Source organism: Cellulosimicrobium sp. 72-3 (genome assembly GCF_013127315.1).
In the GTDB taxonomy this organism is placed as follows: domain Bacteria; phylum Actinomycetota; class Actinomycetes; order Actinomycetales; family Cellulomonadaceae; genus Cellulosimicrobium; species Cellulosimicrobium funkei.
This window is the reverse complement of the sequence record NZ_CP053419.1, coordinates 2,580,483-2,695,348: the sequence shown is the minus strand read 5'-3', so window position 1 is coordinate 2,695,348 and position 114,866 is coordinate 2,580,483. Positions and strand designations below refer to the sequence as shown.

Annotated in this window: 102 protein-coding genes and 3 tRNA genes; 64 read left to right on the top strand and 41 right to left on the bottom strand. The window is 74.5% G+C overall.

What is annotated here, in order from left to right; genetic code table 11:
- Window positions 1–134 precede the first annotated feature (134 nt).
- Entirely contained in the window at window positions 135–962 is an 828-nt protein-coding gene (locus HKK73_RS12210) for a siderophore-interacting protein (RefSeq protein ID WP_253705631.1), read from the top strand.
- 70 nt (window positions 963–1,032) lie between these two features.
- Here HKK73_RS12210 and HKK73_RS12205 read toward each other — a convergent pair whose 3' ends face one another.
- Together HKK73_RS12205 and HKK73_RS12200 are read right to left on the bottom strand one after the other, a co-directional pair.
- Window positions 1,033–2,142, bottom strand: coding sequence for an acyl-CoA desaturase (locus tag HKK73_RS12205; protein ID WP_034651111.1), 1,110 nt, complete (start codon window positions 2,140–2,142; stop codon window positions 1,033–1,035).
- Between the two features lie 153 nt (window positions 2,143–2,295).
- Window positions 2,296–3,249, bottom strand: a complete 954-nt coding sequence (locus HKK73_RS12200; protein WP_021482731.1) for a helix-turn-helix domain-containing protein — start codon at window positions 3,247–3,249, stop codon at window positions 2,296–2,298.
- Between the two features lie 90 nt (window positions 3,250–3,339).
- On the opposite strand from HKK73_RS12200, the gene HKK73_RS12195 reads away from it, so the two are divergent.
- A complete protein-coding gene (locus tag HKK73_RS12195) occupies window positions 3,340–3,762 on the top strand; it encodes a hypothetical protein (RefSeq protein WP_171468104.1) in 423 nt (140 codons plus the stop codon).
- A gap of 158 nt (window positions 3,763–3,920) precedes the next feature.
- Here HKK73_RS12195 and mqo read toward each other — a convergent pair whose 3' ends face one another.
- The 4 genes from mqo to HKK73_RS12175 all read right to left on the bottom strand — a co-directional run bounded on the left by mqo (window position 3,921) and on the right by HKK73_RS12175 (window position 7,938).
- Window positions 3,921–5,441, bottom strand: a complete 1,521-nt coding sequence (gene mqo / locus HKK73_RS12190; RefSeq protein WP_171468103.1) for a malate dehydrogenase (quinone) — start codon at window positions 5,439–5,441, stop codon at window positions 3,921–3,923.
- Window positions 5,442–5,735: 294 nt separating this feature from the next.
- A complete protein-coding gene (locus tag HKK73_RS12185) occupies window positions 5,736–6,671 on the bottom strand; it encodes a maleylpyruvate isomerase family mycothiol-dependent enzyme (protein ID WP_171468102.1) in 936 nt (311 codons plus the stop codon).
- Window positions 6,662–7,336, bottom strand: a complete 675-nt coding sequence (locus tag HKK73_RS12180; protein ID WP_085387679.1) for a pyridoxal 5'-phosphate synthase — start codon at window positions 7,334–7,336, stop codon at window positions 6,662–6,664. Before HKK73_RS12180 ends, HKK73_RS12185 begins: the two co-directional genes overlap by 10 nt.
- Window positions 7,333–7,938: a TetR/AcrR family transcriptional regulator gene (locus HKK73_RS12175; RefSeq protein WP_076405601.1), complete on the bottom strand. Its 606-nt coding sequence runs from the start codon at window positions 7,936–7,938 to the stop codon at window positions 7,333–7,335. Before HKK73_RS12175 ends, HKK73_RS12180 begins: the two co-directional genes overlap by 4 nt.
- A gap of 219 nt (window positions 7,939–8,157) precedes the next feature.
- Here HKK73_RS12175 and bioB point away from each other — a divergent pair, with 219 nt between their 5' ends.
- Together bioB and HKK73_RS12165 are read left to right on the top strand one after the other, a co-directional pair.
- Complete coding sequence (gene bioB / locus HKK73_RS12170) at window positions 8,158–9,231, top strand: biotin synthase BioB (RefSeq protein ID WP_171468101.1); 1,074 nt, start codon at window positions 8,158–8,160, stop codon at window positions 9,229–9,231.
- 27 nt (window positions 9,232–9,258) lie between these two features.
- Complete coding sequence (locus HKK73_RS12165; RefSeq protein WP_171468100.1) at window positions 9,259–10,671, top strand: MFS transporter; 1,413 nt, start codon at window positions 9,259–9,261, stop codon at window positions 10,669–10,671.
- A gap of 35 nt (window positions 10,672–10,706) precedes the next feature.
- Here HKK73_RS12165 and HKK73_RS12160 read toward each other — a convergent pair whose 3' ends face one another.
- Complete coding sequence (locus HKK73_RS12160) at window positions 10,707–11,885, bottom strand: aminopeptidase P family protein (RefSeq protein ID WP_171468099.1); 1,179 nt, start codon at window positions 11,883–11,885, stop codon at window positions 10,707–10,709.
- A gap of 112 nt (window positions 11,886–11,997) precedes the next feature.
- Here HKK73_RS12160 and HKK73_RS12155 point away from each other — a divergent pair, with 112 nt between their 5' ends.
- Window positions 11,998–12,390, top strand: a complete 393-nt coding sequence (locus tag HKK73_RS12155; RefSeq protein WP_171468098.1) for a cupin domain-containing protein — start codon at window positions 11,998–12,000, stop codon at window positions 12,388–12,390.
- An 82-nt stretch (window positions 12,391–12,472) separates the two neighbouring features.
- Here the strand turns inward: HKK73_RS12155 and HKK73_RS12150 are convergent, their stop codons facing one another.
- From HKK73_RS12150 to HKK73_RS12130, 5 genes are all read right to left on the bottom strand, one after another.
- Window positions 12,473–13,408: an NADP-dependent oxidoreductase gene (locus HKK73_RS12150; RefSeq protein WP_171468097.1), complete on the bottom strand. Its 936-nt coding sequence runs from the start codon at window positions 13,406–13,408 to the stop codon at window positions 12,473–12,475.
- Window positions 13,409–13,453: 45 nt separating this feature from the next.
- Window positions 13,454–13,861, bottom strand: coding sequence for a VOC family protein (locus tag HKK73_RS12145; protein ID WP_021482782.1), 408 nt, complete (start codon window positions 13,859–13,861; stop codon window positions 13,454–13,456).
- A gap of 128 nt (window positions 13,862–13,989) precedes the next feature.
- Entirely contained in the window at window positions 13,990–15,207 is a 1,218-nt protein-coding gene (locus HKK73_RS12140; protein ID WP_171468096.1) for an amidohydrolase, read from the bottom strand.
- Window positions 15,204–16,454, bottom strand: a complete 1,251-nt coding sequence (locus HKK73_RS12135; protein WP_171468095.1) for a YncE family protein — start codon at window positions 16,452–16,454, stop codon at window positions 15,204–15,206. The genes HKK73_RS12140 and HKK73_RS12135 overlap by 4 nt, the downstream gene beginning before the upstream one ends.
- A 73-nt stretch (window positions 16,455–16,527) precedes the next feature.
- Entirely contained in the window at window positions 16,528–19,212 is a 2,685-nt protein-coding gene (locus HKK73_RS12130) for an ATP-dependent DNA ligase (protein WP_171468094.1), read from the bottom strand.
- Between the two features lie 215 nt (window positions 19,213–19,427).
- On the opposite strand from HKK73_RS12130, the gene HKK73_RS12125 reads away from it, so the two are divergent.
- The gene (locus HKK73_RS12125; protein ID WP_085388716.1) at window positions 19,428–20,126 is read left to right on the top strand and encodes a GTP pyrophosphokinase family protein; all 699 of its coding nucleotides are present in this window, start codon (window positions 19,428–19,430) and stop codon (window positions 20,124–20,126) included.
- A 41-nt stretch (window positions 20,127–20,167) separates the two neighbouring features.
- On the opposite strand, the gene HKK73_RS12120 is transcribed toward HKK73_RS12125, so the two are convergent.
- The gene (locus tag HKK73_RS12120) at window positions 20,168–20,470 is read right to left on the bottom strand and encodes a DUF1905 domain-containing protein (RefSeq protein WP_031315545.1); all 303 of its coding nucleotides are present in this window, start codon (window positions 20,468–20,470) and stop codon (window positions 20,168–20,170) included.
- Between the two features lie 91 nt (window positions 20,471–20,561).
- Here HKK73_RS12120 and HKK73_RS12115 point away from each other — a divergent pair, with 91 nt between their 5' ends.
- The 3 genes from HKK73_RS12115 to HKK73_RS12105 all read left to right on the top strand — a co-directional run bounded on the left by HKK73_RS12115 (window position 20,562) and on the right by HKK73_RS12105 (window position 24,070).
- Window positions 20,562–21,620: a Ku protein gene (locus HKK73_RS12115; protein WP_171468093.1), complete on the top strand. Its 1,059-nt coding sequence runs from the start codon at window positions 20,562–20,564 to the stop codon at window positions 21,618–21,620.
- A gap of 126 nt (window positions 21,621–21,746) precedes the next feature.
- The gene (locus HKK73_RS12110) at window positions 21,747–22,199 is read left to right on the top strand and encodes a VOC family protein (protein WP_043654330.1); all 453 of its coding nucleotides are present in this window, start codon (window positions 21,747–21,749) and stop codon (window positions 22,197–22,199) included.
- Window positions 22,200–22,333: 134 nt separating this feature from the next.
- Entirely contained in the window at window positions 22,334–24,070 is a 1,737-nt protein-coding gene (locus tag HKK73_RS12105; protein ID WP_171468092.1) for a hypothetical protein, read from the top strand.
- 91 nt (window positions 24,071–24,161) lie between these two features.
- On the opposite strand, the gene HKK73_RS12100 is transcribed toward HKK73_RS12105, so the two are convergent.
- Window positions 24,162–24,788 (bottom strand): TetR/AcrR family transcriptional regulator, encoded by a 627-nt coding sequence (locus HKK73_RS12100; protein WP_253705630.1) that lies wholly within the window; start codon window positions 24,786–24,788, stop codon window positions 24,162–24,164.
- A gap of 225 nt (window positions 24,789–25,013) precedes the next feature.
- Here HKK73_RS12100 and HKK73_RS12095 point away from each other — a divergent pair, with 225 nt between their 5' ends.
- The 6 genes from HKK73_RS12095 to HKK73_RS12070 all read left to right on the top strand — a co-directional run bounded on the left by HKK73_RS12095 (window position 25,014) and on the right by HKK73_RS12070 (window position 32,289).
- Window positions 25,014–26,573 (top strand): MFS transporter, encoded by a 1,560-nt coding sequence (locus HKK73_RS12095; RefSeq protein ID WP_232322540.1) that lies wholly within the window; start codon window positions 25,014–25,016, stop codon window positions 26,571–26,573.
- Between the two features lie 97 nt (window positions 26,574–26,670).
- Window positions 26,671–28,569, top strand: a complete 1,899-nt coding sequence (locus tag HKK73_RS12090) for a metallophosphoesterase (RefSeq protein WP_171468090.1) — start codon at window positions 26,671–26,673, stop codon at window positions 28,567–28,569.
- 54 nt (window positions 28,570–28,623) lie between these two features.
- Window positions 28,624–29,328, top strand: a complete 705-nt coding sequence (locus HKK73_RS12085; protein ID WP_144722574.1) for a YceI family protein — start codon at window positions 28,624–28,626, stop codon at window positions 29,326–29,328.
- A 34-nt stretch (window positions 29,329–29,362) separates the two neighbouring features.
- Window positions 29,363–30,091: a metal-dependent transcriptional regulator gene (locus HKK73_RS12080; RefSeq protein ID WP_305792567.1), complete on the top strand. Its 729-nt coding sequence runs from the start codon at window positions 29,363–29,365 to the stop codon at window positions 30,089–30,091.
- Window positions 30,092–30,207: 116 nt separating this feature from the next.
- Window positions 30,208–31,485: an MFS transporter gene (locus HKK73_RS12075; protein WP_171468089.1), complete on the top strand. Its 1,278-nt coding sequence runs from the start codon at window positions 30,208–30,210 to the stop codon at window positions 31,483–31,485.
- A 147-nt stretch (window positions 31,486–31,632) separates the two neighbouring features.
- Window positions 31,633–32,289 carry a vitamin K epoxide reductase family protein gene (locus HKK73_RS12070; protein WP_232322541.1) on the top strand — a complete coding sequence of 219 codons (657 nt, stop codon included), beginning with the start codon at window positions 31,633–31,635 and terminating at the stop codon, window positions 32,287–32,289.
- A 28-nt stretch (window positions 32,290–32,317) separates the two neighbouring features.
- Here HKK73_RS12070 and HKK73_RS12065 read toward each other — a convergent pair whose 3' ends face one another.
- Window positions 32,318–32,764 (bottom strand): YbjQ family protein, encoded by a 447-nt coding sequence (locus tag HKK73_RS12065; RefSeq protein ID WP_051028118.1) that lies wholly within the window; start codon window positions 32,762–32,764, stop codon window positions 32,318–32,320.
- Window positions 32,765–32,831: 67 nt separating this feature from the next.
- On the opposite strand from HKK73_RS12065, the gene leuS reads away from it, so the two are divergent.
- Entirely contained in the window at window positions 32,832–35,831 is a 3,000-nt protein-coding gene (gene leuS, locus HKK73_RS12060; protein ID WP_371810550.1) for a leucine--tRNA ligase, read from the top strand.
- A 132-nt stretch (window positions 35,832–35,963) separates the two neighbouring features.
- On the opposite strand, the gene HKK73_RS12055 is transcribed toward leuS, so the two are convergent.
- Window positions 35,964–37,916: a helicase HerA-like domain-containing protein gene (locus tag HKK73_RS12055; protein WP_171468087.1), complete on the bottom strand. Its 1,953-nt coding sequence runs from the start codon at window positions 37,914–37,916 to the stop codon at window positions 35,964–35,966.
- Between the two features lie 157 nt (window positions 37,917–38,073).
- Between HKK73_RS12055 and HKK73_RS12050 the strand changes: the two genes are divergently transcribed.
- From HKK73_RS12050 to holA, 6 genes are all read left to right on the top strand, one after another.
- A complete protein-coding gene (locus tag HKK73_RS12050; RefSeq protein ID WP_074809756.1) occupies window positions 38,074–38,685 on the top strand; it encodes a TetR/AcrR family transcriptional regulator in 612 nt (203 codons plus the stop codon).
- A 99-nt stretch (window positions 38,686–38,784) separates the two neighbouring features.
- Complete coding sequence (locus HKK73_RS12045; RefSeq protein ID WP_171468086.1) at window positions 38,785–39,756, top strand: DUF5692 family protein; 972 nt, start codon at window positions 38,785–38,787, stop codon at window positions 39,754–39,756.
- 106 nt (window positions 39,757–39,862) lie between these two features.
- Window positions 39,863–40,744, top strand: a complete 882-nt coding sequence (locus tag HKK73_RS12040; protein ID WP_171468085.1) for a DegV family protein — start codon at window positions 39,863–39,865, stop codon at window positions 40,742–40,744.
- A 120-nt stretch (window positions 40,745–40,864) separates the two neighbouring features.
- Window positions 40,865–42,175, top strand: a complete 1,311-nt coding sequence (locus HKK73_RS19130; RefSeq protein ID WP_253705629.1) for a helix-hairpin-helix domain-containing protein — start codon at window positions 40,865–40,867, stop codon at window positions 42,173–42,175.
- Window positions 42,172–44,871 (top strand): ComEC/Rec2 family competence protein, encoded by a 2,700-nt coding sequence (locus tag HKK73_RS12030; protein ID WP_171468084.1) that lies wholly within the window; start codon window positions 42,172–42,174, stop codon window positions 44,869–44,871. Before HKK73_RS19130 ends, HKK73_RS12030 begins: the two co-directional genes overlap by 4 nt.
- A gap of 204 nt (window positions 44,872–45,075) precedes the next feature.
- Complete coding sequence (gene holA, locus HKK73_RS12025) at window positions 45,076–46,086, top strand: DNA polymerase III subunit delta (RefSeq protein WP_171468083.1); 1,011 nt, start codon at window positions 45,076–45,078, stop codon at window positions 46,084–46,086.
- A gap of 231 nt (window positions 46,087–46,317) precedes the next feature.
- Here the strand turns inward: holA and rpsT are convergent, their stop codons facing one another.
- The 3 genes from rpsT to HKK73_RS12010 form a co-directional block, all read right to left on the bottom strand.
- The gene (gene rpsT / locus HKK73_RS12020) at window positions 46,318–46,578 is read right to left on the bottom strand and encodes a 30S ribosomal protein S20 (protein ID WP_043659362.1); all 261 of its coding nucleotides are present in this window, start codon (window positions 46,576–46,578) and stop codon (window positions 46,318–46,320) included.
- Window positions 46,579–46,816: 238 nt separating this feature from the next.
- Entirely contained in the window at window positions 46,817–47,503 is a 687-nt protein-coding gene (locus HKK73_RS12015) for a type II toxin-antitoxin system PemK/MazF family toxin (RefSeq protein WP_085387697.1), read from the bottom strand.
- A gap of 46 nt (window positions 47,504–47,549) precedes the next feature.
- Window positions 47,550–48,128: a DJ-1/PfpI/YhbO family deglycase/protease gene (locus HKK73_RS12010; protein WP_051028617.1), complete on the bottom strand. Its 579-nt coding sequence runs from the start codon at window positions 48,126–48,128 to the stop codon at window positions 47,550–47,552.
- A gap of 205 nt (window positions 48,129–48,333) precedes the next feature.
- Here HKK73_RS12010 and lepA point away from each other — a divergent pair, with 205 nt between their 5' ends.
- The 3 genes from lepA (at window position 48,334) to HKK73_RS11995 (ending at window position 52,814) form a co-directional block, all read left to right on the top strand.
- The gene (lepA, locus tag HKK73_RS12005; RefSeq protein WP_021479819.1) at window positions 48,334–50,226 is read left to right on the top strand and encodes a translation elongation factor 4; all 1,893 of its coding nucleotides are present in this window, start codon (window positions 48,334–48,336) and stop codon (window positions 50,224–50,226) included.
- Entirely contained in the window at window positions 50,223–51,515 is a 1,293-nt protein-coding gene (gene hemW / locus HKK73_RS12000) for a radical SAM family heme chaperone HemW (protein ID WP_171468082.1), read from the top strand. The genes lepA and hemW overlap by 4 nt, the downstream gene beginning before the upstream one ends.
- A 192-nt stretch (window positions 51,516–51,707) precedes the next feature.
- Window positions 51,708–52,814 (top strand): hypothetical protein, encoded by a 1,107-nt coding sequence (locus tag HKK73_RS11995; protein WP_171468081.1) that lies wholly within the window; start codon window positions 51,708–51,710, stop codon window positions 52,812–52,814.
- A gap of 112 nt (window positions 52,815–52,926) precedes the next feature.
- Here HKK73_RS11995 and HKK73_RS11990 read toward each other — a convergent pair whose 3' ends face one another.
- A complete protein-coding gene (locus HKK73_RS11990; protein ID WP_076405563.1) occupies window positions 52,927–53,790 on the bottom strand; it encodes a DUF3097 domain-containing protein in 864 nt (287 codons plus the stop codon).
- Window positions 53,791–53,945: 155 nt separating this feature from the next.
- Between HKK73_RS11990 and HKK73_RS11985 the strand changes: the two genes are divergently transcribed.
- The 19 genes from HKK73_RS11985 (at window position 53,946) to HKK73_RS11895 (ending at window position 75,434) form a co-directional block, all read left to right on the top strand.
- Complete coding sequence (locus tag HKK73_RS11985; RefSeq protein ID WP_085387702.1) at window positions 53,946–55,409, top strand: MFS transporter; 1,464 nt, start codon at window positions 53,946–53,948, stop codon at window positions 55,407–55,409.
- Between the two features lie 79 nt (window positions 55,410–55,488).
- Window positions 55,489–56,505 carry a heat-inducible transcriptional repressor HrcA gene (hrcA, locus tag HKK73_RS11980; protein ID WP_021482687.1) on the top strand — a complete coding sequence of 339 codons (1,017 nt, stop codon included), beginning with the start codon at window positions 55,489–55,491 and terminating at the stop codon, window positions 56,503–56,505.
- Between the two features lie 106 nt (window positions 56,506–56,611).
- A complete protein-coding gene (dnaJ, locus tag HKK73_RS11975; RefSeq protein WP_171468080.1) occupies window positions 56,612–57,736 on the top strand; it encodes a molecular chaperone DnaJ in 1,125 nt (374 codons plus the stop codon).
- Window positions 57,737–57,749: 13 nt separating this feature from the next.
- Window positions 57,750–58,562, top strand: coding sequence for a 16S rRNA (uracil(1498)-N(3))-methyltransferase (locus HKK73_RS11970; protein ID WP_171468079.1), 813 nt, complete (start codon window positions 57,750–57,752; stop codon window positions 58,560–58,562).
- On the top strand, window positions 58,559–58,921 hold the full coding sequence (locus HKK73_RS11965) for an HIT domain-containing protein (RefSeq protein WP_021482946.1): 363 nt from the start codon (window positions 58,559–58,561) through the stop codon (window positions 58,919–58,921). Before HKK73_RS11970 ends, HKK73_RS11965 begins: the two co-directional genes overlap by 4 nt.
- 121 nt (window positions 58,922–59,042) lie before the next feature.
- Window positions 59,043–60,131 carry a PhoH family protein gene (locus HKK73_RS11960; protein WP_021482947.1) on the top strand — a complete coding sequence of 363 codons (1,089 nt, stop codon included), beginning with the start codon at window positions 59,043–59,045 and terminating at the stop codon, window positions 60,129–60,131.
- Entirely contained in the window at window positions 60,128–60,580 is a 453-nt protein-coding gene (ybeY, locus tag HKK73_RS11955) for an rRNA maturation RNase YbeY (RefSeq protein ID WP_021482948.1), read from the top strand. Before HKK73_RS11960 ends, ybeY begins: the two co-directional genes overlap by 4 nt.
- Entirely contained in the window at window positions 60,577–61,911 is a 1,335-nt protein-coding gene (locus tag HKK73_RS11950; RefSeq protein WP_043651770.1) for a hemolysin family protein, read from the top strand. Before ybeY ends, HKK73_RS11950 begins: the two co-directional genes overlap by 4 nt.
- Window positions 61,908–62,858: a GTPase Era gene (gene era / locus HKK73_RS11945; RefSeq protein WP_043651768.1), complete on the top strand. Its 951-nt coding sequence runs from the start codon at window positions 61,908–61,910 to the stop codon at window positions 62,856–62,858. Before HKK73_RS11950 ends, era begins: the two co-directional genes overlap by 4 nt.
- Before the next feature lie 77 nt (window positions 62,859–62,935).
- Window positions 62,936–64,534: a prolyl oligopeptidase family serine peptidase gene (locus HKK73_RS11940; RefSeq protein WP_171468078.1), complete on the top strand. Its 1,599-nt coding sequence runs from the start codon at window positions 62,936–62,938 to the stop codon at window positions 64,532–64,534.
- Window positions 64,535–64,616: 82 nt separating this feature from the next.
- Window positions 64,617–66,269, top strand: a complete 1,653-nt coding sequence (locus HKK73_RS11935; RefSeq protein ID WP_171468077.1) for a PQQ-binding-like beta-propeller repeat protein — start codon at window positions 64,617–64,619, stop codon at window positions 66,267–66,269.
- 170 nt (window positions 66,270–66,439) lie between these two features.
- Window positions 66,440–68,659, top strand: coding sequence for a hypothetical protein (locus HKK73_RS18935; protein WP_216607984.1), 2,220 nt, complete (start codon window positions 66,440–66,442; stop codon window positions 68,657–68,659).
- A 231-nt stretch (window positions 68,660–68,890) separates the two neighbouring features.
- Window positions 68,891–70,672 (top strand): 2-isopropylmalate synthase, encoded by a 1,782-nt coding sequence (gene leuA, locus HKK73_RS11925; protein ID WP_043651760.1) that lies wholly within the window; start codon window positions 68,891–68,893, stop codon window positions 70,670–70,672.
- Window positions 70,673–70,792: 120 nt separating this feature from the next.
- Window positions 70,793–71,914 carry an ABC transporter permease gene (locus HKK73_RS11920; protein ID WP_171468076.1) on the top strand — a complete coding sequence of 374 codons (1,122 nt, stop codon included), beginning with the start codon at window positions 70,793–70,795 and terminating at the stop codon, window positions 71,912–71,914.
- Entirely contained in the window at window positions 71,911–72,621 is a 711-nt protein-coding gene (locus HKK73_RS11915; RefSeq protein ID WP_043651754.1) for an ABC transporter ATP-binding protein, read from the top strand. Before HKK73_RS11920 ends, HKK73_RS11915 begins: the two co-directional genes overlap by 4 nt.
- 120 nt (window positions 72,622–72,741) lie before the next feature.
- Window positions 72,742–73,314, top strand: coding sequence for a TetR/AcrR family transcriptional regulator (locus HKK73_RS11910; protein ID WP_043651752.1), 573 nt, complete (start codon window positions 72,742–72,744; stop codon window positions 73,312–73,314).
- Between the two features lie 54 nt (window positions 73,315–73,368).
- Entirely contained in the window at window positions 73,369–74,187 is an 819-nt protein-coding gene (gene recO / locus HKK73_RS11905) for a DNA repair protein RecO (RefSeq protein ID WP_144722558.1), read from the top strand.
- Window positions 74,187–74,990, top strand: coding sequence for an isoprenyl transferase (locus tag HKK73_RS11900; RefSeq protein ID WP_114554428.1), 804 nt, complete (start codon window positions 74,187–74,189; stop codon window positions 74,988–74,990). The genes recO and HKK73_RS11900 overlap by 1 nt, the downstream gene beginning before the upstream one ends.
- Before the next feature lie 69 nt (window positions 74,991–75,059).
- Complete coding sequence (locus HKK73_RS11895; RefSeq protein ID WP_171468075.1) at window positions 75,060–75,434, top strand: VOC family protein; 375 nt, start codon at window positions 75,060–75,062, stop codon at window positions 75,432–75,434.
- 28 nt (window positions 75,435–75,462) lie between these two features.
- Here the strand turns inward: HKK73_RS11895 and HKK73_RS11890 are convergent, their stop codons facing one another.
- From HKK73_RS11890 to HKK73_RS11865, 6 genes are read right to left on the bottom strand one after another with little or no spacing between them, the layout of a single operon-like run.
- Window positions 75,463–76,140, bottom strand: a complete 678-nt coding sequence (locus HKK73_RS11890) for an alpha/beta fold hydrolase (protein WP_043651739.1) — start codon at window positions 76,138–76,140, stop codon at window positions 75,463–75,465.
- A 30-nt stretch (window positions 76,141–76,170) separates the two neighbouring features.
- On the bottom strand, window positions 76,171–76,779 hold the full coding sequence (locus tag HKK73_RS11885) for a DedA family protein (RefSeq protein ID WP_081599787.1): 609 nt from the start codon (window positions 76,777–76,779) through the stop codon (window positions 76,171–76,173).
- Window positions 76,780–76,782: 3 nt separating this feature from the next.
- Window positions 76,783–77,175, bottom strand: coding sequence for a Fur family transcriptional regulator (locus HKK73_RS11880; protein WP_009864106.1), 393 nt, complete (start codon window positions 77,173–77,175; stop codon window positions 76,783–76,785).
- Window positions 77,172–78,140: a metal ABC transporter permease gene (locus tag HKK73_RS11875; protein WP_171468074.1), complete on the bottom strand. Its 969-nt coding sequence runs from the start codon at window positions 78,138–78,140 to the stop codon at window positions 77,172–77,174. The genes HKK73_RS11880 and HKK73_RS11875 overlap by 4 nt, the downstream gene beginning before the upstream one ends.
- The gene (locus HKK73_RS11870; RefSeq protein ID WP_082774215.1) at window positions 78,137–78,967 is read right to left on the bottom strand and encodes a metal ABC transporter ATP-binding protein; all 831 of its coding nucleotides are present in this window, start codon (window positions 78,965–78,967) and stop codon (window positions 78,137–78,139) included. Before HKK73_RS11870 ends, HKK73_RS11875 begins: the two co-directional genes overlap by 4 nt.
- Window positions 78,964–79,968 carry a metal ABC transporter substrate-binding protein gene (locus HKK73_RS11865; RefSeq protein ID WP_171468073.1) on the bottom strand — a complete coding sequence of 335 codons (1,005 nt, stop codon included), beginning with the start codon at window positions 79,966–79,968 and terminating at the stop codon, window positions 78,964–78,966. The genes HKK73_RS11870 and HKK73_RS11865 overlap by 4 nt, the downstream gene beginning before the upstream one ends.
- A 161-nt stretch (window positions 79,969–80,129) precedes the next feature.
- Between HKK73_RS11865 and HKK73_RS11860 the strand changes: the two genes are divergently transcribed.
- Window positions 80,130–81,527: a glycine--tRNA ligase gene (locus HKK73_RS11860; RefSeq protein WP_232422896.1), complete on the top strand. Its 1,398-nt coding sequence runs from the start codon at window positions 80,130–80,132 to the stop codon at window positions 81,525–81,527.
- Window positions 81,528–81,639: 112 nt separating this feature from the next.
- Here HKK73_RS11860 and HKK73_RS11855 read toward each other — a convergent pair whose 3' ends face one another.
- A complete protein-coding gene (locus tag HKK73_RS11855) occupies window positions 81,640–81,798 on the bottom strand; it encodes a hypothetical protein (RefSeq protein ID WP_021483859.1) in 159 nt (52 codons plus the stop codon).
- 249 nt (window positions 81,799–82,047) lie between these two features.
- Between HKK73_RS11855 and dusB the strand changes: the two genes are divergently transcribed.
- Entirely contained in the window at window positions 82,048–83,151 is a 1,104-nt protein-coding gene (dusB, locus tag HKK73_RS11850) for a tRNA dihydrouridine synthase DusB (protein ID WP_240949101.1), read from the top strand.
- 113 nt (window positions 83,152–83,264) lie between these two features.
- Here dusB and HKK73_RS11845 read toward each other — a convergent pair whose 3' ends face one another.
- Together HKK73_RS11845 and HKK73_RS11840 are read right to left on the bottom strand one after the other, a co-directional pair.
- Window positions 83,265–85,118, bottom strand: coding sequence for a glycoside hydrolase family 13 protein (locus tag HKK73_RS11845; RefSeq protein WP_171468072.1), 1,854 nt, complete (start codon window positions 85,116–85,118; stop codon window positions 83,265–83,267).
- Window positions 85,119–85,299: 181 nt separating this feature from the next.
- Window positions 85,300–86,331: a LacI family DNA-binding transcriptional regulator gene (locus HKK73_RS11840; RefSeq protein ID WP_253705628.1), complete on the bottom strand. Its 1,032-nt coding sequence runs from the start codon at window positions 86,329–86,331 to the stop codon at window positions 85,300–85,302.
- A gap of 264 nt (window positions 86,332–86,595) precedes the next feature.
- Here HKK73_RS11840 and HKK73_RS11835 point away from each other — a divergent pair, with 264 nt between their 5' ends.
- The 4 genes from HKK73_RS11835 to HKK73_RS11820 all read left to right on the top strand — a co-directional run bounded on the left by HKK73_RS11835 (window position 86,596) and on the right by HKK73_RS11820 (window position 92,385).
- A complete protein-coding gene (locus HKK73_RS11835) occupies window positions 86,596–87,828 on the top strand; it encodes an extracellular solute-binding protein (protein WP_021482604.1) in 1,233 nt (410 codons plus the stop codon).
- A 151-nt stretch (window positions 87,829–87,979) separates the two neighbouring features.
- Window positions 87,980–89,626, top strand: a complete 1,647-nt coding sequence (locus tag HKK73_RS11830) for an ABC transporter permease subunit (RefSeq protein ID WP_171468070.1) — start codon at window positions 87,980–87,982, stop codon at window positions 89,624–89,626.
- 1 nt (window position 89,627) lies between these two features.
- Window positions 89,628–90,539: a sugar ABC transporter permease gene (locus tag HKK73_RS11825; protein WP_043651727.1), complete on the top strand. Its 912-nt coding sequence runs from the start codon at window positions 89,628–89,630 to the stop codon at window positions 90,537–90,539.
- A 4-nt stretch (window positions 90,540–90,543) separates the two neighbouring features.
- Window positions 90,544–92,385: a glycoside hydrolase family 13 protein gene (locus HKK73_RS11820; protein WP_171468069.1), complete on the top strand. Its 1,842-nt coding sequence runs from the start codon at window positions 90,544–90,546 to the stop codon at window positions 92,383–92,385.
- Here the strand turns inward: HKK73_RS11820 and HKK73_RS11815 are convergent.
- Window positions 92,382–92,813 (bottom strand): hypothetical protein, encoded by a 432-nt coding sequence (locus HKK73_RS11815; protein WP_051027564.1) that lies wholly within the window; start codon window positions 92,811–92,813, stop codon window positions 92,382–92,384. The two genes, HKK73_RS11820 and HKK73_RS11815, sit on opposite strands and share 4 nt — an antisense overlap.
- A gap of 113 nt (window positions 92,814–92,926) precedes the next feature.
- Here HKK73_RS11815 and HKK73_RS11810 point away from each other — a divergent pair, with 113 nt between their 5' ends.
- Window positions 92,927–94,216, top strand: a complete 1,290-nt coding sequence (locus HKK73_RS11810; RefSeq protein WP_051027575.1) for a deoxyguanosinetriphosphate triphosphohydrolase — start codon at window positions 92,927–92,929, stop codon at window positions 94,214–94,216.
- A gap of 21 nt (window positions 94,217–94,237) precedes the next feature.
- Here the strand turns inward: HKK73_RS11810 and HKK73_RS11805 are convergent, their stop codons facing one another.
- Window positions 94,238–94,690 carry a VOC family protein gene (locus HKK73_RS11805; protein WP_171468068.1) on the bottom strand — a complete coding sequence of 151 codons (453 nt, stop codon included), beginning with the start codon at window positions 94,688–94,690 and terminating at the stop codon, window positions 94,238–94,240.
- Window positions 94,691–94,786: 96 nt separating this feature from the next.
- Between HKK73_RS11805 and HKK73_RS11800 the strand changes: the two genes are divergently transcribed.
- Window positions 94,787–95,749 (top strand): helix-turn-helix domain-containing protein, encoded by a 963-nt coding sequence (locus tag HKK73_RS11800; protein WP_171468067.1) that lies wholly within the window; start codon window positions 94,787–94,789, stop codon window positions 95,747–95,749.
- Window positions 95,750–95,758: 9 nt separating this feature from the next.
- Window positions 95,759–97,705, top strand: a complete 1,947-nt coding sequence (gene dnaG / locus HKK73_RS11795) for a DNA primase (protein ID WP_086151085.1) — start codon at window positions 95,759–95,761, stop codon at window positions 97,703–97,705.
- Window positions 97,706–97,757: 52 nt separating this feature from the next.
- Here dnaG and HKK73_RS11790 read toward each other — a convergent pair whose 3' ends face one another.
- From HKK73_RS11790 to HKK73_RS11780, 3 genes are all read right to left on the bottom strand, one after another.
- Window positions 97,758–98,462, bottom strand: a complete 705-nt coding sequence (locus HKK73_RS11790) for a hypothetical protein (RefSeq protein WP_144722549.1) — start codon at window positions 98,460–98,462, stop codon at window positions 97,758–97,760.
- A 182-nt stretch (window positions 98,463–98,644) separates the two neighbouring features.
- Window positions 98,645–98,720: transfer RNA gene (locus HKK73_RS11785), tRNA-Asn, on the bottom strand.
- Between the two features lie 55 nt (window positions 98,721–98,775).
- On the bottom strand, window positions 98,776–99,291 hold the full coding sequence (locus HKK73_RS11780; RefSeq protein WP_043654924.1) for a hypothetical protein: 516 nt from the start codon (window positions 99,289–99,291) through the stop codon (window positions 98,776–98,778).
- Between the two features lie 58 nt (window positions 99,292–99,349).
- Between HKK73_RS11780 and HKK73_RS11775 the strand changes: the two genes are divergently transcribed.
- Both HKK73_RS11775 and HKK73_RS11770 read left to right on the top strand, forming a co-directional pair.
- Window positions 99,350–99,423: transfer RNA gene (locus tag HKK73_RS11775), tRNA-Ile, on the top strand.
- A 51-nt stretch (window positions 99,424–99,474) separates the two neighbouring features.
- Window positions 99,475–99,834, top strand: a complete 360-nt coding sequence (locus HKK73_RS11770; protein ID WP_216607983.1) for a DUF488 domain-containing protein — start codon at window positions 99,475–99,477, stop codon at window positions 99,832–99,834.
- Here HKK73_RS11770 and HKK73_RS11765 read toward each other — a convergent pair.
- Complete coding sequence (locus HKK73_RS11765; RefSeq protein WP_171468066.1) at window positions 99,807–100,925, bottom strand: acyltransferase; 1,119 nt, start codon at window positions 100,923–100,925, stop codon at window positions 99,807–99,809. The genes HKK73_RS11770 and HKK73_RS11765 overlap by 28 nt on opposite strands.
- A 142-nt stretch (window positions 100,926–101,067) precedes the next feature.
- On the opposite strand from HKK73_RS11765, the gene HKK73_RS11760 reads away from it, so the two are divergent.
- The 3 genes from HKK73_RS11760 to HKK73_RS11750 all read left to right on the top strand — a co-directional run bounded on the left by HKK73_RS11760 (window position 101,068) and on the right by HKK73_RS11750 (window position 103,096).
- Window positions 101,068–101,874 carry a DUF1206 domain-containing protein gene (locus tag HKK73_RS11760; RefSeq protein WP_249355963.1) on the top strand — a complete coding sequence of 269 codons (807 nt, stop codon included), beginning with the start codon at window positions 101,068–101,070 and terminating at the stop codon, window positions 101,872–101,874.
- A gap of 67 nt (window positions 101,875–101,941) precedes the next feature.
- Window positions 101,942–102,427, top strand: a complete 486-nt coding sequence (gene def / locus HKK73_RS11755; protein ID WP_021481144.1) for a peptide deformylase — start codon at window positions 101,942–101,944, stop codon at window positions 102,425–102,427.
- Between the two features lie 168 nt (window positions 102,428–102,595).
- Window positions 102,596–103,096, top strand: a complete 501-nt coding sequence (locus HKK73_RS11750; protein ID WP_021481145.1) for a DUF3145 domain-containing protein — start codon at window positions 102,596–102,598, stop codon at window positions 103,094–103,096.
- Between the two features lie 113 nt (window positions 103,097–103,209).
- Here the strand turns inward: HKK73_RS11750 and HKK73_RS11745 are convergent, their stop codons facing one another.
- The 5 genes from HKK73_RS11745 to HKK73_RS11725 form a co-directional block, all read right to left on the bottom strand.
- Window positions 103,210–104,454 carry a beta-ketoacyl synthase gene (locus tag HKK73_RS11745; protein WP_034651767.1) on the bottom strand — a complete coding sequence of 415 codons (1,245 nt, stop codon included), beginning with the start codon at window positions 104,452–104,454 and terminating at the stop codon, window positions 103,210–103,212.
- Between the two features lie 97 nt (window positions 104,455–104,551).
- Window positions 104,552–104,800 carry an acyl carrier protein gene (locus tag HKK73_RS11740; RefSeq protein ID WP_021482065.1) on the bottom strand — a complete coding sequence of 83 codons (249 nt, stop codon included), beginning with the start codon at window positions 104,798–104,800 and terminating at the stop codon, window positions 104,552–104,554.
- 163 nt (window positions 104,801–104,963) lie between these two features.
- A complete protein-coding gene (locus HKK73_RS11735) occupies window positions 104,964–105,971 on the bottom strand; it encodes a beta-ketoacyl-ACP synthase III (protein ID WP_034651764.1) in 1,008 nt (335 codons plus the stop codon).
- The gene (locus tag HKK73_RS11730) at window positions 105,968–106,954 is read right to left on the bottom strand and encodes an ACP S-malonyltransferase (RefSeq protein ID WP_114553198.1); all 987 of its coding nucleotides are present in this window, start codon (window positions 106,952–106,954) and stop codon (window positions 105,968–105,970) included. The genes HKK73_RS11735 and HKK73_RS11730 overlap by 4 nt, the downstream gene beginning before the upstream one ends.
- A gap of 131 nt (window positions 106,955–107,085) precedes the next feature.
- On the bottom strand, window positions 107,086–108,285 hold the full coding sequence (locus HKK73_RS11725; protein ID WP_370670920.1) for a PucR family transcriptional regulator: 1,200 nt from the start codon (window positions 108,283–108,285) through the stop codon (window positions 107,086–107,088).
- Window positions 108,286–108,404: 119 nt separating this feature from the next.
- Between HKK73_RS11725 and HKK73_RS11720 the strand changes: the two genes are divergently transcribed.
- On the top strand, window positions 108,405–109,091 hold the full coding sequence (locus tag HKK73_RS11720) for a hypothetical protein (protein ID WP_034651756.1): 687 nt from the start codon (window positions 108,405–108,407) through the stop codon (window positions 109,089–109,091).
- An 85-nt stretch (window positions 109,092–109,176) separates the two neighbouring features.
- Here the strand turns inward: HKK73_RS11720 and aceE are convergent, their stop codons facing one another.
- The gene (gene aceE / locus HKK73_RS11715; RefSeq protein WP_171468065.1) at window positions 109,177–111,939 is read right to left on the bottom strand and encodes a pyruvate dehydrogenase (acetyl-transferring), homodimeric type; all 2,763 of its coding nucleotides are present in this window, start codon (window positions 111,937–111,939) and stop codon (window positions 109,177–109,179) included.
- A 431-nt stretch (window positions 111,940–112,370) separates the two neighbouring features.
- On the opposite strand from aceE, the gene HKK73_RS11710 reads away from it, so the two are divergent.
- From HKK73_RS11710 to HKK73_RS11690, 5 genes are all read left to right on the top strand, one after another.
- Window positions 112,371–112,784: a DUF3052 domain-containing protein gene (locus HKK73_RS11710; protein WP_031316633.1), complete on the top strand. Its 414-nt coding sequence runs from the start codon at window positions 112,371–112,373 to the stop codon at window positions 112,782–112,784.
- Window positions 112,768–113,265 carry a peroxiredoxin gene (locus HKK73_RS11705; protein ID WP_171468064.1) on the top strand — a complete coding sequence of 166 codons (498 nt, stop codon included), beginning with the start codon at window positions 112,768–112,770 and terminating at the stop codon, window positions 113,263–113,265. Before HKK73_RS11710 ends, HKK73_RS11705 begins: the two co-directional genes overlap by 17 nt.
- Window positions 113,266–113,334: 69 nt before the next feature.
- Window positions 113,335–113,411 (top strand) — tRNA-Val (locus HKK73_RS11700).
- A gap of 309 nt (window positions 113,412–113,720) precedes the next feature.
- Entirely contained in the window at window positions 113,721–114,092 is a 372-nt protein-coding gene (locus tag HKK73_RS11695) for an AAA family ATPase (RefSeq protein ID WP_171468063.1), read from the top strand.
- 200 nt (window positions 114,093–114,292) lie between these two features.
- On the top strand, window positions 114,293–114,841 hold the full coding sequence (locus tag HKK73_RS11690; RefSeq protein WP_171468062.1) for a helicase C-terminal domain-containing protein: 549 nt from the start codon (window positions 114,293–114,295) through the stop codon (window positions 114,839–114,841).
- Window positions 114,842–114,866: the final 25 nt, after the last annotated feature.

Here is a 114,866-nt window from a genome sequence, read left to right as displayed (position 1 = left end):
GGGCGGCCGCGGGCAGGGTGTGGGATCCAGCACATCGACGCGGGCGTGAGGTGAGGCTAACCTCTCTCGTGGTCGACGCGCTCGCGGGGCCGCCGTTCCGCCCGGGGAGCCGGGCGTCGCACGAGGAGCAGCCGGTGTCCGTCAAGACCGTCAAGCCCCAGGACGCGCACGTCGTCACGCTGAGCGTCGTCGGGCGCGAGCGGGTCAGTCCGAACGTCGTGCGGGTCACGCTCGGGGGAGACGAGCTGGACCTCTTCACCCCGCTGGGGTTCGACCAGTGGTTCCGGCTCTTCCTCCCGCGGGAGGACCAGGACGCGCTGCGGCTGCCGACCCGCGCGTCGGGCCTCTGGTACGTCCAGTACCTCGCCACGCCCAAGGCGCGCCGGCCGTGGGTGCGGAACTACACCGTGCGGGCCGTGCGCCCGGACCTGCGCGAGCTGGACGTGGACTTCGTCGTGCACGGCGACGCGGGGCCCGCGTCCTCGTTCGCGCTGTCCGCCGAGCCGGGGGACCGCGTGGGCCTGCTCGACCAGGGGATCGGCTACCACCCGCGCGTCCCGCACGACTGGACGCTCCTCGTCGCCGACGAGACCGGGCTGCCCGCGGTCGCGGGGATCTGCGAGTCCCTGCCCGACGACGCGCGCGGCCTCGCGGTGGTCGAGGTCCCCGAGGCGGCGGACGCCCAGGAGTTCCGCGTGCCCGCGGGCGTCGAGCTGCGCTGGCTGGCGCGCGACGGCGCACGGCCCGCGGGCGGCGGCGACCACGACCTGCTGCCGGGTCGTCTCGCGCTCGACGCCGTACGGTCGGCCGACCTGCCTGCCGGCCCCGGCTACGCGTACGCGGTCGGGGAGTCGGCGCTCGCCACGGGCGTGCGTCGCCACCTGGTCAACGACCGGGGCGTGCCGAAGGCGCACGTCGACTTCGTCGGGTACTGGCGCCACGGGCACGCGGCGTCCGCCTGACGCGCCCCGCGCGCGTCGTCGGGCGCGGGGCGTCGTGCGGCGGGTCGTCGTGCAGCAGGGGGAGGGTCGGTCAGACCCGGCGGAGCTGGCGGAACATCGGGCAGTCGAACGGGTCGCGCGCCGAGAGCCCGACGCGGTTGAGGTACCGGACGACGATCGCGTAGGACTGCACGAGGCTCGTCTCCGTGTACGGCAGGCCGAGGTGCGCGCAGTGCTCGCGCACGATCTCGCGGGCCCGCGCGAGGTGCGGCCGCGGCATGCTCGGGAACAGGTGGTGCTCGATCTGGAAGTTGAGCCCGCCCATGAGGATGTTCATCCACCAGCCGCCGCGGATGTTCCGCGAGGTGAGGACCTGCTTGGACAGGAAGTCGATCTTGCTGTCGGCGGGGATGATCGCCATGCCCTTGTGGTTGGGGGCGAACGACGCCCCCATGTAGACGCCGAAGACGGCGAGCTGGACGCCCAGGAAGGCGGCCGCGAGGCCGAGCGGCAGGAACCAGACGACCGCCCCGACGTAGAGCGACAGGCGCAGCGTGATGGTGACGATCTCGATGACGCGCGTGCGGACGTCGCCGCGCGCGCGGCCGCCGGCGAGGAGCGAGCGGAACGCCTGCACGTGCAGGTTCACGCCCTCGAGCGTGAGGAGCGGGAAGAACAGCCAGCCCTGGTAGCGGTTGATGACCGCCCGGAAGCCCTTCGCGACCTCCGCGTCCTCCTCGAGGAACACGACGACGTCGGGCGCGATGTCCGGGTCCTTGCCGCGGCGGTTCGGGTTCGCGTGGTGGCGCGTGTGCTTGTTCATCCACCACGAGTGGCTGATGCCGACGACGCCGTTGGCCAGCACCTTCCCGAGGCGGTCGTTCGCCGGGCCGGACGCGAAGACCTGCCGGTGCGACGCCTCGTGCGCGACGAACGCGAACTGGGTGAGGATCAGGCCGAGCGCCCCGGCGACGAGGAGCTGGAACCACGAGTCGCCCAGGAGGACGAACCCGGCGACAGCGCCGCCGAGCGCGAGCGTGAGGACCCCGAGGGTCCACAGGTAGTAGGCGTGCGTGCGGTGGAGCAGGCCCGCGTCGCGCACCGTGCGCGACAGCGCGCTGTAGGTGCTGGTGACGGCACCGGGCTCGTCGGTCCGAGGGCGGGTGGCCCGGAAGCCCGGGCGCACTGCGGCAGAGGTCATGTGTCCTCGCAGGGGTGTCGGTGTCGACTTCCCAGCCGCGGAGGTGAGCAGGTGCTCGTCGTGCAGATGACCCCACCCTACGGGACCGTAGGTTGCGCGCGCGAGGGGGCCGGGTGAAGGAGTCGCGAAGGAGCGACACCTCCTCCGGAGGGGTCAGGCGGCGAACCGGAAGGTCTGGCGGTACTCCGTCGGCGTGATCCCGACCGCCCGCCGGAAGTGGTGGCGCAGGAGCGCGGCCGACCCGAAACCGCTGCGGCGCGCGACCTCCTCCAGGTCCAGCGAGGACTCCTCGAGCAGCGACTGCGCGTGCGCGACGCGTTGCGACGTCAGCCACGCGAGCGGGGTCGTGCCGGTCTGCGCGACGAACGCGCGCGCGAAGGTGCGCTCGGAGGTGTGGGCCCGGCGGGCGAGGTCGCGCACGGTGAGCGGCTCGTCGAGGTGGTCGGTCATCCACTCCAGCAGCTCCCCGAACGAGTCCTCCTCGCACTCGGGCACCGGGCGCTCGATGAACTGGCGCTGCCCGCCGTCGCGCTGGGGCGGCACGACCATGCGCCGGGCGATCGTGTTCGCCACCCGCGCCCCGAGCTCGCGGCGCACGAGGTGCAGGCACGCGTCGATCCCCGCCGCCGTGCCGGCGCTCGTGATGAGGTTGCCGTCGTCGACGAAGAGCACGTCGGGGTCGATGTCGAGGCTCGGGTAACGACGGCGCAGCTCGTCGGCGTGCATCCAGTGCGTCGTCACCCGCCGTCCCTCGATGACGCCCGCGGCCGCGAGCACGAACACGCCCGAGCACACGCTGAGCAGCAGGGCGCCGCGGTCGGACGCGCGGCGGACGGCGTCGAGCACCTCGGGCGGGTAGTCGGTCCCGATGCGGATCGCCGGCACGACGACCAGGTCCGCGTCGTCCGTCGCGGAGAGGTCGTGGTCGGGCACGACGTGCGCGCCCACCGACGTGCGGACAGGACGGCCCGCGACCGGGCCGCACACGCGGAAGTCGAACGACGGGACGCCGTCGTCGCTGCGGTCGAGGCCGAAGACCTCGCACACGACGCCGAACTCGAACGGGGCCAGGCCGTCGCACACGACGGCCGCGACGGATCGCACCATGCTCGGCACGCTACGCCGCTGGCAGGATCTTGTCGAGAGGTGTCAGTGCTGCCACTCGTGGCGCGGCTCGTGCGCCGCGAGGGTGGAGCCATGGACATCTTCTGGGGTGTGGTGGCTCTTCTCCTCGTCGTCGGCCCGACGGTCGCGGCCCTCGCGGTCCGCCGCGAGGACCCGGCCCGTCCGTGGTTCCCCGCCGGGTCCGACGGCGCGTGGCCCGACGGCGCCGCGTGGGACGCGCGCGGGGACCGGTCGGTGCACGGCGAGCGCTGGGACCGCGACGCGCAGCGGCTGGACGCCGACCTGCGCGCCGCGGCGTCGCGCCCGGCCGAGCCGGCCGCCGTCGTCGACCCGCACGAGGTCGCGGCCGAGCTCGTGCTGCGGCGCGTCGTGCCGAACCCGGCCGTGCGCGACGGCGTGCGCGCCGCTCCTGCCGTGCCGGGCGGGCGCCCCGGGGCGAACGTGCCCGTCGCGCCGCGGCGGCCGGGGACCCGGGGCACGCCGCTCGCGCGCTGAGCCCCCGCACGCTGAGCCCCCGCACGCTGAGCTGCCGCGTCCTGAGCCTCGTGCCGAGCCGTCGCGTGCTGCTCGACGCGCGCGGCGTCCTCGGACGCACGAACGGCCCGGACCTCGTGGAGGTCCGGGCCGTTCGCGGGGGAGCGGTGTCGCTCGCGTCAGGCGCGCGAGCCGACCGCGTCGACGTCCGCGTCGCCCGTGAGCTGGTCGAGGCCCTCGAGCTCGTGCGCCTCCCACGGGGCGTGGCCGAGGCTCGGGATCATCGTCGCGAGCTCCGGGCGCCACTTGGTGAAGCGGGCGGGGAAGCAGCGCTCGAGCAGGTCGATCATCGCCGGGACGGCCGTCGAGGCGCCCGGCGAGGCGCCGAGCAGGCCGGCGATCGAGCCGTCGGCCGCCGCGATGACCTCGGTGCCGAACTCGAGGACGCCCTTGCCGTCCTTGTCCTTCTTGATCACCTGGACGCGCTGGCCCGCCGTGATCGTCTCCCAGTGCTTGGGGTGCGCCGTCGGCATGAAGCCCTGGAGCGCGGTGAACTTGGTCTCCGGGCTCGCGAGGAGCTGGCCGACCAGGTACTGGGTGAGGTCGAGGTTCTTCAGGCCCGCGCCGACCATCGAGCCGAGGTTGTGCAGGCGCAGCGACGTGAACAGCCCGAGGTACTTGCCCTTCTTGAGGTACTTGGGGCTGAACCCGGCGTAGGGGCCGAACATCAGGTACGTCTTGCCGTCGACGACGCGCGTGTCCAGGTGCGGGACCGACATGGGCGGCGAACCGACGTCGGCCTTGCCGTAGACCTTCGCCTGGTGCTGGGCCACGAGCGCCGGGTCGTCCGTGCGGAGGAACTCGCCGCTGATCGGGAAGCCGCCGTAGCCCTTCGCCTCCGGGACGCCGGCCGCCTGGAGGAGCGGCAGCGCGCCGCCGCCGGCGCCGACGAACACGAACCGGGCCTCGACCGTCGAGCGGCGCTTCGGGGCGTTCCACGAGCGGTCCTTGACCGTCAGGCGCCAGCGGCCGTCCTTCGTCTTCTTGAGGTTCTTCACCTCGTGCTCGAGGTAGAGCTGCGTGCCCTCCGAGACGAGGTAGTCGACGAGCTGCTCGGTGAGGGCGCCGAAGTCGACGTCCGTCCCGCTCGTCGCGCGCGTCGCCGCGACCGGCTCGTCACCGTCGCGCTCGGCGACCAGGAGCGGGGCCCACTCGGCGATGACCGCCGGGTCGTCCGTGAACTCGAGCTCGCTGAACAGCGGGTGGCGGCGCAGCGTCTCGAAGCGGCGACGCAGGTAGTCGACGTTCTCCGCGCCGCGCACGAAGGTCATGTGGGGGGTGCGGGAGATGAAGCTCGCGGGCTGCGGCAGCGCGCCCGTCGTGAGCAGGTGGTGCCAGAACTCGCGCGACACCTCGAACTGCTCGTTGATCTTCACCGCCTTGGTGATGTCGATCGAGCCGTCCGGCTTCTCCGGCGTGTAGTTCAGCTCGCACAGGGCGGCATGACCCGTCCCGGCGTTGTTCCACGGGTTCGACGACTCCTGCGCCACGGCGTCCAGGCGCTCGTAGATGCGCACCGTCCAGGTGGGCTCCAAGACCTTCAGGAGTGCCCCGAGCGTGGCGCTCATGATGCCACCGCCGATGAGGGCTACGTCGATCTGGTCTGCGCTGCTTGCGGGGTTGCTCGCTCGACTCGACACATGTCGATCCTACGCTTGTGAAAGAGTGCACTAACTGTGCGGTGCGTCACGGGCGTGCGTCACACTTTCGCGGGACCTCGGTCCCGAGCCGGGCAGGTCGGACGTCGCGTACCGCGCGATCCGGCCGCGTTCGCCCGGGTCGCACCACGATCTCGCGAGGGAGAGCACGGGTCCCGAGCCGTCCTCCTGCGAGGTAGAGCCGTGGTCTCGCGAGGTAGAGCCGTGGTCTCGCGAGGTAGAGCCGTGGTCTGCGTGCACGAGCCGACCATGCCTCTACCTGGGCCGACCGGGGCTCTACCTCGCGGGGGTGGAGTTCTCCCGCGGCGGGGAGTACGGGGACGGCCACGGGCCGATCTCGGGAAGGCTCACGGGCTCACCCGCGAGGCGGGCGGTGGGCTCGGCGCCGGGGGTGCGGCCCGCGAGCCAGGCGGCGACGTCGGTGAGGCGGCCGTGGACGACGACGGCACCCCGGCCGGGCGTGGCTGCGGCCCCGGGCGTGGGTTCGGCTTCGGCCGCGGGCTCAGGTCCGGCAGCCACGCGGAGGCCGCCCGGTCCGACGCGGAGGCCGCCCGGTCCGACGCGAAGGGCGCCCGGTCCGACGCGGAGAACGCCCCGCCCGACGTGGACGCCGCCGGCGCCCACGACGAGGTCTCCTGGTTCCCCGTCGAGCTCGACCACGACGTCGTCCGCGAGCCGGACCCCGAGGAAGTCGAGGAGGTGCAGCCCGAGCGCGGGAGGCCAGGAGTCGAGGCCGACGCCCGCGTCGAGGTCGACCGCGTGGATCCGCACCTCGCGCCACCAGGCCACGAGCGCGTCCGCGACCGTGCCGTCGCGGTACGTCACCGGCGCGGACCACCCGGCGGACCCGGCGGCGGGCCACGCGGCGTCGAGGCGGTCGGCCAGCGCGTGGAGCGCCGCGACGTGCTGCGCGACCGAGCGCAGCGCGCCCGTCCGGATGCCGTCCTCGCGCCCGGCCGCGCCGCCGTCGTACACCTCGACGAGCTCGCCGCGCGCGGCGAACTCGGCCTGGCGCGCCATGGCCTCGCCGATGGCGGTGACGTGCGCGAGCACGTGGCTGCGCGACCACCCGGGCAGTGCCGACGGCGCGTCGAGCCTGGCGGCGTCGAGCCCGCGCGCCGCGTCGGTCACCGCGTCGAGGGCGGCGCGCGCGTCGCGCCGGACCTCCTCGACGTCGGGCGGGGTGAGGGCGGGGGCGTCGGTCAGGGCCACAGCAGCTCCTTCGTCCAGGTGGTCGGCGCGCCGGACGCCGCGGTGTAGCGCAGGCGGGTCTGGCCCGCGCCCGACGACGCCCAGAACTCCACGCTCGTCGGCTCGAGCGCGTACGCGGTCCAGGCGTCGAGGACGAGCCCGGGCTCCGCCCGTACGCGGTCGAGGGCGGCGTCCCACGCCTCGCGGTAGGCGGCGCGGGACGCGAGCGGGGCGCTCTGCGACCCGGCGAGGGCGGTCGCGCGGGAGAAGTCGGACCGGTCCAGGAAGTCGGCGGCGGACGTCTCGGCGTCCAGCGGCACGACGGGCCCCCGCACGCGGACCTGCCGACCGTGCTCGCGCCAGAAGAACGTCAGGGCGGCGTTCGGGTTCTGCGCGAGCGCGACGCCCTTGGGGGAGTCGGCGCGCGTCGCGAAGACCCACCCGTCGCCGTCGACGTCCTTGAGGATGAGCGTCCGCGCGTCCACGCGGCCGCTCGCGTCGGCGGTCGAGAGGGTGGCGGCGTGCGGTGCGGGCAGCCCGGCGTCGATCGCGTCGTCGAGCCAGCGGACGAAGAGCGTGCCCGGGTCGTCGGGTGCGGCGTCGACGTCGAGACCGGGGAGGTCGGGGCCGAAGACGGGCAGGGCGCGCAGGCGCTCGCGCAGGGACGGGCGGTCGGCGTCGGTCATGCGTCCTCCGAGGTGGTCGGGAGCGGGTCGAGCAGGGCGACGAAGCCGCGCGCGGCGGCAGACATCGCGTCCGGGTCGTCGAGGGCGCGCGCGAGGACGTACCCGCCCTGCACGACGGCGACGGCGGCGTGCGCGCGGTCGCGCGCCGCGTCGTCGGGCAGCCCGCCCTCGACGAGGACGGCGGCGGCCAGGTCGACGAGCCCGCGGAAGTAGGCGCGCACCTCCGCGGCGAGCGCGGCGTCGTCCATGACGGCCTGGTCGCTCACGAGGCGCCCGACCTTGCAGCCGGCGAGCGCGGGCCGCGGGCGTTCGAGATAGCGGACGAGGCGCTCGACGGCGGAGCCCTGCGCGCCGAGGTCGCGGCGTGCGGCGTCGAGGCCCGCGGTCGTCGTGGCGTGCACGGCCGCGGCGGCGAGGTCGTGCTTGGTGGGGAAGTGGTGGTAGAGGCTGCCCTGCCCGACGCCGCTCGCGGCGAGGACCTGGCGTGGGCTCGTCGCGCCGACGCCCTGGGCCCAGAACAGTTCCTGCGCGGCGGCGACGAGGCGGTCCCGGTTCGAGCCGGGCGCCTCCGCGCGTGGCTCGGGTCGCGTGTCGGACGGCATGGTCCGAGCCTAGCGGGCGATCATACCTACCGCTAGGTATGGTCTGTCGTCCGCCCCACGGTCCGGGCGGCACGTCCCGCGCCTGCAGGATCGCGACGGTCGGGCCGCACCCGCCTTGTGGACCGTCACCAACGCGTCGTCGGGCTCTCCCGTCCGTGCGGCCGGACGCTGGAGAGATCGTGCACGGGCCTGTGCGGCGCGCGTCGCCACGATCGACCCATGGACCAGGACCTCGCCGCGCTGCTCGACGACCTCGTCACCGCCACGACGCGCGAGGAGGTGCCCTCTGCGGACAGCCTCCTCGCCGTCCTCGCGACCGACGACGACGACCTCCTGGACGTCGTCGCGGCCGCCGCCCGGGTCCGACGCCGGTGGTTCGGCCGGCGCGTGAAGCTCGCCTACCTCGTCAACCTCAAGTCCGGGCTGTGCCCCGAGGACTGCACGTACTGCTCCCAACGCCTCGGGTCCGCGGCGGAGATCCTGCGGTACACGTGGCTCCGGGCGCCCGAGGCGCTCGGTGCGGCGCGCGCGGGCATCGACGCCGGGGCGTCGCGCGTGTGCCTCGTGGCGAGCGGGCGCGGCCCCACGGAGCGCGACGTGACCCGCGTCTGCGGGGTCGTCTCCCGGATCGTCGAGGAGCACCCCGGCGTCGAGGTCTGCGCGTGCCTCGGGCTGCTGTCCGACGGCCAGGCCGAGCGCCTGCGCGACGCGGGCGCCTCCGCCTACAACCACAACCTCAACGCGTCGGAGGACGCCTACCCCGAGATCTGCACGACCCACGAGCACGCGGACCGCGTCGCGACCGTCCGGCGCGTCCAGGGCGCCGGGCTGTCGGCCTGCTCGGGGCTCATCGCGGGGGCGGGGGAGACCCCCGAGCAGCTGGTCGACGTGCTCCTGGAGCTGCGGGCGCTCGACCCGGACTCCGTCCCGATCAGCTTCCTCGTGCCCTTCGAGGGGACGCCGCTCGCCGGCCGGCACGAGCTCACGCCGCAACGGTGCCTGCGGATCCTCGCCGCCGCGCGGTTCGCGCTGCCCCGGGCCGAGCTGCGCCTGGGCGCCGGGCGGGAGCTCCACCTGCGAGCCCTCCAGCCGCTCGCCCTGCACCTCGCCAGCTCGCTGTTCCTTGGCGACTACCTCACGGCGGAGGGGCAGGACGCCGCCGCGGACCTCGCGATGATCGCGGACGCCGGCCTCGAGGTCGAGGAGGTGCCCGGACCCGCCGGGCGGACGGCGCCGTCGCGCGTCGTGCCGCGCCGCCGCGGGGCGGGGACGGACGTCGCTCCCAACGCCTGATCGCCGCGACCGTCGTAGCGTGAGGGCGTGACGGTGCAGCAGCGGGTGCTGGTGGTCGCGGTCCTCGCGTCGTTCGTGTCGTTCCTGGACGGCTCGGTGGTCAACGTCGCGCTGCCCGCGATCTCCGCCGAGCTCACCACCGGGCCGGTCACCGGTCTCGCGCTGCAGCAGTGGGTCGTCGACGCGTACATGATCACGCTCGGCGCGCTCATCCTCCTGGCCGGGTCGCTGTCGGACGTCCACGGGCGCCGCCGCATCATGGCGATCGGGCTCGTCGGGTTCGCCGTGACGTCGGTCGCGTGCGCGCTCGCGCCCGACGGCCTCGTCCTCGTCGTCGCGCGCGGCCTCCAGGGCGTCGCGGGCGCCCTGCTCGTGCCCAGCTCGCTCGCCATGATCATCTCCACGTTCGACGGCGAGCGGCAGGCCCGCGCGATCGGCTCCTGGACCGCGTGGACCAGCACCGCGTCGCTCGTCGGGCCGCTGCTCGGCGGCATCCTCATCGACGCGATCTCGTGGCGCTGGGTCTTCTGGATCAACGTGCTCCCCGTCGCCGTCACGCTGTGGCTGCTGCGCGGCGTGCCCCGGTCCGCGGCGGAGGAGCCGGGCGCCGCGGCGGGCCCGGGTGGGCGACGGCGCATCGACACGCTCGGGGCGACGCTCGCCGCCGTCGGGCTCGCGGGCACGGTGTTCGCGCTCATCGAGCAGGGCCGCTTCGGGTGGGCGAGCCCCGTGGTGTGGGGGCCGTTCGCCGTGGGGGTCGTGTGCCTCGCCGCGTTCGTGGGGTGGGAGCGCCGCGCCCCGGACCCGATGCTGCCGCCGCGCCTGTTCCGGGTGCGCAACTTCGCGTGGGGCAACCTCGCGACCGCGGCGATCTACGGCGCGCTGTACTTCGGCGGGTTCGTCGTCACGCTCTTCCTCCAGCAGGTCGGCGGGTACAGCGCGACCGCCGCCGGGCTCGCCCAGCTCCCCGTCACGCTCGTGCTCCTCGCCCTGTCGACGCGGTTCGGGGCGCTCGCGGGCCGCTACGGCCCGCGCCTGTTCATGACGCTCGGCCCGATCGTCGGCGGGGCCGGCTACCTGCTCCTGCTCACCACGACCGACGACGCCGTCTACGTCACCCAGGTCCTGCCGGGTCTCGTGCTCTTCGGCCTGGGCCTCGCGATGACGGTCGCGCCGCTGACGTCGGCGATCCTCGGCTCGATCCCCGCGGCCGACGCCGGCATCGGCTCCGCGGTGAACAACGCGGTGTCGCGCGTCGCGGGGCTGGTCGTCATCGCGTTCGCGGGGGTGATCGTCGGCGGCGTGCTCGACCTCGACGGCTTCCACCGCTCGCTCCTCGTCACGGCGGGTCTGCTCGTCCTCGGCGGCGTGCTCAGCTGGGTCGGCATCCGCAACGACCGTGTGCGCGCCGCCGTCGCCGGACAGGCCGAGAGCGGCTGAGTCGGGGGCCGGTCCGAGCCCGTCGTGCCGCGCAGCTAGCGCACCGTCTGCAGGTCGTGGGTCGAGGAGTTGAGGCGGCGTGCGCCGTCGGGCACGTCCGGCGGGAACGCGACGACGATGTCCTCGATCCGGACGCCGAAGCGGCCGGGCAGGTACACGCCCGGCTCGACGGAGAAGCACATGCCGGGCTCGATCGGGCGGTCCTCGCCCTCCACCATGTACGGCGGCTCGTGCGTCGTCGTGCCGATGCCGTGGCCGGTGCGGTGCACGAACTGCTCGCCGTAGCCCGCGTCGACGATGACGGCGCGCGCGGCGCGGTCGACGTCCTGGCACGTCGCGCCCGGGCGCACCGCGTCGACCCCGGCCTGCTGCGCGCGCCGGACGACGTCGTAGACCTCGCGCTGCTGGTCCGCGAGGGCGTCGTCCGTGCCGCCCGCGACGAGCACCGTCCGTGAGGTGTCCGACCCGTACCCGTCGCGCAGCCCGCCGAAGTCGAGCACGACGAGGTCGCCGGGCTCGATGACGCGGTCGCTCGCGTCGTGGTGGGGGTCGGCGCCGTTCGGGCCGGAGCACACGAGCGTGAAGTCGACCTGCTCGTGCCCGTGCTCGCGCAGGAACCGGTCGAGGTCGGCCGCGACGTCCCGCTCGCGCCGGCCCGCGAACGCGACGCCCAGGACGTCCGCGAACGCGGCGTCGGCGGCCGCGCCCGCCGCGGCGAGGCGCTCCACCTCCGCGGCGTCCTTGACGGCCCGCAGCGTCGGGACGGCGTCGGAGAACGCGGTGAGGCGGGCGCCGGGCAGCGCGCGCTGGAGCCCGAGCACGTGCAGCGCCCACGTGGCGTCCGAGACGGCGTAGTTGCCGTCCGCGGCGAGGAGTCGCGCCGCGGCGTCGTGCTCGTCGTCGCCGTCGCGCCACGTCACGACGTCGAGGCCCTCCGCGCCCGGGGCGGAGGCCAGGTCGCCCCGCTCCAGCAGCGGCACGACGACGGACGCCCCGCCGGTCGTCCCGGTCCCCTCGGCGGGGATCGCGAGCAGCGTCAGCCGCTCCGTCTCCGGCGGCGTGTACCCGGTGAAGTACGCGAGGTCGGGGCCGGGCGAGACGAGCAGCCCCGTGAGGCCGGCCTCGCGCGCGTGCGCGGCGGCGCGCTCGCGACGCGCGGCGTAGACCTCGGGACCGAACGCGGCCCCCGGACGTGCGGCATCGGTGCTCGACATGAGCCCAGCGTGGCACCGCTCGCCGCGGAGATCGACCCGAGCGGCCCGACGTCGGTCCTCCGCGGGTCCGCTCGGGCGGCCGGGCCGGGTCCGGGAGTGGCAGGCTGCTCGCATGACCGACGTGCGCAACCTCCTCGCCGCCCTCGACACGTTCGACGGGCACTGGCAGCCGCACCGCGTGGCGAGCCTCAACGACGCCGACGTCAAGGTGGTGAAGGTGCTGGGCGAGTTCGTCTGGCACACCCACCCCGAGACCGACGAGCTGTTCCTCGTGCTCGACGGCGAGCTGACGATCGACCTGCGCGACGGCGGCGCCGAGCGGGCGATCGTGCTGGGCCCGCACGACCTGTTCGTGGTGCCGCGGGGCGTCGAGCACCGGCCGCGTGCCGCCGTCGAGACCTCCGCGGTGCTCGTCGAGCGGCAGGGGACGGTCAACACGGGCGACGCGGGCGGCGACCTGACGTCGCCGCTGCGGGAGCTGCCGGGCGAACCGCCGACCGCCTGACGGTCGGAGCCCGACCGGCCCGGACGTGCCGGACCGGCCCGCCGCGGGTCGATCGGGCGCCGCCCGGGCCGGTCTCGGAGGGTCAGACCCGCACGACGACCTTGCCGCGCACGTGCCCGGACTGGCTCGCGCGGTGCGCGTCGGCGGCGTCGGCGAGGTCGAAGACCTCGGCGACCTCCGGGCGCAGCAGGCCCTCGTCGCCGAGCCGCGCGAGCTCGGTGAGGTCGGCTGCGTCGGGGCGCACCCACACGTAGTGCCCGCCCAGCTCGTCGCGGGCCCGTGCGTCCGTGATCGAGGCGACCGTACCGCCGTCGCGCAGCACCTGCGGGACCGAGTCGAGCGCGTCGCCGCCCACGTAGTCGAGGACCACGTCCACGCCCTCGGGCGCGAGCGCCCGGACCCGCTCCGCGAGCCCGTCGCCGTACGTCACCGGCTCCGCGCCGAGCGACCGCAGGAAGTCGTGGTTGCGCTCCGACGCCGTCCCGAGGACGCGCGCCCCGAGCGCCTTCGCGATCTGGACGGCGAACGACCCGACGCCGCCGGCGGCGGCGTGCACGAGCACCGTCTGGCCCGCGGCGAGGCCGGTGCGCCGGATGGTCTGGTACGCCGTCAGCCCGGCGAGGGGCACGGCCGCCGCCTCCTCGAACGACCACGCCGCCGGCTTGCGCGCGAGCGTCCGGACGGGCGCCGCGACGAGCTCGGCGAACGTGCCGCCCGAGACCTCGCCGCCCACGACGTCCTTGCGCACGTACCCGTACACCTCGTCGCCGACCTGGAGCTCGGGGGTGTCCAGGCCCACGCGCTCGACGACGCCCGCCACGTCCCAGCCGGGCACGACGGGGAAGACGGCGTCCATGACCTGGTCGAGGTACCCCTCCCGGACCTTCCAGTCCACCGGGTTCACGCTCGCGGCGCGCACGCGCACGAGGACGGAGTCGGGGCCGACCTTGGGGGTCGGGAGGTCGGTCGTCTCGAGGACGTCGGGGCCGCCGTAGCGGGAGTAGGTGATGGCTCGCATACGGGCGGCAACCCCGCGGACGCCCGACGGATTCCCGCGGCGCGGTCAGCCCTCGAACGCGGTGGGGTCCATGTGGAGGACCTCCCACTGGTGCCCGTCGAGGTCGGCGAAGCTCCGCGAGTACATGAAACCGCCCTCCTCCTGGGGGTCCTTGACCGCCGTCGCGCCGGCGGCGAACGCGGCGTCGACGAGCCGGTCGACCTCGGCGCGGGAGCCGACGCTCAGGGCGTTGATCACCTCGGTCGTGGCGGTCGCGTCGGCGATCGCCTTGTTCGTGAACCGCTGCGCGAACTCCGCGGTGAGGAGCATCACGTAGATCGTGTCGCTGAGGACGATCGAGGACGCGTTCTCGTCCGTGAACTGCTCGTTCACGGTGTACCCCAGCGCGGTGTAGAACGCCTTGGCGGCGTCGAGGTCCTGGACGGGCAGGTTGACGAAGATCTGGGTGCTCATGCGGTCCTCCGGTGTGGCGGGCGGGTCGCCCGGTGCGGGTGTCGTCGGGGTAGACGACGGCCCGCCCGGGAACTCATCGCCCGGCCGCGCGGTGGCGCGACCGGGCGCCGCCCTGCCTCGGCGCGACGTCAGACGAGCACGTCGCCGTCGCGGGCCACGACCCGGCCGCCGGCGACGACGAGCGCGCGGCGCGGGGCGCGCACGACGGCGTCGGGCACGTTCTCCGCGTCGACGAGCACCACGTCCGCGGGTGCGCCGACGACGAGGTCGTGGACGTCGCGGCCGACGAAGCGCGCGGCGTCGGACGTCGCGACGCGCGCGGCGGTGACGAGCTCCTCGTCGTACCGGAAGCGCGAGAGGCGGGCGAGCTGGGTCGTCAGCGCGAGGAGGTCGCCGGTCCCGTAGGGGGACCACAGGTCGCGGATGCCGTCCGTGCCGAGCCCGACGGCGACGCCCGCCGCGCGCAGCGCGTGCACGGGCAGGGGAGCGGCACCGATCGGCGCGACCGTGGTCATGGTGATGCCGGCCTCGCCCATCGCGGCGACGAGGTCCGCCTGGCGCGACGCCGGGACGTCGCCCACCGCGAAGCCGTGCGCCACGTTGACCTTCCCCTGGAGGCCGGCGCGCAGGGTGCGGTCGATCATGAGCTCGACCTGGAACGCGCCGAGGTCCCCGCCGTCGTGGAGGTGGACGTCGATCCCGACGCCACGCCGCTCGGCGATCGCGAACAGCCCGTCGAGCTGGCCGACGGGGTCGCGGTCGATCGACGCCGGGTCGAGGCCGCCGACGTGCTTCGCGCCCGCGGCGGCGGCCGCGTCGAGCAGGTCGAGCACCCCGGGCCGGCGCAGCACGCCGTCCTGCGGGAACGCGACGATCTCGGCGTGCACGGCGCCGTCCAGCGCGGCGAGCGCCTCGCGCACGACCTCGATGCCGCGCAGCCCCAGGCCGAGGTCGACGTCGACGTGGGTGCGGATCGCCGTCGTGCCGTGCCGCACGAACTCGCGCAGCACCGTGAGCGTCACGTCGACGCCCGGGATGCCGAGCTCGTCGCGGTGCGCGCGCTCGTGCGCGATGCGGCCCTGCGTCGTCGCCTCGCCGCCGTAGCTCACCCAGGGCCGGCCCCACCAGCTCTTGTCGACGTGCGCGTGGGCGTTGACGAGGCCCGGGAGCGCGAGCAGGCCGCGGCCGTCGACAACGCCGGCCTCCGGCGCCATGCCCGCCGCCGGGTCGTGCGGCGTCACCGCGGCGATGCGGCCGTCCGCGACGTGCAGGTCGACCGGCTCGCCGCCCCAGGGGCGGACGTCGCGCAGGACGGTGACGGTCTCGGGGGTGCGGGCGGTGGTCATGCGGCGGGTCCTTCCGGCAGCGGGACGACGACCTGGGGCCGTCCGGGGATCTGGATCTCGTACGTGTCGAGCGTGCCGAGGTCGACGACGGTCGCGCCGTCCCACGCCTCGGCCTGCGTGTACCCGCCGGCGAGCACGGCGCTCGGGCGGCCCGTCGCGGGGTCGGTCCACGTCGTCACGGTCTCGTGGCGGCGCGTGAGCGGAGCGACCTGCTCCGCGCCGGTCGCCGGTTCGAGCACCGTCACGTTCGGCCCGCCCGTGGCGTTGCCGAACGGGCCGTTGCCCACGACGACGACGCGGCCGTCGGGCGCGCGGGCGACGCCGTGCTGGTGGCTGTCGGCCGCCGAGGCGACGGTCGTCGTCGTGCCGGTGGCCGGGTCGAGGCGGACCAGCACGCGGCCCTGGTAGGGCAGCAGGAGCGAGCCGTCGTCGTCGAGCACCGCGTAGTGCGGCTTCTCGAACGACGCGAGCCCGCCGTCCGTGCCGAACGGCGCGACCTCGATCCGCCGGGCCTCGAACGTCGTGGTGTCGACGACGTGCACGGAGAACGCGTCGTGGTCGACGGTGTAGACCTCTCTGCCGTCGGCGGCGACGAGCACGTCGAACGGTCGCAGCCCCACGGGCGTGCTCGCGACGACCTCGCGCGACGCGACGTCGATCGTCTCGAGCGTCGACGAGTCGCCGCGGTGGACGGCGACGTGGACGCGGGCGCCGTCGGGCGAGACGGCGATGCCCATGCCGCCGCGGCGGTACTCGCCGAACGCGACGCGCGCGGGCGCGTCCCGGTAGGGGAGGAGGTCGACCCGCTCGCGCGTCGCGAGGTCCACGACGGCGACGCCCTGGGCGGTCGACACGTAGGCGCGCATCGTCGGGGCGTGCACGGCGACGCCCCACGGCGCGGCCCCCACCTCGATGCGGTCGACGACGGCGCTGCCCTCCCGGATCGTCGGGTCGACGACCGCGAGCCCGTCGGACTCCGCCTCGGTCGCGAGCAGGAACCGCGGGGTCTCGACGGCGGGGACGGCGTCGGGCGCGGGGGTCGTCGGCCCGTCCGCGGGCGTCGTCGCCGGAGCCTGCGGGGTGGCGGCCGGGCTCGGCGGTGCGTCGGGCGTGGCGTCGTCGCCCGCCCCGCCGGGCGTGCACGCGGCGAGGACGGCGACGCCGAGCGCCGCGGCCCACACCGCCGCGCGGCGCGGCCGACGGTCCCCGGACCGGTCGGTGCGGCACGGGAGGGGAGGGGCAGCCATGGCCAAATAGTATACCAATCGCGCGAGCGCTCCGCGGGCGTGATGCGGCGACCGACCGAGGACCGCGGCCGGGTCAGCCCTCGAGCGTCGCGGGCGCCTCCAGCACGACGTCTTCCGGCGACTTGTCCCGGCGCCACCCCTTCCACACGGGATGGCGCAGCTTGCCGAACGGGACGTCGTCGCCGTCGCCCTCCCCGGCGCCCGTCCACTCCGCGTAGACGACCTCCGCGACCCGCCGCGGCGACACCCAGTGCGCGTCACGCGCGTCCTCGCGCGGCACGCCCACCGCGGGCGGCGTCGTGCGCCCGATCCGGTCGAGCTCGGCGACCAGGTCGCGTCGCTCGGCGTCCGTGAAGCCCGACCCGACCCGGCCCACGTAGACGAGGCGGCCGTCGTCGGGCACGGCGAGCAGCAGGGACCCGACGAGGTGCGTCCGCTCGCCGTGGCCCGGCCGCCACCCGACCACGACGACCTCCTGCGACTGCGCGTGCTTGAGCTTCAGCCACAGCGCCGAGCGGCGGCCCGACGAGTACGTCCCGTCGCGCCGCTTCGCGACCACGCCCTCGAGCCCCAGCCGCCTCGACGTCTCCATCGCGGCCTCCAGGTCCCCGTCGAAGACCGGCGGCACGTGCACCGGGGCGACGGCGTCGCGCAGCACGTCCTCCAGCACCTCGCGCCGCTCGTCGTACGGGCGCTTCGCGAGCGACCGCCCGCCGGTCTCCAGGACGTCGAACACCATGAGGTCGACCGTGACCCGCCGTCGCGCCGCGGCGACGTCCCCCGGCTTGGCGATGTTCGCGCGCTGCTGGAGGCGCCGGAAGCTCGGCCGCCCCCGCGCGTCGAGCGCGACGATCTCCCCGTCCAGCACCACCGGCAGCGCCTCGGCCGGGACCTGCTCCGCGAGCGCCTGCAGCTCCGGGTACGTCACCGACATGTCCTTGCCCGAGCGGCTCACGAGCCGCACGCGCCCCTCGGACACGTGCGCGAGCGTCCGGAACCCGTCCCACTTCATCTCGAACGCCCACGCGTCGCCGTCGTGCAGGTCGCCCGCCGACGCGGGCGACGCGAGCATCGGTCGCCAGTCCGTCCGCGCGGGCCGTGGCTCTGGAGCGGCGTGGTCGTCGGGCGAGGGCGCGCCGCGAGCCGACCGCGAAGCCGGGGGTGGGGAGGAGGTGCCGGGTCGTGGCGGGTCTGGCGGGAGCGGCGAGGGACGAGCCGCGGATGGTAGACCCGGCGCCTCCTCCCCACCCCCGGCGCCCCGACCCCGCGCGCTCTCGCCCGAACGGCTCGGCCTCGGCGCCATGAGGTGGATCAGCCAGTTGTCCTCGTCGCGGCCGTCGCGGCCGCCCGTGTGGATGAGCGCGAGGCGGCGGGTGCCGTGCTGCTCGCCGTGGAGCGTGACGATGACCTCCTCGCCGTCGCGCCACTTCTCGAGCTCGTACGTGCCGGCGTCCCAGATGGTCACCTCGCCGGCGCCGTACTCGCCCTTCGGGATCGTGCCCTCGAACGAGCCGTACGCGAGCGGGTGGTCCTCGGTCTGGACGGCGAGGTGGTTCTTCTTCGGGTCGGTCGGCTCGCCGCGCGGGAGCGCCCAGCTCACGAGCACGCCGTCGTGCTCCAGCCGGAAGTCCCAGTGCAGGCGGCGGGCGTGGTGCTCCTGGATGACGAAGCTGTTGCCCGCGCTCGGCGGCGGCGCCTCGTCCGGGACGGGCTCGGGCGTGCGCCCGGCGTCGCGCATGGAGCGGTACCGGTGCAGGCGGTCGGGCCGCTCGTCGTCCGTCCCGCCGTCCGCGGCGTCGCCGCCCGACGCCGCACCCCCCTTGCGCTCGAACGTCGCCATGCGCGCGGGCGTGGGCTCGAGCGCGGAGAGGTGCCCCTGCGTGAGCGCGGCGAGCGGGTCGCCCAGGGTGCGCACGCGCTCGACGACCTCGTCGAGGTCGAGGTGGCGCAGGTCCGGGTCGTCGAGCTCCTCCCAGGTGCGGGGCGCGGCGACGGTGGGGTGCTCGCGCCCGCGCAGCGAGTAGGGGGCGATCGTCGTCTTGTTGCCGTTGTTCTGGCTCCAGTCCACGAGCACCTTGCCGCCGCGCAGCGACTTCTTCATGTCGCTCACGACGAGGTCGGGGTGCTCGGCCTCGAGGTAGCGGGCGAGCTCGTGCGCGACGGCGGAGACGGCCGCCGCGTCCTGCTTGCCGTCGAGCGCGGCGTACAGGTGGATGCCCTTCGACCCGCTCGTCACGGGCAGGGGCTCGAGGCCCATGCCCTGGAGGATCTGCCGCGCCTGGCGCGCGACCTCCGCGCACTCGGCCAGCCCGGCCCCCGGGCCCGGGTCGAGGTCGAGGACGAGTCGGTCGGGGTCGAGGTGCGCCCCGGTGCGACCGAACTGCCACTGCGGCACGTGGAGCTCGAGCGACGCCGTCTGGCCGAGCCACGTGAGGGTCGCGAGGTCGTTGACCAGCACGTAGTCGTTGGCGCTGCTCTTGTGCTGGATGCGTCGCGTGCGCACCCAGGACGGGACGCCCTGGCCCGCGTTCTTCTGGAAGAACACCTGGCCGTCGACGCCGTCGGGCCACCGCTTGCGCGTCGCGGGCCGGTTGGCGCAGTGGGGGAGCATGACGTCGGCGACGGCCGCGAGGTACGCGAGGACGTCGGCCTTCGTCGTGCCGGTGGCGGGGTAGAGGACCTTGTCCAGGTTGGTGAGGCGCAGGCGGTGACCACCGACGTTCACCGTCTCGCCCGCCCGGCTGGATGTGGTGGCCATGGGCCCATCGTGGCGCGGGCCCGACGGCGTCGCCCGCCGTGGCGGGAACTTCTCGGCGTCCTCGACCGTGGACACTGGGTGGGGCTGTCCGACCGGCCGGGGAGCCCGCCCGGGGTCGATGCCGGACCGAGAGGATCACCGTGACGCACCTGACGACCGACGACGTACCGCTCCCCGCGGAGATCGGTCCCCGCGTCCGCGAGTTCCGTCGCCTGATGATGAACTACAAGTTCGGCATCGACGAGGTGATGACGAAGATCACCGTGCTCCGCGACGAGTTCCGGCACATGCACGACGACAACCCGATCGAGCACCTGGGCTCGCGCCTGAAGTCGCTCGAGTCGATCGTCGCGAAGGCGCGGCGCAAGGGGATCCCGCTCACGCCGGAGGGCGTGCGGGAGAACATGTTCGACGTCGCGGGCGTCCGCGTCACGTGCGCGTTCGTCTCCGACATCTACCGCGTGCGCGACCTGCTCGTGGGCCAGCGCGACCTCACGGTCCTGGAGGAGCGCGACTACATCGCGCACCCGAAGGGCAACGGCTACAAGAGCCTGCACCTCATCGTGAAGGTGCCGGTGTTCCTCTCCGACCGCGTCGAGGACGTCGTCGTCGAGATCCAGCTCCGCACGATCGCCATGGACTTCTGGGCGAGCCTGGAGCACAAGATCTACTACAAGTACCAGCGGGACGTCCCTCAGCACCTGACGGACGCGCTCAAGCTCGCGGCGGACGTCGCCGCGACCCTCGACACGACGATGGAGCGCATCCACGACGAGGTGCGCAGCCTCGACGGCGTACCGGAGCCGGTCGAGAACACCGACGAGCTCGCCACGCCGCGCGAGGTGATGGAGAGCTTCATGCGGACGGCGCAGGTGGCCGACGAGGCGTTCCACGAACGCCGCCACGACGGCTGAGGCGACGCGCCCGCACGGGCCGCGCGACGACGTCGGGCCGCTCAGACCAGCGTCTCGACGCCGATCCGCACCCGGTCGCCGACGTCGACGCCCTCGGCGCGGCGGACCGCGGCCTTGATCGGCACGACGAACGTCTTGCGCTGCGCGTCGGGGAACACCGACGTGGACCAGCGCTGCGCCCCGAGCGTCACCTCGACCTTGACCGAGCCGAACCCCGCGGGCGGCAGCGGCAGCTCCGCGATCTCGTCGCTCACGTCCTCCGGGAGCGCGGCGAACACCCAGCTGTCGGTGCGCGCCTCCCACCGCCACAGCTCAGCCTCGAACTCGAACCTCGTCCCCGCCACCCGTCCATGGTGCCGCGGACCACCCACACGCGGGTGCCGACGTCGCGCCGTATCCCTCGCGGGCGGGCGCCGGTGACGCCACCATGGACGGATGAGGGCCATCTGGAAGGGCGCCATCACGTTCGGCCTCGTCAACGTGCCGGTCAAGGTGTACTCCGCGACGGAGGACCACGACGTGCCGCTGCACCAGGTCCACGACAAGGACGGCGGCCGCATCCGCTACCGGCGCGTGTGCGAGATCGACGGCGAGGTCGTGCCGTACGAGCACATCGACAAGGCGTACGACGACGGCGAGCGCACCGTCGTGCTGACGAGCGAGGACTTCGCCGCGCTCCCCGCCGAGCGCAGCCGTGAGATCGAGGTCGTGGAGTTCGTGCCGAGCGAGCAGATCGACCCGCTCCTGCTCGACCGCAGCTACTACCTGGAGCCCGACTCGAAGTCCAACAAGGCGTACGTGCTCATGCGGCGCACGCTCGAGGAGACCGACCGGACGGCGATCGTGAAGTTCGCGCTCCGGCAGCGCACGCGGCTCGCGGCGCTGCGCGTGCGGGACGACGTGCTCGTCCTCCAGACGCTGCTGTGGGCCGACGAGGTGCGCGAGGCCGCGTTCCCCTCGCTCGACGACGAGGCGAAGGTGACCGACAAGGAGCTCGCCATGTCGGCGCAGCTCGTCGCGAGCTTCGAGGCGGACTTCACGCCGGAGGAGTACGAGGACGACTACCAGGCGCAGCTCCGCCAGCTCATCGAGGCCAAGCTCGAGCAGGGCGACGCGCTGGACACCGCCGAGACCTTCGGCGAGCAGCCGGAGGAGGGCGAGGGCGCGGAGGTCATCGACCTCATGGAGGCGCTGCGCAAGTCGGTCGCGTCGTCGAAGAGCTCGCGCGCGAGCGGGGGGAAGGCCTCAGGTTCAGGCTCAGGTTCAAAGTCCGGGTCGGGCTCCGGGTCGACCGCGAAGTCGGGCTCCGGCCGCGCGGGCTCGTCGTCGGGCAAGGGGTCGAGCGGTTCCCGGTCGACGAGCGCGAGCAAGAGCTCGGGCACGAAGGAGAAGGCGGCGTCGAAGCCGGCCGCGAAGAAGAGCACGAGCCGCGCCGCCTCCACGAAGGAGAAGTCGACCACCTCGAAGACGACCCGGAAGAAGGCGTCCGCCTAGCACCGGGCGGCGGGCGGGCGCGCACCGCGCGATCCCGGGCGGGTGCGATGAGTTCCGCGCCCGGCACCCGTCGGAACGGGTGGGCGGTCGACCGGCCGCCCGCGAGGCCCTGCGAAGGAGACGACGATGCGCGCGATCGTGCCGAGCCTGTGGTTCGACGGCAACCTCGAGGAGGCCATCACGTTCTACTCGAGCGTCTTCCCCGACGCGAAGGTGGGCGACGTGTTCCGCCAGCCCGACGGCACCGCCGTGTCGGCGGACTTCGAGCTCGCCGGCCAGCGGTTCGACGCCATCAACGGCGGGCCGCAGTTCCCCTTCACCGAGGCGGTGTCGTTCGTCGTCGAGTGCGAGTCCCAGGACGAGGTCGACGAGTACTGGGCGGCGCTCACCGACGGTGGCCAGGAGTCGCAGTGCGGCTGGCTCAAGGACCGGTTCGGGCTGTCGTGGCAGGTCGTGCCGCTTGAGTTCCTCGCGATGCTGCAGGATCCCGACCCGGCGCGCGTGCAGCGCGTCGTGGACGTGATGATGACGCAGTCCAAGCTCGACCTGGTGCCGTTGCGCGCCGCCTACGAGGGCTGAGCCGGGCGCCGCCGAGCGTGATCCCGGAGGACGGGCGGCTCCTCGGGGATGCCCAGGCAGCCCCCAGGTCTGGTTGAATGCGCTCGACATCCGCGACGGCGCGCGCCGTCCTCTCGTGAAGGATCACGAACCGAGTGAAGAAGCTCCTTGCCGGCACCGTGGGGACGGTGCTGGCCCTCGGCGGGCTGGGCGTCGCCACCGCGACCCCCGCAGCCGCCGCCACCCCTTCCGTCCAGCCCTCCTGCAACTCCCTCTACGTCAGCCTCGACGACTACCCGCAGGGCACGTCCGTCGTCGTGACCCTCGACGGCGAGACCGTCGAGAGCACGACGTTCGACACGTCCTACTCCTTCTGGCGCGATCTCGACTTCTCCGTCCCGCACGACTGGAGCGTCGTCGTGGACGCACCGGACGGAGCGGACGGGGACTTCTCCGACAGCGGCAGCACCGTCCCGTGCGACACCGACCCGAACGTCTGGGCCGACGCCTGGGCCTCGTGCGGTGAGCTGTCGACCAACGTGGGCGGTTACCCGGAGCGCTCGCGCGTCGTCGTGAGCGTCGACGGTGCCGTGGTCGGCGACGAGACCTTCACCGGTTCCTTCTGGACCGGCTGGCCGCTGGACTGGCGGACCCCGCACGACTGGTCGGTCACGCTCGACGCGCCCGGGGACGCGCTCGATCGGAGCTGGTCCGGGACGACGGAGCCGTGCCGCTTCGACCCGAGCCTGCGCGTCGACGTCAGCGCCTACTGCGAGGTGCTGTGGGTGGACGTCGCGGGATACCCGGCGGGCACGGCCGTCGCCGTCCGGCTCGACGGGGAGGCCCTCGGCGACGGGGTCGTCGACGAGAGCGGGTTCTTCTCGGGCGAGTGGACCATCGACGGCTCGCGCACCCAGGAGTGGGAGGTCGCCCTCGACGCCGCGGACGACGCGCTGGACCGGACCGAGACCGGGAGCACCGAGCCCTGCTGGGTCGAGCCGACGGTCGTCGAACCGGTCATGCCCGTGGTGCCGACGGACTGCGACGCGACGCCGGACGACGTCGTCCTGCCGGACGACACGGCCGAGATCACGTACGAGCGGACCGCGGAGGGGATCGTCGCGACGGCGGCGCCCGGCTACCGGTTCGACAGCCTGGCCAGCGACCAGTGGAGCTTCTACGGCGAGAGCCAGGTCATCCTGCACTGGGGATCGGCCGTCCGACCGCGCTGCGAGCTCGAGGTCCTGTCGGTCGTGCCGACGTGCGACGCCGGCGTGCCTCTCGTCGACATCTCCGTGACCCCGCCGGCCGGTGCGACCGACGACAACTCGACCTTCTTCATCGAGTGGGAGGGCCCGGGAGGGCCGTACGAGGTCGTCTACGGCGACGCCGGGTTCGGGCACCCGTGGACGACGCGCCAGCCGTGGCCGGGGTTCGTCACCCACGACGACGGGACCGTGTCGCCGACGTACGACCCCACGTGGCGGCTGGACGACGTCGACCTCCGGCTCTCCGCGACCGTCGCGGCGGACGGCGGCGCGTACACCGTGTTCCACAGCGCCACGGTGGAGGACGCGCCGACGGCCGATCCGTGCGCCGACGACCCCGGGCCGCACTTCTCGGTCGACGTGACCCCGCGCTGGCTCGCCGGCAAGCTCTACCTCGGCGTGCGCGTCCTGAACGAGGGCGACGGTGCCGCGGACGTGAGCGTCGTGACGCCGTTCGGACGCAAGCACTTCCCGCGCGTCGCGGCCGGGGCGAGCGCGTACCAGGCGTTCGCGGTGCGGACGTCGGAACCGGTCGACGGTCAGGTGGACGTCTCGTTCACGGCCGACGTCGACGGCGGGCCGGTGACGCGCGAGCGGTCCGTGCCGTTCTCGTTCGGGGGCTAGCAGTCCCGACTCGCGACGGTCTACGAGGAGAGGCCCGGCGGGGCGCCCTGCGGCGCCCCGCCGGGCCTCTCTCGTGCCTCCGGGCGGCGCCTCAGGCGGTGGCCGTCCGGCGGAGCGCGACGAGCTCGCCGATGAGGCCGAGGAGGTCGTCCACGTCGTCGCCGGGGCGGGGGCCGCGGAAGGCGAGGTCCTCGCCGGGGGTGCCGTCGCCGTCGCCCCCCTCGTCGCCGCCCGTGACGCGGCCGAGCACGTCGCTGCTCAGCGCCGCGTGCGCGTAGAGGCCGTCGCTGAGCAGGACGATCGCGTGCGCGACGACGGGGTCGCCGACCTCGTCGAGCACGGCGCGGGTCCACGCGTCGTGCGCGCCGTCGAGCGCGGCACGGGCGCGCGGGTACGACCCCTGCGCGAGCCGGGACACGGCGAGGTAGACGAGCTCGAACTCCGTGTCGACGAGCGTCGAGGTGCGGATGAGGTAGTCGACGGCCCCCGCGGGGGCGGCGCGCATGGCCTCCACGTCGGCGGCGGTGAGCTCCCGGAGGTGCTCGGTGAGGCCGTCGGCGAGCGCGTCCTTGGAGCCGAAGTGGTAGAGCAGCCCGCCCTTGGACACCCCGGCGCGCTCGGCGACCGCCTCGAGCGTGGCGGCGCGCTCGCCCTGCTCGACGAGCAGGGACGCGAACGCCCGCAGGACCTTGGCGCGAGCAGCGGGGGGCGGCGGCATGGCACCGAGGGTAGTCGGCCCGTGCGGACCCGCAGGCCGGTGAGTCGCGAGCCCGCGGCCGGTACGGGGGCGCCGGTCGGGGGAGACGGCGCGGTGCGGAGCGTCACAGTCGCGGGCGGGATGACGGTGGCCTGTCTCATCGTTACTATACCGTCTGGACGGTCTGGAAGTTCGACGCTACCGCGTCGCCCCGGCCGCCCGGAAGACGTGGAAGGACCCCTCGCCGTGACGACCCCCGTGACGACGACCCCGACCGGGACCGCCGCCCAGCACGAGCCCGCGACGCGCGGACCCGCGCGCGGCGCCGCCGGCCGCTGGTTCGCGCTCGCCGTGCTCATGCTCCCGGTGCTGCTCGTGTCGGTCGACAACACCGTGCTCAGCTTCGCGCTGCCCCAGATCTCCGAGTCGCTGCGCCCCACCGGGACGCAGCTGCTGTGGATCATCGACATCTACCCCCTCGTGCTCGCCGGCCTGCTCGTGCCGATGGGCTCGTTCGCCGACCGTGTCGGCCGCCGTCGGCTGCTCCTCACCGGCGCGGTGGGCTTCGCCGCCGTCTCCGTGGTCGCGGCCTACGCGCCCAGCGCCGGCGCGCTCGTCGCGTCGCGCGCCGCGCTCGGCTTCTTCGGCGCCATGCTCATGCCGTCGACGCTCTCGATCCTGCGCAACGTCTTCACCGACCGCGAGGAGCGCCGGCTCGCCATCGCCGTCTGGGCCGCCGGGTTCGCGGCCGGGTCCGCGCTCGGGCCGATCGTCGGCGGCTTCCTCCTCGAGCACTTCTGGTGGGGCTCGGTCTTCCTCCTCGCCGTCCCGGTGCTCGTGCTGCTGCTCGCGCTCGCGCCGTTCTTCGTGCCCGAGTCGCGCGACCCCGCGCCGGGCCGGATCGACGTCCTGTCGATCGTGCTCGTCATGGCGACCATGACGCCGGTCGTCTACGGCATCAAGACCTTCGCGAAGTCCGGCCCGAGCGTGGTCGCGCTCGTGAGCGTCGCCGTCGGGCTCGCCGCGGGCGTGCTGTTCGTGCGCCGTCAGCTCCACCGGTCCGACCCCATGATCGACGTGCGCCTCTTCACGCGCGGTGCCTTCAGCGGCGCGGTGCTCGTCAACCTGCTGTCCGTGTTCTCGCTCGTCGGCTTCCTGTTCTTCGTGTCGCAGGACGTCCAGCTCGTGCTCGGGCTCGGCCCGATGCAGGCGGGCGTCGCGCTCCTGCCGGGGCTGGTCGTCATGATCGTCGCCGGGCTCGGCGTCGTCCGGGTGGTGCGGCGCGTGCGCCCGGCGCACGTCGTCGCCGTCGCGCTGCTGTTCTCCGCGACGGGCTACGCGATCGTCGCCGCGGGCGCCGGGCAGAGCACGCTCGCGCTGCTCATGGTGGCGTTCGTCGTGCTCTCGCTCGGCGTGGGCGCGGCCGAGACCGTGTCGAACGACCTCATCGTGTCGTCCGTCCCCGCCGCGAAGGCGGGTGCCGCGTCCGCGATCTCCGAGACCGCGTACGAGGTGGGCGCCGTGCTCGGCACGGCGGTCCTGGGGAGCATCCTCACGGCGTCGTACCACGCGAACGTCGTCGTCCCGCAGGGCGTCCCCGCGGCCGACGCCGTCGCCGCGGCCGAGACGCTCGGCGGCGCGACCCAGGTCGCCTCGACCCTGCCCGCCGGGCAGGCGCAGGCGCTGCTCGACTCCGCGCACGCCGCGTTCGGCAGCGGCGTCGGCACGACGTCGCTCATCGGCGTGGTGCTCATGCTCGTCGCCGCGGGCGTGGCGCTCGTCACGCTGCGGGGCGCGAAGTCCTGACGGCGCGCCGCCTCGCGCGCCCCGCCGCACCCTCGCGGCGGGGCGCGCGGCGCTCGCGGTTGGCGACGAGAGCCGCGATCCGGGAGGCTGGGCGGTGATGAGCCGTCCGCACCGCACCCCGCCCCGCTGGGTCCGCTGGACCCTCGGCATCCTGCTCGCCCTCGTGCCGTGCGTCGTGTGGGGGGTCACGACGGCGACGGCCGAGCGCAGCCTCGGCCCGCACGAGGCGCTGTACGAGGTCACGACGAACGGCCTCGTCACCGTCGACCTCGGCCCGCTCGGGACGATCCAGATCGACTCGCCGCTGCCGCTCGGCCTGGGCGCCGACGTCACGGTCGAGGAGATCCCTGCCGACCTCACGGCCGTCGGGCAGGCGGACACGCTGGAGGGCCTGTCCCAGGACCTCGAGGACTACCTCCGCTTCTTCGGCGGCCCGCAGGAGACGATCGGCTCCGTCGCGCGCGCCCTCGTCGTCGACGCGCTGCGCCGCACGGGGTTCGCGGTCCTCGTCGTCGCGGCCGTCGGTGCCGGTGTCTCCCTCCTGCTCGGCCCGCCGCGCCGACGCGAGCTCAGCGAGCGGGTCGCGCCGCGGACGTACGAGATCACCGCGGGCGTCGTGCTCGTCTCGCTCGTCGGTGCGTCGCTCGTCGCGAGCGACCCGGGGACGACGTCCGGGCCGTCCCAGCGCGCGTCCGCGGTGTTCGACGGGACCCCGCTCGAGGGCGCGCGCATCACCGGACGGCTCGCGGGCGTCGTCGACACCTACGGCGCGATGCTCATCGACCTCTACCGCGAGAACGAGGACTTCTACGCGCGCGCGGACGCCAACCTCGTCGCGGCCTGGGACCGGCGCGACCGGATCCAGCGCCTCACCGCGCCGCGACCCGCCGCGGCGGGCCCGTCCGACGACCGGGCCTCCGACGAGCCGTCCGACGACGCGTCCTCCGACGCCTCCGACGCGACGGGCGACGCCCCGGAGGCGACGGAGGGGACGACGTCGGGCACGGGCGACGGGACCGACGCGGGAGCCGACGAGCCCGGCGCGCCCGACGACGGCTCCGACAGCGAGACCGACACCGAGGCGGGCGACGAGCCGACGCCGCGGCCCGCCCCGGCGGCGGAGGAGGACCTCGTCACGCTCCTCGTGGTGAGCGACCTGCACTGCAACACCGGCATGGCCCCGCTCATCCGGACCGCGGTGGAGCGGTCGGGGGCGTCGGTCGTCCTCAACGCCGGCGACACCACGATGAACGGCACGGCCGTCGAGTCGTTCTGCGTCGACTCGTTCGCCTCCGCGGTGCCGAAGGGCGTGACGATGGTCGTCGCCGACGGCAACCACGACAGCGTCGAGACCTCGGCGCAGGAGCGCGCGAACGGCCAGACCGTCCTGGACGGCAAGGTCGTCGAGGTCGAGGGGATCCGCATCCTCGGCGACCGCGACCCGCTCGAGACGCGGCTCGGGCTCGGCAGCCAGCCGCCCCGCGAGGAGACGCCGGAGGAGTACGCGGCCCGGCTGACCGAGGTCGCGTGCGCCGAGCAGGAGGACGGCGACCCGATCGACCTCCTCCTCATCCACACGCCCCGCATGGGGAACGAGGCGCTCGACTCCGGATGCGTCCCGAACCAGGTCTCCGGGCACATGCACACCCGGTCCGGTCCGGAGCGGACGGGCGGGGGCGTCCGGTACGTGAGCGGGAGCACCGCGGGCGCGGTCAAGGACCAGCTCCGCATCGGACCGCTCAAGGGCACCGCCGAGATGACGGTGCTGCGCTTCGACCCCGAGCGGCGGCGCATCGTCGACTGGCAGCTCGTGCAGATCGGGACGGACGAGTCCGCGAAGGTCTGGCCGCGGATCGCATGGCCCACGCCGTCCGGCGAGCCGGTCGTCGAGGAGCCCGACGAGGACGGCACCGAGGCCGGCACCGAGGGCGACGTGCCCGACGGCGACGCGCCCGCCGACACCCCGGCCGGGGGTGAACCCGCGGGCGAGGGCTGAGCCGCTGCGCGTCGGTGCTCGCCGCGCGCTGCGCGGCACGGCAGGATGGGGCGCATGAGCAGGTCGACGCGCTGGATCGTCGTGTCGGTGGTCCTCGCGCTCGTCGTGGTGCTCCTCGCCCCGTTCGTGTACTCGGAGGTGCAGGAGGGCCGCACCCCGCCCCCGCTGGGTCTGCAGTCGCCGGGGGAGGAGACGGCGTCCGCGGCCCCGGCCGCGCCCGGGCCCTTCGACGTGGACGGCGAGTGGGTCGTCGCGCCGGGCTCCGAGGCGGGCTTCCGCGCGGACGTCCTCGACGTCCCGGCGGACGAGGCGGTGCTGCTCGGCACCACGCCGGACGTCACCGGCACGCTGCGCGTCGCGGACGGCGAGCTGCAGACCGCGACGGTGACCGTCGCCACGACCGCGCTCCGGACGGGGTCGTCCGTGGCGGACCGCCAGCTCCAGCAGGCGCTCGAGACGGACCTGTACCCGACGACGCTCTTCTCGCTCACCTCGCCGCTCGACGTGAGCGAGCTCGCGGCCACCGAAGAGCCGGTCCGGCTCCAGGCCGCGGGGGCGCTGACGATCCGCGACGAGACCCAGGCCGTGACGGTCGCGCTCGACGTGCAGCGGTCGGGCCAGGGGGTGCTCGCGACCGGGGCGACCGGCGTGCGCTTCTCCGACTTCGGCATCGCGGTGCCGCCCGACGCGCCCGTGCAGGTGCGCGACGAGGGGACGGTCGAGGTGCGGCTCGAGCTCGTCCGGTCCGCGACCCCCTGAGCTCGCGCCGGACACCGTGACCTAGGGTGGTCGGGTGGACCACCCGACCGACCTGACGCCCGTTGCCCAGGACTACCTCAAGGTCGTCTGGGCCGCTCAGGAGTGGGCGGACGAGCGCGTGACGACGAAGCTCCTCGCCGAGCGCATCGGCGTCGGGGCCTCCACCGTCTCCGAGACGGTCCGGCGGCTCAGCGCCCAGGGTCTGCTCGAGCACGCGCCGTACGGCGCGATCACGCTCACCGAGCGCGGCCGCAGCCTCGCGCTCGCGATGGTGCGCCGCCACCGGCTCCTCGAGACGTACCTCGTGTCGGAGCTCGGCTACGGGTGGGACGAGGTCCACGACGAGGCGGAGGTGCTCGAGCACGCGGTCTCCGACCTGCTCATCGAGCGCATCGACGCGCGCCTCGGGCACCCCACGCGCGACCCGCACGGCGACCCGATCCCCGGTGCCGACGGGACCGTCGTCCGCCCGCCCGCGGTCCCGCTCGCGGAGCTCGTGGTGGGGGACCGCGGCACGGTGGTGCGGATCTCCGACGCCGACCCCGACGTGCTGCGCTACCTCGCCGAGATCGGCGTCGGCCTCGACACGGGCGTCGAGGTCCGCGAGCGCCGCGAGTACGCGGGCATCCTCTCGGTCGTCTGGTCGCCGCCGACCGAGGGCGTCGAGCCGGCGCCGGAGCGACGCCCGGCGCCGCCCGCCCAGCTCGGCCTGCGCGCGGCGGACCACGTGTGGGTCGTGCGCGCCGAGCCCGTCTCCGCCTAGACTGGTCGCTGGCCCCTTCTTCTCGTCGCCGATGTCGCCGACCGGGCTCGAATCGATTCGACACCTCGGTCCGAGCCGCTCGCCCGACCCGCCCGACCGACGCACGAGGACACCCAATGACCGACGCCACCCCGACCGCACCGCCGTCGGACGCCCCTGAGCCGCGCGACGCCGGCCGCCTGCGCGGCGCCGGACCCGCGCTGCTCGCGCTCGCGATGGGCGGCTTCACCATCGGGACGACCGAGTTCGCGACCATGGGGCTCCTGTCCGACATCGCGACCGACCTCGGCACGTCCATCCCGACCGCCGGCCACGCGATCACGGCCTACGCCGTCGGGGTCGTCGTCGGCGCGCCGCTGCTCACCGTCGCCGCGGCACGCGTGCCGCGCAAGACGCTCCTCGTCGCGCTCATGGCGTTCTACACGCTCGGGAACCTCTTCTCCGCCACGGCGGGGAGCATCGAGACCCTCGTCGCCGGGCGCTTCCTCGCCGGGCTGCCGCACGGCGCGTTCTTCGGCGTCGGGGCGGCGGTGGGCGCGGCCGTCGCCGGTCCCGGCCGTCGGGGCCGCGCCGTCGCGACGATGATGGCCGGCCTGACGATCGCCAACGTCGTGGGCGTCCCCCTCTCCACGTTCGCCGGGCAGCAGCTCGGCTGGCGGGCCGCGTTCGTCGTGGTCGGGGCGCTCGGGCTCGTGACGCTCCTGGCGCTGTGGCGGCTGATCCCCGCCGGGGCGGGCAACGAGGACACGAGCGTGCGGCGCGAGCTCGGCGCCCTGCGCAACGGCCCGCTGTGGACGGGTTTCGTCGGCGCCGCGATCGGGTTCGGCGGCATGTTCGCCGTGTACTCCTACGTCGAGCCGACCGTCACGCGCGTCACCGGGCTCGCGTCCGGCGCGGTGCCGCTCGTGCTCGCGATCTTCGGCGTCGGCATGACCGTCGGGACGGTGCTCGGCGGCCGGCTCGCCGACCGCTCGGTGATGCGCACCGTGTACCTCGGGTTCGTGTCGACCGGGGCGATGCTGGCGCTCTTCGCGCTCACCGGGCAGCACCCCGTCCCGGCCGTGCTGTCGCTGTTCCTCCTCGGCGTCACGTCGCAGATCCTCGGCCTGTCGCTCCAGACGCGGCTCATGGACCTGTCGCCGTCGGCGCCGTCGCTCGGTGCGGCGCTGTGCCACTCCGCGCTCAACGTCGGCAACGCCAACGGGGCGTTCCTCGGCGGGCTCGTCATCGCCGCCGGCTGGGGCTACCTCGCGCCCGCCTGGACGGGCGTCGCGCTCACCGTGGCGGGGCTCGCCATCATCCTCGTCGTCGGTCGCCGCCCCGCGGGCGTCGTGGTCGCCCCGCTGCCCGACGACGCGCACGCGCCGTCCGCGGCCGCCCCGCCGCCGCGGTAGCCCGCTGACCGGCCGAGGTGGCGCGCGTGCGGTGGTCCGGTGTCTCCCAGCCAGGTCCCAGCGGGGCGCGGTAGGTTGTGCCGTGCGCGCACCGCCGTGCGCGCCGTCACGTCCGGCGGGAGCCGGTGACCCACGAGGAGCGTCCCCGTGAGCAAGAGCGCCACCGCCGGTGCGAACGTGTCCGCCGAGCCTGACGACGAGCTGCTGCCCGCGTCCGGCCCCCGCCCGATCAGGCCGCGCACGATGGGCTGGCTGCTCGTCGTGCTGGGCGCGATCGGCCTCGCCGGCTCGGCGGCGCTCGCGATCGAGAAGTACCTCAAGCTCGCCGACCCCGGCCACGTCGCCTCGTGCAGCGTCAACGCCCTGCTCGACTGCGGCGACGCGATGGACTCGTGGCAGGGGGCGCTCCTGGGCTTCCCCAACCCGCTGCTCGGGATCGCGGCGTTCCCCGTGGTGATCACCACGGGCGTCGTCCTGCTCGCGGGCGCCCGCCTGCCGCGCTGGTACTGGCTCGCGCTCCTCGGCGGGACGACGCTCGGCATGGGCCTGATCGTCTTCCTCATGTGGACGACGATGTACGCGATCTCCGCGATGTGCCCCTACTGCATGGTCGTGTGGTTCGCCATGCTCCCGCTGTTCTGGTACCAGGTGGTCCACGCGGTGCAGGAGGGCTACCTGCCCGCGGGCGAGGGCGTGCGCCGCACGCTCGTCGGCAACCGGCACCTGATCCTGGCGATCGGCTACGTCGCGCTCGTCGCGTGGATCGTGCTCGTCAAGGGCCCGATCATCATCTCGCTGTTCTGACCGGCGCCGCGGCGCCGGTGGCGCCGCGTCAGCGCCAGGCGGGCTGGTCCGGCGCGGCGTCCTGCGGGTAGCCGTGGCCGCCCGGCTGCGGGGGAGCGGACGGCGCACCCTGGGCCTGGTGGGCGGACTGCGCCGTCGCGCCGGGCTGGCCCGCGGCGAGCGGGCTGACGACGACGGCCGTGCCGTACGCGCACACCTCCGAGAACGACGCCGCGATCTCGCCGGTGTCGAAGCGCATCCCGACGACGGCGTTGGCCCCGCGGCGCTGCGCCTCCTGCACCATGCGGTGCATGACCTCCTGGCGCGACTCGTAGACGAGCTGCGTGTACTCCTTGACCTCCCCGCCCCCGATCGAGCGGAAGGACGCGACGAAGTTCGCCCCGAGGTTGGCGCTGCGCACGGTCATGCCCATGACCTCGCCGAGCACCGCGTCGATGCGGTAGCCGGGCACGTCGTTGGTCGTCACGATGATCACGCCGCACATCCTCGCACGGGGCGGACGGCCGCCGTCGGGCCGTGCGACGGCCGGTAAACTCGGCCGGGTGACCACGCCTGACACGACCTCGATCCCGCACGCCCCGGACGCCCCCGCCGCGGGCGGCCCCGCCCACCGCTACACGCCGGCGCTCGCGGAGCAGATCGAGCTCAAGTGGCAGGAGCTCTGGGAGCAGCGCGGCACGTTCTGGGCCGCGAACCCCACGGGCGACCTGACGGACGGCGAGGGCGACGGCCCCGAGGGCGCGAGCCCGTACTTCATCATGGACATGTTCCCGTACCCGTCGGGCGCGGGCCTGCACGTGGGGCACCCCCTCGGGTACATCGCGACGGACGTCGTGGGCCGGTTCCGGCGCATGCGCGGCGAGAACGTGCTGCACGCCCTCGGCTACGACGCGTTCGGCCTGCCCGCCGAGCAGTACGCGGTGCAGACGGGGCAGCACCCGCGCGTGACCACCGAGGCGAACATCGCCAACATGCGCCGGCAGCTGCGCCGCCTCGGGCTCGCGCACGACTCGCGCCGCACGTTCGCGACGATCGACCCCGAGTACGTGCGCTGGACGCAGTGGATCTTCCTGCAGATCTTCGACTCCTGGTACGACCCCGAGGCGCTGCGTCCCGACGGCGGTCGTGGCCGCGCGCGCCGCATCGCCGAGCTCGAGGCCGAGCTCGCGTCGGGCGCGCGCCCGGTGCCGGGCGGCGTCGAGGGCGTCGAGGCGGGGGCCGGCTGGGCGAGCCTCACGCCCCAGCAGCGCCGCGCCGTCGTCGACTCGCAGCGCCTCGCGTACGTGGACGAGTCTCCCGTGAACTGGGCCCCCGGCCTGGGCACGGTCCTGGCGAACGAGGAGGTCACCGCCGACGGCCGCTCGGAGCGCGGGAACTTCCCCGTGTTCCAGCGCAGCCTGCGCCAGTGGAAGATGCGCATCACCGCGTACGCCGACCGTCTCGCGGACGACCTGGACCTCATCGACTGGCCCGAGAAGGTCACGGCGATGCAGCGCAACTGGATCGGTCGCAGCGAGGGCGCGCTCGTGCGGTTCGCCGTGCTCGGCACGCCTGACGGGGCGAACGACGCCGCGACGGAGTCCGGCGCGGAGGTCGAGGTCTTCACGACGCGCCCCGACACGCTGTTCGGCGCGACGTTCATGGTCGTCTCGCCCGAGCACCCGCTGCTCGACGAGGTCCCGGCGCACTGGCCGGACGGAACGTCGAGCGCGTGGACGGGCGGGCACCGCTCGCCGGTCGAGGCCGTCGCGGCGTACCGCCGCGAGGCCGCCGCGAAGACCGCCGTCGAGCGCCAGGCCGACGCCGGCAAGAAGACGGGCGTGTTCACGGGGCACCTCGCGGTGAACCCCGTGAACGGCCAGGCGATCCCGGTCTTCACCGCCGACTACGTGCTCATGGGCTACGGCACGGGCGCGATCATGGCCGTCCCCGGCGGCGACGAGCGCGACTTCGCGTTCGCCGAGGCGTTCGGGCTGCCGGTCGTGCGCACGGTCGAGCCCGCGGACGGGCTGCCGGAGGACTTCACGGGCCCGTACACGGGCGACGGCGTGGTCGTCGGCTCGGCCAACGACGAGATCTCGCTCGACGGGCTCGACGTGCCGGAGGCGAAGCGCCGCATCACCGAGTGGCTCGTGGGCAAGGGCATCGGCGAGGGCACGACGACGTACCGCCTGCGCGACTGGCTGTTCAGCCGCCAGCGCTACTGGGGCGAGCCGTTCCCCATCGTGTGGGACGAGAACGACCAGCCCGTCGCGATCCCGGACGCGCTGCTTCCCGTCGACCTGCCGGACGTCCCCGACTACGCGCCGCGCACGTTCGACGCGGACGACGCCGACTCGTCGCCCGAGGCGCCGCTGGGCCGCAACGACGAGTGGGTCAACGTCACGCTCGACCTCGGCGACGGGCCGAAGCAGTACCGCCGCGACACGAACACGATGCCCAACTGGGCCGGGTCGTGCTGGTACTACCTGCGCTACCTCGACCCGCAGTGGGACGGCGGCGCCCAGGACACGGTGGTCGACCCCGAGCTCGAGCGCTACTGGATGGGCCCGGAGCACAACCCGAGCGCGGGCCGCGCCGGGGGCGTGGACCTGTACGTCGGGGGTGTCGAGCACGCCGTGCTGCACCTGCTCTACGCGCGGTTCTGGCACAAGGTCCTCTACGACCTGGGCCACGTGTCGAGCGTCGAGCCGTTCCACAAGCTGTTCAACCAGGGCTACGTCCAGGCGTACGCCTTCACCGACGCGCGCGGCCAGTACGTGCCCGCCACCGAGGTCACGGAGGAGCCCGCGCCCGACGGCTCGGGCGAGGTCGTGTACCGCTGGAACGGCGAGGTCGTGCAGCGCGAGTACGGGAAGATGGGCAAGTCGCTCAAGAACGTCGTCACGCCCGACGAGATGTACGCCGAGTACGGCGCCGACACGTTCCGCGTGTACGAGATGTCGATGGGCCCGCTGGACCTGTCGCGCCCGTGGGAGACGCGCGCCGTCGTCGGGTCGCAGCGGTTCCTGCAGCGCCTGTGGCGCAACGTCGTCTCCGAGGAGACGGGCGAGGTGACGGTCGTCGACGAGCCGGCGTCGCCCGAGACGCTGCGCGCCGTGCACCGCGCGATCGCGGACGTCCGCGTCGAGATGGAGCACATGCGCCCCAACACGGCCATCGCGAAGCTCATCACGCTGAACAACCACCTCACGTCGCTCGACCGCGTGCCGCGCGAGGCCGTCGAGCCGCTCGTGCTCATGACCGCGCCCGTCGCGCCGCACATCGCGGAGGAGCTGTGGGAGCGCCTGGGCCACGAGCGCTCGCTCGCGCACGAGCCCTTCCCGACGGCGGACGAGCGCTACCTCGTCGAGGACACCGTGACGTGCATCGTGCAGGTCAAGGGCAAGGTCCGCGGGCGGATCGAGGTGCCGCCGTCGATCTCGGAGGAGGACCTCACGGCCGCCGCGCTCGCCGAGCCGAACGTCGTGCGCGCGATCGACGGCGCCGAGGTCCGCAAGGTGATCGTCCGCGCCCCGAAGCTGGTCAACATCGTCGTCTGACCTCGTTCGCTGAGTGCAGGAGATCGTCGCGTCGCGGGCAGCCGGACGCGACGATCTCCGGCACTCTCGGGTCGAGACAGCCGCGCTGGACCGGTCCCGGCGCGACGGTCTCCCGCACCCACAGGGTGCGGGTCAGCGGCGGCGGGTGCCGAAGATGGTGCGGGTGAGCTCGCGGCCGAGCTGGGTGCCCGCCGAGCGGAGGAACGAGTCGAGCGGGCTCGACGACCGCGACCGGGAGGACCCGGACGAGCGCGAGCGCCCCGTCGCGGCCTCGCGCTCGAGCTTCGCCCGCATCTTCTCCAGCTCGGCCTGCTCCTTCTTCGCCGCGCGCTCGGCCTCCTGGGCGGCCCTTTTCGCCGCCTTCTCCTGCGCGGCCGCCTCGGCCTCGGCGGCCTCGGCGGCGGCGCGCGCCGCCGCCTGCTCCTGGACGCGCACCTGGAGGAGCTCGAACGCGGACTCGGCGTCGACGGCGGTGCCGTAGCGCGCCGTCGCAGGCGACGCCGCCACGATGCCGTCGAGCACGGACGCCGGCGCGGGGTCCATCGACGACTGCGGCGCACGGACCCGTGTCCACGCCACCGGGGCGGGCGCGCCCTTCTCCGTGAGCACCGTGACGACGGCCTCGCCCGTCCCCAGCGACTGCAGCAGCCGTTCGAGGTCGTACGGCGACGTGGGGTAGGTGCGCACCGCCGCTCGCAGGGCCGCGGCGTCGTCGGGCGTGAAGGCGCGCAGCGCGTGCTGGACGCGGTTCCCGAGCTGCGCGAGCACGTCGACGGGGACGTCCTTCGGGCTCTGCGTCACGAAGAACACGCCGACGCCCTTGGACCGCACGAGGCGCACCGTCTGCACCACCTGCTGGAGGAACTCCTTCGACGCGCCCGTGAACAGCAGGTGCGCCTCGTCGAAGAAGAACACGAGCCGCGGCTTCTCGACGTCGCCCACCTCGGGCAGCTCCTGGAAGAGGTCGGCGAGCAGCCACATGAGGAAGGTGGAGAACAGCGCCGGGCGGTCCTGCACCGCGGGGAGCTCGAGCGCGGAGACGACGCCCCGCCCATCGGGCGTCGTGCGCAGCAGCTCCGACGTCGCGAACGCCGGCTCGCCGAAGAACACGTCCGCACCCTGCGCCTGGAGCGCGACGATCTCGCGCAGGATCACGCCGGCCGTCGCGCCCGACACGCCGCCGATGCCCCGGAGCTCGGCCTTGCCCTCGTCGGACGTCAGGTACGCGATGGTGGCCTGGAGGTCCTTGAGGTCCAGCAGCGCGAGGCCCTGGGCGTCGGCCCAGTGGAAGATGAGCCCGAGGCTCGACTCCTGCGTCTCGTTGAGGCCGAGCACCTTGGCGAGCAGGAGCGGACCGAAGTCCGCGACCGTCGTCCGGATCGGCACCCCGGTGCCGAGGCCGCCGAGCGAGTACACCTCGACGGGGTACGCCGTCGGGCTCCAGTCCTGGCCTATCGACGCCGCGCGCTCCACGATCTTCGCGGACGACGTGCCCGGCACGGCGAGCCCCGACAGGTCGCCCTTGACGTCGGCGAGGAACACGGGGACGCCCGCCGCCGACAGGCCCTCCGCCATGCCCTGGAGCGTCTTCGTCTTGCCGGTGCCCGTCGCGCCCGCCACGAGCCCGTGCCGGTTGAGCATCGAGAGCGCGAACCCGACCTGGACGTCGGCGCGGGGGGACGGGTCGCCGCCCTCCGTACCCTCCAGCAGCGCACCGAGCGGGAGCGTGCCGCCGGCGTACGCGTAGCCCGCCGCCACCTGCGCGGCGTACCCGTCGCCGGGGGGCGACGGTGCGTCCCGGGCGGGGCCGGTCGGCGCCGGCTCCGGTGGTGCGTCCGTCGGGGACGGCTCGGCCGCGGGAGCGTCCCCGGGCGGCGCGTCGGCAGGGGTCGCGTCGGTCGAGGGAGCGGAGGCCGGGGGAGCGGGGGCGTCCGGCTCGGGGGCGTCGCCGCGCGCCGCCGCCTCGGCGGCCTCGAGCGCCGCCCGCGCCGCGGCGGCGCGTGCCTCGGCCGCCTCCGCGGCGGCCTGCGCGGCGGCCGCGCGCAGCGCCAGGATCTCCGGGTCGGTCGGTGCGTCGTCGCCCATGCCTCGGATCCTAGGGCGCGGCGCGGGCGGCCGCCCGGCCGCGCCCGGACGGTCGTCACGACCTTCGGGGACCTTCGTCCCCGCGGCGCTCGGCTTTATTGACGGTCTGTCAATAGCGACCCTAGCGTGAAGACGTCCCCCTGATGAAGGAGCGTCCATGAGCGCGACGACACCGACGCGGCGACGCCGGTCCGCACCCGAGGTGCGGGCCGAGGAGATCGTCCGCGCCGCCCGTGAGCTCTTCGTCGAGCGAGGCATCGCGAAGACGTCCACCACGGACGTGGCGGAGCGCGCCGGCGTGGCGCGCGGGCTCGTCTACTACTACTTCGCGGACAAGGACGCGCTCGTCGACGCCGTGCTCGACGAGTACGTGGAGGAGTTCACCGCGGCCGTCCGCGCCTGGGACGCCGCTCGCGAGACGGGCGACATCGACACCGCGCTCGTCGACTGCGTGGCGATGTTCCGCACCTACCTGCGCGCGATCGACCCGCTGCGCGACGACCTCCGGCGCCCCGAGAACGGCGGGCTCTACGACCGGTTCCTCGACCGCGCCGTCCGCGCGGTCGTCGCGAGCCTCGAGGCCACCACGGTCGAGGCCTACGCGGCACGGCACCACGTCCGGATCACGCACGTCGCGGAGACGTTCTACGTGCTCGTCTACGGGCTCGTCGGGCTCGTCCGGAACTCCCCGGACGTGGACGACGCGGTCCTCGCGACGATCGTGCGCCAGACGCTGCACCTGGACGAGGAGAGCTCCTCGGACGGGTAATCCCGGGTCCTCCGGCGCGCCGGGACCCGGAAGCCCTCCGAGCGCGCACCGTCCCCGGGCGGCGTGGGACCGCCCGGTCGTCCCCCAGGAGAAGACGACATGTTCTTGTTCGACTCGATCCCGTGGCAGGCGGCCGTCATGTGGTTCGTCGTGCTGGCCGCGCTCATCGCGCTCAACGAGCTCGTGCGCTGGTCGAAGACCGCCGCCGTCGGGATCTTCGTGGTCCTGCCCGTGGTGCTGACGATCTTCGTCTGGCCGCAGACGGCAGGCGCCGGCTCCTCGACCGGCACGTGGTTCCACTGGGTCAAGGTCTACTCGGCCCTCGCGGGCTGCATCGGCTTCATGCTCCTGCGCTACAGCCCTCGGCTGCGCGCCATGCGGTACGCCCTGCTGTTCCCGCCCGCGATCCTCGGGCTCAACATCCTCGAGGCCGTCATCCGGGACTTCCAGGTCACGGGGATGGACGGCGTGGTCGACGGCGTCGTCATGGTGGGCGGCCCGTGGAACGTCATGAACGGGGTCGCCGGCATCCTCAACCTCGTCACCATCTGCGGGTGGGTCGGGATCTTCGTGACCCGCGACCGGTTCCAGGACATGATCTGGCCCGACATGATGTGGTTCTGGATCATCGCCTACGACCTCTGGAACTTCGCCTACGTCTACAACTGCGTCGGTGACCACGCGTTCTACGCCGGTGCCGCCCTGCTGATCTCGTGCACCATCCCCGCCTTCTTCCTGCGCAAGGGTGCCTGGCTCCAGCACCGTGCCCACACCCTCGCGTTCTGGATGATGTTCACCATGGCCGTCCCGGCGTTCGTCTCCGACTCGCCGTTCGCGGTGCAGTCCTCCCACGACCCGACGGCGCTCTTCGTGGTGAGCCTCGTCTCGCTCCTCGCGAACGTCGCCGTCGCGGTCTACCAGGCGTACGTGATCGTCTCGCGGCGTCGCAACCCGCTGCGCGACGAGCTGTACGTCGACCACGCGTCCTACCGTCGGCTCGCCGCGGAGCGGCCTGCGCCGCGTCCTGCGGAGCAGGCCGTGCCCGCGGGCGTCGCGGCCACCTCGGCCTGACGCACCGGCCACCGGCCCGCGGCGCCGCTCCGGCGTCGCGGGCCGGTCGCGTCCTCGCGTGGCCGGGGTGCGCGACGACGCGTGGTCGCCGTAAGGTGGCGCGGCCATGACCGACCACCGCGTGCACGTCGTCACCGACTCCACGGCCTCCCTGCCCGCAGGATCCGACGAGCGGCTGCGTGCCGTCCCCCTGCACGTCGTCGTCGACGACGAGTCGTACCTGGAGGGCGTCGGCCTCACCGCCGAGGACGTCGCGGCGCACCTCCAGGCCGGTCACCGGGTGACCACCTCGCAGCCGACGCCGCGGGCGTTCGGCGAGGCGTACGCCGCGGCAGCGGCCGCGGGTGCACGCGAGATCGTCTCCGTCCACCTCTCGGGCGAGCTGTCGGGCACGGTGCACGCGGCGGCGCTCGCAGCCGCCGACGCGCCGGTCCCCGTGCGGGTCGTGGACTCGCGGACCGTCGCGATGGGGCTCGGCTTCGCCGCGCGCGAGGCCGCGGCGGCAGCGGCAGCCGGGGCCGGGACGGACGTGGTCGCGCGGCGGGCGATCGAGGTGGCCGACGCGAGCCGCGCCGTCTTCCTCGTCGACTCGCTCGACCACCTGCGCCGGGGCGGCCGGCTCAGCGCGGCCTCGGCCGCGCTCGGGACGGTGCTCGGCGTCCGTCCGCTGCTGACGGTACGTGACGGCAGGATCGACGTCGTGCAGAAGGTCCGGACCCGGTCCGCCGCCGTCGAGCGGCTCACGGCGGTCGCCGTGGAGTCCGCGGCCCGCCGCGGGCGGCCCGCGCTCGCGGTCCACCACGTGGGGGACGACGACGGCGCCGACCGTCTGGCGGTGACGCTCACCGAGCGCACCGGCCTGGACGTCGTCGTGACGCCGGTGAGCGCGGTGCTCGGGGCGCACGTCGGCCCGGGGGTGCTCGCCGTCGTGGTGGCGGACCTCGCCGACCGCGGCTCCGGGGTGGGAGACCTCTCGGCGACGATCTGAGGTCCCGACGCCGGAGACCTCCGGTGCGTGGCCGTGCACAGCCGCGCACCTCGTCGCCTCCTCCACAGGCCGGGCAGCGGCGTCGGCACGGCGCACCGGTCGCGCCCTACCGTCCACGGCGTGAGCACACCTCGGCACGAGCCCCGCCAGCACGCCCGCCCCGGCCGCGACCCCGGGAGGGACGGCGCCGTCGTCCGGCAACGCCTGCGGGCGGTCGCCGGGTCCGGGCGCCCTGCCCTCGCGTGGCACCCGGCGACCGCCGCGCTGCCCCGGGTCGACCCGCCGGAGACGAGCCCGGTGCGAGGCGAGCGGTGGTCGTGGGAGCCGCCGGAGGCGGTGGGCGTCCCTGCGTCGGACGCCGTCCCGTCCTGGCACCGGCGTCCTGGAGCGCCGGGCGACTCCGGGTCGTCCGGCGCCGACGGGTGGCTGCCGTCGCGGCCGGAGCCGGAGGAGCGTGCGCCGTCCGTGCCGTCCGTGCCGTCCCTGCCGTCCCTGGTGCCGGAGGCTGACGAGGCCGTCGGTCCCGCCACCCTCGGGGGGACGGCGCGGTCCGACGACGAGGTGCCCGCCGCCACCGTGGACGGAGACGAGGACGTCGAGGCGGACGGAGAGGTGGCTCGCCTGCGGCGGCGCGCGGCGCAGACGGCCGCGAGCGCGTACACGGCCGCGCACGGGCACCCGACGGCGCACTCCGGGTTCGGCGACCTCGCCGAGGAGGGCGGCAGGCGGTGGGCGCTGCGGCCGCGGACCGCGGTCACCGCGCTCGTCGTGGTGCTGCTCGTCGCGGTCGGCGTCGCCGTGCTGCGGGCGCCGGCCGGAGGCGTCGAGCCTGTGGCGCGCGTGGACGCCCCCGCCGCGGCCGCTGCGGCCGGTGACGGCGCCCCGGCTGGTTCGGACGCGTCGCCCGCCGCGGCGGGTGGTGCCGCCGCCGACGGCGCGGGGGAGGCCGCTCCCGATCCGGACGCAGCAGCGGCGGGGACGTCGGGCGGGGTCGTCGTGCACGTCGTCGGGCAGGTGGCGGCGCCGGGCCTGGTGACCGTCGCGACGGACGCTCGCGTCGCCGACGCGCTCGACGCGGCCGGGGGAGCGACCCCCGAGGCCGACCTCGCCGCGCTCAACCTCGCGCGCGCCGTGACCGACGGCGAGCAGATCCACGTCCCCCGCCCCGGCGAGGCGGTCGCCGCACCACCGCCCGCCTCACCGGGGGCGGCCGCCACCGGTGGCGGGGGTGCGGGTGGCGCGGTCGTCGACCTCAACGCCGCCGACGCCGCCGCCCTCGACACGCTGCCCGGCATCGGTCCGGTGCTCGCCGAGCGCATCGTCGCGTGGCGCGACGAGAACGGGCCGTTCACCGCCGTCGACGAGCTGGGGGAGGTCAGCGGCATCGGCCCCGCCGTGCTCGAGGACGTGCGCGACCTCGTGCGCGTGTGACCGACCTCCGGCTCGTCCCCGCGGCGCTCGCGGCGTGGGCCACCGCGTTCGTCGCCGTCGGGGCCTCGGCAGTGGACGCGTTGCACGGGGCGCGTGCCACGGCCGTCGTGCTGTGCTGCGTGCTCGTCGCCGGCCTCGTCGCCCTGCGTCGCGGCGCGACCTTCCGCGGGGCGTCCGACGCGGGTCTCGGCGGGGGCGTCGTCACCGTGCCCTCCGTCCCGGCGACCGGTGCGGGCCGCCGCCGGTCGGACGGCCCGCGGCTCGGTGTACCCGCCCGGCCACGGGACGGTCGGCAGGTCGGGCCGAGGACCGGGTCATCGGTCGGCGTGCGCGTGCTCGGGCAGGTGGCGCTCGTCCTCGCGTGCGTCGCCGCCGTCCTCCTCTCGGGCGGGGCCCAGCTCGCCGCGCGGGCTCCGCTCGCCTCGCTGGCCGACGAGCGCGCGACGGCGACCCTCGCCGGGACGGTGCGCTCCGCCGTCGAGCCGCTGACCGACCCGTGGTCGGGGTCGGCCGACCGGCACGAGGTGCGGGTGGCGGTCGACCAGGTCACCGCACGCGGCGCGACCGTCCCGGCGGCGGGGCCCGTCGTCGTGTCGGGGAGCGGGGAGGGATGGACCGACCTCGCGTACGGGGCGGCCGTCGTGGTCACCGGCCGGCTCGACGTGCAGGGGGACCGGACCTTCCTGCGCACGGACGACGCGCCACGCGTCGTCGACGACCCCGGGCGGTTCCTCCAGGGCGTGCAGGCCATGCGGCAGAGCCTGCTCGACGCGACGGACGGGCTCAGCCCGCAGGCGCGCGGGCTCGTGCCGGGGGTGGCCGTGGGGGACACCTCGCGGCTGGACCCGGAGCTCGACGAGGCGATGCGCACCACGTCGCTGACGCACGTCACGGCCGTGTCCGGCGGCCACTTCGTCATCGTCGTCGCGTGCGTCGCGGCGCTGTGCGTCCTGCTGCGCGCGCCGCGAGCCGTCCGCGTCGTCGTCACGGGTGCGGCGATGGTGGGTTTCGTCGCGCTGGTCCACCCGGAACCGAGCGTGCTGAGAGCGGCGGCGATGGGGGTGGTCGGCGTCCTCGGCATCGCGCTCGGGCGCCCGTCGCGCGCGGTGGCGGCGCTCGGGGCCGCCGTGGTCGTGCTCCTGGTCGTCGACCCGTGGCTGGCGCGGTCGTACGGCTTCGTCCTCTCCGTCGCCGCGACCGCCGGGCTGGCCCTGCTCACGGCGCCGATCGCCCGCCGTCTGGCACCGTGGTGCGGACGGACCGCCGCGCACGTCCTCGCCGTCCCGGTGGCAGCGCAGGCGGCGTGCGCCCCGATCGTCGTCCTGCTCGACCCGAGCGTGAGCACGTGGTCCGTCCCGGCGAACCTCCTGGCCGCACCGGCGCTCGGTCCGGCGACGGTGCTCGGCGTCCTCGCGACGCTCGTCGCGCCGTGGTGGCCCGGTGCCGCGACCGCGCTCGCCTGGACCGCGGGGTTCTTCACGGGCTGGATCGCGGGCGTCGCCCAGGTCTTCGCCGCCGCGCCCGGTGCGCGGGCGCCCTGGCCCGGAGGCCTCGGAGGAGCCGCGCTGCTCGCCGCGCTGACTGCCGTCGCGCTCGCCGTGGTCCTCCGCTCGCGAGCCCTCCAGGACGCGGGGGAGCGCCGCACGCTGCGTCGCGCGACGTCGCCGTCCCTGCGGGCGCGCCTCGCCGGGGAGTGGCGTCGCGTCACCCGGTCGTCACGCCCCGACGCCGGGCCGTTCGGACGGGCCGACGGCGCGCACCCCGCCCTCGCTCCGCGGGCGAGAGCCCGGCCCCGTGCGCGCCTCGCGGCCGCGGTCGTCGCAGTCGTCGCGGTGCCCGTCCTGCTCGTCGTGGTGCTCCGGCCGCTCGGTGTGACCGGGGGGCCGGTCCCCGCGGACTGGGCGGTCGTGGCGTGCGACGTCGGGCAGGGCGACGCGCTCGTCGTGCGCTCGGGCTCGCGCGCCGCGGTGGTCGTGGACGTCGGGCCCGCGGGCGCCGCAGCGGGGTCGTGCCTGGACGACCTCGGGGTCGAGCGGGTCGACCTGCTCGTCCTCAGCCACTTCCACGCGGACCACGTCGGCGGCCTGGAGGCGGTGCTCCGCGACCGGGAGGTCGAGCGCGCGCTCGTGAGCCCGACGGCGGAGCCCGCGGCGCAGGCCGAGCGCGTGCTCGGGGACCTCGCGGACGCGGGCGTCCCGGCACAGGTCGCGCGGCCCGGGGAGACGGGCGCGACGGGCCCGGCGGGCTCAGTCGGCGCTGCGGGTGCCGGCGGATCCGGCGAGAGCGTCGACGACGGCGCCTCGTGGGAGGTGCTGCAGGCCGGACCGGGCGACGCGAACGACGCGAGCGTGGCGCTCCTCGTCCGGGTGGCGGGACTGGACGTCGTCGCGCTGGGCGACCTGGAGGACGCGGGGCAGGCGGCGCTCGCGCGGACCCTGGGCGAGCGGGGCACGGGACCGGTCGACGTCGTCAAGGTCGCGCACCACGGCTCGGCCACCCAGTCCGACCGGCTCGCGCAGGTCCTGGCACCGACCGTCGCGCTCGTCAGCTCGGGCGAGAACACCTACGGCCACCCCACCGACCGGGCGCTCGACCTCTACCGCGGGGTCGGGGCTACCGTGCTGCGGACCGACGTGTGCGGCACCGTCGCGCTCGTCGTGCGCGACGAGGTCCTCTCCGCCGCGGGATGCGGGTGACCGCGCCCGAGCGTGCCCCCGCCCGGGCACCCGGGCACCCGGGCACCCGGGCGGCCGACCATCCTGTGCCCCGGTGCCAGGGCGCCCGCGACGCCCGGGCGTCGTCGGTGCGGCGTCGCCGGAACTCCTGCGAGAGTCGCGGACCGCAGCCTCGGGGCGCGTCGGCCGGCACCGCCGGTGGGCGGCTCGTGGCAGGCTTGGGCCATGCCCGCGCCGACCCGCACCGCCCGTCCGTCCGCCGGCCCGTCCCTCGCGTGGGACGACGTCCGGCTCGCGCCCGTGGTGCTCGTCCAGGGGCCCGAGTCGCTCCTCGCGGAGCGTGCCGTCGACGCGATCGTCGACCTGGCGCGCGAGCGCGACCCCGAGGTCGAGAAGGTGACGATCGAGGCCGCGACGTACCAGGCCGGGATGCTCACGGTGGCGGCGAGCCCGTCGCTGTTCGGCGAGGCGAAGGTGGTCGTCGTCGAGGCCGCCGAGTCGGCGACGGACGCGCTCGTCGCGGACGTCGTGGACTACGTGCCGGTCGCCGACCCGGCGACGACGGTCGTCGTCGTGCACGGGGGCGGCGTGCGGGGCAAGCGCATGCTCGACGCGATCAAGGGGAGCGGCGCGCCCGTCGTCGCGGTGGAGGCGATCAAGAAGGACTCCGACAAGGTGGCGTTCGTCAACGCCGAGTTCCGCAGGGCCCGTCGACGCATCGACGCGTCGGGCGTGCGGGCTCTCGTCGAGGCACTCGGCAACGACCTGCGGGAGCTGGCGGCCGCCTGCAGCCAGCTCGTCACGGACACCGACGGCACCGTGAGCGAGGCCGTGGTGGACCGGTACTACGGCGGCCGGGTCGAGGCGACCGGGTTCCGGGTCGCGGACGCCGCGATCGCGGGGAACGCGGGGGAGGCCGTGGCGCTCCTGCGGCACGCGCTCGCGACGGGCGCGGACCCGGTGCCGCTCGTCGCGGCCCTGGCGATGAAGCTCCGCGCCCTCGCGAAGGTCGGCGCGATGCGTGGCCGTGGCGGGGTGGCGGCCAAGGACCTGGGGCTCGCGCCCTGGCAGGTCGACCGCGCGCGCCGCGAGCTCGCGGGCTGGACTCCGGAAGGGCTCGCGACCGCGATCAGCGCCGTCGCGCAGGCCGACGCCGAGGTCAAGGGCGCGGGGCGTGACCCGGTGTTCGCCGTCGAGCGGGCCGTGCTGACGATCGCGCGGGCCCACGGCCGCTGACCAGGCAGCCGCCCGCTCAGGTCCCGGGCTCGGGGTCCCGGCTCGGCACGGCGGCGTCGGTGGCGGGCTCCGACCGGGACCCGGTCCCGCGCGGTGTCGACGGCCAGGACGAGGCGCGCGACACCGGACGCACGAGGGGCGCCGACCCGTGCGGGTCGGCGCCCCTCGTGGGAAACCTGTGCGAGCGTCGCGACGATCAGCGTGTCACGACACCGCGGGCGAACCGTGCGCTCAGAGAGCGTTGACGGACTTCGCGATGGCCGACTTGCGGTTCGCGGCCTGGTTCGCGTGGATGACGCCCTTCGAGACGGCCTTGTCGAGCTTGCGGGACGCCGCCTGGAGCGCGGTGGTCGCCGCGTCCTTGTCGCCCGCGGCGACGGCCTCGCGCACGCGGCGCACGTACGTCTTGAGCTCGGACTTGACTGCCTTGTTGCGCAGACGAGCCTTCTCGTTCGTGCGGATGCGCTTGATCTGGGACTTGATGTTGGCCACGTGTGGACTTTCTGGTTCTGTTCGCCGGAGCGAGCGGATAGGTCGTAGAGGGCGACTCCAGCTCCGGGACTGGGGTGGGGAACCCGTGGAGAGGTGCTGGAGCTGTGCCCGCCGACCTGGGCGGACACGCAGCCATCAAGACTACCAGCGGTCCGGCCGTGACCCTAATCGCTCGTGCGGACGCCGGAGCGGCGCCTCGCGCGGCCCCGAGGCTCGCGCGAGAGCCGGGACCACCGCCTCAGCGGTGCCGCGAGATCCCCTCTACCACGCGGTCGAAGACGTCGCGCCCGACGACGGCACCCTCGCGGCGCACAGCGGCCGGGTCGACGCGCACCACGCGGTCCAGCCGGACCTCGCTGTCGCGCCCCTTCGCGTCCCACGGGCCCGACCCGATGTCGAGCCAGTACCGGCCCCAGCGCGCCTCGTCCCGGACGTCGCGCGAGTGGTCCTTGCTCGTGAGCATCACGCCGAGGAGCCACGCGCCGTCCGACCCGACGAGCAGCACGGGCCGGTCCTTGCCCTGCGAGTGGTCCTCCTCGAACGGGACCCACGTCCACACGATCTCGCCGGGGTCCGGGTCGCCGTCCGGCCGCGGCGCGTACCGCGCACGCACCGCGCCCTCGAAGTCGCCCGGGTACGCGCCCGTGGCAGCACCTCGACCGCCGGTCGTCCCGGCCGGGCCCGGTCGCCCGCCCGCCGCGGGGCGGGGTCGAGGACCTGCAGCACCGGGGCGTGGGCCGGGCCGCGGCGACGGCGTGCGGTCGGCGGGGCCGCGGCCCGACGGCGTCCGCTCCCGCCCCGGGGCCCGCGTCGCCGCGGTGCCCTGGCGCGCGCCGCCCTGCCCCGCGCCCTGCGAGCGCGTAAGCCCGGAGACCACGGCGCGCGCCGCGTCGGTCAGAAGTCCCAGCCATCGGTTGCGTGCCACGCGCGCACCCTACCGGGCGGACGTGTGTCCGCCCGGACGGTGCACGTCACCCGGCCAGGACGGCGTCCACCTCGCGCAGGAAGTCGTCGAGGTCGCCGGGGTCGCGCGACGTGACGAGCGTGTACCCCTCGTCGTCGCGCACGACGGACCGGTCGACCCAGGCGCCGCCCGCGTTGAGCACGTCCGTCTCGAGCGAGGCGTAGCTCGTGAGCGTCTTGCCCTCGACGGCGGCCGCCTCGACGAGCGCCCACGGACCGTGGCAGATCGCCGCGACCGGCTTCCCGGCGGCGGTGAACGCGCGCACGAGGCTCACGGCGTCGTCCTGGAGGCGCAGCGCGTCGGCGTTGATCGTCCCGCCCGGCACGAGCAGCAGGTCGTACTCGGCGGGGTCGGCGTCGCCGTGCGTGAGGTTCGGGGTGACGGTGCGGCCGGGGTCCTTGTCGCCCACGAGGGTCTGCACGTCGTCCGCGGACGTGGCCGCGACGTCGACCTGCACCCCCTCGCCGCGCAGGTGCTCGAGCGGGACCACGAGCTCGTCCTGCTCGACGCCGTAGTTGGTCACGATCGCCAGCACGCGGCGCCCCTCGGGGCCGCCGGAGGTGCGGTGCTCGGTGTCCTGGGCCATGAGCGCTCCTCTCGTCGCCGGTCGGCCCGGTGCGGCCGGCCGGTCCTCCACGCTAGGTCGGCTCGCGGTGCCCCGCAGGGCGGGCGGGTGCCCGACGCCGGACGTGGGACAATGGTCGTTCCCGCCCGCCCGAGAGCGACCGTCGGCGCGCCGCCCCCGAGCGCGCGGCCCCGACCCGCACGCCACTCCCAGGAGCGCACCCGCGTTGTCCCCGATCCCCAGCGCCCAGCTGAGCACCCGCATCCAGCCCGCGGCCACGCCGCCCGAGCTGATCCGGAACTTCTGCATCATCGCGCACATCGACCACGGCAAGTCGACCCTGGCCGACCGCATGCTGCAGCTCACCGGTGTCGTCGAGCCGCGCGCCATGCGTGCGCAGTACCTCGACCGCATGGACATCGAGCGCGAGCGCGGCATCACGATCAAGTCGCAGGCGGTCCGCATGCCGTGGGCCGTCGTGGCGGACGGCGTGGAGACGCCGCACGCGCTCAACATGATCGACACCCCGGGGCACGTCGACTTCACGTACGAGGTCTCGCGGTCGCTCGCGGCGTGCGAGGGCGCGGTGCTGCTCGTCGACGCGGCGCAGGGCATCGAGGCGCAGACCCTCGCGAACCTGTACCTCGCGATGGAGAACGAGCTCGAGATCATCCCCGTGCTCAACAAGATCGACCTCCCGGCGGCCCAGCCCGAGAAGTACGCGGAGGAGCTCGCGAACCTCGTGGGCGGCGACCCGGACGACGTGCTCAAGGTCTCCGGCAAGACGGGCGCCGGCGTCGAGGCGCTGCTCGACCGCATCGTCGAGCGCGTGCCCGCGCCGGTCGGCGACGCCGACGCCCCCGCGCGCGCCATGATCTTCGACTCGGTCTACGACACCTACCGCGGCGTCGTGACGTACGTGCGCGTCGTCGACGGCAACCTCAACCCGCGCGAGCGCATCGTCATGATGTCGACCCGAGCGACGCACGAGCTGCTCGAGATCGGCGTCATCTCGCCGGAGCCGATCGTCACGAAGGGCCTCGGCGTCGGGGAGGTCGGCTACCTCATCACGGGCGTCAAGGACGTGCGCCAGTCGAAGGTCGGCGACACCGTGACGAACGCGGCGAAGCCCGCCGCCGACGCGCTCGGCGGCTACTCCGACCCGAAGCCCATGGTCTTCTCGGGCCTGTACCCGATCGACGGGACCGACTACCCGGTCCTGCGCGACGCGCTCGACAAGCTCAAGCTCAACGACGCCGCGCTCAACTACGAGCCGGAGACGTCGGTCGCGCTCGGCTTCGGCTTCCGCGTCGGGTTCCTCGGCCTGCTGCACCTGGAGATCGTGCGCGAGCGCCTCGAGCGCGAGTTCGACCTCGACCTCATCTCGACCGCGCCGAACGTCGTCTACGACGTGACGCTCGAGGACGGGACGCTCGTCAACGTGACGAACCCGTCGGAGTTCCCCGGCGGCAAGATCAAGCAGGTCAGCGAGCCGGTCGTGCGCGCGACGATCCTCGCGCCGAGCGAGTTCGTGGGCACCGTGATGGGGCTGTGCAACGACCGTCGCGGCCAGATGCTCGGCATGGACTACCTGTCCGAGGACCGGGTCGAGCTGCGCTTCACGCTCCCGCTCGCCGAGATCGTGTTCGACTTCTTCGACCAGCTCAAGTCCCGCACGCGCGGCTACGCCTCGCTCGACTACGAGCCGTCGGGCGACCAGGTCGCCGACCTCGTCAAGGTCGACATCCTGCTCCAGGGCGAGCAGGTGGACGCGTTCAGCGCGATCGTGCACAAGGACAAGGCGTACGACTACGGCGTCATGATGACGGCGAAGCTCAAGGAGATCATCCCGCGCCAGCAGTTCGAGGTGCCGATCCAGGCGGCCGTCGGCGCGCGCGTCATCGCCCGCGAGACGGTGCGCGCCATGCGCAAGGACGTCCTCGCGAAGTGCTACGGCGGTGACATCAGCCGCAAGCGCAAGCTGCTCGAGAAGCAGAAGGAGGGCAAGAAGCGCATGAAGAACATCGGGTCCGTCGAGGTCCCGAAGGACGCCTTCATCGCCGCGCTCTCCTCCGACGCCGCGGGCGGCAAGGACGCCAAGGACAAGTCGAAGAAGTGAGCCCGGCGCTGCCCGAGGGCGAGGCGGTCCCGCCCGACGGCTCGCTGCCCTCCTGGGTCGCGGGAGGCGCGGGCGGCACCGTGCCCGCGACCCGCGGGTTCGGGGTCTACCTGCACGTCCCGTTCTGCTCGGTGCGGTGCGGGTACTGCGACTTCAACACCTACACGGCGTCCGAGCTCGGCGGGGGTGCGAGCCAGGCCTCGTACGCGAGCACAGCGATGCGCGAGATCGACCTCGCCGCGCGCGTGCTGCACGACGCCGGGCTGCCCGAGCGGCCCGTCTCGACCGTCTTCGTCGGCGGGGGCACGCCCACGCTCCTGCCTGCCGGGGACCTCGTCCGCCTGCTCGGCGGCGTGCGCGACGCGTGGGGGCTCGCCCCCGACGCCGAGGTGACGACGGAGGCGAACCCGGACTCGGTGACGCCCGAGTCGCTCGCCGAGCTCGCGGCCGCCGGGTTCACGCGCGTGTCGTTCGGCATGCAGTCCGCCGTGCCGCACGTGCTCGCGACGCTCGAGCGCACGCACGACCCGCGCCGCGTCCCGGACGTCGTGCGCTGGGCGCGCGACGCCGGCCTCCAGGTCTCGCTCGACCTCATCTACGGCACGCCGGGGGAGAGTCTCGACGACTGGCGGGCGAGCCTCGAGGCCGCGCTCGCGACCGGCGTCGACCACGTGTCCGCGTACGCGCTCGTCGTGGAGGCGGGGACGAAGATGGCCGCCCAGGTGCGGCGCGGGGAGGTCGCGCTCCCGAGCGAGGACGACCAGGCCACGAAGTACGAGCTCGCCGACGAGCTGCTCACGGCGGCGGGCCTCACCTGGTACGAGGTGAGCAACTGGGCGCGCACCGACGCGGACCGCTGCCGCCACAACCTCGCGTACTGGCGCGGCGACGACTGGTGGGGGGTCGGGCCCGGCGCGCACTCCTACGTCGCGGCGGCCGGTACCGAACCTGCGGGGGCGTCGCCCGAGGACGCCCGCGTCGGCGTGCGGTGGTGGAACGTCAAGCACCCCCGCCGGTACGCGGCGCTGCTCGAGGCGGGCACGAGCCCCGCGGCGGGGCGCGAGCTCCTCACGCGCACGGAGGGCCGGCTCGAGCAGACGATGCTCGGCGTGCGGCTGCGCGAGGGACTCGACCTCGCGGTCCTCTCCCCGGCGGGACGCCACGCCGTCGCCGGGCTCGTCGCGAACGGGCTGCTCGACGGCCGCGCAGCGGTCGCCGGTCGTGCCGTGCTCACCCTGCGGGGGCGGCTGCTCGCGGACACGGTGGTCCGGACGATCACGGACGAGTGACGTCGGCCCGGGTCCACCGCGACCCGGGCGCGCCCCGCGAGGACGAGGCCCTCGGCGGCACCACCCTGCCCGCCGCCGCGCGACGGTCGCGGTGCTCGCCGCGCGGTCCGGGCCGTGAACCGCCAAGGTGGACCCAGCACGTCGACGGAGCGTGCAGCCCGCAGCACGTGACGACGAGGAACGAGGTGCACGATGACCGACCCTACGAACCCGGGCGGCGAGCCGCCCCGCGACGACGAGCACACCCCCGCCGACGGCGCGGGCGGCCCGCGACCGGACGCCACGCCACCGGCCGGTCCCGGACCCGGCCGGCCCGACGCCGCCCCGTCCGGGGGCGACGTCCCGCCCGCCTCGCCGTACGGCCCGGGCGGGGGAGCGCCGCACGACCCGGCCGCACCGCCGTCGGGCCCGCCCGCGTACGGCGCACCGGGTGCCTACGGCGCGCCGACCGGTGCGCCGGACGGCGCGGCCGGGGGACCGGGTACGCCCCCGCCGGGCGCGTACCCGCCCCCGTCCGGTGCGTACCCGCCGCCCGCCGGCGGATACCCGCCCCCCGCCGGGGGGTACCCGCCGCCGCCCGGGTCGTACCCGGGTGCCGCCGGAGGGTACGGGGGCCAGCCCGGCTACGCGGGCCCGGCGTTCGGCGTCGGCGACGCGATCTCCTACGGGTGGCGTCGCGTCACGTCGAACCTGGGGCCGTGGATCCTCGTCGCGCTGATCTTCCTCGCCGTCAACATCGCGTGGAGCTGGATCACGGGCGGGTTCGACCAGTTCCAGGACCAGTTCGACTACTCCGACACGAACTTCGCGGCCCTCGGCGGCCTCACCTTCACGAGCGTGCTGCTCGGGATCGTCGGCACCGCCATCGGCTACCTCATCACCGCGTTCTTCACGCGCGGCGCGCTCGACGAGGTGGACGGGCGTCGACCCGACGTCGCCGCGTTCTTCCGCATCGGGAACGTGCTCAACGTGCTGCTCGCGGCGCTCATCGTCGGCGTCCTGTCCGGCATCGGGCTCGTCCTGTGCGTCCTGCCCGGGCTCGCGATGCTGCTGTTCTCGGCGTTCGTGTACTACGTCGCGCTCGACCAGGGCGTCGACGCGATCACGGCGATCCGCACGAGCTTCTCGCTCGTCGCGAAGAACTTCGGGCAGGTGTTCCTGCTCCTGCTCGCCCTCGTCGGGATCAACATCCTCGGCGCGATCCCGTGCGGTCTCGGGCTCTTCGTGACGATCCCGCTGAGCTACGTCGCCGTCGGCTACGCCTACCGCCGTCTCACGGGCGGGGTGCCGGCCGCCTGAGACCCGGCCGACGCTGTCGCCGTGCCCCGGTACCGTCCGTCGGTACCGGGGCGCGGTGCGTCTCGAGCGCGGTACCTCACGCGCGGGGTGCGTCCCGCGCGCCCGCGACCGGTCAGGGCGCGGTGACGAAGTCGATGAGCTCCTCGACGCGCCCGAGCAGCGACGGCTCCAGGTCGGCGTAGGTGCGGACCGTGCCGAGGATGCGCTGCCACGCGCGGCCGACGTCCTCCGCGCTCTCCGCCGGCCAGCCGAGCTCGCGCAGGATCCCACGCTTCCACTCGGTGCCGCGCTCGATCACGGGCCACCGCTCGAGGCCGATCCGGGCCGGCTTCACCGCCTGCCAGACGTCGACGTACGGGTGCCCGAGCACGAGCACCGTGCCCGCGGGCGACCGCCGCAGCGCCTCGTCGGCGATCCGCCGCTCCTTGCTGCCGGGCACGAGGTGGTCCACGAGCACGCCCACGCGCCGCTGCGGCGTCGGGCCGAAGTCGGCGAGCGCCGCCGCGAGGTCGTCGACGCCGTGCAGCGGCTCGACGACGACCCCCTCCACGCGCAGGTCGTCGCCCCACACCTTCTCGACGAGCTCGGCGTCGTGCTTGCCCTCGACCCAGATGCGGCTCCCGCGCGCGACGCGCGCCCGCTGCCCGACGACGGCCCGCGAGCCCGAGGCCGTGCGCGTCGGCGCGGCGGGGGCGCGGGAGGTGACGGGCGGGGTGAGCTCGACGGGCGCGCCGTCGACCCAGAAGCCCGGCCCGAGCGGGAACGTGCGGGTCCGGCCCGCGCGGTCCTCGAGCACGACGACGTGCATCCCGCCCGACTTCTCGACCCGGACGACGGCCCCGACCCACCCGGTCTGCACCTCCTCGACGACGAGGCCGCGCTCCGCGGGCTGCGGGCGCGACACGGGCCGCGCGCGGTGGTGGGTGGGGGCGGGCGTGCCGCCGAGGACGTCGGAGCCGTAGCGGTCGAAGGACACGGCGTCACCCTAGGCCAGCGTCCGCCGCTCACCACCGAGATCGCCCCGTGCGTCGCCGGATCGGCCGCCCGCGGGAAGGTCCCGGGCGCCCGGACCGGCCGCGCACGGCGGCTCCCGGCGCGCGCGCCCCCGGGGCGGGGTGGTACCACGGACCGATGAGCCAGCAGCGCGCGGAGCCGGACCCGAACCGCTGGCGCGTGCTGCCGGTCTGCCTCGCGGTGGGCTTCATCACGACGCTCGACGTGTCGATCGTCAACGTGGCCCTGCCGTCGATCGAGTCGTCGCTCGACGCGGGCCCGACCCAGCTCCAGCTCGTCGTCGCCGGCTACACGCTCGCGTTCGGGCTCGCGCTGGTGCCCGCCGGGCGCCTGGGCGACGCGGGCGCACGACGACCGCTCTTCATCGCGGGCCTCGTGGGCTTCGCGCTCATGAGCCTCGCGTCCGGGCTCGCGCCGACCGACACGTGGCTCGGCGTCGCGCGCCTGCTCCAGGGCGTGAGCGCGGGCGTCCTCAACCCGCAGGTCGTCGGTCTCATCCAGCAGCAGTTCCGCGGGTACGAGCGCGGGCGCGCGTTCGGCATGTTCGGCGCGACCATCGGCGTCTCGACGGCGCTCGGGCCCCTGCTGGGCGGGCTCATCATCGCCGCGGCGGGCCCGGAGACGGGGTGGCGGTGGGTGTTCCTCGTGAACATCCCCGTCGTCGCCGTGCTCCTGCCCTTCGCGTGGCGCCTCGTGCCCGGGCCGCCGCGCACCGGCTCGGGCGCGGCGCGCGGGCCGCGCCGGCTGGACCTCGTCGGGCTGGGCCTGCTCGGCGCCGCGACCCTCGGCGTGATGATGCCGTTCGTCACGACGACCGGCCGCGGCGACGACGCGTCGCGCTGGTGGTGGCTCGTGCCGGCAGCGGCCGCCGTGGTGGCCGCCGTCGGGTGGGAGCGGCGCTACCAGCGGCGCACGGGCGAGGCCGTGCTCGACCCGCAGGTCGTGGGGCTCGGGTCCTTCCGCAACGGCGCGCTGCTCGGCCTCGCGTACTTCGCCGGGTTCACGGGCATCTTCCTCGTCGTCACGCTCTACCTCCAGGACGAGCTGGGGTACACGCCGCTCCAGGCAGGGCTCGTCGGCACGCCGTTCGCGGTCGCGTCGGGCGTGTCGGCGTGGTTCTCGGGCCGCTGGGTCGCGCGCTGGGGCCGCGAGCTCGTCGTCGGCGGCGTCGTGCTCGTGCTCGTGGGGGTGGTCGCGGCGGAGGTCGTCGTGCGCACGCTCGGGGACGACCCGGGCGCCGTCGGCCCGGCGCTCGCGGTCGCTCTGCTCGTCGCGGGCGCGGGCAGCGGGACGGTCATCGCGCCGAACCAGACGCTCACGCTGTCCGAGGTGCCGGTGAGCCGGGCCGGGGTGGCGGGCAGCATGCTGCAGCTCGGTCAGCGCATCGGGTCGGCCGTCGGGATCTCCGTGGTCCTGTCCGTCTACTACGGCGGGCTCGCGAGCGGCGACTCGGCCGCGGACGCGACCGGGCGGGCGCTCCTGGTGACGATCGGCCTCGTCGCGGTCGCGCTCGTCGTCGGCCTCCTTGACCTGCGTTCGCGACGAGCGGAGGACCGCCGGACGGGCCGCGCGGACGCGTAGGATTGGCACTCGGAGGTCGAGAGTGCCGACGCCCGCACGCCCGCCCGGGCGGCGACGGTGCGGCACGCGGGAGGTGGACGTGAGCGAGGAGCGCCGGCTCGAGGTGCTGCGGGCCATCGTCGAGGACTACGTCCTCACGCGCGAGCCCGTGGGGTCGCGCGTGCTCACCGAGCGCCACAGCCTCGGCGTCTCGCCCGCCACGATCCGCAACGACATGGCGGCTCTCGAGGACGCCGGGTACATCGCGCAGCCGCACACGTCCGCGGGCCGGATCCCGACGGACAAGGGCTACCGGCTCTTCGTGGACCGCCTCTCGGGCGTCAAGCCGCTGTCCGCGCCGGAGAAGCGCGCCATCGAGACCTTCCTGTCCGAGGGCGTGGACCTCGACGACGTCATCGCGCGCGCCGGGCGCCTGCTCGCCCAGCTCACCGGCCAGGTCGCCGTCGTGCAGTACCCGTCGCTGAGCCGGTCGGGCCTGCGCCACCTCGAGCTGGTGCCCGTCGGCGAGTCGCGGCTCCTCGTCGTCATCATCACGGACACCGGTCGCGTCGAGCAGCGCACGCTCGAGGTCGCGAGCCTGCCGGACGAGGGCACGCTCGTCGAGGTGCGCGCGCGGCTCAACGCCGCGGCCGCGGGCAAGCGCCTCACGGACCTCGCGCCCGGTCTCGCCGCCGTGACCGAGAGCTTCCACCCCGACGACGCCCCGCTCGTCCGCGCGGTGGGCGACCTCGTCGCCCAGACGCTCGCGGAGGAGAGCGAGGAGCGCCTCGTCCTCGCGGGCACGGCGAACCTCGCGCGCGCGGGCATGCGGTTCGAGCACGCGCTGCGCCCCGTCCTCGAGGCGCTCGAGGAGCAGGTCGTCCTGCTCGGGCTGCTCACCGAGATGGCCGCCGAGTCGGGCGTGAGCGTCCGGATCGGTCGCGAGACCCAGCTCGAGGGCCTCGCGGAGACCTCCGTCGTGACGACCGGTTACGGTAACGACGGTGACACGGTCGCGCTCGTCGGCTCGATCGGGCCGACCCGCATGGACTACCCCGGCACCATCGCGGCGGTGCGCGCGGTCGCGCGCTACCTGTCACGGGTGCTCGGCACGTGAGCCCCGCGGTCTCCCCGCCCGCGGCGGGCCCGCTCGACGACCACCCCCGACCCCTCCCGACCGGCCCCGCGCCGGCCTCACGACCCGCACCAGCAGAGAGTGACGTGTGAGCGACTACTACGAGATCCTCGGCGTGGCCCGTGACGCCAACCAGGACCAGATCAAGAAGGCGTACCGCAAGCTCGCGCGCGAGCTGCACCCGGACGTCGCGGGCGAGGAGGCGGGCGACCGCTTCAAGGACGTCGCGCGCGCCTACGAGGTGCTGTCCAACCCGGAGAAGCGCCAGCAGTACGACCTCGGCGTCGACCCCAGCGCCCCCGGCGGCGGGGGCGGCGGCCCCATGGGCGGCGGGTTCGGCTTCCAGGACATCTTCGAGACGTTCTTCGGCGGCGCCCAGGCGCAGCAGGGCCCGATCCCGCGCGCCCGCCGCGGCCAGGACGCGCTCGTGCGGCTCGACATCGACCTCTCCGAGGCGACGTTCGGCGCGCAGCGCGAGCTCCAGGTCGACACGGCGGTCGTGTGCGGCACGTGCGGCGGCACCTGCTGCCGCCCGGGCACCTCGCCCCGCACATGCGAGGTGTGCCACGGGCGCGGCACGGTCCAGCGCGTCGCGCGCTCGTTCCTCGGCCAGGTCATGACGAGCGCGCCGTGCGCCGCGTGCCAGGGCTTCGGCACCGTCATCCCCGAGCCGTGCGCGGAGTGCTCGGGCGAGGGCCGCGTGCGCAGCCGCCGCAGCATCACGGTCAACGTCCCGGCGGGCGTCGACACGGGCACGCGCATCAAGCTCACCGCGCAGGGCGAGGTCGGCCCGGCCGGCGGCCCCGCGGGCGACCTGTACGTCGAGATCCGCGAGCGCAACCACGACACGTTCGTGCGCCGCGGCGACGACCTGCACTGCACCCTCCAGGTGCCGATGACGGCGGCCGCCCTCGGCACCGTGCTCGAGCTGGAGACGCTCGACGGGCTCCAGGAGATCGACCTGCGCCCCGGCACGCAGCCGAACCAGATCGTCACGCTGAAGAACCTCGGCGTCGGGCACCTGCACGGCAGCGGGCGCGGCGACCTCAACGTCCACATCGAGGTCCAGGTGCCCACTGCCCTCGACCCCGAGCAGGAGCAGCTCCTGCGCTCGCTCGCCGCGCTGCGCGGCGAGGAGCGGCCCGAGCCCCGGCTCGCCGCCGCGCACCCGGGCGTGTTCTCGCGCCTGCGCGACAAGCTGTCCGGCCGCTGAGCGGGGCGCGCGCATGAGTGCTCCGGTGTTCCTCGCCGAGACGGGGACCGACGGCGTCGCGCCCGGCGACCGGTACGTGCTCGACGGCGCGGAGGGCCGGCACGCGGGCGTCGTGCAGCGCCGCGGCGCGGGCGAGCGCGTCGACGTCGTCGACGGCGACGGGCTCCGGCTGCGCTGCGTCGTCGAGCACGCCGAGTCGGGCCGCGTGACGCTCCTCGTGCAGGAGGTGGACCGCGAGCCGGCGCCGGACGTCGTCGTGACGCTCGTCCAGGCGCTCGCCAAGGGTGACCGCGACGAGATGGCGATCGAGGCGGCGACGGAGATCGGCGTCGACGCGGTCGTGCCGTGGCAGGCGGAGCGCTCCGTCGTCGTGTGGCGCGGCGAGCGCGCGGCGAAGTCCCGCGCGCGGTGGCTCGCGACGGTCCGCACGGCGACCAAGCAGGCCCGGCGCGCGCGCCTGCCTCGCGTCGAGGTCGCGCTCGACTCGCGCGGCCTCGCGGCGCGGGTCGTCGACGTCGTCGCGGCGGGCGGTCGGGCGATCGTCCTGCACGAGGAGGCGACGACGCCGCTCGCCGACGTCGGGCTGCCCGCCGGTCCGGCCACGGACGGCGCGCCCGCGCCCGAGGTGCTCGTCGTCGTCGGCCCGGAGGGCGGGATCTCCGACCGCGAGCTCGCCGACCTCACGGAGGCCGGCGCGGTCGCGGCGCGGCTGGGGCCCCACGTGCTGCGCACGTCGACCGCCGGACCGGTGGCCGTGGCGCTGCTCGCCGAGCGGCTCGGCCGCTGGGGCGTGGCCGGGACGCGTGGTCTAGCCTCGGGGTCATGACGAGCACCGACCTGCGCACAGACCCGGACTGCCTCTTCTGCCGCATCGTCGCGGGGGAGGTGCCGGCCGACGTCGTGGCGACCAGCGAGCGCTCGATCGCGTTCCGCGACATCGACCCGCAGGCGCCCGTGCACGTGCTCGTGGTGCCGCGCGACCACCACGGCGACATCGCCCAGCTCGCGGCGGCGGACCCGGAGCTGCTCGGCGACGTCGTCGCGCTGGCGGACGAGGTGGCGGGCGACCTGGCCGACGGCCAGTTCCGGCTCATCTTCAACTCGGGGCCGCGCGCCGGCCAGAGCGTGTTCCACGTGCACGGCCACGTCATCGCGGGCGCCGAGCTCGGCTGGTCGCCCGCCTGAGCCCTGCGCGAAAGCGCGTGTGACGCCCGGCCGCGCTCGGTACGATGGAAGCGATCTGCGGGGCGGTGGCCGTCCCGGACCCACTGCCCGACCGAAGGAGCGCAGCGGCGCAAGCCGGCTCATGACCTCTCTGTCCCGAGAACCCGACCCCTCGTCGCACCGGGTCGAGCACCGCATCGTCATCCCGAACCACGTGCCGATGGTGGCGCTCCTCGGTAGCCGCGACTCCGTGCTCCGGGCCGTCGAGGAGGGGTTCCCCGCCGTCGACGTGCACGTGCGGGGCAACGAGATCGCGGTCGCCGGCCCTCCGGGGGAGGTCGCGCTCGCCGCGCGCCTGCTCGACGAGCTCGTCGAGGTCGTCGAGGCCGGCACCCAGCTCACGGCCGACGTCGTGACGCGGTCCATCGCGATGCTCACCGCCGCGACGGCGTCGCGCCCGGCCGAGGTGCTGACGCTCAACATCCTGTCGAGCCGCGGCCGCACGATCCGGCCCAAGACCGTGGGGCAGAAGCGCTACGTCGAGGCCATCGACGCGAACACGATCACGTTCGGGATCGGCCCCGCGGGCACGGGCAAGACGTACCTCGCGATGGCGAAGGCCGTGCAGGCGCTGCAGTCGAAGCAGGTCAACCGCATCATCCTCACGCGCCCCGCCGTCGAGGCGGGGGAGCGGCTCGGGTTCCTGCCCGGCTCGCTGACGGAGAAGATCGACCCGTACCTGCGCCCGCTGTACGACGCGCTGCACGACATGATCGACCCGGACTCGATCCCCAAGCTCATCGAGGCCGGCACGATCGAGGTCGCGCCGCTCGCGTTCATGCGCGGGCGCAGCCTCAACGACTCGTTCATCATCCTCGACGAGGCGCAGAACACGACCACCGAGCAGATGAAGATGTTCCTCACGCGCCTGGGCTTCGGGTCGCGCATGGTCATCACGGGCGACGCGACGCAGGTCGACCTGCCGGGCGGCACGCAGTCCGGCCTGCGCGTCATCGAGGACGTCCTCACCGGCGTGGACGACGTCGAGTTCTGCCGGCTCACGTCGTCCGACGTGGTGCGGCACCGGCTGGTGAGCGACATCATCGACGCGTACGCGCGGTGGGACCTGGCGAGCGGCGGGGGCTCGGGGAGCTCCGGGTCGCGCCGCCGCGACGACGACCGCCGCGGACGCCCCGCGGCACGAGAACGACGGACGAGGGACGACGCGTGAGCATCGAGGTCAACAACGAGACCGAGGCCGAGGTCGACGAGGCCGAGTTCGCGGCGCTGGCACGGTACGTGCTCGACGCGATGCGCGTGCACCCGCAGAGCGAGCTGTCGATCCTCTTCGTCGACACGGACGTGATGAGCGAGCTGCACGTGCGCTGGATGGACGAGCCCGGCCCGACGGACGTGCTGTCGTTCCCCATGGACGAGCTGCGGCCCGGGCGCGACGGCGAGGTCGCCGGCCCCGGCCAGCTCGGCGACGTCGTGCTGTGCCCGGAGGTCGCCGCCCAGCAGGCGGTGACGGCGGGCCACTCGACGGCGGAGGAGATGCTGCTGCTCACGACGCACGGCATCCTGCACCTGCTCGGCTACGACCACGCCGAGCCGGAGGAGGAGAAGGAGATGTTCGCGCTGCAGCGCAAGCTGCTCCTGACCTTCCTCGCAGGCCGGTGAGCGGCGAACCCGTCGCGCTCCTGGCGGCCCTGACCGTCCTGACGGTCGTGCTCGCGGCCGCGCTGAGCGCGGGCGAGGCGGCGGTGCTGCGCGTGACGCGGGCGGCCGTCACGGAGGCCGCCCTGGGCGACGACCCGGCCGTGCCCGCCCGCCCGGAGGGGCGTCGGGCGCTGGCGCTGCTCGCGGACCCGGCGGCGACCGTGCGCTCCGTCGGCTTCGTGCGCGTCGTCGCAGAGGTCGCGGCGGTCACGTGCCTCACGCTGCTCGTCGCGGCGTGGCTGGAGCCGTGGTGGCAGGTCCTGCTCGTCGCGCTCGCGGTGAGCGTCGTCGTCGGGCTCCTCGTGGTGCGCGTGAGCCCGCGGTCCCTCGGCCGCCGCCACGCGGTGCGCGTCCTGCTGAGCCTGTCGCGCCTGCTCACGGTCGTCGTCGGGGCCACGCGCTGGCTCACGCGGCTCGCCCCGGCGCCCGACGAGGGAGCCCACCAGCGCGAGCTCCAGGACATGGTGGACCGCGTCAACGAGTCCGAGGTCATCGAGGAGGAGGAGCGCGAGCTCATCCGCTCCGTCTTCGAGCTCGGGAGCACCCTCACGCGCGAGGTCATGGTGCCCCGCACCGACATGGTGACGACGTCGCGCGACACGCCCCTGCGCAAGACCCTCTCGCTCTTCCTGCGCTCCGGCTTCTCCCGCATCCCGGTCACGGGCACGTCCGCGGACGACCTCGTGGGCGTCGCCTACTTCAAGGACGTCGTGCGCGTCCTGCAGGGCGGTCCCGGGACCGACGCGCGGCCCGTGGGCGAGGTCGCGCGCCCCGCGATCTTCGTGCCCGAGTCCAAGCCCGTGGACGACCTGCTGCGCGAGATGCAGGCGTCGTCCTCGCACATCGCGATGGTCGTCGACGAGTACGGCGGCGTCGCGGGGCTGGTGACGATCGAGGACGCGCTCGAGGAGATCGTGGGCGAGCTCACGGACGAGCACGACCGGCCGGAGCCCGAGGTCGAGGACCTGGGCGAGGGCGTCCTGCGCGTGCCCGCCCGCCTCGGCGTCGACGAGCTCGGCGAGCTCTTCGGCCTCGGCCTGGACGACGACGACGTGGACACCGTGGGCGGCCTGCTCGCCAAGGCGCTCGGCAAGGTCCCGCTGCCCGGCTCCGTGGCGGAGGTCCACGGGCTGCGCCTCGAGGCCGACCGCGTCCAGGGCCGCCGCAAGCAGCTCGCGACCGTCCTCGTCTCCACGGCGACCTCGCCCGACGCTCCGGTCCCCGCGCCGGACGAGCCCGACCCCGCGGCCGACACCCGTCAGCCCCTCCCCACCGTGAAGGACACCCCGTGAGCACGACCACCCCCGAGCACCGCTCCGGCTTCGCCTGCCTCGTCGGGCGGCCCAACGCGGGCAAGTCGACCCTGACGAACGCGCTGGTCGGCCAGAAGGTGGCGATCACCTCCGGGCGCCCCCAGACGACGCGCCACACGATCCGCGGGATCGTGCACCGCCCCGACGCGCAGCTCGTCCTCGTCGACACCCCGGGGCTGCACCGCCCCCGCACGCTGCTCGGCGAGCGTCTCAACGACCTCGTGCGCGAGACCCTCACCGAGGTCGACGTCATCGCGTTCTGCCTGCCCGCCGACCAGAAGATCGGCCCGGGCGACCGCTTCATCGCGAACGAGCTCGCGGAGCTCATGCGCGGGCGCCGCGGCACGCCCGTGGTCGCCGTCGTCACGAAGGCCGACCTCGTGGACCGCGGCACCCTCGCCGCGCACCTGCTCGCGGTCGACCGGCTGGGGGAGACGGCGGGCGGCTGGGCCGACATCGTGCCCGTCTCGGCCCAGGACGGCTACCAGGTCGACGTGCTCACCGACGTCCTCGTCTCCCACCTGCCCGAGGGCCCCGAGCTGTACCCCGGCGGCGAGCTCACGGACGAGCCGGAGGCCGTCATGGTCGCCGAGCTCGTGCGCGAGGCGGCGCTGGAGGGCGTGCGCGACGAGCTCCCGCACTCGCTCGCGGTCCAGGTCGAGGAGATCGTGCCCCGCGAGGGCAGCGGCGACGAGGCCACGGGCCGGCCGCCGCTGCTCGACGTGCGCGTCAACCTCTTCGTCGAGCGCGACTCGCAGAAGGCGATCGTCATCGGCCGCGGCGGCTCGCGCCTGCGTGAGGTGGGGACGCGCGCGCGGCACGGCATCGAGGCGCTGCTCGGCGCGCGCGTCTACCTCGACCTCCACGTGAAGGTCGCCAAGGACTGGCAGCGCGACCCCAAGCAGCTCCACCGGCTCGGGTTCTGACCCGGGGGGACGTCCCCCGTGCCGCCGTCGGGAGGGCACCAGGGACCGGCCGGCGGCCCGCGGCGTACGATTCCTCGGTGATCTTCCGGACCGCCGCGACGACGGCAGCCCTCGCGATCGTCCTCGCGATCGTCGGTGCGGTCACCGGGCCGCAGTGGGACCCGGTGCCCGTGACCGAGCACCTCGTCCCCGAGACGCCCGACACGACCGTCGGCGGGCAGCCGCCCGGCGGGGCCGCCCCGGTCGGCACCTACGACGTGCGCGAGACCGACGTGACGGTCCGGCTCGACGGCGCGACCGTCGGGGGCGTGCTGCGCGAGCCCGTCGACGCGGGCGACGAGCTCCCGGGCACGGTGTTCGTGCACGGTGCGGGGACCGGCCTGGCGTCCGAGGCGTTCGTGGACGTCGCGACCGACCTCGCGAGCGCGGGCGTCGTGACCCTCGTCCCGGACAAGCGCCTCGACACCTACACGACGCGGCACCGCGACTACGAGGCGATGGCGCGCGACTACGCGCACTCCGTGGACCTTCTGCGCGCGCGTCCCGGCGTCGACCCGGAGCGCGTGGGGCTGTACGGGGAGTCCGAGGGCACGTGGATCGTGCCCGTGATGGCGGCCGACGACCCGACGATCGCCTTCACCGTCCTCGTGTCCGCGCCGGTCGTGCCGCCGCGCCAGCAGGCCGCGTTCGCGGTCGACAGCTACCTGCGCAACACCGACGTGCCCCACGGGGTGTTCCGGGCCATCCCGCGCGCCGTCGGGATGGCGATCCCCGGCGGCGGCTTCGAGTACGCCGACTTCGACGTGGAGCCGTTCCTCGAGCGGCTCACCCAGCCGGTGCTCGTCGTGTACGGCACCGCGGACCCGTCGATGCCCGTCGAGCAGGGCGCGCGGCAGATCCTCGACGCCACGGGGCCGTCGTCGCAGGTGCCGGGCGGGGCCGACGTCACCGTGCGGTACTACGCGGACGCGAACCACGGGATCAAGATCGACGACGTGCTCGTGCCCGACTTCCCGCGCGACGTGAGCTCGTGGGTGACGTCCCTGCCCGCGAGCGCGACCGCGCTGCCGCAGGTCGCGGGCGCCGAGCCCACGCAGCAGTACCTCGCCGGGCCGGTCCCGTCGCCGCGCTGGCTGGGCAACGGCGACCTGTTCGTCGCCCTCGTCCTCGCCGCCGTCGGGCTGCTCGTGCTCGGCCCGCTCGTCGGCCTCGTCGGGGGCCTCGTGCGCCGGCTGCGGCGGGTCGCGGGCCGGCCCGGAGCGCCCGCCGGTCTCGCGCCCGGCTTCCGCGTGCCGCTGGTGGGGCTCGGGGTCGGCGCGTTCGCGACGACGGTCGCGCTCGTCGTCTACCTCGTGGCCACCGCGCGGCTCGCGCTCGACTACGAGAAGGACGCGTGGGTCGTGCAGGGCGGCTGGATCGGGGTGCGGCTCGTCGGGCTCGCGACGCTCGTCGCGGGCGCCCTGCTGGTCAACCGGGCCGCCGAGGTCCGCTCCGCGCGCCGTGCGCACGACGAGCGCCTGGGCACCGACGAGGCGGTCGCCGCGGACGAGGGCGGGAGCGTGCTGCAGGTCGCGCGGGGCGTGACCCCCCGCGTCATGCTGTGGTGCGTGATCGCGGGGTCCACCGTCCTGCTCGTCATCCTCGCGTACTGGGGCGTCTACCAGCTCGGCATCTGACCCTGCCGGTGCGCCGTCGTCCGGGCGCGGCGGTCCCGCCGCTCGCCCGGCGCGGCCCGACGGGCGTGCGTATCGTGGACGGGTGAGGCGCCGTCGGCTCGCGCAGGACCGGGCGGCTCGTGCCGGGCACGTCACCCACGAGCCGACGACGGACGGTGCCGGGACGGCGGTCGGCGGCCTCGAGCTCCTGCCGCCCGAGCTGCGGTCCGACGACCGGTTCGACGCCGCCCTCGACGCCGCGCTCGCGGGCTCCAGCGAGGTGCCCACCCGGCGTCCGCCCGACGGGCCGCGACCCCGGGACGAGGACGGCCCGCCCGCCGTCCGGGGCGGGCACCACGACCGGGCGGCCCGCGACGTGCTGCCCCTGTCGCGCCCGCAGGACGAGCGCCCGCCCACGGACCACGACATACCCGGCCTCGCGCGGTCCGGCGCGCCCCGGCCGTCCCGGTCCGCCGGGGGTGGCGAGTCCCCGCAGGTGCGTGCGGCCGGGCGCCGCTGGTTCCTGCACCCCGTCCCGTGGGTGGCGCTCGCGGTCGCCGTCGCGTTCGCCGGCTCCGTCGCCTTCACCGCGTCGATGGAGGACGCGCGGCCCGTCGACGTCACCGCGCTCGCCGGCGGGCTGCGGCCGCTCGAGGACCCGCCCGAGCCGCGCTGGTCGGTCCCCGTCGAGCCCGGCACCGAGGTCGTCCCCGCGGTCGGCGCCGTCGTGACCGTCGACGGGTCGCTCACGGCGTACTCCGTCGCGGACGGCTCGGTCCTCTGGCGGTCCGAGCGTCTCGGCGACCGTGCCACGTGCCTGCCGGCCTCGGGCGAGCCCGCGCGCGAGGTGGTGGTGTGCGCGGTGCCGACGGGGTGGCGCGAGCAGGCGGCCCGGCTCACCACCGTGCGCGCGACGACCGGGGAGGTCGTGGGGGAGCGCACGGCCGCGACGGCGGGGCGGCTGTCCGTCGTGCCGGTCGGCGCGACGGACGTCGTGCGGGCGTGGTGGCGCGGCGACGAGGTCGCGGTGGTGCGCGAGGACGCCGCGACCGGCGAGGTGCGGTGGGAGCGCACGCTCGCGCACGACGGCCTCGGGAGCGGTGGCGACGTCGTGCTCGACGTGCGCCGCGGCGTCGTCGACGTCCTCGCGCCGGGCGTCGCGGCGGCGCTCACGGAGGACGGCCTGTCGCTCGTCGAGGACGACGTGTGGACCATCGTCCGGCTCCAGGACGGGCGCTACGTCGGCAACGAGTACGGCCGCGGCACCGCCACGGTGTTCACCGCCGCGGGCGAGCCCGCGTTCCGGATCTCCGGCCGCGTGCTCGAGGCGCCCCTGTCGGACGGGTCCGCGCCGGGCGTCATCGTCACGAACACCTTCGGCAGCATCGTGGGCGTGGACGCCGCGACCGGCTCGGAGCTGTGGTCGTTGCCGGGCACGGGCATGCGCGCCGTCGCGCGCGTCGACGGCCGCGTCGTCGTCCAGACGGACTCCGCCTATCGCAGCGTCGACGCCCGCACGGGCGAGGAGGCGTGGGCCGTCACGCTCGAGGACGGCGGCCCCGGGCCGGTGCTCACCGACGGCCGGTCGCTGTTCGTCACCGAGCGGCAGCGCCGCCAGCCGGGGCTCGTGTCGATCGCGCTCGACGACGGGGCGGTCGAGTGGCGCTGGACGCTGCCGGAGGGCACCTACGACGTGCTCGCGGTCGAGGGCCGGCTCTTCCTCCTCGGGACCGGCGGGCTGACGGCGGTCTCGTGAGGTGCCGGGCGCGCGCGACGCCCTCCGGTGTCGCCGCCGGCACCGTCCGGATGGTGGCCCCGGGCCGCGTGGGCGCTTGAGCCGCACGTGATGAACCGGTAGAAACGGTCGGGGCCCCTCGGCCCGGCGTGCGTGCGACCGGCACCGCGCGACAGCGTAGGGAGTGCACGATGACCAACCAGACAGAGCCGGCCGAGGACCCGCAGCCCGGTGCTGCGGGCACCGGGCCGACCCCGGCGCCCCAGGGCGTCACGGCGGGTGACGGGGACTCCACGGCCGAGCGCGCACCGGACGGTGCGACGGGCTCGGCAGGGTCGGACCCGGACGCGGCGGGAGCCGCGGACACGGGCACGGAGAAGGACACGGGCTCCGCCCGCGAGACCGGCGGGACCGCGACGACGACCGCCACCGCGTCGCCCTTCGCCGGGATCCCGGTGAGCGACTACGTGCGCGACGGCGTCGCCGCGCTGCTGCTCCTCGTCTCCCTCGCGCTGCCGTGGGACGTGTCGAGCCGCGCGTCGGACAAGATCGAGGTCGTCCTGCTGACGATCCTCTCGCTGCTGACGCTCGCGCTGCCGTACCTCGCGCGCACGGGCGTGCTCCCGACGACCTGGACCGTGCACACCACGCGCAAGGTCCGTCTGCTGGCCAACGCGCCGTACGTGCTGCTCGTGCTCGTCTACCTCGTGGTCGACGTCGTGGGCGGCGGCGACCTCGCCGACGGGTGGGGCGGGGTCGGCTCCGCCGCCGCGCTCGGCCTCGCGGGCGCGCTCCTCGCGGCGCAGCCGCGCGAGAGCGAGCTCGGGCCGCAGGACCAGGACCGCGCGGTCACCGACCGGTGGCTCCAGGCGCTCCTCGCGCTCGCGGCGCTCCTCGCCCTCACCGTCCTGCTCACGGTGATCCTCACCGCCACCGGCACGCGCCTCGGCGGCGCCCTGTTCGTGCTGCTGGTGATCGTGGCCGCGGTGTTCGTCCTCGCGCTCGCCGGGCTGCCGACGTACGGCACGTGGCGCCGGTCCGAGGCCGCGCGCCTCACGCTCGTCGGGCTGGGCGTCATGCTCGCCGTCGGGTTCGTCCTCGGCTCGGGCAACAACGGGCTCGTGACGATCGAGAGCACGCACGGCGGCCGGTTCGGGCTCGTGCTCGTCCCGGCGCTCGCGGCCGTCGCCGCGGCGCCCGCGGTGCACCGCGCGATGGCCGCCGCGGACCCGGTGACCACCTGGGTGCGCGTGGCCGTCAACGCCCTCGACCTCGTGCTCGTCGTCGCGGGCTACGTCGCCGTGAGCGCCGTGCTCACCCTGGCCGACGGCGCACGCGGCGTCCCGGTCGTCCTCGCGGTGGTCGTCGGCGTCCTCGCGGCCGCCGTCGCGTTCGTCGCGCGCCGCTCGCTCGCTCGCGACGCCGCGACCGGGCGTCCGCTCGCGCTCGGCGGCGCCGGCGTCGTGGCGCTGCTCGGCATCGTGCTGCTCGTCGTGACCTCGAACCGCGTCGTGCTCGGCGGCGGCGTGGAGCACGTGCTGCTCGCCTTCGGCCTCCCGCTGCTCGTCGTCGGGGCGCTCACCGTGCCGCGCGAGGTGCGCGCCTATTTCGCCGAGCACCGCCCCGTGCCCGCGGCCACCGGGGCGGAGGCGGCACGCGCGTACGTGTGGCAGCCGCCCGCGCCGAAGCAGCCCAAGCCGGCCCGGCCCGCGCCCGCCCCGGCGGGCCCGCCGGCCGGCGCGCACCCGACGGCCGGGCACACGGGTGCCTACCCGGGCTCGGGTGCCTACCCGGCCACCGGACCGACGGGCACCTACCCGCCGGCCGGGCACACGGGGCCCGTCCCGACGCAGCAGGCGCCGGACCGGCGGTTCGCCGCCGGGTCCGACGCGACCGAGGTGCTCCCGGTCCAGCCGGCGGAGCCGGAGCGCAGCGGGTACGCCGCGCGTCCCGGCCTCACGCCCGACGAGGGCCCGTCGACGGCGGTCCTGCCCGCCTACCAGGAGGAGCAGCCGGGCACCGGCCCGCAGCCGACCGCCCAGCAGCCCGGCCAGGGGTACCCCCAGCAGGGCTACGGCCAGCAGCAGGGCTACGCGTCCTCCGGGCCGGGGCAGCAGGGCTACGCGCCGCAGGGGTACGACCAGCAGGGCTACGGCCAGCAGGGGTACGCCCAGCAGCCCGCGGCGCAGCAGCCGTCGTACGCCCCGCCGGCCCAGCCGGCGGGCTTCACCGCGGCCCAGGCGCTCGACCCGGGCACGCCGCTCGAGGTCCTGGCGCAGATCGTCCAGGACGCCCCGCACCTGCGGCCCCAGGTCGCGGCGAACCCGTCGACGTACCCCGCGCTGCTCGAGTGGCTCGGCAACCTCGGCGACCCCGCGGTCGACGCGGCGCTGCGCTCGCGGCGCGGCTGACGCACCCCGGCGCCCGGCCGGCCCTCCGCGCGAGGGCCGGCCGGGCGCACCCACGCCGTGCCCGAGGAGCGGACGTCCCGGGCGCGCGGACGGCGGAGGAGTACAGTGGCGTCGTGCACCTGATGCGGCAGCTCCTCCTTCGTTGCCGCGGCGAGGCCCTGTAGCCGGTTCCTCGTCGCGGTGGTTGGTGTGCCGGCTGACACCGATCAGGACGACCCCGAAGGACCGACGATGAACGCCTCCGCCCCCACCTCGACGCCCACCGCCGCGGACCCGAACCCGCAGCAGCCGTCGGGCATGCCGATCCACAAGTACCTGCCGTTCCACCGGCAGATCGACGTCTCCCTGCCCGACCGCACGTGGCCGGACAAGCGCATCGAGACCGCGCCCCGCTGGTGCGCCGTCGACCTGCGCGACGGGAACCAGGCCCTCATCGAGCCCATGAACGCGGAGCGCAAGCTGCGCATGTTCGAGCTGCTCGTCGCGATGGGCTACAAGGAGATCGAGGTCGGCTTCCCCTCGGCCTCGCAGACCGACTTCGACTTCGTGCGGATGCTCATCGAGGAGGACCGCATCCCGGACGACGTCGTCATCCAGGTCCTCACGCAGTCCCGCGAGCACCTCATCGCCCGCACGTACGAGGCGATCAAGGGCGCGAAGCAGGCGATCGTGCACCTCTACAACTCGACGTCCGTCCTGCAGCGCGAGGTCGTGTTCCGCTCGGACGAGGACGGCATCATCGCGATCGCCGTCGACGGCGCGCGGCTGTGCAAGAAGTTCGAGGAGACCGTCCCGGAGACGACGGTCTACTACGAGTACTCGCCCGAGTCGTACACCGGCACGGAGCTCGAGTTCGCAGCCCGCATCTGCAACGAGGTGCTGGAGGTCTTCGAGCCCCGCCCCGACCGCAAGGTCATCATCAACCTGCCCGCCACGGTCGAGATGGCCACGCCGAACGTCTACGCCGACTCGATCGAGTGGATGAACCGGCACCTGCACCACCGCGAGAACGTCGTGCTGTCGCTGCACCCGCACAACGACCGCGGCACGGCGGTCGCGGCCGCCGAGCTCGGCTACCAGGCGGGCGCGGACCGCATCGAGGGCTGCCTGTTCGGCAACGGCGAGCGCACCGGCAACGTCTGCCTCGTCACCCTGGGCATGAACCTGTTCAGCCAGGGCGTGGACCCGCAGATCGACTTCTCCGACATCGACCACGTGCGCCGCACGGTGGAGTACTGCAACCAGCTCGGCGTCCCCGAGCGGCACCCCTACGCCGGCGACCTGGTCTTCACGGCGTTCTCCGGCTCGCACCAGGACGCCATCAAGAAGGGCTTCGACGCGATGGCCGTCCGTGCGGAGGCGGAGGGCGCCACGGTGGACGACATCACGTGGGCGGTCCCGTACCTGCCGATCGACCCCAAGGACGTCGGCCGCTCGTACGAGGCCGTGATCCGCGTCAACTCGCAGTCCGGCAAGGGCGGCATCTCCTACCTGCTGAAGTCGGAGCGCCACCTCGACCTGCCGCGCCGTCTGCAGATCGAGTTCTCGCAGTCCGTGCAGCAGCACACCGACGCGCACGGCACGGAGGTCACGGGCGAGGACATCTGGCGCCTCTTCTCGGACGAGTACCTGCCCGTCGAGCCCGGCTCCGGCCTGGAGCCCTGGGGCCGGCTCAAGCTGCGCTCCACGCGCGCGTCGTCGAGCGAGGACGGGCCCGACACCCTGAGCGTCGACGTCCTCGACCGCGGCGAGGAGCTGACGCTCGAGGGCACGGGCAACGGCCCGGTCGCGGCGTTCGTCGACGCGATCGCGCAGGTGGGGGTCGACGTCCGCGTCCTGGACTACGCGGAGCACGCGCTCTCGGAGGGCGGGGACGCCACGGCCGCCGCGTACGTGGAGTGCCAGGTGGGCGACGACGTCCTGTGGGGCGTGGGGATCGACCCGTCGATCACGACCGCCTCGCTCAAGGCCATCGTGTCCGCCGTGAACCGCGCGGAGCGTGCCCAGGGCTGACCGCCCTCCCGCCGATCTCACCGACGGCCCGGACGACCTCGTCGTCCGGGCCGTCGGCGTTTTGTCGACACCATGTTGGTAAGATACCGACGCACTGTCGACAACATTGGAAGGCTCCTCATGTTCCTCGCGTTGCGCGAGCTCGTCTTCGCGCGCACCCGCTTCCTGCTCATGGGCGGTGTCGTCGCGCTGGTCGCGGTCCTCGTCGTCCTCCTCTCCGGGCTGTCCGCCGGCCTCGTCAACGACGGCGTCTCCGGCCTCGAGCGCACGCCCGTCACCGACTTCGCCTTCGCCGAGGGCACCGGGACGGACGCCGCGTTCACGCGCTCCGTCATCGAGACGGACCAGGTCGGCACCATGGCCGAGCAGCCCGGCGTGCTCGAGGCCGCCCCGTACGGCCTGCTGCTGGCGAACGCGCACCAGGAGGACGGCTCGCCCGTCGACCTCACCCTCGTGGGCGTCGAGCCCGGCTCGTTCGTGGCCCCGGCCGCGATCGCGGAGGGCGACGCCGTCGGGGCGGCGGACGGCATCGTCGTCTCGGCGACCGCCGCCGAGGACGGCCTCGCCGTCGGCGACACCGTGGCCCTCGCCCGCCCGGAGCGCACGCTCACCGTCGTGGGCGTCCTCGAGGACCAGCACACGTTCGGCCACGTCGACATCGCCTACCTCCCGCTCGGCACGTGGCAGGAGCTCCTCGCCGGGGCCGAGCAGCCGGGAGCCGACGTGCCGGACGTCGCGACCGCCGTCGCGCTGCGCACCGACCCCGGGTCGTTCGACCGCGAGGCCGCCGACGCGGCGTCGGGCACGGTGACGCGCACGCTCACCGAGTCCTTCGACGCCTCGCCCGGGTACACGGCCGAGACCGCGACCCTCCTGCTCATCCAGGTGTTCCTCTACGCCATCTCGGCGCTCGTCGTCGGGGCGTTCTTCACCGTGTGGGTCATCCAGCGCCGGCACGAGATCGCCGTGATGCGCGCCATGGGGGCACGACGCCGCTTCCTGCTCGCCGACTCCCTCGGCCAGGCCGCCGTGCTCCTGCTCGCCTCGATCGGCGTGGGCTTCGCCCTCGGCGTCGCGGCGGGCGCGGGCCTCGGCGCGTCGCCGATGCCGTTCGCGCTCCAGGCGCCCGACCTCGTGCTGGCCGGCGTCCTGCTCTTCGTCCTCGGCATGGTCGGAGCGGCCGTCGCCGTCGCGCGCATCACCTCCGTCGACCCCCTGACCGCCCTGGGAGGGCAGCGATGAGCACCACCACCCCCGTCACGCCCGTGCTCGAGATCGACCGGGTCACCGTCCGCCACGGCGACGGCGACACCACGGTCGTCGCGCTCGACGAGGTCAGCCTGAGCGTCGCCGCGGGCGAGCTCGTCGGTGTCGTCGGGCCCTCGGGCTCCGGCAAGTCGAGCCTGCTCGCCGTCGCCGGCGCGCTCACGGCGCCGGAGTCCGGGTCCGTCCGCCTCGAAGGGGTCGACCTCGGCGCGACGAGCGACCGCGAGCGGGCCCGGCTGCGGCGAGAGCGCATCGGCTTCGTCTTCCAGTCGGGCAACCTCCTCCCGGCGCTCACGAGCGTCGACCAGCTCCGGCTCGCGCTGCGGATCGCCGGGATCGACGAGCGCGACCCCCGCGCCCGCGACCCCCGCGAGCTGCTGGGCTCGGTGTCCATGAGCCACCGCGCCGACCGCCGTCCGGACCAGCTCTCCGGCGGCGAGCGGCAGCGCGTGGGGATCGCCCGCGCGCTCGTCGCGAGCCCCGCGCTGCTCCTCGTCGACGAGCCGACGGCGGCGCTCGACCGGGCACGCAGCCACGAGGTCGTGAGCCTGCTGGCCCGGGAGGTCGAGGCCTACGGCGCGGCGGCGCTCATGGTCACGCACGACCACGACGTGCTCGAGCACTGCCACCGGGTCGTCGAGATGGTCGACGGGCGGCTCGGGCTGCCCGCGGTGGCCGGCTGACGTCGGCGGGCGGCCCCGGAGGGCCGCTCCACCGCCCCCGGTCGGGCATGATGGTCCGGCCGGGGGCCGTCGCGCTCCCGGGGGAGCGCTCCGCAGAGCGCTCCGGGAAGGAGGACCCTCGTGCCCAAGATCGCCGCCCCGACGGTGGCCGAGCACCGCGCGGCGCAGCTCCGGACCCTGCTCGACGCCGCCCGCGACCTCATCCGCGAGGACGGCAGCGGGCTCACGCTCGCGGCGGTCGCGGCGCGGGCCGGGCTCGCCCGGTCGAGCGTCTACCAGTACTTCCGGTCGCGGGAGGAGCTGCTCGACGCGGTCGTCGCCGACGTCGTGCCGCGGTGGTCCGCGCGCATCACCGCCGCGGTGGCCACCGCGGCGTCGCCGGAGGACGCGATCGTCGCCTACGCGCGCGAGAACCTGCTCCTCGTGGCCGAGGGCGAGCACGCCGTCGTCGCCGCGCTGCGCGCCGAGGCGGGCCGCGAGGCGCTCGCCCAGCAGAGCGCCGCGATGCACGCGACGATCCTCGTGCCGCTCGTCGAGGCCCTGGAGCAGCTCGGCGTCCCGGACGCCGCGCGCTCCGCGGAGCTCGTCAACGCCGTGGTCCTCGCCGCGGCCCGCCAGGTCGAGGCCGGCGAGGACGCGCGCACGACGCTGGCCCGGGTCCGCGCGGTCCTCGGCTGCCTCGCGCCCGCGTGACCGCCGTCGGCGGGTGGTGCGCGCCGTGTCGGCGGCGTGACGGACAATAGGGGCGTGGTGCTGTACCGAGACGACGCGATCGTGCTGCGCGCCCAGAAGCTGGGCGAGGCGGACCGCATCGTCACCCTCCTGACGCGCGAGCACGGGAAGGTGCGCGCCGTCGGCAAGGGCGTGCGCCGCACGTCGTCCCGGTTCGGCGCGCGGCTCGAGCCGTTCATGCTGGTGGACGTCCAGCTCTACGCGGGCCGGTCGCTGGACACGGTGACGCAGGCGGAGACGATCGGCCCGTACGCGCGCCGGATCTGCGAGGACTACGGCCTGTACACGGCGGGCGCCGCGATGCTCGAGACCGCGGAGCGCCTCGTCGCCGACGAGCGCGAGCCCGCCGTGCAGCAGTACTGGCTGCTCGCGGGCGCGCTGCGGGCGCTCTCGGAGCACGCGCACGCGCCGGGGCTCGTGCTCGACTCCTACCTCCTGCGCGCGCTCGCCGTCGCGGGCTGGGCGCCGTCGTTCGTCGACTGCGCGCGGTGCGGCGAGCCGGGCCCGCACCACGCGTTCGCCGTCGCGCAGGGCGGGGCTGTGTGCTCGCGCTGCCGCCCGCCGGGCTCGACGGCGCCCGCCCCCCAGACCTTCGCCCTGCTCGCCGCGCTGCTCGCGGGGGAGTGGGACGCGGCCGACGCGTCGGACGTCCGGCACCGCAAGGAAGCGAGCGGCCTCGTGGCCGCGTACAGCCAATACCACCTGGAGAGAACGTTGCGATCACTGCGCATGGTGGAGCGGGACGCCCCCGCCCCGCACGTCCCCGCCGTCCCGCACGCCGACGAGGCCGCCGCCTCCGCGGACCCGCGCGCCGGCGCCGGGGCGGACGCCTGATGGCGCGGCGCACGTACCAGCCGCCGTTCCCGCACCCCAGCGGTGCGCGGCCCCCGGCGATCCCGGCGCAGTTCGTGCCGAACCACGTGGCCGTCGTCATGGACGGCAACGGCCGCTGGGCCAACGCGCGCGGGCTGCCGCGCACCGCGGGCCACGAGGCCGGCGAGGCTGCCCTGCTCGACGTCGTCGCGGGCGCCATCGAGATCGGCGTCAAGCACGTGTCGGCGTACGCGTTCTCGACCGAGAACTGGAAGCGCTCGCCCGACGAGGTCCGCTTCCTCATGGGCTTCAACCGCGACGTGATCCGGCGTCGCCGCGACGAGATGGACTCGTGGGGCGTGCGTGTGCGGTGGGCGGGGCGTCGTCCGCGGCTCTGGGCGTCCGTGATCAAGGAGCTCGAGGTCGCGGAGGAGCAGACGAAGCAGAACGACGTCTGCACGCTGACGATGTGCGTCAACTACGGGGGTCGCGCCGAGATCGCCGACGCCGCGGCCGCCATCGCGCGCGAGGTCGCCGCCGGGCGGCTCGACCCGCGCAAGGTCACGGAGCGGACCGTCCAGCAGCACCTCGACGAGCCCGACCTGCCGGACGTCGACCTGTTCCTGCGCAGCTCGGGCGAGCAGCGCACGTCGAACTTCATGCTGTGGCAGGCCGCGTACGCGGAGCTCGTGTTCCTCCCGGAGCCCTGGCCCGACGTGGACCGCCGCTCGCTGTGGCGCGCCGTCGAGGAGTACGCGCGCCGCGACCGCCGCTACGGCGGCGCGGTCGACGCGGTGGGCGGGACGGCGGGCGGCACGGCCTGACGTCGTGCGCGGGGCGGCGCGCGCCCTGTCGCCGGGACGTCGTGGGAGGCGGCCGGTAGCGTGCGCGGCATGACTCTGAGCATCGGCATGGTGACCGTCGACTCCACCGACCCGCGGCCGCTCGCCCAGTGGTGGGCGCGCCACCTTGGCGGGCGGCTCGTCGACGAGGCGGACGGGTGGTTCCTCGAGGTCGTGCCTGCCGAGGGGGTGACGGCTCCGGTCCTCGGGTTCCAGCGCGTCGAGGACCCGACGCCCGGCAAGAACCGGCTGCACCTGGACCTCGGCACCTCCGACCGCGAGGCGGACGTCGCGGCGCTCGTGGCGGACGGCGCGACGCTCGTCGGCGAGCACACCATCCCCGGGTACCGCTGGGCGGTGCTGGCCGACCCGCAGGGCAACCAGTTCTGCGTGGGCGCGCCCGAGGAGCCGACGAGCGTCGGCTGAGGCGTGGTCGTCCCGTCAGGGCGGCCCGTCAGCGGGCCAGCGCGTCGAGCCGGGCGGCGAGCTCGGCCGGGCGGCTGAGCGCCACGAGGTGGCCGCCCGGCATCGTCTCGACCTCCGCGCCGAGCCGCTCGCGCGCGACGGCGCGCTGGAAGGGCGGCGGGAAGAGCCGGTCGTCGTCGCCCTGCAGCACGACGGTGGGCACGGCGGGCCACGCGCGGGCCGGCCACGGGTCGGCGAAGGACCGCTCGGACGGCTGCCGGTCGCTGCGCTGCACGACGGTCGCGACCGGCTCCGGCACGTCGTGGAAGAAGTCGTCCACGGGGTCGAACGGGCCCAGGCCCGTGGCGGCACGACGCGCGGCGTGGTCCGTCGCGCGCCACCAGTCGCCCCCGCTCTCGCCCGGTCGCGGGATCATCGGGTTGAGCAGCACGAGCAGGCGGACCGCCTCGCGCTCGCACACGAGCGGCCCGACGTACGCGCCCATGGACTGGGCGACCACCACGAGGTCGTCCCGTTCGGCGGGGGCCGTCGCCCGGTGCAGCGCCGTGACCGCGACGTCGGTGAGGTCCGCCCAGCCGTGGCCCTCGTCGTGCTGGGGGAGGTCGACGGCGACCGGCCGGTGGCCGAGCCGGTCGAGCTCCGGGACGAGCAGGTCCCAGTACGCGGGGTCGCCGCCGGCGCCGGGCAGCAGGAGGAACGTCGTCATGGGGGTTCGGACGGTCCGGGACCCGTCATCTCATCGGTCGGTGCGCGGCGCGTCCTCGTCGCGGGGGAGCGTCGCCTGCCCGTCCAGCGCAGGGACGTCGCCGGCGGGCGCGCCGGTCGGCACGACCGCGGCGTCGGCGCCCGCCCGGGCGGCCCGACGGCGGACCATGAGGACCACCGCCACGACGACCAGGACGACGATCGCGACGAGCACCGCGACGCCCGTCGGCGAGCCCGTCGCGGCGGCGAACGCGGCGGTCCACACCGCCCACCCGACGGTCGCGTAGATCGTCGCGTGCACCGCGCACCCGAGGATCATGGCCGCGAGGTAGCGCCCGAACGGCATGCGCACGACGCCCGCGGCGGCGTTGATCACGGTCTTCGTCCCGGTCGCGAGGAACGACGCGGGTACCGCGAGCACGCCCCACCGCCGCACGGTCTCGATCCCGCGTGCGGCCGACCGCCCGGACAGCCAGGCGTGGACGCGCGCGACCCACGGCTTGACGGGGCGCGTGCGGTCGAGCGTCCACGTCGTGACGAGGCGCGCGATCCAGTAGGTCGCCTGCGTCCGCACGAACGCGATCGCGAAGAAGAAGGCGAAGAGCGCGGCGAACGGGGCGCCGTCCAGCGCGTCGGGCACCGCTCAGTCCTGGACGGCGGTGGCCCGCGCGCAGCCCGCGCACGTGCCGAACAGCTCGATGGTGTGCTGGATGTCGACGAACCCGTGCGAGGTGCCGACCTGGTTGGCCCAGGCCTCGACCGTCGGGCCGTCGATCTCGACGGTCCGGCCGCACGCCCGGCACACGAGGTGGTGGTGGTGCTCGCGGCGCTCGCACCGGCGGTAGAGGTTCTCGCCCTCCTCGGTGCGCAGCACGTCCACGTCGCCGCCGTCCGCGAGGCTCTGCAGCGTGCGGTAGACGGTCGCGAGCCCCACGTTGTCGCCGCGTGTGCGCAGGATCTCGTGGAGCTGCTGGGCGCTGCGGAAGTCCTCCAGGTCCTCCAGCGCGTCCGAGACGGCGGCGCGCTGGCGGGTCATGCGCTGCACGGGTCACCTCCGGTGGTGCGGTGGGTCGACCCCGAGGGTACGAGGTCGAGCTCGACGTCGTCGGGGATGTCCGGGTGCGGGTCCCGCGCGACGCGCGGCCGCCGGCGGACCCACAGGGGTCGCAGCGCGGCGACGACGAGGTACGTCGCGATCGCGAGAACCACGATCGTCGCACCCGGCGAGACGTTGTTCCAGTACGTGAAGGACAGCCCGACGACGCACACGACCACCCCGACGACCGACGCGACGACCATCGTGCGGCGGAAGGAGCGCGTGACGAGCTGGGCGACCGCGACGGGCACGATCATGAGGGCGCTGACGAGGAGCAGCCCGACGACCCGCATCGACACGGTCACGGTGAGCGCGGCGACGACGGCGACCGCGATGTTCAGCGTGCGCACGGGCAGGCCGGACGCGCGCGCGAACTCCTCGTCGTGGCTCACCGAGAACAGCGCGGCCCGCAGGCCGACGCCGACGAGCAGGATCACCGCGCTGAGGACGACCGTGAGGACGAGGTCCGACGACGTCACCGTCGAGATCGAGCCGAACAGGTACTGCATGAGGCTGCCGGAAGAGCCGCCCGCGAGGCCGATGAGCAGGACGCCACCCGCGATGCCGCCGTAGAACAGGAGCGCGAGCGCGAGGTCACCGCTCGTGCGGCCGCGCTCGCGGACGACCTCGATCGCGACCGCGCCGAGGACCGCCGCGACGACCGCGCCGGGGATCGCGAGCGCGTCGTTCGGCACGACGCCCATCGCCGCGCCGACGAGCCACCCGAGCGCGACGCCGGTGAGCGCGACGTGCCCGATGCCGTCGCCGAGCAGCGAGAGCTTGCGCTGCACGAGGTACGTGCCCACGACGGGGGCGCTGACGCCGACGAGCAGCGCCGCGAGGAGGGCGCGCTGCATGAGCGGGTCGGTGAGCAGCAGGGAGATCTCGGAGAACAGGGTGGTCATGAGGCCGTCCTGGGTGCGTGGCCTGCGGAGAGGTCGGGGTTCAGGGTGTCGGTGAGGCCCGTCTCCGGGCCCGCGGGGCGGTTGTCGCCGTCCACGGGCTCGTGCGGGTGCAGGTGCTGGTGCGTCGCGCCCGCGTGCGTGGACGACGCGCGGGGCGGGGCGCCGTCGTGCACGACGCGCCCGTGGCGCAGGACGACCGCGCGCTCGACGAGCGGGGCGAGCGCCCCGAGCTCGTGGAGCACCACGAGGACCGTGAGGCCGTCGCCCACGAGCCGCGTCATCGTCGCGGCGAACGCCTCCTGGCTCGGTTTGTCGACGCCCGCGACGGGCTCGTCGAGCACGAGCAGGTCGGGCCGGCGCACGAGGGCGCGCGCGATGAGCACGCGCTGCTGCTGCCCGCCCGAGAGCTCGGCCGTCGAGTCGTCGGCGCGGTCCGCGAGGCCCACGAGCTCGAGCGCCTCGACCGTGCGGTCGCGCCACCCGCGCGGGAGCCGGAGGCGGCCCCCGCCGAGGAGCCCGGACGCGACGACCTCCGACGCGGTGGACGGCATGCCCGAGGGCGCGCTCACGCGTTGCGGCACGTAGCCGAGCCGCCGCCACGGCAGCCGCGGGCCGAGCGGGGCGCCGAACAGGTCGACGGAGCCGCGGGAGAGCGGCACGATCCCGACGAGCGCGCGGACCAGCGTCGACTTGCCCGAGCCGTTCGCGCCGAGGAGCGAGACGACCTCGCCCGCGCGGACCGAGAGGTCGATGCCGCGCAGGATCTCGCTCCCGCCGAGGGTCACGTGGACGTCGCGCGCGGCGATCAGCTCCGGTGCGTCCGTCATGCGCACGCGAGGCCGGACGTGAGCGCCTCGAGGTTGGACTCCATGACCTCACGGTAGTCCGTCGCGCCCTCCGCGAGGCTCTCGAGCGGGTCGAGCAGCGCGGTCCGGACGCCGAGGTCGTCGGCGAGCGTCTGGGTCACCTTGGGGCTGACGAGCGTCTCGAAGAAGAGCGTGGTCACGCCGTTCTCCCGGACGACCTCGCCCACCTCGCGCAGGCGCGCGGGGGAGGGCTCCGCCTCCGGGTCGATCCCGGAGATCCCGACCTGGTGCAGGTCGTAGCGCTCGGCGAGGTAGCCGAAGGCCTCGTGGGAGGTGACGAGCGTCGCACCCGCGCACGGGGCGAGCGCCTCGGCGAACTCGGCGTCCAGGTCGTCGAGGTCCGCGGTGAGGGCGGCGGCACCGGCCGCGTAGTCGTCGGCGTGGTCGGGGTCGAGCTCGGAGAGCTCGTCGGCGACGGCGTCGCCCACCGAGGCCAGACGGGTCGGGTCGAGCCAGAAGTGCGGGTCCGTGGGGCCGTGGTCGTGGCCGTCGCCGGACTCGTCCGCGTGCTCGGCGTGCTCCTCCGCGGTCTCGTCGGCGTGCTCGCCCTCGCCGCCGGGGTGCTCCTCGAGCCCGGCCGACGCCGCGGCGTCGACCACGTGCTCGGGGGCGCGCTGCTCGATGCCCTCGTCGACCGCGGGCTGGAACCCCGAGAGGTAGACGACGAGGTCGGCGTCGCCGATCGAACGGACCTGCGCGGGTGCGAGCTCGAGGTCGTGCGGCTCGGCCGCGGGCGGCGTGAGGTTCGCGACGTCGACGTGCTCCCCGCCGACCTGCTCGACGACGTACTGGAGCGGGTAGAACGACGCGAGCACCTGGAGCCGACCGTCGTCGCCGCCGCCTCCTCCCGAGCCGCCGTCCCCGGGGGAGTCGCCGGGGGAGCAGGACGCGACGAGCGCGGCCGTGGCGAGGGCGGCGGTGGTGGCGAGGGCGCGACGGCGCCGGGCGGGGGAGCGGTGCATGACCACCAGTGTCCGCCTTCTTGAGAATGAATGTCAAAACCGTTCCCGGTGAGCCGGGTCACGGCCGGGTACGCTGGTCGGTCGGCGCCCGTGCGGGCGTCGCCCACCCGTCCAGCCCCCACGAGCCACGTGCGGGGCCGTGAGCACCAGGAGTGATGTCCGTGGCCGCAGCGCCCTCACCCACCGCCCGTCTCGACGCCGTCGTCTCCCTCGCCAAGCGGCGCGGGTTCGTCTTCCCCTCGGGCGAGATCTACGGCGGCACCCGCTCCGCGTGGGACTACGGGCCCCTGGGCACCGAGCTCAAGGAGAACATCAAGAAGCAGTGGTGGCGCGCGATGGTCACGAGCCGCGACGACGTCGTGGGTCTCGACTCGTCCGTGATCCTGCCGCGCCAGGTGTGGGTCGCGTCGGGCCACGTGGGCGTCTTCACCGACCCGCTGACGGAGTGCCTGCACTGCCACAAGCGGTTCCGCGAGGACCAGATGATCGAGGAGTTCGAGGAGAAGAAGGGCCGCGCGCCCGAGGGCGGCCTCGCCGAGATCGTCTGCCCGAACTGCGGCACGCGCGGGCAGTGGACCGAGCCGCGCGACTTCAACATGATGCTCAAGACGCACCTCGGCCCCGTCGAGGACGAGTCGGGCCTGCACTACCTGCGCCCCGAGACGGCGCAGGGCATCTTCGTGAACTTCGCCAACGTCATGGGCGCGAGCCGGAAGAAGCCGCCGTTCGGCATCGGCCAGATCGGCAAGTCGTTCCGCAACGAGATCACGCCGGGCAACTTCATCTTCCGCACGCGCGAGTTCGAGCAGATGGAGATGGAGTTCTTCGTCGAGCCCGGCACGGACGCCGAGTGGCACCAGTACTGGATCGACACGCGCACCGACTGGTACGTGGACCTCGGTATCGCGCGCGACAACTTGCGCCTGTACGAGCACCCGCAGGAGAAGCTCTCGCACTACTCGACCCGCACGGTCGACATCGAGTACCGCTTCGGCTTCTCCGGCTCGGAGTGGGGCGAGCTCGAGGGCATCGCGAACCGCACCGACTTCGACCTCAAGACGCACGCGGAGCACTCCGGCAAGGACCTGTCGTACTTCGACCAAACGAAGAACGAGCGCTGGGTGCCCTACGTCATCGAGCCGGCCGCGGGTCTCACGCGTTCGCTCATGGCGTTCCTCGTCGAGGCGTACACCGAGGACGAGGCGCCGAACGCGAAGGGCGGCGTGGACACGCGCACGGTCCTGCGCCTCGACCACCGCCTCGCGCCGGTCAAGGCCGCCGTGCTCCCGCTGAGCCGCAACGAGCAGCTCTCGCCCAAGGCGAAGGACCTCGCGACCGAGCTCCGCAAGTACTGGAACGTCGACTTCGACGACGCCGGCGCCATCGGCCGCCGGTACCGCCGCCAGGACGAGATCGGCACGCCGTTCTGCATCACGGTCGACTTCGACACGCTCGACGACCAGGCCGTGACGATCCGCCACCGCGACTCGATGAGCCAGGAGCGCGTCGCGCTCGACAAGGTCACCGAGTACCTCGCCGGGCACCTGCTCGGCGCCTGACGCGTCACCGGCCCGGCGCACCGGCGCCGGGCAACGCAGGAGGGGCGGGACCGTACGGTCCCGCCCCTCCTGTCGCGTCTCGTCGGGACGCGTCGCCCCCAGCGGCCTCGCGCTAGCGGGCCGCCCCCTTAGCCCTGTTGAGCAGGCCGATCACCAGGCTCACGACGAGCACGATGATGCCGATCCAGATGAGGATCTTCGCGGCCTCGATGGCGACGCCGAGGATGAGGAGCACGGCGCCGACGATGACCAGGATGAGCCAGAGAGGCATGTCGTCCCTTTCGTCCGTGTCCGGCCTGGATTGCCGGACCTCCTCAACACTGCCACGACCCTCCGCTGCTCGCTCGTCGAAACGGGGCTCGTCGTGCAGCGGGAGCCGGGTGGGACAATGGAGCGCGTGACTGCACCCGCTCCTGCCCTCAGCACGACGACCGACCGCCCCGACCCGGGGACCGGTCCGCTCGTGGCGCCGCTGCGGATCGGCCCGATCGTCGTCCGGACGCCGGTGGTCCTCGCCCCGATGGCCGGCGTCACGAACCGCGCGTTCCGCACGCTGTGCCGCGAGGCCGGCGCGTCCGGCGGCGACGACCCCGGCCTGTACGTCGCCGAGATGGTCACCAGCCGCGCGCTCGTCGAGCGCAACCCCGAGGCGCTGCGCATCGTGACGTTCGGCGCCGACGAGACGCCGCGGTCCGCGCAGGTGTACGGCGTGGACCCCGCGACCGTCCGCGAGGCCGTGCGCATCATCGTCGCCGAGGACCGCGCCGACCACGTCGACCTGAACTTCGGCTGCCCGGTGCCCAAGGTCACGCGCAAGGGCGGGGGAGCGGCGCTGCCCTGGAAGCGCGACCTGTTCACCGCGATCGTGCAGGGCGCGGTCGAGGCCGCCCGCCCGTACGGGGTCCCCGTGACCGTGAAGATGCGCAAGGGCATCGACGACGACCACCTCACGTACCTCGAGGCGGGCCGCATCGCGGAGGGCCTGGGCGTCGCCGCCGTCGCGTTGCACGCGCGCACCGCCGCCGAGCACTACTCCGGCACGGCCGACTGGTCCGCGATCGCGCGTCTCAAGGAGGCCGTGACGAGCGTGCCGGTGCTCGGCAACGGCGACATCTGGTCGGCCGAGGACGCCGTGCGCATGGTGCGCGAGACCGGGTGCGACGGCGTCGTCGTCGGGCGCGGGTGCCAGGGCCGGCCGTGGCTGTTCGCCGACCTCGCCGCGGCGTTCGCGGGCCGCCCGGAGCGCGTGCGCCCCGGGCTGCGCGAGGTGGCGGGCACGATCTACCGCCACGGCGAGCTCATGATCGAGTACTTCGACGGCGACGAGGGCAAGGGCATGCGCGACCTGCGCAAGCACATGGCCTGGTACCTCAAGGGCTACGCGGTGGGCGGCGACGCGCGCCGCGCGCTCGCGATGGTCTCGACGCTCGCCGAGCTGCGCGCGCTGCTCGACGACCTCGACCAGGACGCGCCCTACCCCGGCGAGGCCGCCGAGGGTCAGCGCGGCCGGGCCGGGTCGCCCAAGACGCCGCACCTGCCGTACGGCTGGCTCGACTCGCGCGAGCTCGACGCCGAGCACGAGGAGCGCCTGCGCGAGGCCGAGCTGAGCGTCTCCGGCGGCTGAGCGCCGCCTCCTCGCCGACCGCCCCAGCGCAGCCCTGCGCCGACGGGACGAGAAGCACGACGGCCGGGACCCCCGGGGGGTCCCGGCCGTCGTGCACGACGCGGCGGCGTCGGTCAGTGCGCGCGCAGCCAGACGGTCGTGTCCGACGGGACGCGGACCTGCGGGTCCGCGGAGCGGTCGGTCAGGACCGGGCCGGAGGCCACGAGGACCTCCGCGCCGTGCGGCAGCACCACGGGCTCGGCGCCCAGGTTGGCGAGCACGACGACGTCGCGGTTGCGGAAGGCGACGACGTCCGCCGAGCCGGCGAACTCCTCGACCCACGCGAGCGTGCCCGCGCCCAGACGCTCCGCGCGACGCGTGGCGAGGGCCATGCGGTACGTCTCGTAGGTCGAGCCCTCGACGCCGCGCTGGACGTCCGCGGCGTAGCGGCCGTACGACTGCGGCTGGGGGAGCCAGGTCTTGCCGGACGGCCCGAACCCGAAGCCCTCGGCGTCGGCGCGCCAGGGGAGGGGGATGCGGCAGCCGTCGCGGCCCGCCTCGGCGCCCTGGGTGCGGAAGAACGCGGGGTCCTCGCGGACGTCGTCGGGCAGGGCGGTGTGCTCGGGGAGTCCGAGCTCCTCGCCCTGGTAGAGGTACGACGACCCGGGCAGGCCGAGCATGAGCAGCGACGCGGCGCGTGCGCGGCGCAGGCCGAGCTCCTCCTCGGGCTGCGGGTCGTGGGCGAAGATGCCGTTGGGGCGCAGGCCCGGGTCGGCCAGGCCGAGGCGCGACGCGTGGCGCACGACGTCGTGGTTCGACAGGACCCACGTCGTGGGGGCGCCGACCTCGTCGTTCGCGTGCAGCGACGCCGCGATCACGGTGCGCAGCGGCGCGGCCGCCCACCCGGTGGTGAGGAACGAGAAGTTGAACGCCTGGTGCATCTCGTCCGGGCGGACGTAGCGGGCGAGGCGCGAGAGCGGCTCGACCCAGGCCTCGGCGACGAGGGCGCGGTCGCCGTCGTACTCGGCGAGCACGCGGTGCCACGCGCGGTAGATCTCGTGGACGCCGTCCTGGTCGAACATCGGGCCGGAGTTCCCGGCGCCCGTCGAGCCGTCCTCGGGGGCGCCCGGGTCGGTGCCCTCCTCGCCGGCCTCGGTGCCCTCGACCATCGAGACGGTGCCGTCCCAGTCGGGCAGGCCGTCGGCCTTGATCATGCCGTGCGCGACGTCGACGCGGAACCCGTCCACGCCCTTGTCGAGCCAGAAGCGCAGGACCTGCTCGAACTCCTCGCGCACCTCGGGGTTGTCCCACGCGAGGTCCGGCTGGGTCGAGTCGAAGAGGTGCAGGTACCACTGCCCGGGCGTCTCGCCCTCGGCGCCGGTCACGGGGCGTGCGTTCGCGCCGGCCGTCACGCGGGTCCACGCGGGGCCGCCGAAGATCGACTGCCAGTTGTTCGGGGGCAGCTCGCCGTGCTCGCCCTCGCCCTCGCGGAAGATGTAGCGCGCGCGCTCGGGGGAGCCCTCGGGCGACGCGAGCGCCGCCTGGAACCAGGCGTGCTGGTCCGACGTGTGGTTCGGGACGAGGTCGACGATGATGCGGATGCCGCGCGCGTGCGCCTGGGCGAGGAGCTCGTCGAAGTCGGCGAGCGTGCCGAACAGGGGGTCGACGTCGCGGTAGTCGGCGACGTCGTAGCCCGCGTCCTTCTGGGGCGAGCGGTAGAACGGGCTCAGCCAGACGGCGTCGACCCCGAGCTCGGCGAGGTGGTCGAGCTTCGAGGTGATGCCGGGCAGGTCGCCGACGCCGTCGCCGTCGCCGTCCGCGAAGGAGCGCGGGTAGACCTGGTAGATGACGGCGTCGCGCCACCACTCGGGGGCCTCGCCCGGCCCGGTGTGCACGAGCGCGCCCGTGCTGAAGGGTGCCGGGGCGGTGGCCGTGGCCAGTCCGGTGCTGGGCGCGGTGGCGGTCGGCGTCGAATCGATACGAGTCATCGAGCTGTCGGTCCTCACGTACGTGGTGCTGGGGTTTTCAGGGGATCTTCCGGTGGTGGTCACTCGGCTGGCGGAGCGGGGTGTCGCCGACCCTCCGTCGAGTGTAAGCGCTTGCGGTGCGGTGCCGACGAGGGGTCGGCGGACGCCCGCAGCGAGGTGCGTGGACTTCCGGGCGCCGGTCTCAGGCGGTCGGCGAGGCCGGGGCGGCCCCGGTCGAGTCGCGGACGATGAGCTCCGGCTGGAAGAGGAGCTCGGTCCGCGGTGCCCGCTCGCCCGCGATCTCCGTGAGCAGCGCGCTCACGGCGGCGTGCGCCATGGCGCTCACGGGCTGGCGCACGGTGGTGAGCGGCGGGTCGGTGAAGGCGATGAGGGGCGAGTCGTCGTAGCCGAGCACCGAGACGTCCTGCGGCACGCGCAGCCCGCGCGAGCGCGCCGCACGGATGGCGCCGAGCGCCATGAGGTCGGAGCCGCAGACGATCGCGGTGTGGCCCGAGTCGATGAGCTCGCCGCCTGCGGCCTGGCCGCCCTCGACGGTGTAGAGCGTCACGACGACGTGCTGGGCCGCTTCCGTCTCGTCGCCGACGAGGCCGTGCCGCACGAGCGACTCGGCGAAGCTCGCGAGCTTGCGCTGCGCGGGGACGAAGCGGTCGGGGCCGATCGCGAGGCCGACGCTGCGGTGCCCGAGCGAGACGAGGTGGCGCACCGAGAGCTCGACGCTCGCGACGTCGTCGGGCGAGACGAACGGGGCGTCGATGCCCTCGGCGAAGCCGTTGACCAGGACGATCGGGATGCCCCGGCTGCGCAGCCGCTCGTAGCGCTCGTGGCTCGCCTGGGTGTCCGCGTGCAGGCCCGAGACGAAGACGATGCCGTCGACCGCGTGGTCCATGAGCATGTCGACGTAGTCGTCCTCCGTGGTCCCGCCCGGCGACTGCGTGCACAGCAGCGGCGTGTACCCGTGCTCGGACAGGAGCGACTCGATCGTCTGGGCGAACGCGGGGAAGACGGGGTTCGTCAGCTCCGGGACGACGAGGCCGACGAGGCCGGCGGAGCGGGTGCGCAGCGTCGACGGTCGCTCGTAGCCCAGCACGTCGAGCGCGGCGAGCACCGCCTGGCGGGTCTCGCTCGCGACGCCGGGCTTCCCGTTGAGGACGCGCGAGACCGTCGCCGTGGAGACGCCTGCCTGGGCGGCGAGATCACTGAGACGGGTACGCACATGGGGCAGCGTAGGGGACACCGGACCTCCTCGTCCTGGTCGTCCGGTCGGCGAGCCGCGATCCCCTGTGCGGAGGCGCGCGGACCCGTCGACCGGAGGAGGCGGGTGGGCGCCGGTCGACGCCCTGCAAAGCGTTGCATGAAAGTTACCGCAACGACTTGCACCTGTGCCACCTCCCGCTCTACCGTCGTGCTCATCAGGGTCCGGCGCCGGTGCCAACGCCGGAGCGGGCCGCCCATCACGACACGCTTGGAGTGACCACTGATGCGACGGAGCATCCTTCTTGCCGCCGCGCTGACCACGACGCTGGCGCTGACCGCCTGCTCGTCCGGCGGCTCGGGCGACGAGACCACCGACGAGCCGAGCGCCGAGGGTTCGTCCGCCGGTGGCTCGCTGACCGTCTGGGTCGACGAGACCCGTCAGGACGCCGTGACCGCGGCGGCCGAGTCGTTCGAGACCGAGACGGGCACGACGGTCGACGTCGTGCTCAAGAACTTCGAGGACATCCGGGCGGACTTCCTCGCGCAGGTCCCGACGGGCGAGGGCCCCGACATCACCGTCGGCGCCCACGACTGGCTGGGCGAGCTCACGACGAACGGCGTCGTCGCGCCGCTCGAGCTCGGGGACAAGGCGGCCGAGTTCGAGGACGTCTCCATCGAGGCGTTCACGCAGGACGGCCAGGTCTACGGCCTGCCCTACGCGATCGAGAACATCGCCCTCATCCGCAACACCGCGCTCGCGCCGACCGCCCCCGCCACGTGGGACGAGGCCGTGGCCGCGGGCCAGGCCGCCGGGACGCAGTTCCCGATCCTGGTCCAGTCGGACGGCGACAAGGGTGACCCGTACACCCACTACCCGTTCCAGACGTCGTTCGGCGCCCCCGTCTTCGCGCAGAACGAGGACGGCAGCTACTCGTCCGAGCTCGCGATGGGCGGCCCCGAGGGCCAGGCGTTCGCGCAGTGGCTCGGCGCCCAGGGTGCGGCCGGCGTGCTCAGCCAGGACACGACCTACGACATCGCCGTCGAGGCGTTCAAGAACGGCCAGTCGCCGTTCATCGTCGGCGGTCCGTGGATGATCGACTCGTTCGAGGGCCTCGACCTGTCGATCGACCCGATCCCCACCGCGGGCGGCCAGCCCGCGCAGCCGTTCGTCGGCGTCCAGGGCTTCTACCTGAGCGCGGAGAGCGACAACGCGATCGTCGCGAACGACTTCCTCGTGAACTTCCTGTCCACCGAGGACGCTCAGCTCGCGCTGTACGAGGCGGGCAACCGTCCGCCGGCGCTGACCGCCGCCGCCGACACCGCCGCCGCGGACGACCCGATCGTCGCGGGCTTCCGCGCCGTGGGTGCCGAGGCCGTGCCGATGCCGTCGATCCCCGAGATGGCTTCCGTGTGGAGCTTCTGGGGCGTCACCGAGGCGGCGATCGTCGCCGGTGCCGACCCGGTCTCGAGCTGGGACAAGATGATCGCCGACATCCAGGGCGCGATCGACTCCTGATCCGGGTGCAGCCCGCCGTCGCGGTGCGCAGGGCTCCTGCGCACCGCGACGGCGCGTCCCGACCTCCGGCCCGGAACGGGCCGCGACGCAGCACGACGACACTCCAGAAGACGCAGCACCCCGCGCGTCCGACGACCTCGGAGGCACCACGATGTCCGCCCCTCAGACCACGGCCGGCGACGAGCGCGTCGGCACCTCCGGAGCCGACGGCCCGCCGCCGCGCGGCGAGCGCCGCCTGCGGCCGCGCGACGCCTCGCACGCGCGCGACTACGGGCCCGGGTTCTTCGTCAAGCTCGCCCTCATGGCGGTCGTGGACGCGCTCGGCGTGTACGTGGTCTGGTCGGCGTGGACGGCGGGCTCATACGGCATCCTCGCCGCGACGCTCGCGATGCTCCTCGCGGCCAACTGGGTGTACTTCTCGAAGCGGTCCCTGCCGCTCAAGTACATCCTGCCCGGCCTGATCTTCCTGCTCGTCTACCAGATCTTCGTCGTCGGGTACACGGGCTACGTGGCGTTCACCAACTACGGCACGGGCCACAACTCGACGAAGGAGCAGGCGGTCTCCGCGCTGCTCATCCAGAACGAGCGCCGGGTCGAGGGCTCGGCGTCGTCCGCGCTGACCGTCGTCGAGGACGGCGACGCGCTCGGGTTCGCGGTCGTCACCGACGACGGCGAGGTCGAGGCCGGCACCGCCGAGCGGCCGCTGTCGGTCGTCGACGGCGCGACCGTCGAGAACGGCCGCGCGACCGAGGTCCCCGGGTACACGGTCCTGCCGCGCGACCAGGTGCTGCAGCGCCAGGCCGAGGTGACCGAGCTGCGCGTCCCGGTCTCGGACGACCCCGAGGACGGCTCGATCCGCACCACCGACGCCCGCACCGGCTACGTGTACACGTCCGCCCTCGAGTGGGACGCGGCGGCGGACACGATGACCGACACCACGACGGGCACGGTCTACACGCCGAACGACGAGGGCCAGTTCCAGGCGCCCGACGGCTCGACCCTCGCGGTCGGGTGGCGCGTCCCGGTCGGGTTCGACAACTTCGTCACCGCGTTCTCGGACGCCCGCTACGCGCAGCCGTTCGTCAAGATCCTGGTGTGGACGTTCGTGTTCGCGATCGGCTCGGTCGCCACGACGTTCCTGCTCGGCCTGTTCCTCGCGATCGTCTTCAACGACACCCGGATGCGCGGTCGCAAGGTCTACCGGACGCTCATGATCCTGCCGTACGCGATCCCGGGCTTCCTCGCGGCGCTGCTGTGGTCCGGGCTGCTCAACACGCGGTTCGGGTTCATCAACGAGGTGATCCTGGGCGGCGCGCACATCCCGTGGCTCACCGACCCCTGGCTGGCCAAGCTGTCCGTGCTGGGCGTGAACCTGTGGCTGGGCTTCCCCTACATGTTCCTCATCTGCACGGGCGCGCTGCAGTCCCTGCCGTCCGACGTCATGGAGGCCGCGAAGATCGACGGCGCGGGCCGCTGGACCACGTGGCGCGCGATCACGCTGCCGCTGCTGCTCATCTCGACCGCGCCGCTGCTCATCTCGTCGTTCGCCTTCAACTTCAACAACTTCACCCTGATCTACATGCTCACCGGGGGCGGGCCACGCTTCGCCGACGCGTCCGTGCCGCTCGGCCACACGGACATCCTCATCTCGATGGTGTACTCGATCTCCGGCGTCGACGGCTCGGCGCAGAAGGACTTCGGGCTCGCGAGCGCCCTGTCGATCGTCATCTTCGTCATCGTGGGGACGATCTCGGCCATCGCCTTCCGCAGCACGCGCAAGTTCGAGGAGATCAGCTGACATGGCGACCACCCAGGCACCCCCCGTCGTCGGCGGCACCGCCGTCCCGGCGTCCCGGAACCGCATGCGCCCGGGGCGCTGGTTCTCCGAGCTGGGCTGGCGGCACGTCGTCGGCGTGATCGCCGTCGTCTACGCCGCGTTCCCGCTCGTGTACGTCCTGTCGGCGTCGCTGTCGGAGAACGGGACGCTCACCGGCTCCAACTCGCTGTTCTCCGACGTGAGCACCGCGAACTACGCCCAGCTCGGCACCACGATGTTCTGGACGTGGATGGGCAACACGCTCGTCATCGCGGTCGCGACGTCGGTCGGCACCGTGCTCATGGGCGCGGCGGCGGCGTACGCGTTCTCCCGGTTCCGCTTCAGCGGCCGGCGCGCCGGCCTCACGTCCCTGCTGATCATCCAGATGTTCCCGCAGATGCTCGCGTTCGTCGCGATCTTCCTGCTGCTCATCGGGCTGGGGAACGTCGTGCCGGTCCTCGGGCTCAACAGCAAGATCGCGCTCGTCGCGGTGTACCTCGGCGGGGCCCTGGGCGTGAACACGTTCCTCATGTACGGGTTCTTCAACACCGTGCCGCGCGAGCTCGACGAGGCCGCGAAGATCGACGGCGCGACCCACACGCAGATCTACTGGACGATCATCCTGCGCCTCGTCGCGCCGATCCTCGCCGTGGTAGCGCTGCTGTCGTTCATCAGCACGTTCGGCGAGTTCATCATCGCGCGCATCGTCCTGTCGTCCGAGAGCAACTGGACCCTCGCCGTCGGGCTGTACGGGTGGGTGTCGTCGCTCAAGGAGGCCAACTGGGGCCTCTTCACGGCCGGTGCCGTCATCTCGGCGCTGCCCGTGCTCGCCCTGTTCCTCTACCTGCAGAAGTACATCGTGGGCGGCCTCACGGCCGGCTCCGTGAAGGGCTGACCGCGTGCACGACGTCGCCACCCCCGTCCCGCACCACGACGGCTCGGCGCTGTACGTCCCCGAGGGCGTCCCCGCCCTCGGGGACACGGTCCCCGTCCGCGTGCGCGTGCCCCGGTCGGCCGGCGTGCGCGACGTGTGGCTGCGCACCGTGCGCGACGGCGAGCCGCGCCTCGCCCCGGCGCGCCTCGACCGCTCGGACGAGCACGAGGACTGGTACGTCGCCGAGGTCCTCGTGCACAACCCGGTGACCGGCTACCGGTTCTTCCTCGACGAGGGCGAGCGCGGCTACCGCTGGCTCAACGGCCGGGGGGTGTGGGACCGCGACGTGCCCGACGCCGCGGACTTCCGCCTCACCGTCCACGAGGGCGCGCCCGCGTGGATGCGCGACGGCGTCGTGTACCAGGTCTTCCCCGACCGGTTCGCGCGCTCGGCCGGGGCCGACGGGCGTCCGCTGCCGGAGTGGGCCGTCCCCGCGGCCTGGGACGACGAGCCGCACGGCGCGGGGCCCGACGTCGGCACGCAGTACTACGGGGGCGACCTCGCCGGGGTCGAGGAGCGGCTCGACCACCTCGTGGCGCTCGGCGTCACGACGCTCTACACGACGCCCGTCTTCCCGGGGCGCTCCAACCACCGCTACGACGCGAGCACGTTCGACCACGTCGACCCGCTGCTCGGCGGCGACGCGGCGTACGCGTCGCTGATCCGCGCCGCGCACGCGCGCGGGCTGCGCGTCATGGGCGACCTCACGACGAACCACACGGGCGCCGGGCACGAGTGGTTCGCGCGGGCGCTCGCCGACCCCGGCGCGCCGGAGCGCGACTTCTACTACTGGACCGACGGCGAGCCCGGGTACGTGGGCTGGCTCGAGCACGCGTCGCTGCCGAAGTTGTCCTACGGGTCGGCCGAGCTCGGGGCGCGCATGATCGACGGGCCCGGGTCCGTCGTCGGGCGCTACCTGCGCGAGCCGTTCGGTCTCGACGGGTGGCGCATCGACGTCGCCAACATGACGGGGCGCTTCGGCGCCGAGGACCGCACGCTCGACGTCGCGCGGCGCCTGCGCACGACGATGCGGGGCGTGAGCCCGGAGGCCGCCCTCGTCGCCGAGCACTTCCACGACGCCTCGGGTGACCTCGCGGGCGACGGCTGGCACGCGAACATGAACTACTCGGCGTTCACGCGCCCGGCGTGGACCTGGCTGTCTCCCGCGCACTCGCCCGTGCCCTACCTCGGGCTGCCGGTGCGCACGCCGCGCCGGGCCGGGCCGGCGGTCGTCGAGACGATGCGCGAGTTCGACGCCGTGCTGCCGTGGCGCGTGACCGCGTCGCAGTGGAACATGCTCGGCTCGCACGACACCCCGCGGCTGCGCTCGATCGTCGGCTCGCGCGAGATGGTCGAGGTCGCGGCGACGCTCCTGCTCACCTACCCGGGCACGCCCGTCGTCTTCGCGGGCGACGAGGTCGGGCTCACGGGCCTCAACGGCGAGCACGCGCGCGCGACCATGCCGTGGGACGACGCGGGCTCGGGCCACGGGCGCTGGGACGGCGCGACGTTCGACCTGTACCGGGCGCTCATCGCGGTGCGCCGCGGCTCGGACGCGCTGCGCCACGGCGGCCTGCGCTGGGTGCACGTCGCCGACGACGCGCTCGTCTACCTCCGGGAGACGCCCGAGGAGCGTGTCCTCGTCGCGCTCGCGCGCGCGCCGTGGGGCGGCGTCACGTTGCACCCCGCGCTCGCGGGGCGCGGGGAGCCCGAGCGGCTGCACGGCGCGCTGACCCTCGCCCCGCACGACGGCGGCGCCCGGCTCGCGGGCGACGGCCCGGCCGTCGGGGTGTGGCGCCTGCCCTAGCCGAACAGGTGCGCGACCGCGCGCACCGCGTCGTCGTACTGCGCACGGTCGAACGTGAACGCCCCGAGCGCGGAGTAGTCCCACTCGGGACGGAACGGCTGCGTGAGGTCGCGCCACGTGACGGTCGTCGCGTCGGCGTCGACCGCCACCTCGAACGGCCAGCACCCCGCCTCGTGGCAGTCGCACGCGAGCACCCACGCCCGCCCGCCCGCGGGCACGCGACCCCGCCCGTACCACTGGTGCGCGGCGTCGCCGTAGCGGAAAAACGCGGGGACCAGCCCGCCGTACGCGCCCGCGGGGGAGTACCCGCGCGCCGACTCGAACCGTCCGACGACGTCCACGAGCGACCGGCCGTCCACGTACGGGACGACCTCGACCAGGCCGTCGACGGTGACGGCCCGCAGCTCGAGCGCACGCGCTGCACCCATACGCCGGAGGGTACGCCCACGGCGGCCCGCCCGCCGTCCGCCGGGTGCCGACCGGCGTCGTTACGCTGGGGCCCGTGCAGACGTTCGAGCAGCAGGCGTTCGACCCCGCGGTCGTGGGGACCGGCCCGCGCCCGGCGCGCGGCGAGGAGGGCACGGCGTCGTACTCCGACGCCGACACCGAGCGGTGGTTCGTCGAGTCCGCGAAGTCCCGGGCCCGCACGCCGTTCGAGCGTGACCGCGCGCGCATCGTGCACTCGTCGGCGCTGCGCCGTCTCGGCGCCAAAACGCAGGTGCTCGGGCCGGGCAGCGACGACTTCGTCCGCACCCGGCTCACGCACACGCTCGAGGTCGCGCAGGTGGGCCGCGAGATCGGCAAGGCGCTCGGCTGCGACCCGGACATCGTCGACACCGCGTGCCTCGCGCACGACCTCGGGCACCCGCCGTTCGGGCACAACGGCGAGCGGGCGCTCGCGGACCTCGCGGTCGACGTCGGCGGGTTCGAGGGCAACGCGCAGACGCTGCGCCTCCTCACGCGGCTCGAGCCCAAGGTCGTGGAGGACGGCCGGTCGTACGGGCTCAACCTCACGCGCGCGAGCCTCGACGCGAGCGTCAAGTACCCGTGGGGCGCGGGGGAGGCCCCGCTGCGCGCGGACGGTCGGCCCACGCACAAGTTCGGCGTCTACGAGGACGACCGCCCGGTGTTCGACTGGCTCCGCGCCGGGGCGCCCGCGCAGGTGAAGTGCCTCGAGGCGCAGGTCATGGACCTGGCGGACGACGTGTCGTACTCCGTGCACGACGTCGAGGACGCCGTCGTCGGCGGGCGCATCGAGCTCGCCGTCCTCGACGACCCCGACGAGCGCGCGCGCGTCGTGCGTGCCGTCCACTCCTGGTACGGCACCGCGTACGACGAGGCGGCGCTCGACGCGGCGATCACCCGGCTCCAGGGCACCGGGCACCTGGTCACCGGGTTCGACGGGTCGCGCCGCGCGCTCGCCGCGCTCAAGGACGCCACGAGCCAGCTCATCGGCCGGTTCACGGGAGCGGCCCAGGACGCGACGCGCGCGCTGTTCGGGGACGGCCCGCTCACGCGCTACGCGGCGCGGCTCGTCGTGCCGGACGAGACGGTCGCCGAGATCCTCGTGCTCAAGGGGGTCGCGGTCGCGTACGTCATGGCGCCGCGCGAGCAGGAGCCGCTCTACCAGCGCCAGCGCGAGGTGATCGCCGACCTGGTGCACGTCCTGGGCGACCGCGCGCCCGTCGCGCTCGAGCCGTCGTTCGCGGCGGACTGGGAGGCGGCGCCCGACGACGCGGCCCGCCTGCGCGTGGTGATCGACCAGGTCGCGTCGCTCACCGACGTCTCCGCGATGCAGCTCCACGCGCGCCTCGTGCGCCCGCCCGCCTGACCGGCGGGCGCACGGGCCGGGTCAGCCGCGCTCGGCGACCCACGCGTCGCTCGCGCGCTGCACGTCCTCGGCCGTCACCGACTCGGCGACGGTCGCAAAGTACCAGCGGTGCCCGAACGGGTCGCGCACCGCCGCCTGGCGGAACCCCTCGAACCAGTCCGCCGGCTCCGCGAGGCTCGACGCGCCGGCCGCGAGCGCCCGCGCGTACGCGGCGTCGGCGTCCTCGACCGGGACGGTGAACGACGCGTGCGTCGGGGCGCCGGGCTCCGGCGCGACCGAGTCCGGCGGGAACGCCTCCGCGACGGTGAACGTGCTGGTCCCCGCCGGGGAGACGAGCCACAGGTCGGAGTGGATGACGGCGTCGCCCGCCGTGATCGTGTCGACCACCTCGGCGCCGAGCGCGGCCTCGTAGAACGCGATGGCCTCGCGCGCGCCGCTCACCGTGACGTTGGGGTGCAGTGCCGACATCTCCATGGTGTCCTCCTCCTCGTGGTTCCCCACCGACCCGGGGCGGGCCGTCCCCCCATGCTCGTGTCGGCGGGCCGTGCCAGTCTTGGAGGAATGCGACAGGTGTTCGAACCCGCCGGTGCCGGCGCCCCCGCGGGGCCCCGGCGCCCGACGACGTCGGTACGCGGCCTGGTCGACCCCGCGGCCGCGCGGCGCGGCTTCGAGCTGGTGCGCGTCGAGCCCGCCCCCGACCTCGCGGACCTCGTGGAGCGGCACTGGGTCGTGCGGTGGGACCTGCCGCCCGGCACGGCGTTCACCCAGGTCCTCGTGCCCCACCCGGTGGCGAACGTCGTGGCCGAGGAGTCGGGGTACGTCGCGCACGGGATCCCTCCGGGGCTGTTCGAGCGCACCCTGACCGGGTCGGGCGCCGTCGTCGGCACCAAGCTCCGGCCGGGCGCCTTCCGGGTGCTGCTCGGCCACCCGGACGCCGTGCGTCCGGGCGTGCAGGTCTCGGCCGCGGCGCTGCTCGGCCCGACGGCGGAGCGCGCCGGCGCCGCCGCGCTCGCCCTGGCGGTCACCGGCCGCGACGAGGAGGCCGCGCGGACGGTCGAGCCCCTGCTGCGCGCCCGGGCCGAGCGGGTCCGCACCGCACGCGCGAGGCGCGACCTCGACCGGGTCGCGCGGGCGTTCGCGGCGCTCGTCGGCGGCGAGCTCGGGCCGGGGGCGGGCGTGGGGGACCTCGCGGACGTCGTCGGCACGTCCGCGCGCTCGCTGCAGCGGCTGTTCGCCGCGTCCGTCGGCGTGAGCCCCAAGTGGGTGCTCCAGCGGCACCGCGTGCACCTCGCCGCGGACCTCCTGGCGGCGGACCCGGGCCAGGACCTCGCGGGGCTCGCTACCGCCGTCGGCTACTACGACCAGGCCCATCTCGGGGCGGACTTCGCGCGCGCGACGGGCGTCACCCCGGGCGCGTACGCGCGCCGCTGCGCGGCGTCGCGCGCGGCCCTCGTGGGGGCGGCGGCGGGGACCGGCGCCGGGGTGACGGACGCCGCCACCGGGGCACCCGCCGGGCCGGCCCGGGGCGCATAGACTCGCCTCGTGGCAGGCCTGATTCGACGCGAGGACGTGGAAGCCGTCCGCGACCGCGCGCGGATCGACGAGATCGTCTCCGCGCACGTCACGCTCAAGACCGCAGGCGTCGGCTCGCTCAAGGGCCTGTGCCCGTTCCACGACGAGCGCTCGCCGTCGTTCCACGTGCGTCCCGGCGTCGGGCGCTGGCACTGCTTCGGCTGCGGCGAGGGCGGCGACGTCATCTCGTTCGTGCAGAAGATCGACGGCCTGACGTTCGTCGAGGCCGTCGAGTACCTCGCGGACCGCATCGGCATCCAGCTCCGCTATGAGGACTCCGGCGGCCCGCAGCGCCCGCGCGAGGAGCCCGGCCGCCGCCAGCGCCTGCTCGAGGCGCACCGCGTCGCGGCCCAGTACTTCTCCGAGCAGCTCTTCGCCCCGGGCGCCCAGGCCGCGCGCGCGTTCCTCGCCGAGCGCAGCTTCGAGCGGGCCGACGCCGAGCACTTCGGCGTCGGGTACGCGCCGACCGGCTGGGACAACCTCCAGCGCCACCTCCAGGGCCGGGGCTTCACGCAGGCGGAGCTCGTCGCCTCCGGCCTCATGAGCCAGGGGCAGCGCGGCATCTACGACCGGTTCCGCGGCCGGCTCATGTGGCCCATCCGCGACGTGACCGGCGAGATCATCGGGTTCGGCGCGCGCCGCCTCTACGACGAGGACCAGGGCCCCAAGTACCTCAACACGCCCGAGACCACGCTCTACAAGAAGTCGCACGTGCTCTACGGCATCGACCTCGCCAAGCGCGAGATCGCGAAGCAGAAGCGCGTCGTCGTCGTCGAGGGGTACACGGACGTCATGGCTGCGCACCTGTCCGGCGTGACGACGGCCGTCGCGACGTGCGGCACCGCGTTCGGCTCGGACCACGCGCGCATCGTGCGGCGCCTCCTCGGCGACACGACCGCGGGCGGCGGCATGCAGCTCGCGTCGGGCGCGTCCGTCGGGGGAGAGGTCGTCTTCACGTTCGACGGCGACGCCGCGGGCCAGAAGGCCGCCGTGCGGGCGTTCGGCGAGGACCAACGCTTCTACGCCCAGACGTTCGTGGCCGTCGAGCCGAGCGGCATGGACCCCTGCGAGCTGCGCATGGCGCGCGGGCCGGACGCGGTGCGCGCGCTCGTCGACGGCCGCCAGCCGCTCTTCGAGTTCGTCATCCGCACGACGCTCGCCTCGTTCGACCTCGACACGGCCGAGGGGCGCGTCGGCGCCCTGCGCGCGGCCGCCCCCGTCGTCGCCGGCATCCGCGACACCGCGCTGCGGCCCGAGTACGCGCGCATGCTCGCCGGCTGGATCGGCACCGACGCGGAGCGCGTCCGGCGCGAGGTCGCCGCGGCCGCCAAGCGCGGCAGCGCACCCGGGCCCGTGCGGACCTCCCGGCCCGACGACGCCCGCCCCGGCGCCGAGGCCCGGCCGCCTGAGCCCGAGGTCCCCGCGCTGCCCCTGCCCGACCCGCGCGACCCCGTCGCGCGCCGGGAGCGACTCGCGCTCGCCGCCGTCCTCCAGTACCCCCAGCACGTGCCGCCGATGTTCGACGACCTCGGCGAGGACGCGTTCGCCGTCCCCGCGTGGCGCGCCGTCCACGCCGCGATCCGCGCCGCGGGCGGCGTGCGCGAGGGCAGGTCGCTCGGCGCCGGGCACTGGGTCGAGGCGGTCGTCGAGCAGGCAGCCGAGCCCGTGCGCGGCCTCGTGACCGAGCTCGCCGTCGCGCCCCTGCCCGAGGACCGGGAGAACGTCGTCGGCGGCTACGTCGCGGGCGTCGTGCGCGGCCTCGTCGACCTGGGCCTCACGCGTCGCGTCGCCGACGCGAAGAGCCGGCTCCAGCGGCTCGACCCGTCGGTCGACCTCGCCGCGTACCAGGAGGCGTTCGCCGCGCTCCTCGCCGTCGAGGCCGAGCGCCGCACGCTGCGCGAGGGCGAGATCGCCTAACGCCCACCGCTCGACCTCCGAGGGCCGCGGCGCCGCCGATGCCGGGTGCGGCTCAGAGCCCGCCCGGGTGCGGCGAGAGCCAGTCGGTATGGCGCTCCCGCAGGGCGTCGCGTTCGGCCTCGGTCGGGAGCAGGACGTCGGCGCCCCCGTCGTACGGGCAGTAGAGCCACGAGAGGTCGTGCGCGCCGATGACGATGTGGCACTGGTCGTCCGCTGCCCCGAGCAGGAGCGCGTCGATCTCCTGCGGGGACCGATCCGACACCGCCCAGAAGTAGTGAGGGGCGTCGTCGCCGTCCGGGGTGCTGCTCCGCCAGGGCCACGCTCCGGGCAGACGGCGCTTCGTCCAGCCCGCAGCCAGGTCCCGCCAGTCCCAGTCGACACCGACGACGTACACGCCGTGGAAGGCGCGGGAGTCGGCAGAGCCGAGCAGCTCGTGCAGGACCGCGCGGTGCCGCCGCACGATCTCCTCGTCGTCGGCCGCGTTCTCGGCGCATCGCTTCGACTCGGGGAGACTGTGGAACCGGACCCACCGGTCGGGGTACTCGACTCGCAGCACGTGCCCGAGCGGCTCGACACCGGGCCACCTGCGCTCCCAGAGCTCGGTGAGGCGCGTCGCCCGCGCACTGACCTCTCCGTGCGCGAACGCACCGTGGCGCCCCTGCAGGCGCCGCCAGCGGCTCCTCGCGGCACCACGCGCTTCCACGGCCCTGGACTCGAGCCCGGCGCGGAGCGAGTCGAGCGCTGACGGCAGATGCATGGACGTGAGCGTAACGATCCTCAACCGGCCACCACCGCGAAGGTTCGCCGCCTCCGGTCCGCCGACCGGACAGCGACCCGACCTCCGGAGGCACGGACACGAGCATGCGGACGGGTGCGATGAGTGCGTCTGGGTCGCTCGAGGAAAAGAAAACCCCCACCCGGGGATCCGGATGGGGGCGATGGCTCCCGCGGTAGGACTTGAACCTACGACCGTCCGATTAACAGTCGGATGCTCTGCCAGCTGAGCTACGCGGGATCGACCATGGCCGTTGCGGTGTGCACCGCAGCGACCGGGGAAAACTCTAGCAGGCTCAGAGGGGTAGTCCGGACGCCGACCGGACCCGACCCTCGGCCGCGTCGACCCGGGCCTCGACCTCCGGGTCCGTCAGGTCCAGCCCGGGGTCGGCGACGACCTGCGAGAAGAGCTCGCCGTCCGCGTCTCGCCGCACGGCGACGCGCGCGGTGAGGCCTGCGGCGAACGTCACGGTCTCGGAGAGCACGACCGACGACTGCACGCGCTCGCGCAGCGTCTGCGCGAGCGACGTGCGGCGCGGGTCGGCGAGGCGCAGGGCCAGGGGAGGGGCGCCGTCGACCCACGAGACGGTGATCGTCGCGCTCTCCGGGTCGTACCCCGCCCGGTCGACGTCCGACCAGAGGCGCCGGACGACGGTCGTCCCGCCGGCGTCGCTCGTGAGGAGCCCGGCCCGCGTCGCGACGGCCCACGACCCGTCGGCGAGCTCCGCCGACGCGAGGACACGATCGGTGGCCGGGAGGTCGAGCGCACGGCGGACAGGGTCGGGCAGCGCGGGACGGCGGAACCAGGACACGTCCCCACCGTAGCGGCTCTCCGACCGCCTGCCGCACGGGCGGTATGCTCGCCCGCGCGCCCCGTTAGCTCAGCTGGTCAGAGCAGGAGACTCATAATCTCTCGGTCGCGGGTTCAAGTCCTGCACGGGGCACCCTTCCGCGTCGCGCGTGCGGCGCGAGCGTCCGCGCGGTGTCATGGCCTCATGACGGTGCGGACCAAGCGCGTGTACGAGCCGGCCGAGGAGCAGGACGGGTTCCGCGTGCTCGTCGACCGCCTGTGGCCGCGCGGCGTGAGCAAGGAGGCGGCGCACGTCGACCTGTGGCTCCGGGACGTCGCGCCGTCGACGGACCTGCGGCGCTGGTTCCACCACGAGGAGCGGCTGTTCGACGAGTTCGCCGAGCGGTACCGCGCCGAGCTCGACGCCCGCGGCGACGCGGTCGCGGAGCTGCGGGACGTCGTCGGGCAGCACCCCGTGGTGACGCTGGTGTACGGGGCGAGGGACGAGCAGCACAACCAGGCGGTGGTGCTGCGCGACTACCTCGCGGCGAGCGCCTCGTCCTGAGCGCCCCGGGACGCGGCGGCCCGGGTCGGGCGGTCGAGGTCGCGGCGCAGGTCGCGGTCGAGGGCGCGGCGCAGCCGGGGCCCGAGCGGCCGTTCGACGGCGCGGTGGATCACCCAGGCGAGGGCGAGGCACACCGCGACCGCCACCGCGAGGGTCGCGGCGCGCGAGAGGTACGGGTGCACGGACTCGATGACCCATCGTCCCCAGGACGAGTGCACGAGGTAGAGCGGGTAGGTGAGGGCGCCGAGCGCGGTGAGCCAGCCCGAGGAGACGCGGGCGAGCGGGGTGAGCGTCGCCACGGCGACGAGCGCGAAGCACACGACGATCGCGACCCACCACGCGGTGGGGGAGACGACGACGTCGGTGCTGTTCTCGATGCGGCCGGACTGGATCCGCCCGGAGAGCGCCGCCCCGAGGAGCACGTTCAGCGCGAGCGCGAGCCAGAGGACGGGGGAGCGGCGCTCGCGGGTCAGCAGGTAGAGCACCATGCCGCCCGCGAAGAGCGGGGCGTCGGGGGCGACGAGCACCGTCGCGGCCAGCTCGGAGCCGGTCTGGGTCGCGATCGCGCCGGCGACGGGCCACAGCACGACGAACGCGAGGACCCGCGCCCGCGTGAGGCCGACGGCGACGAGCACGCCGACGAGGACGTAGAACCGCAGCTCGGACCAGAGCGTCCAGTAGACGGCCTCGAGGTCGGGGATCCCGAACGCGCGCTGGACCATGGTGAGGTTGGCCGCCGCCTGCGGCAGGTCGACGTCGCGCCGGCCGGGGACGACGAGCACCAGCAGGACCACCGTGAGCAGCACCGAGGCCCAGTACGCGGGGAAGAGCCGCCCGGCGCGCGACGCGACGAAGCCGCGCACGTCGCGGCCCCACGCCGTCATGAGGATGACGAAGCCGCTGACGACGAAGAAGAGCTGGACCCCGAAGGACCCGTAGGCGGTGACGGCCTGGGCGTCGGGGAGCGAGGCGCTCGTGCGCGCGCCCCACGCGTGGTGGTTGACGGCGACGAAGTGGTAGACGAGCACCGCAGCTGCTGCCGCGAACCGGAGTCCGTCGAGCACGGCGAGGCGAGGGTTCTGCGGGGGCATCCGCGGCACGTTACCGAATCGTGATCAACGCCGCCTGGCAACGCCGTCCGGCGTGCGCGGAGTGCGCAGTTCTGGCACCGTGTGCGGGCCGGAGAACCCGGCGGCGCGGTGGGGGCGGCGTCCCGACGACCGAGGAGGTCCTGTGGCACCGAGCATGAGCTCGACCGGCAAGGCGGCAGCACGCGGCGCACGCGGCAGCAAGACCCTGGAGCTCCTGGCCCGCGGGGGCTACGCGGTGAGCGGCCTGCTCCACCTCGTCGTCGGCGTCCTCGCCGTGCAGGTGGCGACGGGCTCGGCCTCGAGCGAGCAGGCCGACCAGACCGGTGCGCTCACCGCGATCGCGCAGACGCCGGGCGGCACCGCGCTGCTCTGGTTCGCCGTCGTGGCGTTCGCGGCGCTCGCCCTGTGGCAGGTCACGGTCGCGCTGAGCGGCGCGGCCGAGACGTCCGACCGGCTCAAGGCCGCGGGCAAGGCCGTCCTCTACCTGGCGCTCGGGGTGATCGCCCTCCAGGTCGTGACCGGGTCCGCCGGCGGCTCCGGCCAGGAGGAGAGCATGACCGCGACCCTCATGGAGAAGCCCGGCGGCGTGCTGCTCGTCGGCGCGGTCGGGGTGGGCATCGTCGCCGGTGGCGTCTACCACGTCGTCAAGGGGTGGCGGAAGAAGTTCCTCGAGGACCTCCAGGGCGGGACCAGCGGGCACCTGGGCCGTGCCGTGGTGACGCTCGGGCGCGTCGGGTACATCGCCAAGGGCATCGCGCTCGGCGTGCTGGGCGTGCTGTTCGTCGTGGCTGCGGTCCAGCACGACCCGCAGCAGGCGGGCGGCCTCGACAGCGCGTTCGCCACGCTCGCGGCGCAGCCGTTCGGGGTCGCGCTCCTCGTCGCCGTCGGTCTGGGCTTCGCGGCCTACGGGCTCTACTCGTTCGCGCGGGCGCGGTACGCGCGGATGTGACGCGCGCCCCGGTGCGAGGCCGGGGACGACGGCCGGACGTCGTCGTGCGCATGGAAGAATGGTGACCATGGCGATGAGAGAGATCCGGACCATCCCGGACCCCGTGCTCCGCACCCCCTGCGACGAGATCACCACCATCGACGACCGGGTGCGCTCTCTCGTCGCCGACCTCGTCGAGACGGTCGACCACGAGGGGCGCGCGGGGCTCGCCGCCAACCAGATCGGCGTCAACCTCCGGGCGTTCTCGTGGAACATCGACGACGAGATCGGGTACGTGCTCAACCCGCGCATCGTCGAGCTGTCCGACGACTACCAGGACGGCGACGAGGGCTGCCTCTCCGTCCCCGACCTCTGGTACCCGACGCGCCGCGCCTGGTACGCGCGCGTGGTCGGCACCGACCTCGACGGCAACGAGGTCGTGGTCGAGGGGACCGAGCTCATGGCCCGGTGCCTCCAGCACGAGTGCGACCACCTCGACGGCATGCTCTACCTGGACCGGCTCGACCGCTCCGTGCGCAAGAAGGCGATGCGCGAGCTGCGCGAGCACCTCTGACACGGGTGTGCCCGGTCGGTCCCGGGCACGCCCGCCCGATCTCTCGCGCGCACGCGCGATGTCGTGCAAGATGAGCACGAGACACGCCGCGACATCGGTGCGAGCGCTGTGGACCCGCCCTGGGTGAGGACGTTGGGGAAGACGAAACCTCGACCTAGGGAGGCAGACATGGCCGGTGCCATCACCCGCGGTGTTCTTTACGTGCACTCAGCACCGCGTGCTCTGTGCCCGCACATGGAGTGGGCCGCGGGCAACGTCCTCGGCGTGCGCGTGTCGCTCGACTGGACCGAGCAGCCCGCTGCGCGCGGCCTCTACCGGGCCGAGTACTCGTGGCAGGGGCCGCAGGGGACGGGCGCCAGGCTGGCTTCCGCGCTGCGCGGATGGTCCCACCTGCGGTACGAGGTGACCGAGGAGCCCAGCCACGGCGTCGACGGCGGTCGCTGGTCCCACACGCCCGACCTCGGCATCTTCTACGCCCAGACGGACGTGCACGGGAACATCGTCGTGCCCGAGGACCGGATCCGGGCCGCGCTCGAGCAGGTGAGCGAGCCCTGGGCCATGCGCGACGCCCTCCACCTCGCGCTCGGCAAGGCCTGGGACGACGAGCTCGAGCCGTTCCGCTACGCCGGCGCGGGCGCGCCGGTGCGCTGGCTGCACCGCGTCGGCTGACGCTCGCGCACGCCTGTCGGCAGCGACTACCCACGAACGCCCGTCCGCAGGGACGGCGAAGGGCGCCTCCCGGAGATCGGGGGAGGCGCCCTTCGCGTCGTCGTGGCGTCCGGTCAGACGCTGGCCACGGCGAGGGCGACGTTGTGGCCCCCGAAGCCGAACGAGTTGTTGATCGCGACGACGTCGCCGCTCGGCAGCGGCGCGGGCGTGTCGCGCACGAGCGGCACCTGGAGCTCCGGGTCGGGGTTCGCCACGTTGATCGTCGGGGGAGCGAGGCGCTCCGCGACGGCCTTGATCGTGAAGATCGACTCGAGCGCGCCGGCACCGCCGAGGAGGTGCCCGGTCATCGACTTGGTGGCCGAGAGCAGCACGTGGTCGGCGTCGTCGCCCAGGAGCGAGCGGATGGAGCGGGTCTCGGTGAGGTCGCCCACCTTGGTCGAGGTCGCGTGCGCGTTGACGTGCACGACGTCCCGCCCCGTGACCCCGGCCTCCTCGAGCGCACGGCGCATCGCCGCGACCTGGCCCCGCCCCTCCGGGTCGGGAGAGGTGATGTGGTAGGCGTCGGAGGACAGCCCGACGCCGGCGAGGCGCGCGTAGACGCGGGCGCCGCGGGCCGCGGCGTGCTCGGCGCTCTCGAGGACGACGACGCCCGAGCCCTCGCCGATGACGAAGCCGTCGCGGTCGACGTCGTACGGGCGCGACGCGCCCTGGGGGTCGTCGTTGCGCAGCGAGAGCGTGCGCGAGGCGGCGAAGGCCGCCATCGGCATGGGGTGGATCGTGGCCTCGGTGCCGCCGGCGACGACGACGTCCGCGCGGCCCGCGCGGATCATGTCGACGCCGTAGCCGATCGCCTCGGCACCGGACGCGCACGCGGAGACGAGAGCGTGGGCGCCCGCCCGGGCGCCGAGCTCGAGCGAGACGTACGCGGTGGGGGAGTTCGGCATGAGCATGGGCACGGTCATGGGCAGCATGCGGCGCGCGCCGCGCTCCCGCAGCGTGTCCCAGCCGTCGAGCGTGGTCCAGATGCCGCCGATGCCCGACGACACGACCGTGCCGAGCCGGTCGCCGTCGACCTCGGGGCTGCCCGCGTCCGCCCACGCCTCGCGCGCGGCGATGATCGCGTACTGCGTGGAGGGGTCCATGCGCTTGATCTCGGGGCGCGCGAGGACCTCGGCCGGGTCGACCTTGATCGTCGCGGCGAACGTCACCGGGATCTCGTAGCGCTCCGCCCAGTCGTTCTCGAGCGTGCGCGCGCCGGACTCGCCGGCCAGTGCCGCGGCCCAGGTGGAGGGCACGTCGCCGCCGAGCGGCGTGGTGGCGCCGAGGCCGGTGACGACGACTTCAGTAGCGGCAGACATGGTGCTCCTCGGGGGTTGCGGCGGGGGCGGGAGGACGGGCGGGCCGGCGTGGGTGACGCCGGCCCGCCCGCAGGCCTGCGAGGCAGGCGGGGCGTGCTCAGGCCTGGGCGCCCGTGATGAAGGACACGGCGTCGCCGACCGTCGTGAGGTTCTTGACCTCGTCGTCCGGAATGCGGACCCCGAACTTGTCCTCGGCGTGGGTGACGATCGTCATCATCGACAGCGAGTCGATGTCGAGGTCGTCGGTGAAGGACTTCTCGAGCGCGACGGCGTCGGTCGGCAGACCCGTCTCCTCGGCGACGATCTCCGCGAGGCCGGCGAGGACTTCCTGCTCGGTGTAGGCCATGGTTTCTCCTTGTCGTGGGGCCGGCGGCGACCGGTCCCGGTGGCGGTGCCCGGTGGGTGTGCCGGGCGGTACTTCGTCAGACGGTGCTCGCGACGGACGGGTCCGCCGACGGCGTGGGTCCTCCCCGCGGGGAGGGCGGCCGTCCGTCCAGGGTGATTCTCCCCTACGGCAGCACGACCACCTGCGCCGCGTAGACGAGCCCGGCGCCGAACCCGATCTGGAGGGCTAGGTCGCCGGAGCGGACCTGCCCCTCGTCGAGCAGGCGCCGGGTCGCGAGGGGGATCGAGGCGGCCGACGTGTTGCCGGTCTCCGCGATGTCCCGGGCGACCGCGACGGACGCGGGGAGCTCGAGCTGCTTGATCATCTGGTCGATGATCCGCATGTTCGCCTGGTGCGGCACGAACGCGCCGATGTCGGCCGGGGCGACCCCGGCCTCGGCCATCGCCTTGGCGGCGACGGGGGCCATCTGGAACGCGGCCCACTTGAACACGCTCTGACCGTCCTGGCGCAGCGTGGGCCACCCGAGCGAGGGGTCCTCGCGCAGGTCCGACCACGCGTGCGTCTGGCGGATCGCCTGCGCCTTGCCGCCGTCGGAGCCCCACACCGTCGGGCCGATGCCCGGGGTGTCGGACGGCCCGACGATCGCGGCGCCGGCGCCGTCGCCCAGGAGGAACGAGATCGAGCGGTCGGTCGGGTCGATGAAGTCGCTCATCTTCTCCGCGCCGACCACGAGCACGTGCGTCGCGATGCCGGCACGCACGAGGGCGTCGGCCTGCGCGATGGCGTAGGCGTAGCCCGCGCACGCGGCGGAGACGTCGAACGCGGCGGCGGGCGTCGCGCCGAGGCGCTCCGCGAGCACCGCCGCGGCGGCGGGGGTCTGGTGGAAGTACGTGACCGTGGAGACGATCACCGCATCGACGTCGGCGCCCTGGAGGCCCGCCCGGGCGAGCGCGTCGCGCGCCGCGGCCTCGGACAGGTCGAGGACGTCGACGTCGGCGCCCGCACGACGCCGCGTGACGATCCCGGTGCGCTGCCGGATCCACTCGTCGGAGGAGTCGATCGGGCCGGCGATGTCGTCGTTCGTCACGACGTTCTCGCCGCGCACCCCGCCGATCGCGAGGATGCGCGAGTGCGCCGGCCCGGTGGCCTGGCGCAGGGTCGCGCCGCTCACGCGTCGACGCCCGTGGCCGCGCCGGCCGCCACCGAGTGTCGGGCGACGAGGTCGCGAGCGGCCTCGACGTCGTCGGGCGACTTCACGGCCACGGCCTCGACGCCCTTGAGCGACCGGCGGGCGAGACCCGTGAGGACGCCTCCGGGCGCGAGCTCGAGCAGCGCCGTGACGCCGAGCTCCGCGAGGGTCTCCTGGCACAGGTCCCAGCGCACGGGCGCCGCGATCTGCGCGGTGAGGCGGCGGACGACGTCGCGCGCCTTGCCGTACGTGCTGCCCTCGATGTCGATGGTCCCGTAGGACTCGCCGTCGGCGTTGGACAGGAGCGGCAGGCGCGGGTCGGCGACGTCCCACGACGCGGCGACCGGCTCGAACTCCTCGAGCGCCGGCTGCATGAAGGGCGTGTGGAAGGCGCCCGCGACCTGGAGCGGGATGACGCGCGCCTTCGCGGGCGGGTTCTCCGCGAGGGCGGCGAGGTGGTCGAGGGCGCCGGCGGCGACGACCTGCCCGCCGCCGTTGACGTTCGCGGGCCACAGGTGGGCCGCCTCGATCGCGGCGAGGACCTCCTCCGGGTCGCCCCCGACGACGGCGCTCATGCCGGTGGGCGTCGCGGCGGCGGCCGCGGCCATGGCGCGCGCGCGGTGCGCGACCAGCCCAACGGCGCCGGTGTCCGTCAGCGCCCCCGCGACGGCCGCGGCGGCGAGCTCGCCGACCGAGTGCCCGGCGGTCACGTCGACGACGTCGGCGGTGTCGCGCCCGTCGAGGATCACGCGGAGCGCGACGAGCGACGACGCGACGATGAGCGGCTGCGCGACGGCGGTGTCACGGATCGTGTCGGCGTCCGACTCCGTCCCGTGCGCGCGCAGGTCGAGGCCCGCGGCCTCGCCGAACGCGGAGACCTGGTCGGCGACGCCGGGCAGCTCGAGCCAGGGGGCGAGCATTCCGGGGGACTGGGAGCCCTGTCCAGGGCACAAGACGGCGAGCACCCGTCAACTGTGCCAACGCGAGGGCCGTGCGCCACGTCACGACGCGCACCAACCTTGCGGAGGGTGGTTGTGCCGAACCTACAAGACACCGATCGGGGAGGTGCCCGGGGGTGTCGGGCGCGCCCGGCTCCTCAGCGGACCGTCGAGAGCTGCCCGAGCGCGAGCGCGACCTGCAGCACGAACGACTCGCGGGCGTCGAGCGGGTCCCACCCGGTGATCTCCGAGACCTTGCGCAGGCGGTAGCGCACGGTGTTGGGGTGCACGTACAGGGACCGGGCCGCCGCCTCGAGCGACCGGCCCGTGCCGAGGTAGGCGGACAGCGTCTCGAGCACCGAGCCCGTCGCCTCGGCGAGCGGGCGGTACGCCTGGGCGACGAGCGTGCGTCGCGCCGTGGTGTCACCGGTGAGGACGCGCTCCGGGAGCAGGTCGTCGGCGAGCACCGGGCGCGGGGCCTGCGGCCAGGCGGGCGCGGCCCGCAGCCCCGCGAGCGCGGCCTGCGCCGAGCGCGCGGCCTCCTCCAGCCCGGGGACCGTCGGCCCGATGACGACCGGGCCGGGGCCGAAGCGGGGCAGGAGCGACGCCGCGGCGGCCTGGAGGTCGCCCTCGCCGCCGAGCACGAGGACGAGCCGGTCGCCGTGGATGCCCACGAGCGCGTCGCCCGCCGCGCGGCGCGTCGCCCGGCGCAGCTCCGCCGTCCGGACCTCGTCGAGCGTCGCGGCGATCGTGCCCGCCATGACGAGCGTCGAGCCGTGGCCGCTCCAGCCGAGCGCCGAGACGCGCGACCGCAGCGAGTCGTCGCCGTCGCCGCGGATGAGCGCGTCCACGACGAGGGCCTCCAGGCGCGCGTCCCACGCGCCGCGGACCTCCGCGGCGCGGGCGTAGACCTCGGCCGCGGAGAACGCCACCTCCCGGGAGTAGCGCAGCACGGCCTCGCGCAGGTCGCGCTCGCCGCCCGGCGCCGCGAGCTGGTCCGAGTACGCCTCGACGACCTCGACGACGATGCGGACGAGCTGGAGCGTGTTCTGGAGCGAGATCGAGCGCGTGAGCTCGGGCGGGGCCGCGGCGAAGATGTCGCTCACGCCGTGCGGCGGGGCCTGCGGGTCCGCGTACCACGTGACGAACGCCGTGATGCCGGACTGCGCGACGAGACCCACGTAGGAGCGGTCCTCGGCCGGGAGCTCGCGGTACCAGCGGATCTCGTCGTCGAGCCGGCGCAGCGCGGCGGACATGAGCAGGCCGCTGCCGTCGCGCAGGCGCTGGAGGTTGTCCGCGTTGCCGGCCGGGCTCGTCGGGGTCGGCGCGGTCGCCGGGGTCCTGGGGGTGGCCGTCACGCGCCGAGCATACGGCCGGGGTTGTGGACAGTCCACAAAGCGCGTGCCACGGCGGGCGCCGGGTCGCCGGGGGACCGGGTCGCTGGGTGAGCACCCGGACGACCCGCTAGGGTCGGGGAATGGCACTCATGCCCCGACTTCGACAGCTCATGCGTCGGCCGACGTCCGCGTCGACCGTCGGCACGCGCCGCCCACGGTCCGGGGAGAAGCGTGGCGACACGGTCCACGAGGACGCGCTGCGGGCGATGCTCGTCGACGACCCGAACGACGAGCGGGCCTTCCGCGCGCTCGCGGAGCTGGTCCGCCGTCGCGCCGCGGAGGGACCGACCACGGACGACCCGCTCGCTGCCCCGGCGGACGAGACGGAGAAGCAGCGCGCCGCCGACCTCGCGGTCTGGGCGCTCGCCGAGGAGCTCGCCGGGCACCCCCGCGGGTGGTACCCGCTCGTGGAGCTCGGCCGCCTCTCCCTCGACGACGACCCGGAGGCGGCCCTGCGCCGCTTCGCGACGGCCGCGGAGCGCGACCCCTCGGGGCACGCGCTCGCGCAGTCCATGGAGGTGCTGCGCACGGCGGGCCTGCCGGTCGAGGCGCTGGGCCTCGGCGTCGGCCACTGGCGCGCCCGCGAGCACGAGGCCGAGGTCGGGCGCCAGCTCGTCCTCGCGGCCATCGAGGCCGACCGTCCCCTCGACGCCCGCCACCACCTCGAGTCGCTCGTCGAGTACGGCGACCCCCGGGGCGTCGCGCCGCTGCGCGCGGACCTCGAGCGCGCCGTCGCGCAGGCCGAGCAGCACCGCGCCGGGACCTGACCCGCGGCGCCCGGCACCTTCCGGAGACGACGACGGCCGGTCACCCCGCGGGGTGACCGGCCGTCGTCGTCTCAGGCGGTGGCCGTCAGGCCTCGCCGCCCGCGTTGCCGGACGTGCCGGCGGTGACGTCCATCAGGCGGTACTTCTCGATCGCCCGGGCCGACGCGTCCGCGGGGACCTTGCCCTGCTTGGCGAGCGCCTGGAGCGTGCGCACGACGACGGACGGGCCGTCGATCTTGAAGTGCCGGCGGGCCGCCGCGCGCGTGTCCGAGAACCCGAAGCCGTCGGCGCCGAGCACCTCGTAGTCGCCCGGGACCCACTTGCGGATCTGGTCGGGGACCAGGTGGTCGTAGTCGCTCGTCGCGACGAACGGCCCCTCGGCGCCGGACAGCTTCTCCGTGACGAACGGGACGCGCGCGGGCGCGGCAGGGTCGAGGAACGCGGCCTGGTCGGCGGCGAGCGCGTCGCGTCGCAGCTCGTTCCAGCTCGTCACGCTCCACACGTCCGCCGCGACGCCCCAGTCCTCCCGCAGGAGCTGCTGCGCCTCGAGCGCCCACGGCACGCCGACGCCCGACGCGAGGATCTGGGCGCGCGGCCCGTCGCCCTCGCCCACGGCGATGCGGTGGATGCCCTTGAGGATGCCCTCGACGTCCACGTCCTCCGGCTCGGCCGGCTGGACCATCGGCTCGTTGTACACCGTGAGGTAGTACATGACGTTCTGGTCGCGGCCGTCCGCGCCCACGCCGTGCTCGCCCGGGCCGAACATGCGCTCGATGCCGTCGCGCACGATGTGCCGGATCTCGTAGCCGAACGCCGGGTCGTACTGGACGATCGCGGTGTTCGTGCCCGCGAGGAGCGGCGAGTGGCCGTCGGCGTGCTGCAGGCCCTCGCCCGTGAGCGTGGTGCGGCCCGCGGTCGCACCGATGATGAAGCCGCGCGTGAGCTGGTCGCCCGCGGCCCAGAACTGGTCGCCGGTGCGCTGGAAGCCGAACATCGAGTAGAAGATGTAGAACGGCACCATGATCTCGCCCTGCGTGGCGTAGGACGTGCCGACCGACTGGAAGGCGGCCGCGGAGCCCGCCTCGTTGATGCCGGTGTGCATGATCTGCCCGGCCTCGGACTCCTTGTAGCTCAGCATGAGCTCGCGGTCCACGGCGAGGTAGTGCTGGCCCTGGGTGTTGAAGATCTTCGCCGACGGGAAGATCGAGTCCAGGCCGAACGTGCGGGCCTCGTCGGGGATGATCGGCACGACGCGCTTGCCGAACTCCTTGTCCTTGATGAGGTCCTTGAGCAGGCGGACGAACGCCATCGTCGTGGCGATCTCCTGCTGGCCCGAGCCCTTCTTGAGGATCTCGTAGGACTTGTCGCCGGGCAGCGTGATCGGCTTCGGCGACGAGCGGCGCTCGGGCACGAACCCGCCCAGCTGCTGGCGCCGGTTCAGCAGGTACTGGATCTCCGGCGCGTCGGGGCCCGGGTGGAAGTACGGGGGCTCGTACGGGTTGGCGTCGAGCTCCTCGTCCGTGATCGGGATCCGCAGGGAGTCGCGCAGCGCCTTGAGGTCGGCCAGGCCGACCTTCTTCATCTGGTGCGTCGCGTTGCGGCCCGCGAACGACGGCCCGAGCGCGTAGCCCTTGACCGTGTGCGCGAGGATCACGGTCGGCTGGCCCGTGTGGGCGCGCGCCGCCGCGTAGGCCGCGTAGATCTTGCGGTAGTCGTGGCCGCCGCGCTTGAGGTTCCAGATGTCGTCGTCGGTCATGTTCTCGACGAGCGCCTTCGTCCGCGGGTCGCGGCCGAAGAAGTGCTCGCGGATGAACGCGCCGGACTCCGCACGGTACGTCTGGTAGTCGCCGTCGGGCGTGACGTTCATGAGGTTGACCAGGGCGCGGTCCTTGTCCGCGTTGAGCAGGACGTCCCACTCGCGGCCCCAGATGACCTTGATGACGTTCCAGCCCGCACCGCGGAACTGGGCCTCGAGCTCCTGGATGATCTTGCCGTTGCCGCGCACCGGGCCGTCGAGGCGCTGCAGGTTGCAGTTCACGACGAACGTCAGGTTGTCGAGCTGCTGCTGCGCCGCGAGCTGGAGCATGCCGCGCGACTCGGGCTCGTCCATCTCGCCGTCGCCGAGGAACGCCCACACGTCCTGCTGCTCCGTGTCGCGGATGCCGCGGTTGTGCAGGTACTTGTCCGTCCACGCCTGGTAGATCGCGCTCGCCGGGCCGAGACCCATGGAGACGGTCGGGTACTCCCAGAAGTCGGGCATGAGCCGCGGGTGCGGGTACGACGGCAGGCCGCCGCCCGGGTGCGACTTCTCCTGGCGGAAACCGTCGAGCTGGTCCGCGGAGAGGCGGCCCTCCAGGAAGGCGCGCGCGTACACGCCGGGGGAGGCGTGGCCCTGGAAGTAGACCTGGTCGCCGCCGCCGGGGTGGTCCTTGCCGCGGAAGAAGTGGTTCAGGCCCACCTCGTACAGCGTCGCCACCGAGGCGTAGGAGGAGATGTGGCCGCCGACGCCGATGCCGGGCCGCTGCGCCCGCGTCACCATGACGGCGGCGTTCCAGCGGATCCACGAGCGGTAGCGGCGCTCCAGCGCCTCGTCGCCGGGGAAGTAGGGCTCCTCGTGCACACCGATGGTGTTCACGTAGGGGGTGGTCAGGGAGGTCGGGACGGCGACGTTGCGCTCCCGGGCCCTCTTGAGCAGGTTCAGCAGGACGTAGCGGGCGCGCGGGCCCCCGCGGTCGTCGATCAGGCCGTCGAGGGCCTCGACCCACTCGCCGGTCTCGGCGGGGTCGAAGTCCGGAACCTGGCTGAGCAGACCGTTGATCAGCGGTCCGGTCTCGTCGTACGAAGCCACCAGCAACCTCATATCTCGTCGGATGCCGGGCGCTCGGCCGCGCGGTACACGGCCGACACCCGTCTCGGGCCCACTCCGGGCACGCGGCCGCGGCCGCTGGTGGCGACCGCGCCTCTTCACGAGACCAGGGTGGTCTACCCATTGTGTTCACAACGCGCGCGTAAGTCACACCATCGGGTGGTCAAGAGGGCGTGATTTCGGCGACACGGGCCGGACGGCGTGCGCGCCGCCGTCGTGCGGCCGCCCGGCCGTGCCCGGCCACGGCCGACGACCCGCGCGACGGCCGTCCGTGGGCGGTGCCTTGCCAAGCACCGCACCCTGCGGTGGGCTACCTTTGCCAGACACGGCAGGTCGTCGTGCGCGCGGGCGCCCGCCCGGGCGCGCGCGACGGCCCACCGCACGGACAGGACGAGGAAAGGAACGACACGACAGTGACCGACACCGTAGGGCCCAGCGGGGCGGACCGACTGGGGTTCGCGCCCGGCAACGTGGTCCAGGAGTTCGGCTGGGCGGACGACGTCGACGACGACCTGCGCGGGGAGCTCGAGGAGCTCGTCGGCGGCGAGCTCGTCGACGAGGACTACGACGACGTCACGGACGGCGTGGTCGTGTGGTTCCGCCAGGACGACGGCGACCTCACCGACCTGCTCGTGGACGTCCAGACCGTGCTCGACGACGGCGGCCTCATCTGGGTGCTCACCCCGAAGCCCGGCCGGCCCGGCCACGTCGGCCACAACGACATCCAGGAGGCCGCGACCACGGCCGGGCTGCACGCGACGAGCACGTTCGCCATCGCGCCCGACTGGTCCGCGACGAAGCTCGGGACCCGTGGCCGCGGTCGCTGACGACGCCGCGACGACCGGGCGCCCGACGCCGCCCGGTCCGGGCGACCCGGCGCCCGACTTCACGCTGCCGGACACCCACGGCACGCCCGTCCACCTCGCGGACCTGCGGGGCGGGCCGGTGCTCCTCGTGTTCTACCCCTTCGCGTTCTCGGGGATCTGCACGGGCGAGCTGTGCGAGCTGCGCGACAACCTCGAGGAGTTCGAGGCGGCCGGCGTCACGCTGCTCGGGATCTCGTGCGACTCGGTGTTCGCGCAGAAGGCGTGGACGGCGCAGGAGGGCTTCGAGTTCGACCTGCTCTCCGACTTCTGGCCGCACGGGGACGTCGCACGGGCCTACGGCGTCCTCGACGAGGACAACGGCCTCGCGCTGCGCGGGTCGTTCCTGCTCGACGCCGACGGGATCGTGCGGTGGTCGGTCGTCAACCCGCGCGGGCAGCGTCGTGACCTCGACGGTTACCGACGGGCGCTCGAACAGTTCTGAGCCCCGAGCGCCCGGCGGTCGTGGCCGGTGGCGGGGTGCCGACCCGGTAGGCTGTGCTCCGCCGTTCCAGGGCCTGTAGCTCAGCTGGTTAGAGCGCCACGCTTACACCGTGGATGTCGGGGGTTCGAGTCCCTCCGGGCCCACCATCAGGGTATTTAGTGCCCCTGACCTGCATGTTCGTCGGTCGGGTTCTTGGACACGAGCCGACTCAGGATGTCCGAAATGGACCCTCGCGGGCCCGCCAGAGGCCCGCCACAGGCCCGCGGGCCCCGCGGTTCGAGCCGCACACCTTGCCGCCGGAAGGCGGTGATCGGCGTGGGAGCGAATCGGTCGTTTGGTGACATCCAGCCCCGACGGAGCAAGACCGACAATCGGATCATCAGCTGGCGCGCCCGCTACTGGGGGCCCGACGACCGGCGCTACTCGTCGAGCTTCGGGGCAAGCTCTCGGCGCAGGTGGGCGCGAAGGTCGTGCTTGTCGGGGATCCGGGCCAGCTGCAGCCCGTCGACGCCGGTGGCGCGTTCGCCATGCTCGTCGCCGCCCGCGGCGAGGACACTCCCCGGCTGACGGAGGTGCACCGGTTCGTGCATCCGTGGGAGCGGGACGCGTCGCTGGCTCTGCGCGACGGTGACCCGGCCGTCGTCGAGCAGTACGAGGCGCGCGACCGGATCCGCGAGGGCGCCACCGACGAGATGGTCGACGCAGCGTACGCGGCATGGCGGCGCGACCTCGGCGCCGGCCGGGCGAGCAACCTGGTCACCGAGTCGGCGGACACCGTCCGGCGGCTCAACGACCGCGCCCGCGCCGAACGCCTCCGGGCGGGCTAGGTGTCGGCGCAGCGTGAGGTCGTCCTGCACGACGACTCCCGGCGTCCGCAGGCGACGTCGTCATCACCCGGCGCAACGACCGGCGCCTTCGTTCCGGTGTGAACGGGTGGGTGCGCAACGGCGATCGGTGGACTGTCGAGCGGGTGCGTCGGGACGGCGGTCTCGAACTCCGTCCCGGGGGGAGATGGCGGGGGAGCGCCGTGCTGCCCGCGGCGTACGTGGCCGAGCACGTCGACCTCGGCTATGCCGTCACGGCATACCGCGCCCAGGGGATGACCGTCGACCCGGCGCACGTGGTTGTCGCCGCGTCGAGCACCCGCGAGAACCTCTACGTGTCGATGACCCGGGGACGACATGCCAACACCGCCTACGTGGCGCTGGGCCGGCCCGACCCGCTGCACGCCGTCCCCGCTGACCCGCACGTGACAGCGCGCGGCGTGCTGATCGGGCTTGCGCGCACGGGCGTGGAACAGTCCGCGCACCAGGTGGCCACGAACGCGCGCGCCCGGTGGGCCAGCATCCGCCAGCTCGCAGCCGAGTACGAGGCCATCGCTACCGCGGCGCAACGCGACCGCTGGACCTGGTTGGTGTGTGCCTCGCTCTTCGACCCCGGGGGACTCGCCGTCGACGTGGCGGAGCGGGAAGTGCAGTCCGAGGCGTTCGGTGTCCTCGCGGCACGCCTCCGGCGCGCCGACGCCTACGGGTACGACGTCGACACCCCTGATGCCGCGGCTCGTCGCCCGGCGTAGCCTGCACAACGCCGACGACGTCGCC

Coding starts and splice junctions, on each gene's coding strand:
- HKK73_RS12205 (WP_034651111.1), bottom strand. CDS start 2,142: ATGACCTCTGCCGCAGTGCGCCCGGGCTTCCGGGCCACCCGCCCTCGG.
- HKK73_RS12200 (WP_021482731.1), bottom strand. CDS start 3,249: ATGGTGCGATCCGTCGCGGCCGTCGTGTGCGACGGCCTGGCCCCGTTC.
- HKK73_RS12195 (WP_171468104.1), top strand. CDS start 3,340: ATGGACATCTTCTGGGGTGTGGTGGCTCTTCTCCTCGTCGTCGGCCCG.
- HKK73_RS12180 (WP_085387679.1), bottom strand. CDS start 7,336: ATGACCGACGCCGACCGCCCGTCCCTGCGCGAGCGCCTGCGCGCCCTG.
- HKK73_RS12175 (WP_076405601.1), bottom strand. CDS start 7,938: ATGCCGTCCGACACGCGACCCGAGCCACGCGCGGAGGCGCCCGGCTCG.
- bioB (WP_171468101.1), top strand. CDS start 8,158: ATGGACCAGGACCTCGCCGCGCTGCTCGACGACCTCGTCACCGCCACG.
- HKK73_RS12160 (WP_171468099.1), bottom strand. CDS start 11,885: ATGTCGAGCACCGATGCCGCACGTCCGGGGGCCGCGTTCGGTCCCGAG.
- HKK73_RS12155 (WP_171468098.1), top strand. CDS start 11,998: ATGACCGACGTGCGCAACCTCCTCGCCGCCCTCGACACGTTCGACGGG.
- HKK73_RS12150 (WP_171468097.1), bottom strand. CDS start 13,408: ATGCGAGCCATCACCTACTCCCGCTACGGCGGCCCCGACGTCCTCGAG.
- HKK73_RS12145 (WP_021482782.1), bottom strand. CDS start 13,861: ATGAGCACCCAGATCTTCGTCAACCTGCCCGTCCAGGACCTCGACGCC.
- HKK73_RS12140 (WP_171468096.1), bottom strand. CDS start 15,207: ATGACCACCGCCCGCACCCCCGAGACCGTCACCGTCCTGCGCGACGTC.
- HKK73_RS12135 (WP_171468095.1), bottom strand. CDS start 16,454: ATGGCTGCCCCTCCCCTCCCGTGCCGCACCGACCGGTCCGGGGACCGT.
- HKK73_RS12130 (WP_171468094.1), bottom strand. CDS start 19,212: ATGGCCACCACATCCAGCCGGGCGGGCGAGACGGTGAACGTCGGTGGT.
- HKK73_RS12125 (WP_085388716.1), top strand. CDS start 19,428: ATGATGAACTACAAGTTCGGCATCGACGAGGTGATGACGAAGATCACC.
- HKK73_RS12115 (WP_171468093.1), top strand. CDS start 20,562: ATGAGGGCCATCTGGAAGGGCGCCATCACGTTCGGCCTCGTCAACGTG.
- HKK73_RS12110 (WP_043654330.1), top strand. CDS start 21,747: ATGCGCGCGATCGTGCCGAGCCTGTGGTTCGACGGCAACCTCGAGGAG.
- HKK73_RS12100 (WP_253705630.1), bottom strand. CDS start 24,788: ATGCCGCCGCCCCCCGCTGCTCGCGCCAAGGTCCTGCGGGCGTTCGCG.
- HKK73_RS12090 (WP_171468090.1), top strand. CDS start 26,671: ATGAGCCGTCCGCACCGCACCCCGCCCCGCTGGGTCCGCTGGACCCTC.
- HKK73_RS12085 (WP_144722574.1), top strand. CDS start 28,624: ATGAGCAGGTCGACGCGCTGGATCGTCGTGTCGGTGGTCCTCGCGCTC.
- HKK73_RS12075 (WP_171468089.1), top strand. CDS start 30,208: ATGACCGACGCCACCCCGACCGCACCGCCGTCGGACGCCCCTGAGCCG.
- HKK73_RS12055 (WP_171468087.1), bottom strand. CDS start 37,916: ATGGGCGACGACGCACCGACCGACCCGGAGATCCTGGCGCTGCGCGCG.
- HKK73_RS12050 (WP_074809756.1), top strand. CDS start 38,074: ATGAGCGCGACGACACCGACGCGGCGACGCCGGTCCGCACCCGAGGTG.
- HKK73_RS12045 (WP_171468086.1), top strand. CDS start 38,785: ATGTTCTTGTTCGACTCGATCCCGTGGCAGGCGGCCGTCATGTGGTTC.
- HKK73_RS12040 (WP_171468085.1), top strand. CDS start 39,863: ATGACCGACCACCGCGTGCACGTCGTCACCGACTCCACGGCCTCCCTG.
- holA (WP_171468083.1), top strand. CDS start 45,076: ATGCCCGCGCCGACCCGCACCGCCCGTCCGTCCGCCGGCCCGTCCCTC.
- HKK73_RS12010 (WP_051028617.1), bottom strand. CDS start 48,128: ATGGCCCAGGACACCGAGCACCGCACCTCCGGCGGCCCCGAGGGGCGC.
- HKK73_RS11995 (WP_171468081.1), top strand. CDS start 51,708: ATGACCGACCCTACGAACCCGGGCGGCGAGCCGCCCCGCGACGACGAG.
- HKK73_RS11985 (WP_085387702.1), top strand. CDS start 53,946: ATGAGCCAGCAGCGCGCGGAGCCGGACCCGAACCGCTGGCGCGTGCTG.
- HKK73_RS11970 (WP_171468079.1), top strand. CDS start 57,750: ATGAGTGCTCCGGTGTTCCTCGCCGAGACGGGGACCGACGGCGTCGCG.
- HKK73_RS11965 (WP_021482946.1), top strand. CDS start 58,559: ATGACGAGCACCGACCTGCGCACAGACCCGGACTGCCTCTTCTGCCGC.
- HKK73_RS11960 (WP_021482947.1), top strand. CDS start 59,043: ATGACCTCTCTGTCCCGAGAACCCGACCCCTCGTCGCACCGGGTCGAG.
- HKK73_RS18935 (WP_216607984.1), top strand. CDS start 66,440: ATGACCAACCAGACAGAGCCGGCCGAGGACCCGCAGCCCGGTGCTGCG.
- leuA (WP_043651760.1), top strand. CDS start 68,891: ATGAACGCCTCCGCCCCCACCTCGACGCCCACCGCCGCGGACCCGAAC.
- HKK73_RS11920 (WP_171468076.1), top strand. CDS start 70,793: ATGTTCCTCGCGTTGCGCGAGCTCGTCTTCGCGCGCACCCGCTTCCTG.
- HKK73_RS11915 (WP_043651754.1), top strand. CDS start 71,911: ATGAGCACCACCACCCCCGTCACGCCCGTGCTCGAGATCGACCGGGTC.
- HKK73_RS11900 (WP_114554428.1), top strand. CDS start 74,187: ATGGCGCGGCGCACGTACCAGCCGCCGTTCCCGCACCCCAGCGGTGCG.
- HKK73_RS11895 (WP_171468075.1), top strand. CDS start 75,060: ATGACTCTGAGCATCGGCATGGTGACCGTCGACTCCACCGACCCGCGG.
- HKK73_RS11890 (WP_043651739.1), bottom strand. CDS start 76,140: ATGACGACGTTCCTCCTGCTGCCCGGCGCCGGCGGCGACCCCGCGTAC.
- HKK73_RS11880 (WP_009864106.1), bottom strand. CDS start 77,175: ATGACCCGCCAGCGCGCCGCCGTCTCGGACGCGCTGGAGGACCTGGAG.
- HKK73_RS11875 (WP_171468074.1), bottom strand. CDS start 78,140: ATGACCACCCTGTTCTCCGAGATCTCCCTGCTGCTCACCGACCCGCTC.
- HKK73_RS11870 (WP_082774215.1), bottom strand. CDS start 78,967: ATGACGGACGCACCGGAGCTGATCGCCGCGCGCGACGTCCACGTGACC.
- HKK73_RS11865 (WP_171468073.1), bottom strand. CDS start 79,968: ATGCACCGCTCCCCCGCCCGGCGCCGTCGCGCCCTCGCCACCACCGCC.
- HKK73_RS11855 (WP_021483859.1), bottom strand. CDS start 81,798: ATGCCTCTCTGGCTCATCCTGGTCATCGTCGGCGCCGTGCTCCTCATC.
- dusB (WP_240949101.1), top strand. CDS start 82,048: ATGGCCGGCGTCACGAACCGCGCGTTCCGCACGCTGTGCCGCGAGGCC.
- HKK73_RS11845 (WP_171468072.1), bottom strand. CDS start 85,118: ATGACTCGTATCGATTCGACGCCGACCGCCACCGCGCCCAGCACCGGA.
- HKK73_RS11835 (WP_021482604.1), top strand. CDS start 86,596: ATGCGACGGAGCATCCTTCTTGCCGCCGCGCTGACCACGACGCTGGCG.
- HKK73_RS11830 (WP_171468070.1), top strand. CDS start 87,980: ATGTCCGCCCCTCAGACCACGGCCGGCGACGAGCGCGTCGGCACCTCC.
- HKK73_RS11825 (WP_043651727.1), top strand. CDS start 89,628: ATGGCGACCACCCAGGCACCCCCCGTCGTCGGCGGCACCGCCGTCCCG.
- HKK73_RS11815 (WP_051027564.1), bottom strand. CDS start 92,813: ATGGGTGCAGCGCGTGCGCTCGAGCTGCGGGCCGTCACCGTCGACGGC.
- HKK73_RS11805 (WP_171468068.1), bottom strand. CDS start 94,690: ATGGAGATGTCGGCACTGCACCCCAACGTCACGGTGAGCGGCGCGCGC.
- HKK73_RS11790 (WP_144722549.1), bottom strand. CDS start 98,462: ATGCATCTGCCGTCAGCGCTCGACTCGCTCCGCGCCGGGCTCGAGTCC.
- HKK73_RS11770 (WP_216607983.1), top strand. CDS start 99,475: ATGACGGTGCGGACCAAGCGCGTGTACGAGCCGGCCGAGGAGCAGGAC.
- HKK73_RS11765 (WP_171468066.1), bottom strand. CDS start 100,925: ATGCCCCCGCAGAACCCTCGCCTCGCCGTGCTCGACGGACTCCGGTTC.
- def (WP_021481144.1), top strand. CDS start 101,942: ATGGCGATGAGAGAGATCCGGACCATCCCGGACCCCGTGCTCCGCACC.
- HKK73_RS11750 (WP_021481145.1), top strand. CDS start 102,596: ATGGCCGGTGCCATCACCCGCGGTGTTCTTTACGTGCACTCAGCACCG.
- HKK73_RS11745 (WP_034651767.1), bottom strand. CDS start 104,454: ATGTCTGCCGCTACTGAAGTCGTCGTCACCGGCCTCGGCGCCACCACG.
- HKK73_RS11740 (WP_021482065.1), bottom strand. CDS start 104,800: ATGGCCTACACCGAGCAGGAAGTCCTCGCCGGCCTCGCGGAGATCGTC.
- HKK73_RS11720 (WP_034651756.1), top strand. CDS start 108,405: ATGGCACTCATGCCCCGACTTCGACAGCTCATGCGTCGGCCGACGTCC.